Genomic DNA, 115,343 nt, shown 5'->3' with positions numbered 1-115,343 from the left:
ACGCACGCGATCTGGAGTGGGGCGTAAACCCTCTACATCTGGGAAATGTAATTTTTTTCCTCGATATAATCCTCCTATAATGCGAACAATTTGTTTCACGATTTACCTACAGTGATCAGTAATAATTTATCGAGATTAACTTGTTGTTTGAATGCTTGTGCTACTTGTTCACCAGATACCGCATTGATGCGAGCAAGATAGGTGTCAAGAAAATCTTCAGGCAGTTGATAAAAAGTCATTCGCAATAAGATACTGGCAATACTGCGATTACCTGATAAAGAAAGTGGGAAACTCCCTGTAAGGTATTGTTTCGCCGCAATCATCTCTTCATCAGTTGGACCTTTATCAATGTAAGTTCGTAAAACATTTTGAATAATATCTAATGCATCTTTTGTTTGTTCATTTTTTGTTGATAGGCTGATGAGAAAAGGTCCTTTCCCCGACATAGGAACAAACTGGCTGTCTATACCATAAGTCAAACCTTGTTTTTCTCTGACTTCTATAGCGAGTCGAGAAACTAAAGCTCCTCCTCCTAAAATATAATTCCCTACGATTAGCGGAAAGTAATTTGGGTCATGATGATCAATACCGATCTGACCGAGTCGTATCACAGTTTGTGAGGATGAAAATGGAAGATTTATTGACTCTGCTTGAGTTAATTGTGTGGCTTTGGGAATTGGGGGTGCTGGCTGTCCCTCTGGAAGTTCTTGGATGAGTTGATCGGCAAGCTGATGTGCTGTCTTACTATCAATTGCACCTACCATAACTAAGATCGCATTTTTGGCAACATAATAGCGTTTATTGAATTCAATTACCTGACTCATATTAATTGCTTTAACGGTCTCGCTTGTTCCATTAACAGGATGTGCATAAGGATGTTGTTTATATAAGGCTTGAAAAAAATGGAGATTGGCAACTTCTTCAGACGATTCCTGTCGCTGCTCTATGGCCATCATCTGCTGTTTTTTCTCTCTTGAAAACTCATAATCAAGAAAGTCTGGATGGTTAATGATTTGTGCAAAGGTAGAACTTGCTTTAGTCAATGCGTCTTTGGCGACTAGAGTTCTGAGGTTAAATATAACCATATCTCGGTTGACCTCAGCTTTATATTGAGCACCAACATCCGCGAGCGATTCGGCTATTGCTGTTGCGTCTCGTCCTGCATTTCCCTGATTCATCAAACGACTGGTCAAGGCACTTAGACCATATTGATCTCCATCATATGCTGATCCTGCCGCGAAAGCTAAGCTGACATCGAGCATAGGCACTTCCATAGTGGGATAAAAAATGACCTGAACACCATTTTTGGTGAGCCATTTTTCTATTTTGAATGTACTTGCTGACGTTGTATATGACAGTCCAATAAGTAATGTTAGAATACATGCGCTAAAAATTCTCATGGTGTAGCCCTTTGTGGTTGAGGTTCTAATAGTGCTGTCGTCATATTATTTTCCTGAAAATAACGTTGGGCAGTTTGCTGAACTTGTTGTGGTGTAATTACATTGATTGCTTTAGTATACTCATCTGCTTTTTGCCAACCAACCCCAATTGTTTCTAACAAACCTAATTCTGAGGCTTGTCCGAAAATTGAATCCTTCTCAAAGGTTTTCTGAGCAATGATTTGATGTTTAACTCGTTGCAATTCCTGATCAGTAACCTGATTTTTTTTCAAATCATTGATCTCGTTAAAAAGCTCATTTTGTAAATCACTTATTGTATGGTTTTGGCTTGGAGATCCATAAATGATAAATTGGGTTTGATATCTTGTGTAAGGGTTATAATAGGTATCTGCACCTGTAGCAATATGTTTGCCACGAATCAGATTTTTGGAAAAACGAGCACTTTCACCTGCGTCCAAAATTCCGGCGATGATTTCCAAAGCATAAGGCTCATAATCTTTTTTAGCAGTATTTACACTAGGGACGGTATAACCCATCATCAATAAAGGCAGTTTTGCTGAGGCTTGAATATGAACAATCTTTTGACCTAATGCAGGTGGCTCTTTTTGTAATCGTCTTGCAGGAATGGGGTGTTTTGGCAATGCGCCGAAATAATTTTCTGCCAAAGTGCGGACATTCTCTGGGTTAACATCTCCCACGATAACCAGGGTCGCATTGTTAGGTGCATAATATTTTTTATACCATTCTCTTAAGTCTTCAACGGACATGTGTTTCAGATCACTCATCCAGCCAATAACAGGATGATGATAAGGAGCGCTTAGATGCGCCGTTGCCAGAAAACGTTCAAAGGCAAGTGCTTGTGGATTATCTTCGGTTCGAAGACGTCGTTCTTCCTGGATTACTTTAATTTCTTTGGCAAATTCATTAGCATCAAGAAGCAAATGATTCATGCGATCCGCTTCCAGTTCAAAACTGGTAGCAAGTTTTGAAGCAGCTGTTTTTTCAAAAAAAGCGGTGTAATCATTATGAGTAAATGCATTAGCTTGGCCGCCAATTGCAGCTATAGTTTTGGAAAAGACACCTAAAGGGAATTTTTCAGTACCTTTAAACATCATATGTTCCATCGCATGGGATACACCGGTAATTCCACCTGGTTCATCAGCGGATCCCACGTTATACCAAATCATGGATATAGCAATAGGCGCCCGGTGATCTTCTTTAACCAATATTTTTAATCCATTATTCAACGTAAACTCTTGCACTTGGCTAAAGGTCTGGCAAGATAGTACCATGAGTAAAGTAAAGAGTATTTTGCGCACAACTTAACCTCAAAGTAAAAAAGATGATAGAATTTCATATTTTTCAGGATTTGTACACTATATGATTAAATGGTTTAAACGAAGTCATGATTCCACCTCTGTAGAGGACAATCATTCACAAAGTACTACTGACTCGTTGTCTCAAGCGCCTGTAGAAGAAATTAAACAGGAACAAGAGCCCGCAAAAGAAGGATTTTTTGCACGTTTCAGGAAAGGACTAAGTAAAACCCGTCACCAGCTTGGTGATGGAATTGGCCGATTATTATTAGGTAAAAAAGAAATCAGCCAGGATTTATTGGATGAGTTAGAAATGCTTTTAGTTAGTGCTGATTTAGGGATGGAGACAACACAAACTGTACTGAATCAATTGACTGAAAACTTAGCTCGTAAACAGTTATCCGATGGCAACGCTGTTTATGAGTCGCTGAAATCTCATTTACAAACGATTTTAAGTCAGAATAATCAATCTTTAACTTTAGAAACGGCAGATCATTCTCCTTTTGTGATCTTAATGGTCGGAGTGAATGGTGCAGGTAAAACAACGACTATAGGAAAACTGGCGAAACAATTTCAGCAACAAGGCAAGAAAGTCATGTTGGCGGCGGGAGATACTTTTAGAGCAGCAGCAGTGGAACAATTGCATGTTTGGGGGGAGCGAAATGATATCCCGGTAATTGCTCAACATACAGGAGCAGATAGTGCTTCGGTGATTTTTGATGCGCTGCAAGCAGCAAAAGCGCGTAAGATGGATGTTTTAATCGCTGATACTGCAGGTCGGTTGCATACACAGGGCAATTTGATGGACGAATTGAAAAAAGTAAAGCGTGTGTTGCAGAAACTTTGTCCCGATGCTCCTCATGAGACAATGTTGATATTGGATGCAAGCATAGGGCAAAATGCGTTGGTTCAAGCACAACAATTTCATGAAGCAATTGGTCTAACTGGAATTACCATGACTAAATTGGATGGTACAGCTAAAGGTGGAATTTTGTTCGCTATTGCTAATGAATTAGGAATACCTTTTCGTTATATAGGGATTGGTGAAGGGATAGAGGATTTACGACCCTTTGATGCTGCGCAATTTGTTGGTGCACTATTCAATGATCACATTTGACCAAGTGACTAAACGTTATCCAGGTGGTTTTGAAGCGTTAAGCCAAGTAAATTTTTCCTTGCAAAAAGGGGAAATGGTTTTTCTTACTGGGCATTCAGGCGCAGGAAAAAGTACCTTACTTAAATTGATCGCTCTTTTAGAATGGCCTACTTCAGGTCAGTTGAGTGTAAATGGTTTGCGTCTGAACCAGTTAAAAAAACGTGATGTGGCTGCCCACCGTAGCCAACTGGGAATTACTTTTCAATCACCTTATTTACTTAATGACCGAACAGTATTTGATAATGTAGCTCTACCCTTGCAAATTCAAGGTATGGCTTATCCCATGATTGGAAAAAGAGTGCATGCAGCCTTGGATATGGTAGGTTTATTAAGCAAGGAAAAAATGCTCCCGATCCATTTATCAGGCGGCGAACAACAACGAGTAGGAATTGCGCGTGCTGTAGTGCATAAGCCTGCATTATTATTGGCTGATGAACCTACAGGAAATCTTGATCCCAAACTTTCTGCTGAAATCATGGCTATTTTTGAGCAGTTTAATCAAGTGGGGGTAAGTATATTAATTGCCACACATGATTTGGCATTGATCGCAGGAATGAAACATCGTATTGTCATGCTTAAAGGAGGACGAATGTGTTAAAACGAGCACAAGCAATCCTTGCTTATCATGTACAAGCGTCAATACAAAGTTTAAATTTGTTATGTCGCAGACCATTAGCAACCATGATGACTTCCATAGTGATCGCCATTGCCTTGGCTTTGCCCGCTCTTTTCTGGGTATTTTCCGATAACATCTCTAAATTAACTGCAAGCTGGCAGAGGGGCGGGCATATTTCTCTTTATTTAAAACCCGGCTTATCTGAAGAGGAGCACCAGCTTGTGTTACAAAAAGTGCGTGAAACGGACGGTGTAGCTCAAGTTTCCTTAAAATCCTCCAGTGAAGGTTTATCGGAATTAATCCAGCAAGAAGGGATGCAGGATATCATGCGTTATCTTCCTGAAAACCCTTTGCCTGCAGTAGTTGATGTTGTGCCTGCCCTGATCATTGACTCACCTGCAAAATTAGATTTATTGGCACGGAAATTACAGACCGTAGCACAAGTGGAAAATGCAAAGGTCGACATGGAATGGATAAGCCGCTTGCATGCGCTTTTAGGTTTTGTTGCCAAGTTTGCCGATGCATTACTCGCCTTATTAGCCATGGCTGTGATTATGATTGTCGGCACTACATTACGCCTGGCGCTTCATAGTCGACAAGAAGAAATCCAGGTGTTAAAGTTAATCGGAGCAAAAGATCCTTTTATCCTCAGACCTTTTTTATATTCGGGGATTTGGTATGGTGCTTTAGGAGCTGTTTTTGCTGTGTTTATGGTGAATATTTTTATTTTCAGCCTGGAATCTGCTGTGAATCAGTTGGCGACTGCATATCAAATGCACTATCCGTTAAAAAGTTTGTCAATGCGACAGATCTTGCTGCTTGTTCTATTTGCAGTTATACTAGGATGGATGGGGGCGCGCTTATCGGTAAAACGTCAATTGGCTTCCATTGAGCCCCAATTATAAGCCCCCCTTATTTTTACCTTATTTTACAGAGAGGTTTTTTAGAGGAAAGAAGCATGAGTCAATATTTGCAACTTGCCGAAATGAATTTACCCGTGGGAAGTCTTGATGCTTATATCCACAGGGTTAATCAAATTCCTATGTTGTCTTTAGAGGAAGAAATTGCCTGTGCCGAGCGTTTTCATGCTGAAGGAGACCTTGAGGCTGCACGGCGTTTGGTGCTTGCTCATTTGCGTTATGTTGTTCGTGTAGCTCGTGGTTATTTGGGATACGGCTTGCCTCTGAATGATTTGATTCAGGAAGGTAATATTGGTTTGATGAAGGCGGTAAAACGTTTCGACCCTAAGATGGGTGTACGTCTTGTTTCCTTTGCAGTGCATTGGATAAAAGCAGAAATTCATGAATTTGTTTTACGCAACTGGCGTATTGTTAAAATTGCAACAACCAAAGCCCAGCGTAAGTTATTTTTTAATCTTCGCCAAATGAAAAATCGTTTGGGTTGGATGAGTCATGAAGAGGTAACCGCTATAGCAAATGATTTGGGTGTAAGTCGTGAAGATGTGTTAGTCATGGAGCAACGCTTGAACGCTATGGATACACCGTATGATGCTCCTGATGCGGATGAGCACGATGAATTTTATACAGCACCGGAGCGTTATTTATTTAATGCTAATGATGATCCTTCTGCTTTACTGGAAAAGGAAAGCACTGGAGAGCATGGCCGTGAGAAGCTGATGTTTGCTTTAGAGCAGTTGGATGAGCGAAGTCAGGATATTTTACAACAACGTTGGTTAGCTGAAGAAAAGTTAACGCTGCATGATTTGGCTAAGAAATACGGGGTATCTGCGGAACGCGTTAGGCAGCTTGAAAAAAATGCCATGAAAAAGCTGCGGCAATATATAGAAAATGAGTAATTCCATCAATTATATGTAATTCTCTGAAGCGTAATCTGGGGGGCTTAGCATAGGACTCCCAAGTTACGCTTTGCTTTACACAGGCTACGTTTTTATGCCAAAAAATCACAAATTAAATGTTCTACTCGTTCGTCCATTAAGACGCTCACGTGATTTGCATCGGGAAGTAGACAAAGTCTAGAGTTCGGGTATTTTTTACAGAATTCAATCGATTCTTTAGTACTAATCGTTTTATCTGACTCCCCGTGTATGCATAAAAAAGAAATGTTGGGTGATTGAGAAATGAAATGGTGTAAACGGACCAGCTTAATGTCAAAGTGCGCTTGCTGCTTCATGACCTGATGCAGCTGAAGATAACCATGGCCACTCAGCTTAAATTTTTTTGCAATCCGATTAATCGGATTGCGCATCTGTGTAGGCGATGCAATTAAAATTGCACGCTCTGGTTTATGATTTAATTGCCATTCAGGGAGTTGACCTGCAACATTCATGGTATTGAGTAGCATGGAGCCACCAAACGAATGCCCAATGACTGCATAGAAAGGACCATGTTGATTGATTGTATCTTTCAAAATAGCGACTGCATCAGTCCAAGGTAATTGCAAGCCTTTTGCTTCACCATGTGCAGGGAAGTCAAGGGCATATACTTCATATCCTTGTTGATAAAGTGCCTGTATTATGCGAGCCATATATGCTGCACGTGATATCCATCCATGGGTGATCAGTATCTTTCTTCCTTGCGCATTTTTCTGTGGAGCAAAGCGGTGTAATACATGATGTCGTGGAAATTCCCGATGAATTACCTCAGTACGTTTTCCCTCAATAAACTCACAAGCCAGTTTGGCAAAATGTCTGTATTCTTTTTCCAAAGGAAAAAAGATAGGAGTAATAAAAGCTTGATAACACAATTGTGCATGTAAAAAATCTCTTACATGGATTAATGATGAAGTTATCATGATTATATCCCCTTTAGATTTTACTCTAATTGTAGACTATAAAAGAAACATTCTATCGTTTTTTGTTTTATCAAATAATTGCTTAATGTCTGTCAATAGATACTAATGTAATTCATAGCTTTATCTCTTTAACCCAATTTTATAAACTAGGTCCCTAAAAAGTTAATTTTAGTTTTATTTCAGGGAGCTTGAGATGCATACTTCAAATTATATTTATCATGATAATGAGCAAGAACTTCATGGCTTTGTTGCATATGACAAAGCTCGTGCCGCGCCGCGCCCTGCAGTATTGGTAGTTCATGATTGGTCCGGTCGCAATGAATTTGCGTGTAACAAAGCAAAATTACTTGCCGAAATGGGTTATGTAGGTTTTGCAGTAGATTTGTACGGCGATGGTCAGCTTGGTTCTACTATTGAGGAAAAGCAAGCGTTAATGAACCCCTTGATTTCTAATCAAGTTTTATTACGCCGTCGCATGCAAGCAGGGTTGGCCGCTGTATGTGCCATGCCTGAAGTTGACAATAAGCGGGTTGCAATTATTGGATTTTGTTTTGGTGGTTTATGTGCTCTTGAGTTGGCTCGTTCTGGAGCAGATCTTAAAGGAGTAGTGAGTTTTCATGGTTTGCTGCACCAGCCTGGCAATTTAAAATCTGAACCAATAAAAGCCAAAATTTTAGCTTTGCATGGCTATGATGACCCCATGGTTCAACCTGATAAGGTGCATGCATTTTGCAAAGAGATGACTGAAGCAAACGTGGATTGGCAAATGCATATGTATGGACATATACAGCATGCGTTTACTAATCCGCTGGCACATGATACACAATTGGGGACCATTTATAACGCAGTAGCTGCTCAACGTTCATGGGAAACCATGATTAGTTTTTTGCAAGAAATTTTAATTAAGTAATGATGAGAGTCTGTTTCCATTTCTAGTATCTTGGCCAAACTAGCGAAAGTAAACAGACCCTATAATTCTGAAAAATATTCCTGCTGTCATTTTTTCATAAGCCTTTTACTATTGCTGCTAAATATAATATCATTGGCGTAACAAAGTTCTTACTTGCCTCTTTCTAATAAAAAATAAAAAATCAATCTAAATTGTGAAAAATGGCGCAATTAGTAGGAGTCAATTCAAATTTGAGTTCTTCACCCGAAATATAACACTATGAAATTGCATCATTTTTTTGAACAATCAGTTGATAATTATTCAAGCAATATTGCTTTGATTTGTGATAATGCATTTATTTCCTATCAGGAATTAGAAAATCGTGCGAATCAATTAGCTCATTATCTCTATGAGAATAAAATTGCCGAGGGTAGCATTGTAGGTATTCTACTAGAGCGCTCTATAGAGTGCTATGTTGCTCTACTTGCTATTTTAAAAACAGGTGCAGTTTATGTACCTATTGAAGTAGATTATCCAGACAATCGTATTAATTATATTTTTTCTGATCTGTCCTTTGATGCAGTTTTAACTTCTTCTATGCAATTGGCCCAAAAAAATCTGACATGGCCAACTTTTTATGCAGTTGATAAGCTTGCCAAAGAAATTTCCAACTACCCCACGCATAGACTAACTTGCCAAGGTGATTTAAGCACCAATGATTTGTGTTATATCATTTATACTTCGGGATCAACAGGAAAGCCCAAAGGAGTGGAAATTACGCAACGCAGCATTTGCCATTACGTTGAGGTTGCGAGCAAACTTTATGATATAAAGAGTAATGATAAGGTATATCAGGGTTTTTCATTGGCATTCGATGCTTCTTTAGAAGAGTTTTGGATGGCCTTTGCCAATGGCGCTGCCCTTGTTGCGTGTACTGCAAAAGAGGTACGATCCGGTTTAGGTCTGATTTCCTTTCTACAACAACACCGGGTTAGTGTTTTTTCAACCGTTCCTACTTTGTTGTCTTCTTTAGAAGGACAATTACCTGATCTGCGTCTTTTAATCTTGGGGGGAGAGACTTGCCCACCCAGTTTGGTTAAGTGCTGGAGTAGAGAGGGTCTACGCATTATCAATACTTATGGCCCTACCGAAGCAACGATTATTGCGACTTATGCAGAATGTCATCCTGATCAAGAAATTACTATTGGTAAACCCTTACCGGGTTACGAAGTACTCGTTGTGGATGAGCAATTGCAGGAAGTAGCAGAGGGTGAGGAAGGTGAACTTTGTATTGCTGGAGTTGCATTGGCTCGTGGTTATGTTAATCGACCAGAGACTACAGCAGAAAAATTCGTTTTAAATCCTGTAAATAAAAATCAACGGTTATATCGAACAGGTGATTTAGTTTCAAGAGATCCTGACGGTAATCTGCATTTTGCTGGACGCGTGGATGATCAAGTCAAATTGCGTGGATTTCGCATTGAATTAAATGAAATTGAAACCGTTATTACGCAATATACTGGAATTAAACAGGCAGTGGTCTCTTTGCAAATACTGGAGCAGCCTATTTTAGTTGCTTATTTGATTCTTGACACGCATAAAGCATTCGATGCAAATGAATTTAAAGTCTTTTTAAGATCACGCTTACCCGATTATATGCTCCCCACTGTAATTGAAGTTTTGGAAACTTTTCCAGTTTTAGCTAGTGGTAAGGTGAACCGCAAGGAACTTCCTAAACCCGTGCAACAAAAAGTAGATAACCTTTATAAGGCACCTACGTCTGAGTTGGCTAAGGAAATTGTACTCGTTTGGGAAAAAGTATTTGATTGTAAGGATATTTCTGTAAATGCAGACTTTTTCTATGATCTAGGTGGACACTCATTGCATGCAGCAAAAGTGATTTCTAATTTGCGCAAAATATCTGCTTTAAAAAACATATCAATTTTGGATTTATATAAAAATCCAACGATTGCTCAGTTGGAACAGAAATTTAGTGATCCTAATCTCAATGTACACGTTGATGAAAATAATTCGACTTCCAAAAAGTACAGTGTGCCACAATGGAAATACTATTTATGTGGTATTGGTCAGTTTTTTGGCTGCTTATTGCAATATGCGGTAGGCACTTTACAACTGCTTGCTGTTATTTTGTGTTACAGCTGGGTTAGTTCTGAGTATTCAATTATTTCCAGAGAATCACAGCTTACGTTTTTAGCATTATTTTTATCTATGCCAATCATTTCGTTATTGTTTACGATCTGTTTGAAATGGCTCTTACTGGGGCGAGTGAAGCCTGGAAAATATCCACTTTGGGGATGGTTCTATTATCGCTGGTGGTTAGTACAAAGACTGCAAAAGAATTTATTTTTAGCTAAATTTTTAGTTGGTTCGCCATTGGCCGGGATTTATTATCGCTTATTAGGAGCCAAAATAGGTAAAAATTGTTATTTGGGTTCCATGCAGATTTCTGCCCATGATTCATTAACTATAGGAGATAATACTTCTATTGGTGCTGATTGCAGACTTAATGGTTATATCGTTGAAGATGGGTGGTTAAAAATAGGAACCATCAGTATCGGCAATAATTGTTATGTAGGTTCGCGGGCAGTAGTTGGCCTAAATACTCAGATGGAAGACAATGCAGTCCTGGATGAAATGTCCATGCTACCTGATCATCATTTAATTCCTCAAGGAACCTATTTTTCAGGTTCTCCCGCAGTTTCCGGCTCTATTCCTGTTGACCATATTACTCGAAAAAAAGTTACCGTTGAAGAATCGAGCATACTGGAAAATTCTCTTTTTGGTATTTTGCATTACTTAGGCATCGTTTTTGTAATGGGGATATATTATTTATGTTTATTCCCCTCCATCTCTTTGATTAGTTATTACTATGACCAAGGCCATTATTTTACAACGATGTTTTTTGCCATACCTTTGGGGGCAATCATTTTTTTAAGCTTATACTATTTCTGCATTGTGCTTTGTAAAAAGATTATTATAGATAAGGTCAAACCTGGTAATTATCCCTTAAAGAGCGTTTACTATTTCCGTCATTGGATCATGGTGAAATTGCTGGATGGGGATGAAGTCTCAGTTATGGCTGATACTTTATATATGCCAGTCTTTTTACGATTATTGGGGGCAAAACTGGGTAAAGGGGTAGAAATGGGAGAAACACCCCATATTATTCCTGACTTGGTGACTATTGAAGAAGGTGGTTTTACTGCCAGTTCAGTCGCATTAGCTTGGCCTCATGTATACAATGGGTTCATTTCTTTTGCTCCGGTGGCGATTGGACGTAGAGCTTTTGTAGGGAATGTAAGTTTATTGTCTGCGGGTAAATCCATGGGTGAAGGTGGCTTATTAGGATGTTTATCAATGACTCCACCAGGCGACAAAGCAATGGAACCTTATTCTGCTTGGTTAGGTTCTCCGGCTGTATTCCTACCAAAGAGAGAGTTATTTGTTGGTTTTTCTGATAAAGATACATTTTACCCATCGAAAAAACGCTACTGCATGCGTTTATTTATTGAGTTTATGCGAATTATTTTACCATCAACATTTTCATTGATTGGATTGTTCAATATGCTTTATGTATTGGATTATATGTTGAGCGAATATTCGTGGTTTGTTACAGCACTGGTTCTGCCACCAACAGAGATGTTCATTACCGTCTGTCTTGTTGGTATATTGGTAGTTCTAAAATGGGGAATTTTAGGAAAATTAAAACCTTTAACTAAACCTATGTGGGACTCCTTTATTTGGAAAAATGATGTGATTGAATACTCATATAACTACTATACGAATCCGCATTGGACCAATAAAGTTTTAGGAACCCCTTTTGCGCTTTGGGTGCATCGTTGCCTGGGAACTAAAGCAGGTAAGAGGATTTTCACAGATAGCGCGGAGTTTTCTGAGTTTGACTTAATTACCCTCGGTGATGATGTTTGTATTAATGCTGAAACAATAATCCAAACTCATCTCTATGAAGATAGAATATTTAAAGTATCTCACGTCACTATTGGTTCTGGTTGTAATATTGGCGTAGGTTCAATTGTTCTTTACAACACATTAATGGAGAAAAATTCTTCCTTAGGCAGTCTTTCTTTGCTCATGAAAGGGGAATGTTTACCTGAAAATACTCATTGGGCTGGTATTCCTGCGCAATCTACAGCTCTTGGCATGTCATATCGGCAAGCTGTTTTACAACCCTCTACAGAAGAGCTTCCAGACGAAGCAATTCCAGAATTATTGTAGATTTGTAGATACTGTCTTTAAAAGCAAACCAAATTTTCCCCAAAAGGCGTCTTGCTTTTAAAGACAGTATCTGCAATTTTAGCCTAATAGATAATTATCAATTAAGCGGATGTCATCAATACGTATCGCAGCGAAACGACGGCCCTGGTGTTCTTCAATGTATTCCACCATAATCCCTTTTGCTGTTAATTTTTTTATAACTTGAGCACATGTTAGTGCTTTTTGTTGGAATAGTACTGCAAATTCTTCGGCTAAAGCTTTTTGCTTTTTATTGAGTCGGTTATTGCGGGAACTGTATGCCAAACCACTTGATTCACGAATGGTGGGACATGCTTTGATTTCGATATCCATAAAAAATGCTTTAACCATTCCCTGGATTAATAAGAATTGTTGATAATCTTTTTCACCGAAATAAGCCCGATGCGGCCTAACTAAATTCAATAATTTCATGACAACGGTTAATACACCATTAAAGTGTCCAGGTCTATGAGTTCCTTCCATGAGTTGACAAAGCTTGCGTTCATGCACTTGATAATTATATTCATCAGCATAGATTGATTTTTCATCGGGCAGAATACAATAATCAACACCGGAATCTTGCATAATTTTGAGATCTGCTTCTAATGTTCTAGGGTAATGTTTAAAGTCTTCAGCCTGATTAAATTGCGTGGGATTTACAAATAAACTAGAAACAGTATGGTCATTTTCTTTTTGGCTGGTTAAAAATAAAGACGCATGTCCAGCATGCAAATTACCCATTGTTGGTGCAAAGCCCAGAGTTAATTCAGTAGATAAAGATTTACGAAAGCATAACCATTCGTCGAGATTGTGAAAAATTTGCATGAGTTACTCCTAAGGAATTTGTGAGCTGAATAATTCTCATAAGCACTCTCGTCCTATGACCGGAAAGCCATATTTTACTTATCCTGAACGAAAAATACCCTGATAAAAGCTCATATACTGATGTATGCTGCGCTTTCTCATCGTATTTTTCATTCAGCCTGAGCTCAAATCTGACTTTCGACCAAGATTCAAAGCGTACCCCCTGAACAATTATTAATTCTCATTGCCTTGTTCTTAAATAAATACATCAAGCAATGTAAGAGATTATTCTGCTCCCCAATTAGAATGAATGTTCAGTTGCTGGAAAACTAACGTGTTGAACCTGTTGAACATAGGTATTTAATGCATTCAACAGAATTTCTTTGCCTTGAAGGTATCTTTTAACAAACTTGGGATTAAAATCAGTTTGTAAACCCAACATGTCATGCCAAACAATCACTTGTCCATCGGTACAAGAACCCGCTCCAATGCCAATAGTGGGTATACTTAATGACTTAGTTATTGTTAATGCCAGCTGTTGAGGAATGCATTCGAGCACGAGAGCAAAACAGCCTGCTGCTTCTAACTGATGAGCTTGCTGGATAAGTTTTTCTGCTTGTTCCTGGTTTTTTCCCTGTACTCTATAGCCGCCTAATTGATGAATGGATTGAGGTGTTAAGCCGATATGACCTATAACGGGTACACCTGCATTGACAAGATAAGAAATAGTCTGGCAGGTATCTGCATCAGCTCCTTCAATTTTCACGGCATGTGCTCCTGCTTGGAGTAAGCATTTTACATTTTCTACAGTTTGCGTAAGTGAGTTTTTATGGCTTAAAAAGGGAAGATCAGTGATTAAAAATTGCTGTTTTAAACCACGTGCTACAGCTTGGGTATGAAGAATCATCATCTCCATAGTAGCCATAATGGTTGTTTCATATCCATGTACTACCATGGCTACTGAATCTCCGACCAAAACACAATCAATATTTGATTCAGCTACAATACGGGCGGAAGGATAATCGTAGCAGGTAATCATGGAAATTTTTTTCTGTTCTTCTTTTTTACTTTTAAAATCATGGATTTTCATGCGTTACTCCTTAATGAAATGAAGTAAGCATTAAGATGAAAAGCGAGACACACTACAGGTACCTGTCGCATGGATCAAGTCCTCCAAAAAAAATTAAAAATGAACGTCACTGCCAACTTGGGTCAGCGCATTATGTACAGCTATTCAAAAGCGGCACAATGGCTATCATATTGCAAATTCAGGTAGTTGAGAAGCAGTTGATTTTTTGGGAGGAGGATTAAATAAACAATTCGATGATAAACAGCTGACTCATAAAAATCTGTCAATCGATTGCAAAATAAAATGAGGCCGATTGATAAATTACACGTGTTTTTTAGTAAGAGAAGAATCTTCTTCAATTCATACTGATAAGTTACATACCGGATAAAGATCTGCTCTACCATATTATTCTAGTTTGTAGTATGCTCTACCGCCGGCAAAGGTACAATTAGGGGAGGGCATCTGTTGAGAGCCATTTTTGTGTTTTTGAAAATACTTTCAGGTACTCACATGGAAGCCCAAGTCTTAAACCAGCTTCTCTCAAAATCTAATGCACTTATTTTATATGCCCGTTTAATTTCAGATAAAGCCAATGTGCAATTAGATTTAATATCGATGACAATTTGATAATGTTTAAGAGACTGAATTAGCGTTAATTAACATAATCTTCATAGCTGAAATGAGAAATTTATAATGGAAATATTAAATAGGAAATTCTTTGCTAATTCTGATCCGACAGAAATAAAAGGTTTAACTGGTCTTCGTGGATATGCTGCACTTTGGGTTTTTTTCTTACATGCAACGTGGGGATGGCAAGGTGATGCTTTTGCAATGAAACTTTCTCGTTTGGGTGGCTCGGGCGTTACAATATTTTTTGTGCTTTCAGGTTTTATCCTTTCATATGTGTATTCTTCTAAGTTTGCACAAAAAACAATCGGATACCGTAGTTTTATGTTTGCTCGATTTGCTCGAGTATATCCACTACATTTCGTGACGCTTATGCTTTATGCTGGTTTGGTGTTGATTAGAATTGATGGTGATCCGAATAATACATGGAAAACATTCATATTAAACCTTACTGTACTTCACGCGTGGGGATTCACAGAGCTTCTTTCGTGGAATCAACCTTCTTGGTCAATAAGTACCGAGTTTTTTAGCTATCTGCTTTTTCCTTTATTCATCCGCAGACTTGCTAAGGCTTCTCTATGGTTATTGTTAGTCATCCTGGCAATAATTTATTCTCAGTTAAGGTATCCTTTTTATGATGCTATTATAACTTGGGGAATAGCACATCAATTTCTAAATCCAGGTCGTCAATTTGCTCATGGAATTTCCCTAGTGCTATTTTTTTGGGCCTTCCTATGGGGGTGTGGCGTGTATTTTCTAGTAGAAAAGATCAAAATATGGACGCGTAATGTTATAATTTATGATGTTTTAACTCTAATTGGCGTATCTCTTATTCTGAATTGTTACTGTGCTACATTATGGCAAACAGTAATTCCTGCTGCATTGATTGTCATGGGCCTTTCCAATAACTCGGGACTGTCCAAATTGTTTTTTGGAAATAAGTTAGCATTTTTCATGGGCAAAATTTCTTACGCTCTTTATTTATCTGCACTCATGGTTCAAATAATTATTGATCATATTATATATCCCCATCATTTACCTCTTATACTTAATTTAGGGGCTGGTATTGGAGCTGCTACGCTACTTCATTATTACATTGAGCAACCCGCTCGCGAGCTATTAAGGAAGAAAATGAATTATTCATTGAATAATGAGAAAGGCACTACCAGTACTCTTGCACTGCAAAACTAAGATGTAATAGATTGGATAATCTATAACTTACACGTGAGGTCACACTAGAGGCGTCCAAACACCTCTAGTGCTTAAACACAGCAGTAGAGTAAATAATATTTGATATAAACAACCACCTAAAAAATAAAGCGCTTAGAAGAAGGCTTGTTTTATTATTGGTATTGATTCTTTTTGCTATGCATTTTGTTCATCTATAATTCTGAGTTATCATTCATGCTTTGCGTAGTCCACTGCTGTGGAAAGCTCAGAGTAGTCGCGTGAAAATGTACTTTATGATAACGGGTTTTTTATGCAAATCACTGAAAAATTAGCTATCCCTGGGGAACATGCTTTGTTTTTACAAGGAGCAATTGGGAAACTGGAAGCAGTTTTAACTGTTCCAGAACAAAATCACGCTGCCTTTATAGCCTTTTTGGGCCATCCGCACTCCTTACAAGGGGGCGCCATGAACAATAAAGTAGTTACTACATTAGCACGTGCCTTTAGAGAATTAGGTATTCCTTCATTACGCTTTAATTTTCGTGGTGTAGGCCAATCAGAAGGAGCTTACGACTCAGGGATTGGTGAAAGCGAAGATATGTTGATTTTGGTTCGTGAATGGCAAAAGAAGCAACCCGATAAGAAACTCATTTTTGCTGGTTTTTCTTTTGGTTCTTACGTGGCTTATCGTGCAGCAGCTCAATCGGATTCACAATTCTTAATTACGATAGCTCCACCAGTGCATCATTATGATTATCATGAATTTAACCCCGCGCCATATCCCTGGCTCATGATACAAGGTGATGAAGATGAGGTGGTTTCTTCTACTTTGGTTTTTGATTTTGCTTCCCAAAGCAAACCTGAAATACCGGTAATTCGTTTTGCCAATACAGGCCACTTCTTTCATGGAAAATTAATAGAGCTGAAAACAAAGCTCATGGAATATGTTCATTCTCAGGTTGTTTTATGATGAAGTTGATTACTCAATATGAAGCTGCAATTCATCGCGGTGAAATTGATGATGATCCTTTACAACGTGAAATATTGATACGTTTGCAACACCTTGTCGATAACGTCAAAAAATCGAACTCATCTTGGCTCTATCCATTAATTAAATCTCGGGTCACAGGTGTATATCTTTATGGTCCTGTTGGCGTGGGAAAAACCTATTTAGTTGATTTATTTTATGATTGTCTTGAAGAAGAAAAGAAGGCACGTTTTCATTTTCATCATTTCATGCAACAAGTTGACGCCAGGTTAAGGCGATTGCAAGGACAAAAAAATCCACTTCGTAAAATTGCTAAAGAATTGGCAAAAACGATACGCGTACTTTGTTTTGATGAGTTTATGGTGCATGATGTTGCCTATGCCATGATTTTAGCTGAATTATTGCAGGCTTTGACTGCAAATGGCGTTATTTTGGTAATTTCTTCGAATATACCCCCTGATGATTTGTATCGAGATGGAGTTCATCGAAAACGATTTTTACCTGCTATTGCAGCAATTAAAGCTCATTGCGACGTGCTGTATTTAAATGAACAAAGAGATTATCGTATTGGGCGAACTCCTTTAGTAGATGCTTATTTGTTTCCTTTAAATGAGCATACTGCCCAAACCATGAAAAAACAATTCACACTTTTAGCGAGTGAATTTAAGGAAAATGGAGTTATTACGATTCAAAATCGAGAGATCCCTTATCTCAAGCGTGCTGAAAAGGCAATTTGGTTTTCCTTTGATATTCTGTGTAACTTACCTCGTAGCCAACTGGATTACTTAGAGCTTGCAGATAAGTTTGATACTATTTTTCTAAGTAGAATACCTGCATTAACAGTAAATCATACGTTACAAGCCATTATGTTCATTCATTTCATTGACGTGATGTACGATCGTGGAATTAATATTATTATTTCCGCAGAAGTTGCGGTTGACGAGTTGTATACCGAGGGTGAAATGAAAGAAACCTTTAAACGTACCTTAAGTCGTTTATTGGAAATGCAATCAGTGGATTATTTGGCACGTCATCCCAAAAGAGAACTTAAGGAATTCATTGCAGATAATTCTTAGTTCAGTGTTAGCGGCTATTTTCTGGAGCTTGCTTTATTTCTCACCCAAACTATGAATGAATCTGATTAAAATGGTGTATATTTTTTTTCTTATTTGAGAATGATTCTCGATTTCATTTGTGCTAAAATTAGGTTATTTCACGAGTTGCTGTTATGACATGATAAAAATTACAGAGTTGATACAAGGTGATAGAGTACGGTTAACCGGTTTTGGCACGACCGATATGCAGTACAGGCGTAGACTTTTATCTTTAGGTGTAACTTGTGGTACAGAACTCTTAGTTGTCCGAATTGCCCCTTTAGGATGCCCTATACAAATTGAAGTCAGAGGAACTGCTTTAACGTTGCGCAAGGAAGAGGCGAGTCAATTGATTTTGGAGCGTATATGACTCATGTGCTGTTAGTAGGCAACCCTAATTGCGGTAAAACTACATTATTTAATGCATTGACTGGGGACAATCAACGTATAGGAAACTGGCCGGGTGTTACGGTTGAAAAGAAAACGGGAGAATTCTTCGTAGACCAACAACGATTTGAAGTGACTGATTTGCCAGGAGTTTATTCTTTGGTAGCTAATGCGGATGGTATCAGTCAGGATGAGCAAATTACTGCTCAGTCTATTGCTACTATGGAAGCAGATTGCATCATTAATGTGATCGATGCCTGTCATCTCGAACGGCATTTGTATTTGACCACCCAAATCCTGGAATTAGGTAAACCGGTATTACTCGCACTGAATATGATGGACATTGCCCAGCAACGAGGTATATCCATAGATCCAAATGCTTTGTCACAACAATTAGGTTGCCTTGTTATTCCGATTCAGGCACATAAAAAGGTAGGTACTCCTCAGCTGATGCAAGAGCTGACTCGAATGCCTCAGACGATTATTCCTTGGGCATTACCTGTATCTAAATCCATACAACAGACATTAATGACCCTGGAAAATACATTAATTCGTGAAGGTTATAGCCAATCGCTTGCTTATTATTATGCGCGCAGACTTGCTGAAGGAGATGGATTGTTATTCGGCAAGGAGATTGCTAACGATTTGACTTTATTGAACGAAGTGGAACCCAGCCTTGATATAGTAATGGCTGATGCTCGATATCATAAAATACATACTTTGGTTATTGCTGTACAGAAAAAATTCAGCGATGCCAGTGAGCATTTTACAGCAAAACTCGATAAGATTATGTTGCACCGTTTTTTTGCCCTCCCTATATTTTTTGCCATGATGTATTTGATGTTTTTATTTGCAATTAATGTAGGTGGTGCGTTTCAAGATTTTTTTGATATCAGTACCGATACACTATTCGTACAAGGTACTGCCTGGTTATTACAACAGATTCACGCTCCCAATTGGTTGATTGCTTTATTGGCAAATGGTATGGGTAAAGGAATTAATACCACCTTAACGTTTATCCCCGTTATTGCTGCGATGTTTTTTTTCTTATCTTTGCTGGAAACATCTGGATATATGGCAAGAGCAGCTTTTGTTGTTGATAAAGCAATGCGGATAATGGGCTTGCCTGGCAAGTCTTTTGTGCCGATGATTGTTGGTTTTGGTTGCAACGTTCCTGCGATTATGGCAGCGCGTACCTTAGATTCAGAGCGTGATCGGTTATTAACGATAATGATGAGTCCTTTTATGTCATGTAGCGCTCGTCTTGCTATTTATGCTGTATTTGTCGCTGCATTTTTCCCTTCCGGTGGACAAAACGTCGTGTTTTCTTTGTATCTTATAGGGATTTTGATGGCTGTATTAACGGGATTTATTTTTCGCAAATCCATGTTAAAAGGAAATGCCTCTCCATTAATTTTGGAGCTTCCTGCTTATCATAAACCTGCACTCAAGCGATTATTTAAAGAAACTTTTATGCGACTTCGTTTTTTTATAGTACGGGCAGGTAAATTAATTGTGCCAATTTGTGTTATTTTAGGCGGCTTAAATGCCATTACTTTAAATGGTGGAGTTAATTCGGGTGAGGCCAGTACTCAGTCATTATTGTCTTTAATGGGGCAATGGATTACTCCTTTATTTGCACCTATGGGGATTCATCAAGATAATTGGCCTGCAACAGTAGGGTTGTTAACCGGTATGTTAGCCAAAGAGGTTGTGGTTGGTACATTAAATTCACTCTATGCACAGATAGGTCATGCGGGTGAAGTTGTCACGGCACACTTTGATTTTTTAGCAGGTATTAAGGCGGCCTTTTGGTCTATTCCGCAGAATTTAGCTCAACTAGGTTCTGCTTTGCTAAATCCTGTATTAGCTAGTGCGGCAGATAATCCAGTAGCTCAGTCAGTATATGGAATAATGGCACAGCGGTTTGATGGAAAAATAGGGGCATATGCATATCTGTTGTTTGTTCTTCTTTATATTCCTTGTGTTTCTACTATGGCGGTAATTCGACAAGAAGCAAACAGAAAATATATGTGGATTTCTGTAGTTTGGTCTTTTGTGATTGCCTATATTGTAGCAGTTTCATTTTATCAAGCGGCTAAATGGATTCAGAGTTCGGAACAAAATATTCTTGGAATTATCGTATTCTTATTCGTTTTATTTTTTGCTATAGGGTTGCGCCAATACACCAAACGCAGCATAAGGAGGAATCATGTTGTTGCAAATACGTAATTACATTTGCCGTGAAGGTGTCGTGAGCACGCAACAATTGACTCGAGAATTTCGCTTGGATCTTCCAGCATTACAACCTATGCTTGACTTATGGATAGGTAAGGGCGTAATACGGAAGTGTCAGGAAAAGGCGAATTGTCAAAGCACATGCTTTAAGTGTCGTTCTAACTCCCCTGAATATTATCAATATCTTTTATAATTTGCTGCATGTTCGAGTTACATTTTTTTACGGGTTTTTTACTTAAGTTATTTTAACTTTCGTGCTCATTCATCAAATTTGGGCTAATATAATAATCATATAGTCTTGAATAATGCGGTATACAAATGGCTGATGAATCAGATATTCCTACTGAAGAAAACTTTGAACTTCTTGATAATAACGAGAACAGCATCGATTTTCGCAAGTTGCAAATGGAAGAGGATTTAAACGATCCTATAACTTTAGTAGAGCGGGTTTATCAAATCTGGTGGCATTGGGCTGATTTCGAACTTTACATTGTTTCTCCGACTTTAGATATTATTTCCCCTCCAATAGTTCTCAAACCAGAACGTATCCCAGGAACGGACGAGTATGAATTTGTATATCCTATTCTTGATGCAGGTTCAAAATTGTCTACTTCTAAAAGTGAAGAGATGCTCTCTGCTGGCATGTCAATGTATAAACTTTATATGACCATAGAAAAAATGATTTATATATTGGTTGAGCGTTTAAAAGAAGGCGGCATTGATAAAGAAACGGAAGTACAAGTAGCGTTCGGCGGACATTTGCTCCCTCAAAGAAAAGCTTTTGAATCAATTATCAATTTACCTTATAACGTTGTGGTAACTAACTTTGATCCTGGTGCGTGGGGTGAGCGTTACTTACAAATTGTCAAACAAAATGCGGATAAGTATGGGTATCCTTCTGAATCCCCACGTGATACATACAGACAGCCACATAAAAACCCTAGCTCAGGTCCTAAAAGATAAGTGTTTTATATCTTAAATTCTCTGAGCTGAGGTTTTCTAATTTTCAAATGGTATTGAATCAAAGCACTGCTTTAATTGAAGGAGTATCTTCATTTTTACGGCAATGTACCTCAATGTAATCAATGCAAATTTTTAATTCCTTATTAACTTCACTCATAGCCTTTAATTGGTTCACAGCCTCCATGGCTGCTTTATTTCTAACATCTTCTTCTGTTTCTTTGTCTGTTCGTTTTACTGCTGCAAGAATTTTTTTAACCTGCTTTAGTTGGGTATTAAATAGATTACTCATAGTAGTATGATGATCACAGTAGTCTGTAAGTATGGTTTTTGTCAGAGCTAAAGGATCATGTTCTAAGTGATGCTGATGCATTATTTCATAGGAGAGATAACGGGCAATTTTATGATTCCCAGCGTACTGTGCAATTTGTAACGCATTTTTAATGAAATAAAGGGAAGGTTTATTCTGTTCATCTAAATTACAAAGCAGCTGGACAACATCAATGTGTCCTGTTCTGGCCGCAATGTGCAACAAATTACCAGAGGTTCTTTTGTCGGGTTGCATAAAACTGCAAAGAGCCTTAAAAACTTCCACTTGAGTACTTTCCCCTGCTGTTGCTGTTAATGCATAAGTTAATACACAATTCATTGCCTTCTGAGAGGGTTTACCCCATTGGTCTTGAATGAAATAATTCAAAACCTGTTCCCACTCTCCATATTGGGCTGATTTAATGAAGTGTTTATCGATTCGTCTTTGTAGAAGGTTGAGTGCCATATCCACAAACTCTTTATCAGGTGCATTTGCAGGAGGTTGCAAACTTATAATGGCTTTAATTGCCTCACATACCTTAGAAGAGGAGTTTATATCACCATGACGTTCATATCGTGTCATCCGTAATAGCGCCAGTTCCAAACTTGTATTGATTGCTTTTTTAGTGGGTTGGAGTACGGGAGCTGCTAAGCTTGCAAGAGCAATAACAGACTTCCAATTATTGGTTTGAAGTGTTGTTACTGTTGCTAACTCGAATGCTTTGTCCACAGCTATTTGACTTGGTCGACGGAGGGTGGTTAAGCTTAAAAGCGCGATCACAAAATCCCAATTATTTGTTTTAGTCGCTGTTAGTGCTGCATTCACTAATGTCTTGTCTATTGCTGCTTGACTTGGTTTACAGGCTGGGTCGGTTAAGTTTATGATCGCGATAAAAAATTTCCAATTATTGGTTTTAGCTGCGGCTACTGCTGCTTGCTCTAACGTTCGGTCTACAACTTTTTGACTTGGTTGATGAGTCTTCGATTTCAAACTGCATAACATTACAACTATATTCCATCGTCTCTCGGCTTCTTCTGTTGAAACTTGAGATGCTGAAATTATTGCTTTTTTTATTGCTTCATCAATCACCTTGGGTCGAATTTTAGCCATGGTTAAAGCTGATTTTATGTATTGGCTGTTTACAGTTTGAAAAAGGCCTCTGGAGGCTAAGTCGATCAGTCTTACTTCTTGCGAATTAAATTCAATTTCTGGCATGGAATATTAACCTATAAAAATTAAAGCGTGTTAATTATACAGCAAGTTGAATAAAAAAAATTAGTTACTGTTAATTAATCATTGTCCTCAGTCAGTAAGTCATATTTTCATATGCTGCAAGTTATTTTTCATAGTTGAATAAATCGCGATCAGAAAAGTAATTCACTTAATTCTAAAAATATTTGCATTACAGTGGATCAAAGTTACTTTTTGCTTGAATTCCATAGCGTCTTAATCTTGCACGATAAAAACAGAGTGCTATACTTCGCATTTGTGCTTTATTTAATTAACTTTTTCTAATTAAGGAAGAAACTCACAGTGAACAAAAAGAGACCCGTCAATCTGGATTTGGGTAGTTTAAAATATCCCCCTATGGCTATAGCGTCCATCTTGCATAGGATTTCAGGGGTGGTTTTATTTTTACTGTTACCCATAATGCTGTATATTTTTGGTCAATCAATGCAATCGGAAGAAGCCTTTATACGGGTAAAAGACTTATTATCTCATCCCGTTTATAAAGTGGTGGTATGGGCATTTGGCGCTGCAATGGTATATCATTTGCTTGCAGGGATTAGGCATCTTGTGATGGATATGGGATTTGGTGAGCATCTTGATGCTGCTCGGCGTTCTGCTGTTGTAGTCATTATTCTTGCCATTATTTTGTCAATTTTTCTAGGATTCTGGATATGGTAAATAATGTCACCAGCTTAACAGGTAATGGCTTAAAGGATTGGTTGATTCAACGAGTTACAGCAGTTTATTTCGCTGTTTATTCTTTTTTTATAATTGGTTTTTTATTATTGCATCCTGAATTGGGCTTCGCACAATGGCACGCTCTTTTTTCCAATACCTTAGTTCGGATTGCATCACTCATTGCTTTGTTTGCGCTTTCATTGCATGCATGGATAGGTATTTGGACTGTGACTACAGATTATATGAAATGTACTGCTTTGCGTTTATCAGTACAAATGTTAGTCGTTTTATGGCTCCTTAGTCAATTTATCTGGAGCTTAATGATCCTTTGGGGGCAGTAGCATGGCAATTGCACGTAACACATTTGATGCAGTAATTATTGGAGCAGGTGGAGCCGGAATGCGTGCTGCACTGCAAATGGCAAATTCCGGTTTAAAAGTCGCACTCTTATCTAAAGTATTTCCAACTCGCTCTCATACAGTATCTGCTCAAGGCGGTATTACATGTGCATTGGGAAATGCACATGAAGATGATTGGCGTTGGCATATGTATGATACAGTGAAGGGTGCTGATTATATTGGCGATCAGGATTCAATCGAGTACCTCTGCAAAACAGGCCCAGAGGCTGTATATGAGCTTGAACACATGGGTTTGCCTTTTTCACGTATGGATAATGGTAAAATCTATCAACGTCAGTTTGGCGGCCAATCTAAAAACTTTGGTGGAGAACAAGCAGCACGCACTTGTGCGGCGGCAGATAGAACAGGGCATGCTTTACTGCATACGCTGTATCAGCAAAATTTAAAAGCCAAAACACATGTATTTAGTGAATGGTATGCTCTTGATCTTGTTAAAAATGCCCATGGTCATATATCCGGTGTTACCGCAATGTGTATTGAGACTGGCGAGGTAGTATTTTTTCAGTCAAGAGTTTGTATTTTGGCTACTGGTGGTGCCGGTCGTATTTACCAATCTACAACCAACGCATTTATTAATACAGGTGATGGTTTCGGTATGGCACTAAGAGCAGGCATTCCTTTGCAAGATATGGAAATGTGGCAATTTCATCCTACTGGCATTGCAGGGGCTGGTGTATTAGTCACTGAAGGATGTCGCGGTGAAGGTGGTTATTTGATTAATAAAGACGGTGAGCGTTTTATGGAACGTTATGCGCCGCGGGTTAAAGATTTAGCTTCTCGAGATGTGGTTGCCCGTTCTATGGCTCTCGAAATACGCGCAGGGAAGGGTTTTGATCCTAAAGGGATAGATCACGTTAAATTAAAACTGGATCATCTGGGAGCCGACCTTATTATGTCGCGTTTGCCAGGAATTCGTGAATTATCTATGAAATTCGCAGGGGTTGACCCAATTGTTGAACCGATTCCTGTGGTTCCTACTTGCCACTACAGTATGGGAGGAATACCAACGAACATGTATGGACAAGTACTCACCAAAACTAATGGTAATGAACATATCGTAGATGGATTGTATGCAGTAGGAGAGTGTGCTTGTGTTTCTGTACATGGTGCAAACCGTTTAGGCGGAAATTCGTTACTGGACTTAGTTGTTTTTGGTCGCGCTGCAGGCTTGCATGTTGAAGAGTTATGGCAATCAAATCAATTACCTGATATGGCTTACATCAGTGATGAAGATATCGCTCCATCTTTGCAGCGATATAACCGATGGAACGATTCAACAGAGGGCGAGAGTCCTGCTGCAATTCATGATGAAATGCAACGCGTAATGCAAGAAGACTTCGGTGTATTTCGTACCGGAGAAGTAATGGCTTCTGGCTTAAAGCGTCTTCAGGCTTTGCGCGAACGGTTAGCTCATGCCAAATTAGAAGACAAAAGTAAGATATTTAATACAGAGCGGGTAAGTGCCTTAGAGTTGGATAATTTAATGGTCACTGCATATGCTACAGCGCAGTCTGCGATTGTTCGCACGGAAAGTCGTGGTGCTCATAGCCGTGAAGATTATCCAAAACGTGATGATGAGAACTGGATTAAACATACGCTGTATTTTGAGGAAGGTGAGAAGATTGATTTTCGACCGGTTAATGCATCACCTAAACATGTCGAGCCTTTGGCGCCGAAAGAACGCGTTTACTAAAGAGGATAGATTACATGGCAGATAGTAGAAAATTGACCGTATCAATATATCGCTATAATCCTGAGGTGGATGCTAAGCCTTATATGAAAGATTATGAATTGGAGATCCCTGCTAAAAGTGATCCCATGTTGCTCACATTACTTGAGCGTTTGAAAGCAGAGCAGGATCCTTCCATAACTTATAGACGCTCCTGCCGCGAAGGTGTGTGTGGGTCGGATGGTATGAATATTAACGGGACTAATGGTTTAGCCTGCATTACTCATGTATCTCAGTTGAAGACAGATAAAATAGTGATCCGTCCTTTACCTGGATTTCCAGTAATCCGTGATTTAGCTGTTGATATGACTCAATTTTATCAACAATATGAGCGTATAGAGCCTTATTTACAAAATGATGAGGTCGCCCCTGCTCAAGAGCGGTTGCAATCTCCAGAAGAGCGTGCACTACTTGATGGATTATATGAATGTATTTTATGTGCATGTTGTACCAGTTCATGCCCCTCATATTGGTGGAATCCAGAAAAATATGTTGGTCCTGCTGGATTATTACAGGCAAGAAGATTTTTAGCAGACAGTCGTGATACGGCAACCACTCATCGTTTGGATAAATTACAAGATCCTTTCAGTGTGTTTCGTTGTCGGAGCATTATGAATTGCACCAGCGTCTGCCCGAAAGGACTCAATCCAATGAAAGCGATTGCAGATATTCGCTTACAAATGTTGACACAAGAAACCTAACAATACTTTTTTTTTATGAAAAGGTATTCTGGTAGGCCATTAAATAGGAGATGTAATTCCCAATAAAAATGAGAATTATTCTGCACTTTGGTGAGCTTTAAACCAGTATAAGGATAATCCCCGCTCTTGCGGGGATAGCTGTTTTATCCACGTGGATGAGTGGAATAGCCAATTTTAATGGTGGTAGATATCAATACCCCTTTGGAGAGAGAAAATGAGCAGTTCCGATCTGCAAAAAGAATGGGCTTCTTCCTATTTATCTGGCGGAAGTATGGCGTATGTTGATAGTCTTTATGAAGATTATCTTGCTGACCCTGGTTCGGTTTCATCCGATTGGCGAGCAGTCTTCAGTGCTTTGCCTAAGGTTAATAGTGCCGAAAAAGAATTCTCACATCGAGAGATTCGTGATTATTTTTTGCAGAATGCAGATAAAAAAGCAGTGCCTGTAGTTCAAGCTTCAGATAGCCAACAATTTCGGATTGCAGATTTAATTAATGCATATCGTGCATTGGGGCACCATGCTGCTAAACTCGATCCTCTGGAAATGACAGAACGCACCCCAGTACCTGCATTGGAATTGGAGCATCACCATTTATCTGATGTAGATAGAAACCGAAAATTTTTTGCAGGAACCACGTTTAATGGCCCAGAAATGACTCTGAATGAGATATACCAAGCACTGCGTGAAACATATTGCGGCAGTATTGGTATTGAGTACATGCATATTTCTAATACCGAAGAAATAGAATGGTTGCAAGAACGAATGGAGTCTGTACACGGTCGTCTTAACTTGGATAAAGAAAAAAAGCTGCAAATTTTAAAAGATTTAATTGCCGCAGATGGTTTAGAGCGTTATTTAGGTACCCGCTACGTGGGACAAAAACGATTTTCCCTTGAAGGGGGCGACTCACTCATTCCTATGATGAAAGAAATTATTGAGTGTGCTGGAAGAGATAACGTTAAAGAAGTAGTTATTGGTATGGCGCATCGAGGCCGTCTTAATGTGTTGGTAAATGTTTTAGGCAAAGAGCCGAACCAGCTTTTTCAGGAATTTGAAGGGAAAGTAAAATACGAACGTACAGGGGATGTGAAGTATCATTTAGGTTTTTCTTCAAATATAAAAGCAAATTCAGGTTCAGTAGTGCATCTGGCTTTAGCTTTTAATCCGTCACACTTGGAAATTATTGGACCAGTAGTAGAAGGGTCTGTCCGTTCTCGACTAGGCCGCCGTGACGATCTGAAGAAAAAGGAGAAAGTTGTCCCTGTCGTCATTCATGGAGATGCTGCATTTGCCGGCCAAGGTGTCGTGATGGAAACTTTTAATTTTTCTCAAGCCCGTGGTTATTGTACAGGGGGTACGGTTCACATTGTTATTAACAACCAAATAGGTTTTACCACCAGTAATCCTTTAGATGCACGTTCTACTTTATATTGTACTGATGTTGCCAAAATGGTTCAGGCACCTGTTATTCATGTGAATGGTGATGACGCTGAGGCAGTCGTATTTGCGACTAAGCTCGCATTTGATTTCAGAATGAAATTTAAACGAGATGTAGTGGTTGATCTCGTGTGTTACCGCCGACATGGACATAATGAAGCCGATGAGCCAGCAGTAACTCAACCTTCCATGTATCGAAAAATTAAATCCATGCGCCCTTTACGTGAAATTTATGCCGAGCGTCTGATTCAAGAAGGTTTGTTGACTGATAAAGATTATGAACAATTAGTAGATGCCTATCGTGATACTTTGGATAAGGGTAAGGCAGTAGTTGATTTGGTTCACGGTGATTATGAAGGTAAATATGCGATTGATTGGACTCCTTATGTAAATGCAAAATGGACAGAGAAAGTAGATACTACGATCACCAAGGAGAACTTACAAAAATTAGCCAAGCAATTGAATGCATTACCTAAGGATTTTACATTACATCCCGTAGTTCAACGGTTATTAAATGAACGAGATAAAATGACTGCAGGTGAGCTACAGATGAATTGGGGATATGCTGAAACTATGGCATACGCCAGTTTGGTCCAGGAAGGTTACGGGGTGCGTTTATCAGGTCAGGATTCTGGAAGAGGAACTTTTGCTCATAGGCATGCTGTATTACATGATATCGAAACTGGCGAAACATTTATTCCACTCGAGCAAATAAAGAATGAGCTGAATCGACCTTTTTCTGTAATCGATTCGGTGCTTTCTGAGGAAGCAGTATTGGCTTTTGAATATGGATTTGCTGCCTCTGCTCCAAACTTCTTAGTATTATGGGAGGCCCAGTTTGGTGACTTTGCTAATGGTGCCCAAGTGGTTATTGATCAGTTCATCAGTTCTGGTGAACAAAAATGGGGTCGTTTATGTGGTTTAGTCATGTTGTTACCTCATGGATATGAGGGACAGGGACCAGAACATTCATCAGCGCGTTTGGAACGTTACATGCAACTTTGTGCTCAGCATAATATACAAGTGTGCACGCCAACTACTCCGGCACAAATATTCCATTTATTAAGAAGACAAGTTATTCGTAATTTCCGGAAACCCTTAATTGTCATGACACCTAAGAGTCTTTTACGTCATAAATTAGCGGTTTCTCCTTTAGAGGATTTATTTAAAGGTGAATTCCATAACGTTATTCCGGAAATTGATACGCTTGATGCGAAAAAAATTACAAAAGTAGTATTGTGCTGTGGAAAGGTTTATTATGATTTACTGCAAATGCGTCGCGATAAAGAATTAAACCATATTGCTTTAGTGCGAATCGAGCAATTATACCCGTTTCCTAAAAAAGCACTTACAACAGAGCTAAATAAATATACTCAGGCTAAGCAAATTATTTGGTGTCAGGAAGAGCCACAAAATCAGGGAGTATGGTTCTCTTCTCAACATAACATAAAAGATTGTTTGCGCCCTGAGCAGTCCTTGCATTATGCCGGAAGAGAGTTTGCTGCCGCGCCTGCTGTAGGAAGTCCAGCACTGCATGCACAGCAACAGCAAGCCTTGGTCGAGCACGCTTTATTGGACTGAGTTTGAGTTTATCGTAGTCTGGTGCAGTTTCATTTTTCCCAGACTACAATGTGTTGTTAACAAATTTAATAAATAAGAAGGTATAATCATGTCTATTGAAGTCAAAGTACCTGTTTTGCCTGAATCAGTTGCTGATGCAACTGTAGCTGCATGGCATAAAAAAGTAGGTGATAAAGTTACCCGTGATGAAAATTTACTGGATCTAGAAACTGACAAAGTTGTATTAGAAGTACCTGCTCCTGCTGATGGAATATTGGCTGAAATTAAGTTTCAAGAAGGCGATACAGTACAGTCCGGCCAGTTACTCGCAAAGATAAAAGAAGGCTCTAGCTCCGAAGCTAAAGAAGAAAAAAAAGAAGAAAAGAAAACTGAAGCAGCGAAGGCAGGTGAAGAAGCTGAAAGTGATAAAGTAAGTGCTAAGGAAGATAAATCAACCAGTCCTGTAGTACGTCGTATGCTGGCAGAGCATGATCTTCAACCAGGACAAATTCAGGGCAGTGGCAAGGACGGACGTATTACTAAAGATGACGTTCTCAATTACATAGAATCCAACAGAGAAAAGACTTCTAAATCTGCAGAAAATAAAAAAGAAGAGTCACATAAAGCGCCCATGGGTTTACGTGAAGAACGACGCGTGCCGATGACTCGTTTAAGAGCTAAAATTGCAGAGCGTTTATTGGCTGCTCAGCATAATGCGGCGATGTTGACTACATTTAACGAAGTTAATTTGAAAGCAGTGATGGACATGCGTGCTCAATACAAAGACAGTTTCGAGAAAAAGCATGGAGTCAAGCTTGGGTTTATGTCCTTCTTTACTAAGGCAGTAGTTGAATCACTAAAGCGTTTTCCAGCGGTGAATGCCTCCATAGACGGCCAAGATGTGGTTTATCATGGCTTTTATGATATTGGGATTGCTGTGTCTACAGAGAGAGGACTGGTAGTACCCGTGATTCGGGATGCTGATCAGATGAGTATGGCAGACATTGAACTGGCAATTAATGATGCAGCTACAAAGGCCAGGCAAGGAAAATTAGCCATGGAAGACATGCAAGGAGGTACCTTTACCATTACTAATGGTGGAGTATTTGGTTCGTTATTGGCTACCCCAATTATTAACCCTCCGCAAACAGGTATTCTAGGAATGCATAAAATTGAAGACAGACCTGTGGTGGAAAAAGGACAAATTGTGATTCGTCCTATGATGTACATAGCTTTATCTTATGATCATCGATTGATTGATGGTAAAGATTCAGTACAGTTTTTGGTGAGCGTTAAAGAATTATTGGAAGATCCTGCTCGCCTTTTACTTAATGTTTAATAAAATGTAACAGTGAGCCCCGCCTTTGACACATAAATGTAATCATAGTAAATCCTGAGTTTAGCTTTGCTCTCGCTCAGGATGCTATGCTCACACATGACACTTATGAGTATTGACGGATTTTGCTTCTTTTAGAAAGGTAATTGCAATGAATTTACATGAATACCAGGCCAAACAATTATTTGCTAGCTACAATTTGCCCGTTCCAAATGGCGAAGTAGCTTATAATGTTGAAGACGCGATCCAAGTGGCTTCACAGTTGTCTACTACTCGTTGGGTTGTTAAAGCCCAAGTTCACGCTGGCGGTCGAGGAAAAGCCGGTGGCGTGAAGTTAGTCTCGAATAAAGATGAGTTGGCTGCAGCTGTTAAATCATTATTAGGAACTCGTTTGGTAACATACCAAACAGACGCTCATGGACAACCAGTTAATTGCGTGTTAATTGAAGAAACATGTGATATTGGTCGAGAATTATATCTTGGAGCGGTTGTTGATCGTGCAACTCGCCGTGTTGTATTCATGGCCTCTACTGAGGGTGGTGTTGAAATAGAAAAAGTGGCTGAAGAGACGCCTGAAAAAATTTTCAAGGTCATTGTAGATCCACTTGTTGGTGTTATGCCGTTTCAATGCCGTGACGTAGGATTTAAATTGGGATTAAAGGAAGAACAAATTAAATACTTTACCCATTTGATGATGGGCTTGGGCAAGATGTTTGTTGAGTGTGATTTAAGCTTATTGGAAATCAACCCACTGGTTGTAACAAAGCAAGGTCAATTAATTTGTTTGGATGGAAAAATTAACATTGACGGTAATGCATTGTACCGTCAGGCTAAATTAAAAAATATGCGTGATACTACTCAAGAAGATGAGCGCGAAAATCGTGCTAGCGACTGGGAGTTAAATTATATCCCACTCGATGGAACAATTGGTTGCATGGTGAATGGTGCTGGTTTGGCTATGGCGACAATGGATGTGATTAAGCTTCATGGTGGTGAACCGGCTAACTTCCTTGATGTGGGTGGTGGTGCTACTAAAGAACGAGTGAGTGAGGCGCTGAAAATTATTGTCTCTGATGAAAAAGTCAAAGGCATTTTGGTAAATATTTTTGGTGGTATTGTTCGCTGTGATCTCATTGCCGATGGTATTCTTGCTGCAGTGAAAGAAGTCGATGTGAAAATTCCTGTAGTAGTACGTCTTGAAGGTAATAATGCACAACTAGGTGCTGATATTTTAAATAAAAGTGATTTGAATGTGATTGCTGCAACCAGTTTAACTGATGCTGCGAAGAAGATTGTGGCAGCTGTTGCCTAATTACTAAATTTTCGAGGTTAACAATGAGTGTATTAGTTAATAAACATACTAAAGTACTGTGTCAGGGTTTTACTGGAAAGCAAGGAACTTATCATTCAGAACAAGCGATTGCTTATGGCACACGTATGGTGGGTGGTGTGACTCCAGGTAAGGGCGGACAAAAGCATTTAGACTTGCCAGTATTTAATACGATGCGTGAAGCTGTTGAAGTAACCAAAGCGGAAGCCAGCGTGATTTATGTTCCAGCGCCATTTTGTAAGGATTCTATTTTAGAGGCTGCAGATGCAGGCATTCAATTAATTGTTTGTATTACGGAAGGTGTTCCTGTATTAGATATGTTGCAAGTAAAAGTTTATTTGGAAAACAATACCCAAGCCCGTTTAATTGGACCTAATTGTCCTGGAATAATTACCCCAGGCGAATGCAAAATTGGGATTATGCCAGGATCAATTCATTTACCTGGTAAAGTAGGTATTGTTTCACGTTCTGGTACTCTAACTTATGAGGCGGTGAAGCAAACCACAGATAAAGGCTTTGGTCAAAGTACCTGTATTGGTATTGGAGGAGACCCAATTCCTGGAACCAGTTTTATTGATGCTTTGGCTTTATTTGAACAGGATGCTCAAACACAAGCTATTATCATGGTAGGTGAAATTGGAGGATCTGCAGAGGAAGAGGCTGCTGAATACATTCAATCACATGTAAGCAAACCTATAGTTTCCTATATTGCGGGTGTTACTGCACCTGCTGGAAAGCGTATGGGGCATGCGGGTGCGATTATTTCCGGTGGTAAAGGAACTGCAGCTGACAAATATGCAGCTTTAGAAGCAGCTGGAGTCAAAACAGTACGCTCGCCAGCTGATTTGGGCGATGCAGTGGCTGAAGTAACTGGCTGGTAGCTCATCTTACGCAGCATAGTATTTTTAGCAGATTTGAGAGAACTGTACGGAGAAGCTTGGTTTACAAAAAGTAAATGAGCATTTAGAGGCGTGTTCTCTCAAAGATGCAAAAAGAACGATGCTGCAGAAGGTGAGCTGCAATTGAGATGTAGCCCGGTTAAGTCAAAGTCATAACCCGGTATATCGAATCACGATCTATATAACTCTGGGCTATGCTGTACTAATGCCCAATTTCTTTTTATGGCATTTCATGACAAATTTTCGAAGCATTGCTGATATAAGACGAGAATATGGGGATCTGAATTTAAGTGAACAATCACTTCCTGAAGATCCAATTGCCCAATTTAAGCTTTGGTTTGAGGATGTTTTAAAAAATGAAAAAAATGATCCTACCGCCATGGTTCTGTCGACTGTAGATGAGAAAGGCCACCCGGATTCTAGAGTGGTTTTGTTAAAAGGTTTGGATAAGGGGCAATTTATTTTCTATACCAATTATCAAAGTACCAAAGCAAAGCAAATTCAAAATAACCCTTATGCAGCGCTTAATTTTTATTGGCCACAAATGGCAAGACAGGTACGTATCCGCGGTCAAATCGAGCAGATTAATAAGGAGCAATCCGATCTTTATTTTTCAACAAGACCGATCAAAAGCCAATTTAGCGCAATTGTCTCTCCACAAAGTCAGGAAATTGGGGAAAGAGAATCATTAGAGCACGCTTTAAATGATTTAATTCAAAAACACGGACAAGAGCCTGTATTACGCCCTAACTATTGGGGGGGCTTTATGGTTATTCCTGAGGAAATCGAGTTTTGGCAAGGACGTGATAACCGCTTGCACGATAGAATTCACTATTATCTAAAAGATGGTCAATGGAAGTATCATCGTTTGGCTCCTTAGCAATAGTGATATAGACCTCCCCTAAACTTTATACTGCGTTGCAAGCTCACTCGACTATATATACTCTTTCGCCCTCATTCACTTGCGCCTGGTTTAACGCATAGAGGGTAACACTATATACGACCGGCAAAATTTGCCGGCAAAAAGTTAGATTCTGCCACAATTATATATTTTATCCCTCTTTTTGTTCTTACTCTATTTCTTCTGTTTTTTTAAGAGACAAAAAATCTTGGCCTGAAAATTGCTTTAATATAACATACAGATATTAAATGAAGTGTTTTGAAGTTATTTTTTTCAGAGTATAGAAAAATTTGTCAAGAATTAGTAAATGTTTTTATTTGGTAAATAAGTGTTAACAGAAAGTCGTAAAATTACTTTAAGTGTAGAAATGATTAACAGTATTGAAAAAATGCTGTAATAAATAAATAGAGGGTATAATCATGAACGACATAACAGCCTTACTACCACATATTAAATTACGTTTTAACATTGAACATCCAAGTTACGAAGACAGTTATGCATTTGGTTATGAATGCGCACTTTCAGACGTAGCTGAAGCGGATAATCCATTTTATAAGGGAACCAAGCAAGCAGAGCACTGGTTAGAGGGTTGGTGGGACGCAATTGGGGGTGAAGAACCTTTATTTGAATTGAATGCTCTAGAAGAAACAGAGCTATCTAGCGAAGAAAGTGCCGCAAATGATCAAGAGTATTGCCATAAGCATGGCTTTTTATCTCTGGTAATAGAAATTAGTGGCGCAATAGCAGCTTCAGCATTAGTGGGATATCAATTATTTGAATTGGTAGCATAAATTTCGTATATAAAAAACTCTTCAAGAAGTTTTTACCTCACTACGTGGTTACTGTACTTCTTAACCTTCCTTTTTTCCTCCTCCAATTTGGGAGGGGGAGCAATACGTACTAATTCTTAAAAAGCTTTAATACCATGGAGCGCATTCGCGCTGTTTCTGATGGATTAAATTCCTTATAAATTTCGCTGCCTATGTTAAGACATACAGTCACATTTTCACCAAGCCCCTTGAGTAAATCGACCCCAGATAATTTAAGAAGTTTAATTTTGCTGGCTATATCGCCAGCCCATGCATGAAGGTAGTTCATCTCTGTAAATGCAGGAAGGAATATATGCTCTTGTTCTTGTAAAAATAATACCTTAGGTTGGTCATCTTCAGAATTTTCTTCTACAGGAATGATAAAGTTGGCTTTAATAAACTCAAGATAAGCTTTATTGGCTTCTTTGGTATTTCCGTTCGCATCAAGAGCTTCTTTTATTGCAAGGTTAAGAGCATTCATTTTACGCCTTGGTTTAATTTAATCAATTTGCAATTATTTTAATAACGTTTATTGCTAAGAGAATACAAGTTTAACGTGAAGATAGAAAAAGCGATACAACTCTGTAAATTATAACCATTTTCTGTACCTATGAAAATGAAATCAAACTATGTGTTGAATTAAATGACAACCCTAGTATAATTGCATTGGTTTTGCAGATTTATTGCTCACTTTTAGATAAACATTTTAGAGTTTGTTTCTATTTCATATTGTTACCATGTGAAATGTTAACAATTTCTATCCTGGGTTGTTTTTTGATGTGTAATGGCCAGTAACCATTCAAATTGAACAGGGCCAATTAGGGTTTTATTAACGCAGAGAGTCTATGAATAAGGTACATGAGTCTAGAGTAGAAGTATATAATCGTAAAAATTATTTAGGATTTGCTTGGTTAGTATGGGGGTTGGCTGCTGCGTTCTATTTTTCTGATTATATGGCTCGTGTTGCACCCGGAGTAATGCATCGATACTTACAAATTGATTTCGGAATTAATGAAGCAGGTTTCGGTATTTTAACTGCCTCATTCTATGTTCCATATATTCTGATGCAAATTCCTGTAGGATTGACTGTAGACCGCTTAAGTATACGTTGGCTACTCACTGTTATGTCGCTCGTAACAGCTTTTGGTTGTTGTGTTTTTGGCCTTGCAGATAGTTTATTTATGGCCTCAATCGGAAGAATGCTCATAGGTTTTAGCGCCGCCTTTGCGTTTGTCTGCTCTCTTAGATTAGCTACATCCTGGTTCCCACCGACAATGTTAGGATTACTGGCCGGTTTAACCCAAGCATTAGGAATGCTAGGCGCAGCTGCAGGAGAGGCTCCCGTTTCATTTTTAGTCACCAATGTGGGATGGCGCCACAGCATGTTGATTATTGCTTTTCTCTTTATCGCACTTGCAGCTTTATTGTATCAATTTGTGCAAGACAAGCCAGGAGAACACCGCAGTGAGGTACGATCTCTGAATCAGATCAGTATTCTTCAGAGTTTAAAAATTATCCTATCGTGTAGACAAACTTGGCTTAATGCGTTGTATGCTGGATTTTTATTTGGACCAACAGCTGTTATTGGTGAGGCAATTGGACCTGCATACCTGCAATTTGGAAGAGGATTAGGTGCTCATGCCGCTGCTTTTGCCACTGGATTAATTTTTATCGGCTGGGGTATTAGTGGTCCCTTCTCAGGGTGGATTTCGGATAGAATAGGACGACGTAAACCCTTAATGATTCTTTCAGCAGCTTTTGGTGTGCTTTTTACATCGCTGTTTGTGTATAGCCCGACTTTAAGTCAAAACTCGGCTTATTTGCTGTTTTTTCTCTTCGGTCTAACAAATACAGGTGTTGCTATTGCTTATGCTGTTTCAACAGAGATACATGATAGAAATGTAGTGGGAACTTCAATTGCGTTTACCAATATGATATCGATTTTCGTGGGGGCTTTATTACAACCTTTAGTTGGACGGTTGGTTGATATGGTATCGGGTACGCGTGCTTATAATGTTGAATCTTTATTGCTCTCTGATTTTCAAGCGGGGTTAAAGTTATTACCTCTTTGTTCCATAGTCGCACTGGTATTAGCTCTTACCATTAAAGAAACCTATTGCAAGCCAGTGAAGCATTCCTAAGCACTTTGTGTTTTTTTATTATTGATATGAAAAAATAGTAAAAACTGTTTTTTTACAAGCGCGTATCGCACTCCGATGTTATTTACTGCTATACTTTCAGCTGCAGTTTTGCATGCGAATTAATAACATGGAGAAGAGAATGAAAAAATTTACAGGATTAATAATTATCCTGGCCGTTCTAATTCTAGGCGGGTATTATGGCATGGGCTTTCTTACTGAAAGAACGATTAGAAAGAATATAGAAGTAATTGACCAATCTAATGGACTCTATGCGGAAATCGAGCAATACAATAGAGGATTATTTGACTCCGAAGCCCAAATTAAATGGCAGTTGCACATTCCAGAGCGTATAGTAAAAGATGAGAATGGACAACCTCAAACTCTTCCTGCCCAAGACTATAATATGGTGATGCCGCTAACAATCCATCATGGTCCTATTATTTATGCCAAGAATAAATTACGTTTTGGACTGGGTTATGCTGAGGCAGTTTTTCCATTTCCAGAACAATACAATCAGCAATTTGATACTCAATTTACTAAAGAATCAGTTAAACCACAGTTGGATTTAAGGATTTTCGTTAATTATCTTAATGAAAGCACCGTGGATTTCAAAGTTCCCAATTTTAAATTAATTGCCAAAGATGGTTCTGGTAACCTTGAATGGTTAGGTATGGACTCAAGCACAACGATGTCATCTGGAATGGGTAAAGTTGCAGGTAAAGTAGTCTTGGATGGTTTAAATGCTACTAAAGATGATACCAAAATAACTTTAAGCAAAGTATCTAGTGATTATGATTTGCATGAAACACCTGCTGGGTTGTACCTGGGCGATGCAAATTTTTCTCTACCTTCTTTTGATATCTATGTTAAAGATCAAAAGATGTTTTCAATTAATGATCTTACAATCAGGTCAGATAGTGATATTGAGCAACATCTTTTCAATACCAATTTTAATCTGACTTTAAAATCAGTATTAGCAGATGGTCAGAATTATGGCCCGGGAGCATTGGAGGTTTCTTTAAGAAATATTGATGCAGATGTATTAGCCAAAATCAATCAACAAACAACAGCAATGCAAAATGGCAATGAGATGCAACGCCAACAAGCAATGCTGGCCCTTCTTCCTGAGGTACCCAAGTTATTTAACAAGGGGGCAGAGTTTGAAATCTCCAAACTTAGCTTCAAGATTCCACAAGGACAAATTGAAGGAAATATGTTTGTAACATTACCTAAAGGTGAAAATGCCAATCCATTTGAAATGATGCAAAAAATCCAAGGTAAAGCGAAGCTGCAAGTACCCGCAGAGGCAGTAAAAGCAGTTATGAAACAATCAGTACTTCAACAAATTGCTAAAAAACCTGATTTACAACAGACCCTAACGCAGCAATTGCAAGCAAACCAAGCTGCAGGCCAAGTAAGTCAGCCAGCCGCTCCAGCTTCAAATCTTGAGCAATTAGCAGAAATGCAAACAAATAAACAAATAAATGCATTACAACAAAATGGTTTAATTACAACTCAGGGTACTGATTTTGTAATTGAGGTAAGTTTGGATCAAGGTAAATTTATAATTAATGGTAAACCTTATGATCCTTCAATGATGAAATTTTAAGATGAAACTGGAGTAATTTTGTAAGGAGTAGATGGTAAAAATCAACCTACTCCTTATAAGAACTTTTTGAGATGATATTGAACATTATATATTGATTATTAATGCAGTTTTTTCTGCTCTACCCATTGTTTCAATGGGTTTGTTTCGGTAATATACTGTTTTTAAAAGGAGGAGCTAATAATAATGACAACAATCAGTAATGAAGTAGTGGATAACACCGCTTCTCTGGCCGAAAGCGTAACTCTTTCAGTGCAAAAATACTTTTCAGAGCTTAAGGGAACTGATCCTGTTGACTTATACCAGTTTGTACTTGAAGAAATTGAAACACCATTGTTTCGTGCAGTGATGGAACATTGCAAGTACAATCAGTCACGAGCAGCAATTATGCTGGGGATTAGTCGTGGAACTTTGAGGACTAAATTACGTCGATATTTCGACGATAAATATGTTGGTACTCGGGATTAACACTAACTAAAGTTTAAATAAAAAAGGAGCTAACAAGCTCCTTTTTTATTTAAACTTTATTGTACTATTATTTCAGTCTACCGGGTAAACTGCTGTTTCTGAGCTTGTGAAAGCGCGAACCTTGCAGATTTTTATCAAAGAGTTCCAGAGACTAGACTACACACTTTAGTTTATTCAGCAAACATCGAGCTTACAGATTCTTCTATATTAACTCGTTTGATGGCTTGTGCCAGCATATCAGATAAACTTACAACACGAATTTTTTCACATTTTCGTGCTTCAGCAGATAGAGGAATCGTGTCTGTTACTACAATTTCATCAAGACCTGAATTTTTAATATTATTGATTGCAGGGCCAGATAAAACAGGGTGAGTTATATAAGCTCTAACACTATGAGCTCCGCTTTTCTTAAGCTCATGGGCAGCGGAACAAAGAGTTCCTGCAGTATCAACAATATCATCAACAATAATACAATTTTTATTTTTGGGTTCACCAATAATATGCATTACCTCAGATTTATTAGGACCACTTCGGCGTTTATCTATAATGCATAACTCTGCGTGGTCAAGAAGTTTCGCAACTGCTCGAGCTCTAACAACACCACCGACATCAGGAGAAACTACCATTATGTCTTTTAGATTTTTCCTTGTTATATCTTCGAGAAGTATAGGGGTCGCATAAACGTTATCCACTGGCATATAGAAAAAACCCTGAATCTGATCAGCATGCAGGTCTACAGTAAGAACTCTACAAATACCTACAGATGCCATCATGTCAGCAACAACTTTTGCTGTAATAGGAACACGCGCTGAGCGGACTCGACGATCCTGGCGGGCATAACCAAAATAAGGAACTACGGCTGTGATACGAGAAGCAGAAGATCTTCTTAGCGCATCAGCCATTGTCAGGAGTTCCATTAAGTTATTATTTGATGGAGCACAAGTTGATTGGATTATAAAAACGTCTCTACCCCGGACATTCTCTAGAATCTCAATCATTGTCTCCCCATCGCTAAAAGTACCAACGGTTGCCTGGCCAATAGGTATTTTCAAATGAGAAGAAATTTGTTGAGCTAATTCCGGATTCGCGTTTCCGGCAAAAATCATCATAGTGGACATGTGTAAAAAGCCTTTAGATCTAGGTTAATCATTTAAACTTAAACACATAGCAGAAGACAGCCAAAAAGATATTATTATTATTTGAGCATTACAAGAACGCATCCTTCCAGGTTATCTTCTGCTGTCTGTTTACTTGAATCAACAAGAATGTGGCAGGGGTGCTAGGATTCGAACCTAGGTATGCAGGGATCAAAACCCTGTGCCTTACCGCTTGGCGACACCCCTAAATTTGCAGATTCTTACAATCATCCATTATAAAATTGCGCTCATCCCTGCAAATGTGCTGCGTATTTTGCAGGGGTTTTAGGAACATGTCAACTTTGAAAGCAATAATTTTTTTATTTTTTAAGTAAGAAGAGTAGTTGACACTATCGTTATAATGTCATATTGAAACAGGTTAGTAAAAACGAAATTCAGAAAAATTTCCGAATTTCGTTTTACCAAAAATCCAAGTTAACAATTTGACCTTAAACGGTCCAATTTTGAATAGCTACTTTAACCATCACCCCATTTCCTTCGAGACGAATCATACTTGGCAGATCAATTCCTCTGACCGAAGTATATTTAGCAAAATTAATTGTATAGCCGCTTTGTCTTAATTTCACTAGGTGATTGTATTCATCGCGTTGCTCAGCTTGAACAGGTCCTGGAGCGGGAAGTCCTCTCACCCAATAGTAAAGATTATTTACAGGCAGCCTGATTCCAGTTTGCTCTACTAATAGTTTATCGGCGTTATGAGACGTTATTTTTTTAGGCCCATCTTGGAAGGTAATGGTGTCGCCTTTTTTGTCAATGAGAACTGTACCAGCTCCTAAAGGACCCATTAAACGAATTTGATAGGCGCCGGGACCGTGTTGCTTCCAGTTCATGGCCGCTGACCATCCTTTATTTTTATTTTTTGCAGCCATGGAACCACGAATTTCCCAAGATGAAACCATTGCTGTTTTTGCTTTGCGTTGTTCTACGGACATAACTTTGTTTGGTTCTTGGTTTTGTTCTATAGGGATGTTTTTGTTTATAGGTACTTCCCCTGTAGGCCGCGGAGGGGCGCAGGCGGTTAAGAAGCAAAAAGAAATTATTATCAATTGTTTCATATTAATCATTTATCACCTCAAGTCCATTTATGTGGTTTTTCAAATAACAATACGCTAGACTGTTCGCATATGCAATCAGTCTTAATCAATATGAAATTAAAAGCAATTTACCCTGGTACTTTTGACCCTGTTACTAATGGACATGTTGATATTATCAGCCGAGCAGCTAAGATTTTTCCGGATATTCTCGTTGCGGTGGCAAACAATAGAGCAAAGCGTCCTTTTTTACCGTTGGAGACGAGAATTAAACTTGTGGAAGAGGCTGTTGCAGATTTACCAGGAGTTCACGTACTTGGATTTGATAATCTTTTAATTGATTTTGTATTGGAGCAGAATGCAGGAATTATTTTACGTGGTTTGCGGGCGGTTTCTGATTTTGAATATGAATTTCAACTGGCTGGAATGAATAGGAAATTGTCTACGCAAATAGAGACAATATTCTTAACTCCATCAGAAAATTTTATGTACATCTCCTCTACTCTAGTGCGTGAAATTGCGCTTTTAAATGGAGATATTTCTCAGTTTGTGCCTTCTTGCGTCGTAAGGGAGCTCCAAAAAAACTAGGTGAACATGAAACGTCAAAAATTGTCTAAGGCCTTTTGCCTGATTGCACTGAGCATTCATTTTTTGTTTTATCTCTCTACAAATACTTTTGCTAACCAAAATAACATTCGTCCCCCCGGTTATGCCGTAGCCAGTGCAAATCCTTTGGCAACTAATGCCGGACTTGAAATTTTAGCTGCTGGCGGAAATGCTTTTGATGCAGCAGTTGCTGTATCTGCAGTATTAGCTGTAGTTGAACCCTATCATTCAGGACTGGGTGGAGGTGGGTTTTGGTTGTTGCATCAAGAAAATCAGCATAAAAACATTTTTATTGATGGAAGGGAAACGGCTCCTTTGGCGGCAAAAAAAAACATGTATTTGGCACCTGACGGCAGTGTGATACCAGGCCTATCCTTAAATGGGGGGTTAGCCGCAGCGATTCCTGGAGAGCCCGCAGCGTTGGTATACATTGCCAAAAACTATGGGCGATTACCATTGGCAAAAACACTGGCTCCTGCAATCAAGTTAGCGCAAGAAGGTTTTTTGGTTGATAAGCAATTATACTCTTTTTTAAATAGGGCTGACCGATTAGAGCAAATCAAGAAATTCCCTTCTACGGCCAAAATCTTCCTAAATAATGGTTCTCCTTATCTTATCGGAGAGCGTCTAATTCAAACTGATTTAGCGTATACTTTGAAGCAAATTGCCGAGAAAGGAGAGCAAGGGTTTTATGCTGGAGAAGTGGCGGAGCGTTTGGTTAAGGGAGTTAATGCTGCGGGTGGCATATGGACACTTGAGGATTTAGCTAAATATCGTATCAAGATCAGAGAGCCTTTGATTGGCGCATACCATAATATGTTAATTATCACCGCGCCGCCGCCTTCAGCAGGGGGAGTTGCCCTATTGACCATGTTGAATATATTGTCTCACTATTCTTTATCTTCATTCTCAAAAGTGCAATGGATACATTACCTCGTAGAGTCCATGCGTCTTGCATATTGGCAACGCGAACAGTTTTTGGGTGATCCCGATTTTGTTCGCGTCCCCATTGAGAAGTTAATTTCTGCAGAAAACGGAAAACAGCTCGCTACATTAATTCCTCCGCAAAAAGCGATTGATAGCACTGTTTTGCAGGGACAGGTGAAGAATCATCAAGAGACTGTGAATACGACTCATATCTCTATTATTGATAACGAGGGTAATCGTGTTTCTGCGACTATGACTATAAATTACATTTTTGGTTCCAGTGTTGTTGCTGAAGGAACGGGTGTTTTGTTGAATGATGAAATGGATGATTTTTCCAGTAAAGTGGGTGACGAAAATGTTTTTGGCATTGTTGGGGCAGATAAAAATGAGATTGCGCCGGGGAAAAGACCATTATCCAGCATGACGCCTACTTTTCTTGAATTACCAGGCCGTGTCGCCATTCTGGGAACTCCGGGGGGGAGTCGTATCCCTACTATGGTATTAATTGCATCATTAGTATTTCATGATGCCTACGGTGCAATTAGTATGGTTTCGGCGATGCGCTTTCATCATCAGTATTTACCGGATGTGTTACAGTTTGAACCTGATACTTTATCTATGCCAATTCAAGAAGAGTTAAAAGCCATGGGGTATCACCTGATGCAATTAAGGCAGTACTATGGCGATATGCAAGCAATTACCTGGGATAAACAAACAAATATATTAACTGCTGCTTCTGATCCGAGATTTATAGGATTGGCAGCATCTATAGTAAATACTCCAAGCGGATATGGAGTAAAGTTCTAGGGGCTGTTTCCATTTCTACTATCTTGGCCAAACTGCTCTGATTTTCTACGTTCTGTTCACATACTGATGTATGCTACGCTTCGGTACTCGAAAATCAGACCATTTTAGCTCAAGCTAGCGAAATGCAAACAACCACTAAATTTCCCTTAGTGTTTAAGACTGATTTTCTCCAACCAGTTCTTTAATTACTTTGAAAGTTTGCTGAATGAGTCTGTCTTTATTTTCAATTGTAAATTGTCCTGCATCAATAGGGTTACCTATATGTATTTCGGCTTTTTGTTTTAGATGAAAATTAAAAGTTCGTGCGGGTAAAATATTATTGGCACCGCGGATTCCTATAGGAATAATAGTTGCCTTGGATTGGATTGCAGTAATAAATCCTCCCTTTTTAAATGAGCCAAGTTTTCCATCTTTGGAGCGAGTTCCTTCAGGAGCAATCCACATAACGATTCCGCTTTCCATTAATTGTTGAGCATATGCCAAGTCTTTAATGGCTTGATATTTATTTTTTCGGTCAATAAAAGGAAATTCTGCGGCTTTCATTGCTTTACCCATTAAGGGAATTTTGGCGAGTTCTTTTTTTGACAGCATTCGTATGGAGTGATTTGGGAACGCTTTAAATGCAAGAGGAATATCATAAGCGCTTGAGTGATTGCACATAATAATCGTAGCTTTTCCTGGTTGTGGCTGGACATTAAAAGGGTTTATCACTTTATATTCTACTTGTACAGCATTCAGCAATTGATCAATCCAATGATGTAACGCCTTATCTGTCCACTGACGGTTTATGGTGCTAAAAAAATATTTAAAGAGGCAGTGTGAGCTGGTGACTGCCGTATAAAACATGATCTTACAAAGAATCCATGAAGTTCGTAATTGATTTATTCTCATTCGCATTAGGGGTAAGTAAATTAGCGGTAATATAGCGCAAGTTGATTCGCTTGCCCAGATAGTTTTTAACGAGTCTAAATTTCAAGTAATATGTAACTTTTGTATAAATAGGTATACAGCTGGGATTGACAAGATGCTCTGCCCTATCTAAACACAATCAATTTAAAGAAATCCTACTGCTCTGCTTAGAGTGTTGATGAATGAGTCATCTGGGAGAATTGCATGAATATCAAAACCATGAGACATAATTTTATCCTCTCCCCAACGTTCATCCATATAATAGCGATATTGAGTTTCATGCAAATGACCAATAGCACCTATTTTTTCTCTTATCCCGTGCCTTTTTGCATCTTCAATGATTTCAAAATACCGTAAATTATAATAAAGATTTTCAGGCATAAGTTCCTTCGCTTTTTTAAAGTAGGGAATGGATTCTTGTTTTTTTTCCTCAAAATAAACAAGGGTATCAGCGAGTAAATAATAAATTTTCGCGAGGATTTGGCGCATTTCTTTTGATTTTGGCTCATTAACAGTAATAAAAGTTTTAAGTTCTTTTTTCAACTCTTCAATTTCATTTTCATGCACTTTAATGAAATTAACCCGGGTGTTTAAACTATCGTTATAATCAATGGGCACACCGAGTTGCGCAATCAAACAATCAATTTTTCGTAACAATAGCTTATTATAGATTTCCATAAGTGCTGTGTTGTTATTGAGAAATAGGTATTCACTGAGTCGAAGTTGCGCTTTGCTTAATTGGGTTCGATCGGATTCTTTCACTGGATGTTCTAATTCATCAATCGCCAAAAGTGTAGTCGCGTAATTCAAAATAGCCTCCCTGGCTAGGGAGTCGTGTGGCTGAATGCTCACTATTTTTCTAGCCAGATCTATTTGTTCTTCAGCCAATTGTATTGCTTCTTTTGTTTTTTTGTAGAGCAATGCTTCTTTTATTTGTGATGTATTTGCATCAAATTGGGTAAAATAATATTCGCGCAAGCGTTCAAGCCTATGCTTATTAAATTTGAGGCTTTGGCTGCTTGTATATAAGATATCAGCGTCCTGAAAACGATGACTCTCCATAGCGAGGTCAAATTGATATAAAGTCCATTCGTCTCTCATCATAATGTCTTGCATGGAATTGTCTTGATCCAAAATTTTTGGTTCAAGTACGACTGCCTGAGCTAAATACTCGAGGGTTTTATTGCCAGTGAATAGTCGGGTTATTCTCCATTTGCTTTTTTCTTTTTTAGCATCCTCTAAATAACTCTGTGCTACTTGAGTACGTAATTCAGGATATGATACTAAGTAACCTGTTTGCTCTTCATAGCTAAAATTGCTCTTTATATAATTAACTGCTTTTTGTTGATCATCTTTATTCGTTGATAAGAATAATGCACCGATGAGTTGCACAGCATTTTTTAATGCTTGAGGATCATTTTCTTCTTGGGTTAAGTAAAAATCAATAAATGGTTCCTTAAACTTATTTTTGACTTCCGCAGACCATTCCAATGCTTCATAAAATTGTTGTTGTGAAACCAGAGATTGTGCGTAGGCTTCGGCAAAAGGACTAAATTTAATACAATTTATTTTGCTGACAGGTTGGTGGTAGTAATTAATTTGGCGAATTGCAGTATTAATCGTTTCACTGTCTTGGGGATCAATGGAAGGTAGCAAATAAGCCAGATATTCTTGTATAAAGGATTGGCCAAAAGAGTAGTTCCTCCGAATGGATTCATCGAATTCAGGAAAGGCATGTGAATGAGTAATGAAATAACTGACTAATAATTGCTGCAGTTCATTAGAAGTTTGATTTTTCCTAGGTAAATGGCTTAAGTATATAAAATTCGTGGAGATTGGAAATCCATCTCTGCTTTTATTCAATTGCGAAGATTTAAAACCTTTGAGGTAGCCCGCATAGGCAATTTTACCTAAAGTCATTTCAATACGATTAGGATGACAATGATTCTCAAAGCCTAACCAACCTTTAAATGATTCAAAAAGAGTACGGAACCAACTGACCTGAAAAACATTGATTCCATCAGTGTAGAGTCTTTTCCTGGGACATGAAGCAATTTCTCGCCAAAACCTTCGATATTCATTTTCATCAAAATCATAAATAAGAAAGTCTGGGAGATGGACTGTTCCTTTTTCTTGATATTGTTCAGCGACATGTCTTGCTAATCTTAAACGCAACATAAAAAATTCCAGTAAAATTAGGCGATTATATGGTAATTTAAAATCAAGTATTGGGCAATTAAGTTATAGAATGAACAGAATTTATTTGAATATTTAATTTTGACATTGGGGACAAAAAAAAGAATTACGCCCAGAAATTATAACTGATTCAATAGGATGTTGACAGAGCAAGCACGGTTGATTTTTTCGGCCATATACTTTAAGCGATATACTAAAATAGCCTGGTTTACCATCAAAAGCATAAAAATCACGCAGGGTAGTGCCACCACATAATATTGCCTGTTTGAGTACCTCTTTGATCTGTTTCGTGAGTGTATAACATGCTTCTTCTGAAAGCATTTTTGCCGGAGTGTTAGGATGAATATTCGCTAAAAAGAGGCTTTCTGCGGCATAAATATTTCCTACGCCCACCACAATTTCATGATCCATAATTAATGATTTAATCGGTTTGTTCTTATTTTGAACTTTTTGAAATAGGTAATGACCATTAAATTCCTCACAAAGAGGTTCAGGGCCTAAATGACGAAGTAGCTGGTGTTGATATGGGCTTTCATTTATGTACAGAAATAAACCAAAACGCCTGGGATCGCAGAATCGCAGCGCGAGTTCGTTTGCCAGCGTTAAGAGGATATGATCATGTTTTTCAGGCTCACTCTTATCTGGTATGATACGTAGGTGGCCTGACATTCCCAGATGAACTAAAAGATATCCTTTTGAGAGCTGGATTAGGATGTATTTTGCCCTACGAGAAACAGCAATTATTTTTTTTCCGGCACACAATTGATCCAAGTTGTCGGGAACCGGGATGCGGAGTTTAGAGTTGCGTACAATGATTTCTTTAATTGTCTGTCCTTCCAGATGGGATTTAATTCCTTCTTTTGTAGTTTCAACTTCAGGTAATTCGGGCATTATTTTTTATCGTCATGTTCAATGATTCTACCCTGATTTTTATTAATTACTTCTGTTTTAGTCGATGTGCTTGGGAACAAATATTGTTTTATTGTCGCGATCAACCAAAGGATTCCTCCTATGAGGAGACCCCAAACCAAAACATACGAGAACATAAATAACAGACCAAAAAATAGTGCTATAGCAACACCTGCCACCAAGAAAGGTACCAAATTTTCAAAAATTTTCCCTAGAGGAGATTTTTCGTTCATAACATAATTTCCTATCTTATTAATTATTAATTATCGGCTACATAATGAAATGTTGCAACGTTAAGAGTAAAATTGTGTTATCCTTAATATGATATAAGGATTTTTTGAATTCTTACATATTGAGTACCCAACTAAAGGATGAGTTTTTTCTTAATTTGCATTTTAGCATTTTTAAAGTGGAGTTATTATGGTTTTTGGTTATTTAAACCTGTCTTTTTGGGGATATGTGATTGCAACATTGATTTTGACGCAAATTACTATCGCAGCAGTAACACTATATCTTCATCGGAATCAAACACATCGAGCACTGACCCTGCATCCAATTATTAGTCATTTTTTCCGTTTTTGGCTGTGGTTAACTACTGGGATGGTTACTGCAGACTGGGTGGCTATTCATCGAAAACATCACGCATCAGCCGATGTTGAAGGTGATCCGCACAGCCCAGTAGTTTTCGGAATTAAAAAAGTATTTTGGGAAGGGGCAGAACTCTACAAAGTAGCTCGTAAAGATAGAGAAATGGTCGCTAAATACTCTCATGGCACTCCTCAGGATTGGCTGGAGCGAAAAGTTTATTCGCCCCATTCTTCCAAGGGAATATTGCTCATGTTGTTCATTAATTTATTCTTATTTGGTGTTCCTGGAATCACGATTTGGGCAATTCAAATGATGTGGATACCATTTCATGCTGCCGGTGTGGTTAATGGAATTGGCCACCATTGGGGGTATCGAAACTTTGAATGTACGGATGCTGCAAGAAATATTTTCCCCTGGGGTTTTTGGATAGGTGGTGAGGAATTACATAACAACCATCATACTTTTGCTTCCTCAGCTAAGTTTTCAGTTAAATGGTGGGAATTTGATATAGGTTGGATGTACATTCGAATTCTTTCCTTTTTAGGCCTTGCCAAAGTAAAAAAATTACCACCAAAACTGGCGATGGAAAAAGGAAAGCTGCAAGTAGATTTAGATACGGTGAAAGCTGTTATTGCGAATCGTTTTCAGGTCATGTCGAACTATTATAAAAGTGTGATTAGACCCATACTCAAGCAAGAAAAGCATAGCTATATTGAGAATAAGGATGAGAAGAAGCTTTTTGCACGTGCTGGAAGATTATTGAGACGTGAGAATTGTTTGTTAAATACGAGGGCTAGAATGCGTTTATCCCATCTGTTGGAAGCTCGTGAACAATTACGCATTGTCTACGCATACAAGCAATCGCTACAAAATATTTGGTTAAAAACAGCCTCTACCCAGAAAGAATTAATCGAAGCATTACAGCAATGGTGCAGGCAAGCTGAAGAGTCTGGTCTTGATGTTTTGAGGCAATTTGCCCAACAGCTTAAAGGATATGTTCCTGTATATAGATAATTCTTCGGTAACATCTCACCTGTTTATCTCATAGAGGAAAGAACAGGTGAGATGTTATTGTTTTATTTGTTTTCTAGTTTCAATTGTCTATAGTAGTATTTTATTTATCGCAATAACAGGGAGTTGGTTATGATGAAAGGTGTAGCAATAGTTACTGGTGGAACTGGTGGTATAGGCACAGCCATTTGTCAACGCTTAGCCTCCGATTTTCAGGTTGTCGCGTGTTATTTCAAACATGGAAAACATGAAGAGGCGAAGCAATGGCAAGAAGAGCAAAAAAAGCTGGGTCACGATATTGATATTGTTTATGGTGATATCGCACAATTTGCTGACTGTGAAAAAATAGTAGCCTTAGTCATGGAGCGTTATGGTAGTGTTGATGTACTGATTAATAATGCAGGCATTACTCAAGATTGCAGTTTACGAAAAATGACTCCAGATCAATGGCAATATGTTATCGATGCTAATTTGACCAGCGTATTTAATATGACTCGCAATGCAATCCCGATTATGATTGATAAGGGTTTTGGCCGCATTATAAGTATTTCTTCTATTAATGGGCGAAAAGGTCAATTTGGTCAATGTAATTATGCTTCAACTAAATCCGCGTTGTATGGATTCACCAAAAGCTTGGCTTTAGAAGTAGCAAATAAAGGTATAACGGTTAATACGGTTTCTCCTGGTTATGTAGAAACTTCTATGCTTACTTCTTTAAAAGAAGAGGTGCTCAAATCAATCATCGCAAGTATTCCTGTTGGTCGGTTGGGGGATCCAAAAGAAATAGCGGATGCGGTTGCTTTTTTAGCATCCCCCGATAGCGGATTTATTACCGGTGCAAACTTGGATATTAATGGTGGACAGTACATGTAAAATTAAGCCCTGGGTTTGATTGATAATCCTGGGCATTACAACAGTCTCTTTATCATTAATTTTCGCAAATCTAACTCATAGAGAACTATATGCAACATAATAATATTGTATTGATCACTGGGGGTACTGGAGATATAGGTAAAGCAATTGCAAAGGAATTGAACTCTTCTTACAAACATGTTTTTTCTCTTGATTTAATTTCTGAAGAAGAAGGAAAAGCATGGAAAAAAGATCTATTCGATGAAGGATATAAGAATATCTATTTTCGTCATATGGATGTAACTGATTATGAGCAATGTGGGAAGGTTGTTTCTTCCATTATTGAAGAATATGGTAATATTGATGTGCTAATTAATAATGCGGGCATCACTCGAGATGCTGTATTTACAAAGATGACTAAACAGCAATGGGATGAAGTATTAACAGTTAATCTTGATGGCATGTTTAATGTAACTCGTCATGTAGTTGAAAATATGAGAGAGCACGAATCAGGACGAATCGTTAATATTTCTTCGGTGAATGCGCAAAAAGGTCAATTTTCGCAAGCAAATTATGCTGCCTCAAAAGCAGGTGTTTATGGTTTCACCAAAAGTTTGGCGCAAGAACTCATGAGTAAAAACATCACTGTGAACAGTCTTTCTCCCGGCTATGTGGATACTCGATTAATGAAAGGTATTAGACCAGATATTCTGGAAGGGATTATTGCCCAAATTCCTGCAAAGCGTTTAGCTCAGACTCAAGAAATTGCTTGGGCCGTAGAATTTTTAATTAGTGAGAAAAGTCGATATATTACAGGGGCTAATCTTAGTGTGAATGGCGGTCTCCATATGTACTAATAAGATTCTTCTTTTAATTCAAGATTATCTTCTTCTGTTTTAGGAAGAGGGAAAAGGGTGAAGTTTTTAACAAAATCACCTAAATATGAAGAGAACACTATGACTCGATTAATAAAAAAATACAAAAATCGACGGCTTTATGATACTGAGACAAGTCAGTATATTACCCTTGAAGAATTGCAGCGTTATGTAGTGGATGGTGTGCAATTTAAAGTAGAAGACTCTCTCACTGGGAAAGATTTAACGAATGCTATCTTGCTGCAAATTATTGTGGAAATGGAGGCGGGTTCAACTCAATTTTTATCTTCAGATATTTTGCGGCAGATCATCGCTCTAGCCAATCATCCTATGCATGCTTCTTTAAAACAGATGATGGAACAGATGTTTCAAGCTATGGAGAAACCTTTACAAAATAATCCTTATCGTCAGGCAACTGAAACTTGGAATCAGCAAATGCAAAAAATGATGCAACAATGGCAGAATTTATTTAAAGGCTAGCTGGTATTGTGTGAGTTTTAAAGCAATAGATAATAAGCAGACTTTAAGATTAGTTTTTTTATGCTGCATTGCAAAAAAAAATTCCTAACCTATTGACAAATTTGTTCTATATATACTAATATTAAATTGTGCAATGCAACATAGAGGAGAGTATCATGGCCCAACAAAATTTTGAAAGATGGACTGAAATGGCTAAAAAATTTCAAGAGCCTTTTCAAGCTATAGCTGAATTGAATGTGAAAACTTTGCAAGGTATGACTTATCTCAAGCCCGAAGAGATTGCTGGTATTAAAAAACCTGAAGAACTGTTGGAGAAGCAAATTAATCTAGCTGTTGAAAATAGTCATAAGGCTTTAGATTACATGCAAAAATCTTTTCAAATCCTTGAGAAAGCAATGTTAGGTTTCGTTCATGAAGCTAAAAAAGCATCTGAAGTAAAACATTAAAACATTAATTGAAATATCTTTTTAGAAGGGCAGTTCAAGTACGTAAGTATGAACTGCCTTTTTTACCGCTGATTTCACCCATAGAATCATTCAATGATCACATCAATTTCAAAGACCAGGAATTGATTTTCTGAAAAATTGATATACTCTTAAGAAAGACTTGTTTAAATTTAAGTCATATAATTTTTTTACTACTTATTAAGGAAAAAATTATTTTCAAGGAGGTTATCATGCAAGTCAAAGAAATCATGACATCTAAACCAGAATTTTTACTTACCACCGCTACTATTACTGAAGCAGCTAAAAAAATGCGAGAATTAGATACAGGATTTTTACCCATTGGCGATAAAGAAAAAGATAAAATTGTTGGTATACTTACTGATCGTGATCTCGTTATCTCTGCTCTTGCCAATAAGAATCCATTAGATACGCCAGTAAAAAATGTGATGCATAAAGACGTATGGTACTGTTTTGAAAGTGATGATGTTAAAAAAGCACATGAAAGCATGAAGGAGAAAAAAATACGCCGGCTTATTGTGCTTAATAAAGATAAAAAACTGTCCGGTGTGTTGTCTTTAGGTGATATTGCATTACATTGTGATACCAAACTATCTGGAGAAGCATTGAAAAAAATCTCTGTCCATTAAATTTGGAAGCTTATGTCGTTTTATCTGGTAGGGTACTAACCAGATGAAACAAAATAGAGCTCTTGCAAAATCTGCAGGTTATGCAAGAGCTCTAATGGGTTTTTAAAATCAAGACCAAGGCAATTATTAGAGTAGTTTTTTGCTAAACAACAGATCCAAGCTTAATCTTGAATAAACAGAAACATTAAGAAAATAGATCATATAGCTCTATACTTCGATTGTATTTATTAAAATTTTTCCAGGGATTTTCTTTTTTTCCTAAACGCTGAAATATATTCTTCAAATGATAGGATTTGGGGTGTAATGAACTATCATTCAGTTCTTCCCATTCCAGGGGTGTTGCTACAGGAGCTCCTTTTTGAGCACGTAGCGAATAAGGCACTATTGCTGTCATGGCATAGTCATTCCGTAAAAAATCAATAAATACTTTATTTCCACGTTTATTTTTCCGTTGTTCCAAAGTCGTTATTTGGGGTTGTCGCTGATGCAGTTTTTCTGCTATTTTTCTCGAAATTTTTTTGATTTTATCAAATTTGTAGTGAGTCTTAATGGGTAAATGGATATGTAGACCACGAGAGCCAGAAGTTTTGACAAAGGTTGTAAGCTCAAATTCATCAAGTAGCTTTTTTAAAGCAAGAGCTGCATCACGTACTTTTTCAAAATCATCATCCTGTGGGTCCAAATCAAAAATAATTTGATCGGGTTTTTCTATTGAGGAAATAGTTGACAGAGAAGAGTGAAGTTCTAAAGTATTTTGTCCTGCCAAGTAAACCAACGCCTTTTTAGAATGGATGCCTATCATGTTTATTTTTGAATTATTTTGTACTGTCGGTACAGTAAATTGTTTAATAAAATCAGGGAAATAATCAGGACGATGTTTGTTATAAAAACCCTCTTGATTAATACCATCAGGATATCGTTTCAGACTAAGCGGCCTATTTTGTACAAAAGGAAGAAGGTATTCTGCGATTTTATAAAAATATTCTGCGACTTCTCTTTTTGAAATCGAGTCTTCTGGATAAAGTAATTTATCTGGATGAGAGATATCAACACCGGCAATTTTCATAGGGCTCCTCCCAGAGGTTTATAATACCTACTTGGTTTTAATCTTGGGTTAACGTTGCGAGCATAGGAGAAATTTCTTTATTCTGTTCTTTTATATCCAGCGTGTTTTTCATAGAACTTAATAACTGTCTGAATAATTTATTCATTTTCTTTCTCTTCTTTAGCAATTTCATCTAGAGAACGGCCCGTTAATACTGAATTTGGTTTAGTGCTCACAGGATTTTTCCAAGCATCTGCTTGATTATCATCAAGTTTAAAAATGACCCATTGCTCCGTATCCTTTTCTTGTTTAGTACGGGTCATGGCATAGCCTCCTTTTATTTTCTCTTCATGCAGGAAAAATTTTAAAGTCCCCTCTTTTAAAGCTTTTTTCATGGATTTTTTTTCTTCAATGAGCTCGTAATGACCAAGATCCCACACCATAACTGTTCCAGCTCCATATTATCCCTCAGGAATGATACCCTCAAATTTAGCATAATCTAGGGGATGATCTTCAGTACGGATGGCTAATCGTTTTTTATTAGCGGCTGTTGATATTCCTTTAGGAATAGCCCAGGAAATTAATGCATCATCGTTTTGTAGACTAAAATCATAATGCAAATGGCTGGCATCATGTTTCTGAATTACAAAAAATATGTTCCTTTTTTTTGAGGTCGTTCTTTGAGGCTCTTTGGTTTTCCTAAAATCTCTTTTTTGCTGATATTCTTTTAAGTGCTTGCTTTTAGACATTATTTAATCCTTATTTTTTGATGTAGATTAAATTATTCCTTTATAACTTAATTGATATTATGGGCAATAAAAAGACAATATATAAATTTATTGACTAATTAAACTAAATTTCAACAAAATAATCTAGCGAATGGGTGTTTTTAAATGCTGGCAGAAAAAGGCTTTTTTAGTTTTCCGCAAGAGGATACAATGCCCAAGATGAGAATGATTCTATGAATGAGGTTATTAAAATGGGGGCATTGGGTGATCATTTTTCGTTATTTAACTAAAGAAGTGTTTATCACTTTGATTTCACTAACCTCCATATTGGTGTTAATTTTTCTGAGTAATCAATTAATTCACTATCTCAATCGAGCAGCTTCCGGCAGTATTCCAGGTGTTATTATTATGAAGTTAATGATACTGGAATTACCTACTTTACTAAGTTTACTCATTCCTTTAGGTTTTTATATTGCGATGTTACTCGCTTACGGTCGCTTGTATGCTGAAAGCGAGATGACTGTATTACGTGCTTGTGGTTATGGATCGAATCAATTATTAAAACACAGTTTTATTATGGCAACAGTAGTCGCTATTATTGTAGCTGTGATAATGATTTGGGGAAGTCCCTTAATTTATATTGAACGTGCAAAGTTGTTGCGTACTACGGGAATACAAACTTTGGTACAAACGATCATGCCTGGACGTTTTCATGCCATTAATGACGGTCGGGAAGTATTTTACGTCCAGTCTATGAGTCGCGATCATACTAAGGCAGAGCAAGTATTCCTGGCAAAAAGAAGTTCTGTAAATGCACAAATACGTTGGGATATATTATGGGCCGATCAAGCTTTTGCGGAAACTGACGCAAAAACAGGAGAGGACTACATCATCTTGCAAAATGGCAAAGAATATCAAGGGGTTCCAGGTCATGCAGATTATCAAGTTGCAGAATTTGGACAATATAAAGCACGCTTGCCACATCCTGTGATCAAAGTTTCTGGTGATCTCCGCACAATGAGCACAGCCAGTTTATTACCTTTTAATAATGGAAATGTTGCCAAGGCTGCTGAATTACAATGGCGTTTATCAGTACCAATCATGGTATTTACTTTGACGTTGATTGCTGTTCCTTTGAGTCGTATTAATCCTCGTTCTGGAAAATACGCCAAGTTATTACCTGCAATCATTATTTATATTTTATACGCAAACTTATTGTTTATTGCGCGTGATGTAATGATTTCCGGAAAAACCCCGCAATGGATGGGTTTATGGTGGGTACATCTGATTGTTATTGGTTTTGGATTATTACTAAACTGGCGTAATCAGGCGAAATTGGCATGAGTATGAATATATTAGATCGCTACATTGCAAAAACAGTTCTAAGTTCTATTGGTTTAGTCACGCTCATGTTAGTCGGGTTGCAAATTTTTATTTTATTTGTTGGTGAAATAGGTGATTTAGGTCGGGTTGATTACGGTATTATGCAGGCAATTTTTTTTATTTTGTTACAAATGCCATATCAAGTCTATTTGTTTTTTCCCATGGCAAGCCTCCTTGGCTGTTTAATTGGCCTTGGGATTTTGGCTAATCATAGCGAATTGGTCATAATGCGTGCTTCCGGGATGTCTATAGGACAAGTAACTTGGGCCGTTTTAAAAGCATCGCTGTTACTCATCGTATTGGTAACTGCGCTAGGAGAAACTTTAGTCCCATACTTATCCCACTACTCCAATGACTATAAGACTGCTGCAGTCAGTGGAGGACAAACATTAAGAACCTCACAAGGGTCTTGGATGCGATATGGCAATGAATTTATTTCTGTGGGATTGATATTGCCCCATAATGTCTTAAACAACATTTATCAATTTCGTTTTGATGATCAGCATCATTTAAAAATGTCGCGTTTTATTCGTGAAGCAAAGTATATGCCAACAGGTTGGGTTGCATATGACATAGAGCAAACAGATTTTGAGGCAGATAAGACGAAAACTCAGACTTTTGCTACTCTTCCCTGGGAAGTATCCGTAAAACCAAAAATCTTAATGATTAGCAGTATTGAGCCTGATGAAATGACCTTGAGAGAATTAAATCGTTATATACGAGAGCAGAAACACAACCATCAGAATGTGCATAATTATCAGTTTGCTTTTTTACAACGGATTATTCAACCATTTACTACCATGGTGATGATGATCCTCGCCATTCCATTTATTTTTGGTCCATTGCGTTCAACGACTATGGGATCAAAATTATTGGTGGGTGCTGCCGTAGGATTCAGCTTTCATATTTTAAGTCGTTTTTTTGGTCCACTCAGCACGGTATTTCAATTGCCTCCTGAATTAGCTGCTTTAGGGCCTACTTTTATTTTCGCGCTATTGGGCTTGTATTTGATGAGAAGAGTTCCATAACATGGCACTTGGTGATTTACCTCCGATTTTATTTATACGTTTTCATGATAGAATATTGATCACATAGTGTAAATATATCAAAAAATGAAAATTCAGTGTAAGTTTTGCCGACAGCGTATGGAGCCTACTGTTTGCTGGGAAGAAAGATTAGTCACTACTGATCAAGCTGTTTATTATTGTAGTTTATGTAATAGGAAATTATTTGTTTTAGGCGGTTTTTTGGATAAACCATTTTGGCAGCGTCCCATCTATTTATGGTTTGGTATCCCATTAATCATCGATCTGATTGATTATTGGGAAAAGGCAAAAAACCTTTTAAGCGAGATGCATCTTGGCAAACTAATTTATCTTATTTTATCCATAATCTTAACAGCACTTGCTTATTTCTTTTTTAAGTAAAGTGACTGTTCATCTGTGGCGTATTGCGCGTGTTATACTACTTGTCCTGCTGCCCATCCTGATGACCAAGCCCATTGAAAGTTATATCCTCCTAACCAACCGGTAACATCCAAGGCTTCGCCAATGAAATAAAGTCCTGGGGTATTTTGAGCTTCCATAGTTTTGGAGGAAATTGCATGACAATCTACACCACCAATAGTTACTTCAGCTGTTCGATATCCTTCAGTTCCATTCGGTTTTACCAGCCAAGAGTTAAGTTGTTTTGCTACAGATTCCAAATTATGATTTGAGAGTTCAGCAAGTTTCGTTTCAGCAAGTTCTGGTGAAATAAAGAGTTCGATAATGCGTTTAGGTAAATGTGTGGACAAGATAGAGTTTAATTGTCTCTGTGGTTTTTCAGATCGAGCATTTTTTAAGTAATTCAAGAGATTGATTTCGGGTAATAAATTGATACAAATACTCTCTCCTGCATGCCAATAGGACGATAATTGTAAAATTGCAGGGCCGCTCAAACCGCGATGAGTAAATAAGGTATTTTCACGAAATTCAATACGTTCATTTTTAACTAAACTATCAATACCAATTCCGGAAAGCAGAGTGATTCTTTCTTTTTCCAATACATCAAGAGTAAGAGGAACTAATCCAGCACGAGTTGGCCATACTTTAATACCAAATTGCTCTGCAACTTTGTAGGCAAATGGGCTAGCCCCCATGGTAGGTATGGATAAACCCCCGCTGGCAATAACAAGAGATTGGCACTGAAATATCCCCTTAGTGGTTTGTAGTTTAAAACTGTGTGATTTGTGAATTTTTTCTATATAGGTATTTAGGTGTATTGTGGCACCTACGGCACCACACTCTTTAAGCAACATATCCACAATGTCTTTCGATTTATTATCACAAAATAATTGCCCTAAGGTTTTTTCATGGAAGGGAATTTTATGTTTTTTAACAAGCTCAATAAAATCCCATTGGGTATAGCGGCTTAAAGCGGATTTAAAAAAATGAGGGTTATGGGAGTTATATTTTTCAGGTTCAATATAATAATTAGTAAAATTACAACGACCTCCTCCCGACATTAAAATCTTTTTACCTGCTTTATTCGCATGATCCAATACCAGGACTTTACGGTGGCGTTTGCCCGCTTCAATGGCGCACATTAAACCTGCAGCACCTGCGCCTATAATAATGACATCAACTGCTTCCATATCGGATTGACTTGTGTTAAATCTAAACCTGTGCAAGGGTAACATGCGTTGCGCGTGATTCAAAGAATTGTTCTTGGACATGAAGGTGTTTTTTTATGCGGCGAACTCATTATAAATACATTATATGTATGTTCTAAAACGTCTTTTGGCGATCATCTTGGGTGTTATAGTATTGCCATTACGCATCTTGGTATACAATGCCCTTTATGAAGCGATTGCATTTCTTTTGGGAGTTGCGGGTGTAATCAGCTTACCTATTTACTTTGCATCTGTTTTTAAGAATCTCGGTGTTTCAACTGCGAAGAATTTTCTACTGACTACGTTGATTATTTTTCCACTTGTAGTGGCAGTAGTGGCAATTACTTTTGCAGTTACAACAGCCTTTTTAGTTTACAATACTGTAATCAACATGTTTGCATCGTTCTGGCTTGGTTTTAGGAGTGGATTACTTCATGAGATGGAGGGCTTTCGGAATGCGTTCGCTTCGCAACATACTTTAACGCAGGACATCGGTTTATATGTGAGAGCCTTTCAGGCCGGTGTGCATGCAGATGAAGTAATCGATGATGTTGATTTTGATGGCTTTCAACGAATAAGAGGAGAATTACAAGATGTTGTTGTAGTCAAGGAAGATTTGGAAGTTCCAGATTTAGAAAGTAAGGATGCAAGAGTATCTCATAAGTTATTAGATAACATTGAATTAGAAAAAATCAATATGCTTATAAAGGAATTGACCAATCCCCCAGATTTTTTATCTCCAGAAGAAAAACGACAGTTGGATGCTTTAAAAACTTTATACACTCAATATAACGATTTATCAAAAAAGCTGGAGGATGTACGGACTGCTTTAGTGAATAATGATAAAACCCGAATTGAAGATGAAATGGTAGCTTATAATGAAGTGGAAACACCTATATTATTGGTAAAACAATATAAAAAAAAGGAGCAATGGCATAATGTTCCTGCGAACAGCTATGTTACCGATAAAGAAAGTTTACTGCATTGGTTAAAGCAAAATCCGAAACACCCTCTCAATAAAGATCTTCTGAAAAAACCAGAAGCTTATAACAAAATGGAAACAAGATATATTTGGTATGAACTTACCAAAGAAGATTGCTCTTCCCAAGAGTTAGCTGAGGCGGCTGCCCAAATGAAAGATTTGGCTCAAGCTTTATCTTCTCGATTACCTACGCAAAAAATGAACTTAGGGCCAGGTACCGCTCGCCAATCGTTTTTTGGTTCGGATGTCAATACTTCTGAATCACCTACAATACAATTGGATACCGCATTAACGAGGCAGACTTGGAGATAAAAGCCAAAGTAATCTTATTCAAGAACTAATTGAGGATTATTGCTCTTGTTCTTCTTTCATTTACACTTATGACGTTAATTTAAGTTTATACTGTAAGTATTCAAGTGCTCCATTTTAAGGACAATCATCATGAGTGAACTTGATATTTTGCAATTATTTTATGATGAGATGAGAAATCGTAGTGCAACTCGAGATCAAGTTTTTTTAAGTATGGAAGAGGATGCAGCAGCAATGCTTTCTCAAAAGTTAGGACAATCTGTATCAGTTGCAGATCTACAACAATTAACGGATACATGCATTGCTAATGAGTGGCTGGAGCGAACGACCGCTGATCCTAATTATAAATATTTATCATTAACTGAAGCAGGGTTGCAAATAATTTTAGCGAATCAATACAGATAATTGAGCATTAAGGGTATAAACTTTAAGCAAAAGTAGGTAAAATATATCATTTTATTCTTTTTTGTTGTCAATATGCCAAAACGAACCGATATTAAATCCATCCTCATCCTTGGAGCAGGTCCTATTGTAATAGGACAAGCTTGTGAATTTGATTACTCTGGAACCCAAGCAGTACGTGCCTTAAAGGAAGAGGGTTATCGAGTGATCTTGGTAAATTCCAATCCAGCTACCATTATGACAGATCCAGAACTCGCAGATGCAACTTATGTTGAGCCGGTATCCTGGAAAGAAGTAGCACGTATTATTGAAATTGAACGTCCAGATGCCCTTTTGCCCACTATGGGTGGGCAGACAGCGCTTAACTGTGCTCTGGATTTAGTACGCGAGGGAATTTTAGCAAAGTATAACGTTGAAATGATAGGCGCAACACGAGAAGCGATTGATCGTGCTGAAGATAGAGAAAAATTTCGTCAATTGATGATTCAAATTGGCTTGGATATGCCGCGTTCGGCGATTGCTCATAGCATGGAAGAGGCAATTCAGGTACAGGCGCAATTGGGTTATCCGGCAATTATTCGTCCCTCCTTTACTATGGGGGGCAGTGGTGGTGGTATTGCTTATAACCGTGAAGAATTTGAAGAAATTTGTATGCGTGGATTAGAGTTATCGCCAACTCATGAGTTATTGATCGATGAATCAGTACTTGGCTGGAAAGAGTTCGAAATGGAAGTAGTACGTGACAAAAATGATAATTGCATTATTGTCTGTACTATTGAAAACTTTGATCCCATGGGAGTTCATACGGGCGATTCAATTACTGTTGCTCCTGCACAAACACTTACTGATAAAGAATATCAACGTATGCGAGATGCCGCCATTAAAGTATTAAGAGCTGTAGGTGTTGATACAGGAGGTTCAAACGTACAATTTGCTGTTAATCCAGAGGATGGGAGAATGCTTGTAGTTGAAATGAACCCAAGGGTTTCTCGAAGCTCTGCTTTGGCTTCCAAGGCAACTGGCTTTCCTATTGCGAAAGTTGCTGCAAAACTGGCTGTTGGCTACACGCTTGATGAGTTAAAAAATGAAATTACTGGGGGTAAGACACCGGCTTCATTTGAACCAAGCATTGATTATGTAGTCACTAAAGTACCACGATTTAATTTCGATAAATTCCCACAAACCTCTGATATCCTGACTACGCAAATGAAGTCAGTTGGTGAAGTGATGGCAATTGGTTCTAATTTCCAGGAGTCCTTACAAAAAGCAATACGGGGTTTAGAGATAGGACGTTGTGGTTTGCATCCTTTATTCAAAAAAAGCGATTTAGCACGTTTAAGAGGTCATTTGCGGGAGCCAACTCCAGATAGGCTTTGGTATATCGCTGATGCTTTTAGGAATAATATCACTCTTGAAGAAATTCATCAGGAAAGTCGTGTTGATCCCTGGTTTCTGGCTCAAATCGAGGAGCTGGTCGCTCTGGAACGCTCTGTGGTTGGGAAGAAATTGGCAGATATCGATGCACTGACTTTACGTCTGCTGAAGCGACGTGGTTTTGCCGATGCCTATTTGGCTAAAATCTGGTCTTGCGCTGAAGAGGAAGTACGCAAAAAACGAAAAGAACTAGGAATTGTCCCTGTCTATAAACGCATTGATTCTTGTGCTGGTGAATTTCCCAGTGATACGGCTTATATGTATTCGTGCTATGAAACCCGCTGTGAGGCTCGTCCTGATACCGGCAAGAAAAAGATTATGATTCTCGGTGGAGGACCTAATCGAATCGGACAGGGAATTGAGTTTGATTATTGTTGTGTGCACGCAGCCATGGCTCTTAGAAACGCAGGATGCCAGACTATTATGGTTAATTGTAACCCTGAAACAGTATCTACCGACTTTGATACTTCCGATCGTTTGTATTTTGAACCTGTGACGTTAGAAGATGTTTTAGGTATTGTAGATGTAGAAAAACCAGAAGGAGTTATTGTCCATTACGGTGGGCAAACCCCTTTAAAATTAGCACGTGCCTTAGAGGCAAATGGTGTTAAAATCATTGGGACCTCTCCTGATGCAATTGATAGGGCGGAAGACAGGGATCGGTTTCAAAAATTAGTAACTGAGTTAAAATTGCATCAACCTGATAATGGAACTGTACGTAGTGAGGCAGAAGCCATCACTTTAGCAAATAAGATCGGTTATCCGTTAGTGGTAAGACCTTCCTATGTTCTTGGGGGGCGTGCTATGGAAGTTGTCTATCAAGAAGATGATTTGCGCCATTATTTATCGCATGCGGTTGCTGTATCCAATGATTCTCCTGTATTGTTGGATAAATTCTTAAATGATGCAATTGAAGTAGATATTGACGCCGTTTGTGATGGAAAAGAGGTATTGATTGGTGCAGTAATGGAACATATAGAACAAGCTGGTATTCATTCAGGAGATTCTGCCTGTACTTTACCTCCATTTAGCCTTAGTGTTGTGGTACAACAGGATTTAATGGAGCAAATGCGTCAAATGGCATTGAATTTAGGAGTAGTAGGTTTGATTAATGCGCAATTTGCTATTCAAGCGGACGATATTTATGTTCTGGAGGTAAATCCAAGAGCTTCAAGGACAGTTCCTTTTGTTTCCAAAGCGACAGGGTTACCTTTGGCCAAAATTGCAGCTCTTTGCAAACTGGGGATTAGCTTAAAAGAACAAGGTTTAAGTCAAAATCACCATATGCCATCCTTTTATTCAATTAAACTTCCTGTTTTTCCTTTTATCAAATTTTCTGGGGTAGACTCTATTCTTGGCCCTGAAATGAAATCTACAGGGGAAGTCATGGGTATTGCCAGACGTTTTGGACAGGCTTATGCTAAAGCACAATTAGGAGCAGGCTCTAACATACCCAAACGTCGTCGTGCTTTTGTTTCCGTTAGGGACGCTGATAAAACTCGAGTAGGTGAAATTGCCAAGAGATTGATTGAATTAGGTTTTGAAATTATTGCAACACGTGGCACAGCCTTGGCTTTACAAGCAGCCGGAGTGGATTGTCGCCGAGTATTTAAGGTGAATGAAGGCAGACCACACGTTTTGGATTTTATAAAAAATAACGAAATCGATTTTATTGTAAATACAACTGAGGGCAAGCAAGCAATTGCCGATTCTTTTGCAATTAGACGCAATGCATTACAACACAAGGTTAGCTATACTACAACCTTGTCAGGAGCTGAGGCTGCTTGTTTGGCTATGAAATATGAAGATAGAGAAACTGTAACTCGATTGCAGGATTTACATTAACAAACAGTACTGCATTCTAAGCTACACGTATCACTAAATTTAAAGATCTCATTTTCTTCTATGAAGGGAATGAGATTAAAAAATAAATTACCAGGGAATTATTTTTGAGGTAGATATGAGCAAACACCCCATGACAGTTCAAGGTGCAGAAGCACTTAATTCAGAATTACAGCGATTAAAATTTGTGGATAGGCCTCGTATTGTTGAAGCGATTGCTACAGCAAGGGCACATGGTGATTTGAAAGAAAACGCCGAATATCATGCAGCCCGAGAACAGCAAAGCTTTAATGAAGGCCGTATTCAAGAGCTGGAAGCAAAATTATCTCATGCACAAATTATTGATATCAGCAAATTGCAGAATAACGGCAAAGTAGTCTTTGGTTGTACCGTCACAGTATGTCATATCGCAACAGATGCGAAGGTGACTTACAAAATTGTTGGTGAAGATGAGGCGGACATTAAACAGAATAAAATCTCCTACAGTTCTCCTATTGGCCGTGCTTTAATAGGTAAGGAACTGGATGATTCAGTCACCGTAAACACACCAGGGGGTATGGTGGAGTATGAAATTGTTGAGGTGCAATACATCTAAATAGCTATTCATCTACACGGATTGTTCAGAGTACCTCACCTGATTTCGGAAGGAATTTACTGGCGATTAATCGATGCTGCTGCTATTGCAGCAGCAGTAAGAGTTTGGCAGTATTCGATGCATTGCTCACTATAAATAACGTTTTTGATTTGTTTTATCCCTTGCTGGGATTTTTGGTCGTACCACCAATCTCCATAACTTAATTAATCCAAATAAAAATACCCCTTACTTGATTTTTATTGAGCATAGAATAACTCATTTTGTGGTTTGTAGTGGTAGCTTGTTTGTTATTTACTACAAAACAGTCACGTGTAAAAAATCAAACTTATTAGGTAAATAATTTGCATCGATGCAACACGCTCTTATGGTAAACGATGTGCTTTTTCATGAGTTATCCATGCAACTGATTTATGTGATTACGACAAAATGAGATAAATTTGAATTAATTGTTCTGTATTACTACAATTTAAGTAGGTTCTTTTTTCCGAGAATCATTATGAAAGGTAAAACAGGTACAGTGGCACGCCTCGGTACCTCGATATTTGCAAAAAAATCCTCATTAACGTTGGGACGTCATTTATGGGGCGCACAAAAATATGCATACGAGCACCATACTAGTCAAGTAATTATAAAGTCTAATTATTTTGATACGTTTTCTTTCCGAGGAAAGAGATTTATTAGTGATAAAGATACTTTCTCATTCTTTGTGTTAAGTACCCAAGACGTTGCTGTAAGAGGTATGCATAAATCAGAAATGAATGCAGATTTAAACAAAACATTATACGGTATAGTTGGGAGACTACCACTTACGGCATACCATGAAAATGGAACAATAGATAGAGAAGAAACAGGTAGGCTGGTTAAAGAACATAGAATAGGCAAAGTCAGAGGTATTTCAACTTCTGAAAGTTTATTTCAGGGATTCAAATTTTCTTCTTTTTTAATTCCTCAACGCCAGGGAATGATTGCAATTGATCAAGAAAATGTTCCCTCGACGGAAAGACATAATCCTAATACTAATCCTATTCTTGCAGAAGAACAAACTTTGACTGACGCGGTTTGGGTTGGAAATACAGTAGTTGAAAGGGAATTAACAATTTCAGCCATTCACATTTCAGCAATTATAGGAGGGGTATCCAGGGATGGGATGCGGATTAATGTTGAGTATAATCCACTTTATGTAGATCAACATTTGTTATCTGAGGAATTAAAAAATGAATATGCTTTAATGCTGAACGATTTTTATAAGGTTATTCCCTTTGCAAGGGAAGATAGAAATGCGCCAGAAGTCAAAGAATTTAAAGAAAAGCAACGAGAGTTTTACGAAAAATATGCGAAAGCAGCAGGTTTAAGTGAATCTCATATAGAAGCGATAAAAAAGACAATAGAAGATAAGAATGCTCTTGTGGAAAAAGAACACGATCAATCTCGATCCAAAGAAAAGACAAAACAAAAAACTCATACCGGCGCCAAAGGTGCAGGGGCTATAGCCGCAGGAGTGGGAATTGGAGTGGGTTTATACGCTAAATCGAAGTCAGACCAAAAGAAAATGACTTTAAATCATGATGAAATGATGTTTTTAGTAGAAAATGGCTATGCTTTATCCGTGGTTCGCAACAGGGAGGAAGCTGCAAAGCATCAGCAAGAACCTGTTCGCAAAGATGCTATCAGTTTATCTGATTTTTACTCTCATCAGGGTTTAATAGGGATTTCAAACGATGAGGAGATTAAATTACAACAGAAACTTCATGATGGGATTCGACAACATGTCGTCAATGCTTTTAAATTTAATAAAGAACCTGTGTTTTTACTGATTGATGGCACACACGGTGCCTACGATCAAAAAAATTATTTATTGGGAAAAATTGGTAAACGCAATATCGATCCAAGTCAGATAAGGGCTGTAATTAGTAAAGAAGAAGGAAAACCCTGGGATGAAGAAACAGCTTTCAAAGCCATCATTTCTAAAATTAAAGAATTAAAAGAGGAGCCGCAAAAAGAAAACACTCAAAGAACTATGCTTTAGGTACTTGTTAGCTCATTCACTGCGTGCCAAGAAGTTGAAATCCGAGGTATGTAATCCACACAGGAGTTTGTTACATTGATACGAAGACGAGTAAATCAAAACGTCGTCATAGCGCATCGAATACTGTCAAACTTTACGTTTTTATTGCATCCGCCTCTTCGTCGAGCTTGTTGAATAAAAGAAAAAAAGTTAAGTTATCCTACCATTAGTTGAGTTAACACGTATTTCAACGAATCATCTTTATAAATTTGTTTGATTTATTCGTGACTTGCACTTAAGCTCTGCCTCTATTTAGAACTATCCCAGGAATAACAATTTTTCGCCAATAGGTTTGAATATGGCAAAGAAATTGGATTTATTAACCTACCCATAATGATTTTTATAATGCCATTCAATGTGTCCTGCTCATGAAGAGTTAAGACATGTTTTTACACAACAAGCTCGACTTATTTGCTTGGAGTATAATCAAAGTCATCCTTTCAGGTAAATTGTGATCGAGGTATACTCAATTAAGTTTTGCAATGCAAATACTTCTTAGAAGTCAAATGATTAGAATAATTAAATTTTACTAAATAGAGTGTATCATGAAAAGTAAGTATCAACGATTCGCGATTAATACAGCACTAGCTCAAGGACTTTTTTCGTGGAAAAAAATTACATTCGAAAGTAACTTTTTTCTACGGAAAGAATTAGGATCATCTCGAAACTATCACGTTAATTTACAAAACAAGTGGACCATTAGTAGTTATTTCTTTCCGCAAACTTCTTTTAGAGGTGACAGAGTGAGTAATTATGAGAGTGTCCTTTCTCACTTGCCCTTAGGGAATAAAAATATTAGATGGCTAGGTATGTGTGAAAAAAAAATAGATGAATCTACACATAAGAAGTTATTCGGTTTAATAGGAAAAAGACCGATCCTAACGTGCCATGAAGATGAAACCATAGAGAGAAAAGAAACAGACGAGCAGATGAAACGTAGGACTGTTGATGTCAACGAGCTAGCTAATACTGAACGTTTAGATAAAGGGTTCAAATTTGCCAGTTTTTTAATTCAATCAAATCAAATACAACTAGCAATTGACCTAAATAATATTCCTAAAGATGAAATATATTATCCAAATACAAATAATTTATCCAATGACATCAAAACTCTGAAAGCAACAGAAATGACGCTTCCTGCCGTGCACATCTCAGCTATTTTAATGAGGATATTAAAGAGTGGACTCACCACCCTTAAGATTGAATATAATCCATTTTATGTAGACCAGCATTTATTATCAAAGGAATTAAAAGTCGAATATGCTTTATTGACTAAGAAATTTTATAGTGTTGTCCTATAGCAAGGAAAAAGGAAGATGCTCCAGAAGTCGGAGAATTTAGAGAAATACAAAGAGACTTTTACAAAAAGTATGGAGAAGAGGCAAGATTAAGTGAGTCTCATATTAAAGCTATAGAAGATGAAGTAAATTCTCCTGGTAATAATCTTGATAATATTCCGGCGCGTCCTTAGAAATAAAATTGAAGATTGGCGTTCCCTTTCCGAACCACTCTGTGGTAAAAGTATTAAAATTTCGGTGTTATGGTTTAGCGAATATCGTGTATTATACTCAACATTAATTTTCTCAACTTTCCTGGATATTCCTCTTATTGTTAGAGGAAAACCCAGGTTAACACTCTGATTAAGGTTGAAATACTTCCTGCTGAATACCGCCGACAACCCATTGGGTACTATTAGGAAATTGACGAAAATGCCAAATTTCATCAAGTGGACTAATAGGTTCATCATCTTCTTTAATGGAGCCGGTAAAGTGAACGCTTGCAATGAGTGAATTAGATTGTCTAGAAATATCAAGTAACTTAGCGTCTAAAGTGATGACTTCTGTTTTATTTGACGTATTTCTTCGCTCATCTAATTGCATCTTGATTTCTGCAAATACTTCAGGTGCTGTGAATTCACTCAAGTCTTGCAGGTTTTTTTGGTCATAAGCAGCTTGCAAGCGGTTAAATGTTACTTTGGCTTCACGCAAAAAGGATTCAGGCATAAAACCTGAAGGATATTCAGAAAAGTTATTAGCGGAACTGCCTCCGGTGCTGCTATTAAATGACTGAGTAAAGTTATTAAAAGGATTTTGATTAAAAGAACGTGCTTGTCCTTGTCCTGATTGAAAGCCCGGTTGCATTCTTTTACGGAAAAAACCAATAACAAAAAAGAGAATTGCGCCTACAACGAGCCATGACATAATTCCGCTGGCAAACCCATGCCCCATGAATAAACTAGTAAGCAAGCCGCCAATTAATAAACCACTGAGTAATCCTCCCCATCGACTGGAATTTTTCGTGCTTTGTCCAAGAGCACTGGATTTCTGTACCTTATTTGGTGAAAACAAAGCACTTTGGGAGCGCTGTATACCAAAACTTCTGCCAGCACCAAAGCGTTTGGCAGAGGCTTCGTTCACTAACAGTCCAAAGCTTAGTAATGCAATAAATAAATAGGAAATAAACGCACGCATAGTATGAAACCTTTCTTTTAAATAGAGTAAGTAAGTATATATGAATTTCGATGAATCTGTCTCTTTGTGATTAAAATTTTAGCTAATGTCTGGTTTGCGAATAAAATCCTCCCCACCGGGAAGTGCAAGAATTGAATTAATAGTAGATAAGAGAAAACAGTCCCCAGTTCGACCACCTTGACTAATTTGACTTGCATCTAATTTCATAGGAAAGAGTGGACTCTTATCTCTTTCATGAACTACAGGTTTGCCATTGTATTTTCCAATGGGATCTTGTACATACTTTGAGTTATCCATAATTTCATACTCGAATTCTTTTAAACAGATCCCTGATAGATAAAATTCTATACGATTGTTATAAATTATAATATATATGATTTATTATCACCTTAAGTTGGTATCTTTTATTGTTTTAAAATGAAATGACAAGCTAGGATTGTTTCTGGGAGAAGAGCAATAGAAATATATCCTAAATGAGTAACGCTTTAGGAATGCTCGGAAAATATTGGTTTATAAAAAATAGTTTTCAAAGTGGCCGCAACATTGATATCGATAAGATTAATAAGAGGCTAAAGCATTGGTCTTTTTAAAGAGTTAAACGATAGAATTATTCAATGTAAATCCATTTAGAATTCCTGGAGTAAATGGATTAACCTGATTATTTGTTTTTAACAGGTAACGTCCTGAGTTACTATTGATTTCAAAGAGAATTTGTAAGCTGGAACTGTCTTGTTCATCAACGAGAACATTCACTTTTTCGAGCAGTTTAAATAAAGCCCAGATTCCTTGTTCAGTGAGTTCATAGTGATTGCCTTCAATTGAATTAAGAGCAAGTTTTGCGTGGGATTGCGGCCAGGTAAAACGAATAACTGACTCGGTGCTTTGATTATCGGTCAATTTTGTGCTGCCAATCTGAAGTTCCAGGTTTGCAACCACAGGATCAAGGCTAATTTTTTGCAGACTAAAATCAATTTTACTTTCCTCTCCATGATCAGGGAAAAACATATTGGTAATAATATTCGCACGTATCAGCGCATCTAATGTTTCTGAGGCGATAGGTAATACTGAATCATTTACTGCTTTAGGTTTCCATTCTGCATTGGAAACATCCAAAAATGGTTTAACATAGTTGTCAGTAAATGAATTTAATGCACCGTGAGTAGAAAAGAAATGATTAAAATCGTTTAGTGCAATTTCTTGTTGCGAGGCATCAAAAGGATAGCGCCTGGCAATAGTGGTCTGAAATTCTCTATAAACGGTTTGTTGCCATTGTTGGTTTATATACTGGCGACTGTCTTTGATCAAAATACCCCACGTGTCGCTTGCTAATTGTTTTGTCCAGGCACTTAGAGGTTCTGGTAATTGTCGTGCTTGATTATAAAGTAAACTTACTGGATCTGAGGCGCTATCATTCGCAAAACGCGTTTTAGTAATATTAAATGCGGTTTTACCTCCATCATTTATCATGGATAAAGTAGAAATAAAGCGCTCTAAATCAACGATTTTCAGACTTAGCTCTTTAGTACTGGAAAGACTCATTAAATTTAAATCAGTAAATTGATTGGCAATAGATTGATTGAATAGTGATGTGGTATTGGTCAAGTCAGCCTTGGTTTCCTGTTGGATTAATCCGATCATTTTGCTTAGTGCATGAGATTGTTCCAGATTTTTAACTACTTGCCGGCCTGCTTGATAATCTTGATAATGCAAAGGTTGTGATTTGCGCATGAACGTTTGCCACCAGGTGACATAATCAAAACAATATGCCTGAATGATCATTTCTTGTAATTGGTTTAAATCATTGCGAGCAAGAACCCAGTTTTCTTTTTGCAAACTATGGCTAATATCAGGAATTCTTTGCATGACTTCATTAAAACCTGAGCGGGTAAAGTAACTCGGCAATTCGTTAGTAGCTAATACAAAACCATTAATTTCAATTTTTTGTTTGGCATTAGGTAAAAACTCTTTTGCAATAGAGTAATAGAGGTAACTGGTAGGCAATGCATTTAAGTAATTTCTGGCATCACTAATTACCTGTGGTTTCACGGTTATATTTTGGGGTGGTTTACTTAATAAGAGTTTTAACAGCGCCAACTGTTTGTTTAAAGAGCTTTCAGGCTGGTTTTTCCATTGAGCAGCAAACCAATCATGTACTTGCATTGCTGAAAAATGTTCTGGTTGACTCAACATCAGATAAATTTTCAAGGCGTTATAACGAACGATAGGGGTATTTCCTGAATTATTGATTACGTCTTCCAGCTCGTTGGTTAACGAAGGTAAAAATTCACCATGGAGTCGGCTTTCAGCATTGTGGTGCAAATTGTTTTTTAATTGATGTACTGTGGGTAGTGACAAAGAATTACTTGGAATATGGCTCATCGTTTTTGCAGCCTTGGATAAATGATAAAGAGCCTGTTTTTCTTTATTTTTCTGGCTATTGAGTACATCATAAGCAAGTAATTCTTTACTTGCTTCATCCAATAAATGAGCTGTTTTATAATGATTATAGCTTAAGATCAGCAAGCTGATTCCAGCAATACTTGCAGTAACTGCAATAATGGGTTTTTGCGAAAACTTTCTGGCTTGTGGAATTTGACTGCAATGTTCCTGAAGGGTCTTTAATGCACCCTCAACAAAATAAGCTCTGAAATTTGTCGCTTGAGGAAATGTATCTTGGACCATCAATGCATATTCATGCTGAATTTTCTTATTCAGACGGTCAATACTCACGCCACCTTGCTCCGCGCTACTAAAATAAATAGAATGTAAATTAAAAAGTTTGAGTGAAATTCCCTGAATTAATGCTTGAATAGGAGCACGTAAACTGGCTACCTGTAATGGAAATTCCCGAATTAAACTGCGCCTCATTGTAGAACGCGCGGGGTGCATTTTGCTAATTACTTGTTGACCAAGTTGTTCGGTGAGCTGATTGAATTGTAATGAGTATGCTTCTATTTTTTTCTTTAATTCATTTCTGCAATCAAGTGAAAATCCCAAGGGTTTCGATAAATCGGTTGTATGTTCTGATTGGTAAAATTCGGTGAAGCCGGCAAGGGTATCCATTTTGGTAAACATCAGCGCAAGATTAATGGAATAACCCAGGTTAGTTCCAAATCGTTCCAACAATTGCAAATGCGCTTTTTTCTGTTCTGCAAACTGACTGGGATCCGCAATAAGCAAGTCGTTTACATCAATACATAAAACAAGACCCGTAATTTTTAGATACGCGTTGCATCGATTTAATTGTTTCAGGGTAGTGAGCAATAAGGTTTTACTGTTGGTAAGCCAATTTTCACCAAGCTCAATAATGATCCCTTTCCGATTAAAATATATTTTGGCATGTTGTTCACTAAAAACAGGTATTTCTTCCATATTGCTTTGCTTTAATATGGCCGATTTTCCTTGGGCATTTTTGCCGGTAATCACTATAAAAGACAGCTGATTGCTTTGTGGCTTTAATTGTAAAAGTATTTTTTTTATAGCATCACATAATGCGCGTAAAGAATTGTCCATCAGCTATCCAGAAGAGCAAGTTGGGTATGTCCAAATAAAACGTTTTTTGCTTTATTTTCCAATAAGTATTGGCTGGTCAAAAAAGCAAGTGTTACAACGGTAATCGCAGAAATCAAAGTGATTATGACAGCTTTATAATTTTTTTTAACAATTTTGGGTATAGGATTTTCATTAAATAAACGGCGTGGTTGATTAAAACGATTTTGCTGAATTATTTGATAAAGATCTTCAATGAAGTTATCCAAAACCTGTCGTCCATCAGGTTTGAGATGATAATGGCCCTCAAAGCCAATGATCAGAAAAAAATAAACCAATTCAATAAGATCAAGGTATTGGTTTGGTCGTTCTTTTATATAATTGAGGATTTCAAAAAAACGATGTTGTGGTTGGGCATTATCATTGGCGAGCGGCGTGAAGGCCTTAAATTCAGCGGTAATTTGATACACTCGCATGTAATTTTTACCCAGGATTTCATCTATGGTTGCTGCCATTAAATAATGAGCAATGGCAGCAAAGTCTGTCGGGTATTTCGATGCATCTATCTTACTCTGAAAAGCAAGTAACTCATGTTCAATATTGTCTCTGATATTCTCAATAGCAGGTAATGAGGGGCTAAGACAGAGTCGTTCCAATAGCGATAAAAGAGGGCCTGCAGCCGCAACTAAATCGTTAGTAGCAAAAGGAGCAATAAATAATTTAGAGCGATAGTAACCTTGCGGGACAAGCATCGTTCCCGAATCAACAAGTTGGCTGCTGACCAGTGGGGCTGGATAATGCGCAACTGACATGGTCTTGCTCCTAATAGATCCTGATTCAAGCATGGAATTCTATTGCAAACACTCTAAGTTTAAAAGAAGATGATACGTTATATATCGCTTTTAGTTCAAGTGAGTTAAGTTTTTAAACTGCTAATATACCGCGAGCAAAAGTTATGATCTAGATTGCCAGTGTTTTAGCTAGAGAATGGGTGCTCGTTAGTGCAATCTGTACTGCTTGAATCGCTTTGGCAATATCCCTGATTTCCACAGGTATATTTGGGGTTTCTACTAACTTATTACAAGCTAATTTTAGATCTCCGTTGTCTTGGAACGCAGTCTTTATCCCGTGAATTAAAGGAGATAAAGAGCGATTTCGATTTCCAAAAAAATTAGATTCGCTCCCTTTATAATACATGGTACAGGTTTCTAATAAACCTATTCGCATTGCTGTAGTATGAGTCTTGTTGCCATTAGGATTTAGAGATACTCTAATCAATGCAAGCCTGCTTTTTACTTGATTTGATGATCTAGGTAAAAATAAATTTTTTAGTGCGTGATCAGAAAAATTTTTTAAAATCATAGTTTATTCTATCTTTTCCTTTTGTTTGTTCATTTATATGTGCTTGCATGATCGATGCTCGCCAATTAATTGCTCAAAAATTACCTTAATGATTTTATTTTAATTCGGAGGGGTTATAATACTTAGTTAAGAAGAAATGAATAATTGGAATGGGCCAGTACGAATTGGAGGGTTGCCTTAAGGCTGGCTTCTCCCAAGGCACTTAAGAGACAGGCCTTAAGTATGACCTCTCGTATGTACAGAAATGACACGCCTTCCTTGTACAAAAGTAAAATTAGAACTGAAATCCTAAGAGTTGCTGTTATTGTTGAATTTGTTTGCATCCTTCATGAACAATAAGATATTATTCTGGTTTGCCAAATATAGAACTATTTTGGTACTATATTTATAATATGGATAGAAATTTGATCAAGCGGATGTTTTGTTTCAAATTAAGACTTATTCAGTACTAGATTATTCGATTTTGGGGTGTTATGCTGCGCATCAGCAAGTTGGCCGATTATGGAACAGTTGTGATGGTTTATCTCGCCAGACACGTGCAAGAATTGTGTAATGCTCGTGATATTGCATTACATACTCATCTGACTGTACCTACGGTAAGTAAAATTTTAAAACGTTTAACCAGTGCAGGGTTGTTAACTTCAGTACGCGGAGTGGCTGGAGGATATCGATTGCGACGACCTGCAACTGAGATTTCTGTGTCGCAAATAATTTTTGCATTGGAAGAGCATCGTGGTTTCACAGAATGCAGTTTGCAACCTAATGATTGTTCATTACAAGGTGTTTGCACTATTCAAGGTAATTGGCGATTAATTAGTCAAGCAATTGAAACCGCTTTGGATAGTGTAAGTTTAGCCACTTTGGCTAAACCAACTTTGCAAGCACATGATGTGGAGCGAGTTCGACAATTGGCAAGTGGAGTTAATCGTGGCTAAAAGCAGTGAGCAAATTAATTCTCTGCTCGATAGAGAATATCAACATGGGTTTACAACCGACATTGAAGTAGATACTTTTGAGCCTGGACTGGACGAGGACGTGATTCGTCGTTTATCAGCAATTAAAGGCGAGCCAGAGTTTTTGCTTGAATGGCGTTTAAAAGCCTATAGACATTGGTTAACCATGTCTCCTCCTCAATGGTCCAGCGTGCATTATCCGCCTGTAGATTACCAGGCTCTTTCTTATTATTCAGCGCCTAAAATGAAAAAAGATGCGCCCAAGAGTCTGGATGAGGTTGACCCTGAGTTACTAAGAACCTATGAGAAACTGGGCATTCCTTTAAGAGAACAAGAAATGCTGGCTGGTGTAGCTGTAGATGCTGTTTTTGATAGTGTTTCTGTGGCAACTACGTTTAAAGCGAAACTCGCTGAAAAAGGCGTTATTTTTTGTCCTATCTCTGAAGCGGTACATAAATATCCAGAGCTACTGATGCAATATTTAGGATCGGTAGTACCTTATCGTGATAATTTTTATGCTGCGTTGAATTCGGCTGTATTTAGTGATGGTTCTTTTGTGTATGTTCCCAAAGGGGTGCGTTGTCCGATGGAGCTATCGACTTATTTTCGAATTAATGCTGCTTCTACAGGACAATTTGAACGTACCTTGATTATCGCTGATGCAGACAGTTACGTTTCCTATCTTGAAGGCTGCACTGCACCGATGCGTGATGAAAATCAACTCCATGCAGCAGTAGTCGAGTTGGTTGCTTTGGATGGAGCACAAATTAAATATTCCACGGTTCAAAACTGGTATCCAGGTGATAAGGAAGGAAAAGGCGGTATTTATAATTTTGTGACGAAACGTGGTGCTTGCCGCGGCAAACGCTCCAAAATTTCCTGGACGCAAATTGAAACGGGCTCAGCAATTACCTGGAAATATCCCAGTGTGATATTACAAGGAGATGATTCTGTTGGTGAGTTTTATTCAGTTGCCCTAACCAACAACTATCAACAAGCCGATACAGGCACTAAAATGATTCATATTGGAAAAAACACACGTTCAACTATTATTTCCAAAGGGATCAGTGCGGGACGTGCACATAATGCTTATCGCGGTTTGGTTCGTATCGCTCCAACAGCAACAAATGCACGTAATTATACTCAGTGTGACTCCATGCTTATGGGCTCTGAATGTTCTGCACATACTTTTCCTTATATAGAAGTAAAAAACCCCACAGCACAAGTAGAACATGAAGCAACTACTTCCAAGATCAGTGAAGAGCAATTGTTTTATTGTCAACAACGAGGAATCGATACAGAGGATGCTGTTTCGATGATTGTAAATGGTTTTTGTAAGCAGGTATTAAAAGAATTACCTATGGAGTTTGCGGTGGAAGCGACTAAATTGCTAGGTCTAAGTTTAGAAGGGGCAGTAGGTTAATATGTTAAAAATTAAAGACTTAAATGTTGAAATAAATGACCAATCCATTTTAAAAGGCATTAATCTTCAGGTAAATGCAGGTGAAGTTCATGCCATTATGGGACCTAATGGCTCAGGTAAAAGTACCCTGTCCAAAGTATTAGCCGGTCATTCTTCTTATCAAGTGATTAGTGGGGAAATAAACTATTTAGGAAAGGATTTGACTCCTTTGTCTCCCGAAGAAAGAGCACGTGCCGGTATTTTTTTGTCGTTTCAATATCCAGTGGAAATACCTGGCGTGACTAACGTTAATTTTCTTAAAGCCTCTGTTAATGCAGTACGTAAGGGTCAGGGGAAAAATACACTTGATGCCATTGAGTTCCTGTCATTCATTCGGGAAAAATGTCAGTTACTGGAAATGGATGAAAGCTTTCTCTATCGCAGCATTAATGAAGGGTTTTCTGGCGGCGAAAAAAAACGGAATGAAATTTTACAGATGGCAGCTCTGGAACCAAGACTTGCTATTCTCGATGAGACTGATTCAGGCTTGGATATTGATGCATTACGTATTATTTCGCATGGTGTTAATGCAATGCGTTCTCCAGAGCGTTCTATTATTTTAGTAACGCATTATCAGCGCTTGCTTGATTATATTGAACCCGACTTTATCCATGTGCTGGTAAATGGTCGTATCATTATGTCTGGTGATAAATCATTAGCACTTGAATTAGAGAAAAAAGGGTACAGCTGGCTTGAGGAAACGGTGTAGTGATGAGCGAGATTTTGGATTTTTACCAACAACAAGCAAAAGCTGGTTTATCTAGTTTGCCTTGGCTTGCCCGATTGCAAACTAAAGCATTAATGGATTTGAATCGACATGGATTTCCAACGCGACATGATGAAGACTGGAAATATACCCGTGTTGAGGCATTATTAAATCAGCCTTTTATGCTTTCTCATGCTGTAGATAACCTCAAGGAGTCCGCGGCTACGGCCTATAAGGACAAAGTAAACTCTGATTTGCCAATAACTCAACGTATATTGATTCGAAATGGAGTCATTGAGGGCGTAGAGCAGCTTGCCAAGACTGTACCAAAAGGAGTGTTAGTTCTACCGTTATCTATTGCATTGACCCAATATCCAGAAGTACTCAAACCTTATCTGGGATCTGTTTTAAAACAAGAGCATGGTTTTCATTATTTAAATACGGCTATGATTCACTGTGGTGTGTTGATTTATATTCCATCAGGTGTTGTTCTTGAAGAACCCATTGCTCTAACTCATATGCAGACTCAAACGAATCAGGCAGTTTATTTGCGACATTTGATTGTTGCCGAGGAGAACAGTCAGGCTGCAATAATTGAAGATTATCAAGGTTTGGCTGATTGTTGTTATTTGACGAATACGGTAACCGAGATTGTTGTTGGTCCTGGTGCAAAATTAACGCATTATAAGCTGCAAAGAGAGAGTAAATCTGCTTTTCATATAGGTCATCTGTCGGTGAAGCAATTAGAGGGCAGTGAGTTCGCCAATCATTCTTTAAGCCTTGGCGGACAATGGGTACGTTCAGATATCAGTTTGTATATGCAAGAAGAAAAAGCACATTCTTTGATGAATGGGATTTACGCTCCTGCTGAAGGACAGCATGTGGATCATCATACCACAGTGCAGCACCTGGTGCCTTCTTGCAGCAGTGAACAGGATTATAAAGGCATTCTCACTGGGCATTCGCGTGCAGTATTTAATGGTAAGGTATTTGTTGCTAAAAATGCACAGCATACTGATGCCAAACAACAAAATAAAAACCTATTACTTTCAGCAAATGCGGAAGTGGATACCAAACCGCAGTTGGAAATTTTTGCCGATGATGTATTGTGCTCTCATGGGGCGACGGTTGGACAATTGGATGAGGAAGCATTATTTTATTTGGCAACTCGTGGGATTGGTCGGCTTGAAGCATCGCATTATTTAATTCATGCTTTTGCCAGTGATAATCTGCGGCTTATTCCCCATCGCCAATTAGCGGACTACATGGGACATTTATTAACACAACAGTTGGGGTAAGCTAAATGGACGCCTTGAATATTCATGCAATTCGTAGAGATTTCCCTGCACTCAATCAAAAAGTGAATGATTTTGATTTAATTTATTTTGATAATGCGGCAACAGCACAAAAGCCTAAAGCAGTGATTGAGGCTATTACTCATTATTATGAACAGGATAATTCGAATGTACATCGTGGTGTTCATACTTTAAGTGTCAGAGCAACAGAGAGTTACGAAGCGGCTCGTTCCAAAGTGAAGCGCTTTATCAATGCCAGTTCACCACGTGAATGCATTTTTGTGCGCGGAACAACCGAAGCGATTAATTTGGTGGCACAAAGTTTAGTTGCACCGCGTATTTTACCTGACGAAGAAATATTAATTACGCACATGGAGCATCATTCCAATATTGTTCCTTGGCAGATGGTTTGTAAAAAAACCGGGGCCAAGCTGCAGGTTGCTCCTATTTCGCTTGATGGTGAGATTTTATTGGATGAGTTTGCCAAGAAGTTAAATGAAAACACTAAATTTGTCGCGATTACGCATGCTTCTAATGCTTTAGGCACTATAAATCCCATTAAAGAAATGATTAAGATGGCGCACGAGTATGGGGCCGAAGTATTAGTCGATGGCGCACAAGCAGTCCCTCATTTTTCTGTAGATGTACAAGATTTAGGATGTGATTTTTATGCTTTTTCCGGACATAAATTATATGGCCCTACAGGTATTGGTGTTCTATGGGGTAAAGAAGAGCTTCTAAATGCCATGTCTCCTTATCAAGGGGGAGGCGAGATGATTAATTCCGTTACTTTTGAAGCAACAGAATATGCTGCAGTGCCAAGTAAATTTGAAGCAGGAACTCCTCATATTGCCGGTGCAATTGGCTTAGGGGCTGCAATAGATTATTTAGAATCTTTAGATATGGAAGCAATCATCGCCTATGAGCAAGAGTTATTAGAATATGCAACTGCCGGAGTTCGGTCGAGCGGATTTAATATTATTGGAACCGCAAAACAAAAAGTACCGGTTGTCGCTTTTGTACATGGAACAATTCATGCTCATGATATTGGCACTATTTTAGATAGTGAAGGAATTGCAATACGGAGTGGCCATCATTGTGCCATGCCGTTGATGGATTTTTATAATGTTGCGGCCACTTCGCGTCTTTCCTTGGCATTTTATAACACCAGAGAGGAAATTGATGCATGCATACACGCATTGCATCGGGTTAAAGAGGTATTTGCATGAGTGCAGAATTGCGAGAACTTTATCAAGAAATCATTATCGATCACAATCGCAATCCGCGCCATCATTATGAAATGAAAGATGCGACAGCGCAAGCGAATGGTTTTAATCCTTTGTGCGGGGATAAATTAACAGTATATGCTAAAATAGAAGAGGATGTGATTACTGAGTTAAGTTTTCTGGGATGTGGTTGTGCTATATCCCAGGCATCTGCTTCTTTGATGACTGATTCGATCAAAGGGAAAACTACAAAAGAAGCCCATGAAATGTTTCATCGCTTTCATCATATGTTGACTCAAAATGAAGAGGGTCAATTACGTTATATGGATAAGTTGATGGTGCTTGCGGGAGTGAAGGCTTATCCGGCACGGGTAAAATGTGCTACCTTGGCTTGGCATACTTTGGAAGCTGCATTGAATCAAGACAGCAATGTGGTGAAAACAGAGTAGGAGGACATATTTCTGGGTTCCATTGAGCATTGCTATTAAATGTAGGAATTTGAGTTAAATCCTACGTCCCGCGGACAAGCCGCGAGATGTGGGCGAGGTTTATTTATATACCATTAGGTTATAACAGCGCCGCTGTGTTGGCACCTAGATTACGGCCACCAAAAAGAACAGGTACTTTATGTTTGGTTTTAAGAAAAAACAGGATGAGGAATTACTGAAAGAAGCCATTATTAATGCGCTTAAGGGTATTTATGACCCTGAGATTCCTGTTAATATTTATGATTTGGGTTTAATTTACGATGTCTCGATCGATGATGATGCCCATGTTGCAATTCAAATGACTTTAACGACCCCTGGGTGTCCTGTGGCGCAAACTTTTCCAGGAACGGTAGAACAAGCAGTCAATAAAGTAGAAGGTGTTCGTGATTGCTCTGTGGAGTTAGTTTGGGAGCCGCCTTGGTCTCAAGAAAGAATGACCGAAGCAGCACGACTTGAATTGGGAATTTTTTATTGATGTGGTACCCTTCAGCACCGATCGAATTTTTACGTCAGCGTGCGGAATTATTAGCAAAAATACGTTTGTTCTTTACGGAACGTGGTTATTTGGAAGTAGAAACGCCAATTATGGCGCGATATGGGACAACAGATGTTTATCTAAGTAATATCAAAGCTATTTTTCGTGGTGAAACTTATTGCTTACAGACTTCCCCGGAATACCATATGAAGCGTTTGCTTGCGGCAGGAAGTGGTTCTATTTTTCAAATAGCACGTGTATTTCGCGACGATGAATTAGGACGTTGGCATAATCCAGAGTTTACCTTATTAGAATGGTACCAGCTGGGTATTGATCATCATGCCCTAATGGAAGAAATGGATCTTTTTCTGCAAAGGGTAATGCAGTCTAAGCCCCTGATCAAAAAAACGTATCAACAGGCTTTTCTTGAGGCGTGTGGTATTGACCCATTATCTGCAACCGCAGCACAATTTCGTCATATATTGGCACATTACGATTTGGATAATGTCCTGCCTCCTCAAGAAGAAGATAGAGATCAGTATCTTTTTTTATTGATGAGCCATGTTGTAGAGCCTTTTTTGGGCAAGGAAAGTGCCCCTGTTGCTGTATATAATTTTCCGGCATCGCAAGCTGCTTTGGCAAAAGTTAGTAATGGTGTTGCAGAACGTTTTGAGGTTTATTATCAAGGAGTCGAGTTAGCTAATGGTTTTCATGAGTTAACCGATGCTGCTTCTCAAGCAAAACGTTTTGCTCAGGACCAAAAAATCAGAAGCGAAAAAGGCTTTCCTTTCATGGAGGCAGATCATTATCTTTTGCAAGCTTTAGAGCATGGTTTGCCTTCATGTAGTGGTGTCGCTTTAGGTATTGACAGGTTACTGGCTCTAGCTTTAAAACAACCTGAAATTGCTAAGGTCGTTTCTTTTGATTTCTCCAGGGCGTAGAAACTATCACTAACGCAGCACGAATGCGCTGCATTGAATGGCATTAAGGAAAATCAACTTTGGAAGGTTCGGCATTTGATAATACCTTGTTCTCGTTGAAACTCGATATAAGCATTTTTTTCTTTTGTAGTGAATGTTTGAAACTCGGTTATTTTTGCAGTGATTCGCTCTGCGAGAATTTGTTGATATTCAGTATAATCCTTAGCATTTTTCACAAAATCTTTAGGAGTATTATAACAATAACGCACATAAGCAATTTGTTCCTGAGCTGCTTCAGTAAGCGTAGACTTCATAGGGCTGTGAAATATGCCATTAAGCACTAAAATAAAGGACGAAGTAATTAACTTTTGTAATTCTTGAGCGATTAAAATAAATTCTTCGATGTGCGCTACAGGAATACTGTCTAACTCTCCATTAATCATTTCAACATAATCTGCTTTTAATTTACTGGAAAACGTCATGATAAATAGTCTCAGCAATATTAATTGCCCGCATTATATAAATTTTGATCATAAAATGGCAATAGAGGGAGATTTTGTCCCTGAATTAAATGAAAAAGAGGAAGATAGTTTTTGCCGTCTTTATTCATTTCTCAGTGAATGAATAAAGCGAATCTTTCATGGTATTGATTTTGATTACCGAAATGAAATCACTTTTTTGGCATATTAAATTTTCTAATGATTTTTGGCAATAGTCTGTTACAGAAAATGCAGTAGAGACTGCAACAGAAAGAATCAAAGATAAAACAATTTTCATTATGAGAAAGCAATTAGTGGAGTATATCTTCAGTATATTCGATTATTTAATAACTAAAAATTAATCCTTGTTTTTTTACTTTTGTGTGTTCATTTTCTGTATCTTGCTTTTCAACAGGATCATCCTCTGTATTTATTACTAACTCAGGAGCTCCCTCTTTCTTCTTCGGGGGAGTTTTACTAAGAGTTAGACCACCGGTTCCGAACATCATTTCATATGATTCTAATATATCTTCTGCTTCATGTGTTGGGAGTTCTAAATCTTTGAGGTTTACTTCGTCTGCGACATCCTGATAATCAGGAGTAAGCTCCGCATAAGGTACGGCTCGTACATTCATTTTACCCGGAGTATGTTGATCTACTTGAATTCTAAATGGCAACATGAACAGTTGTTTTTTTCCATTCGCCTCAAATGCCATTAGATTTTGGCTTTCAGCAAAATCTAATGCATCGTCTTCTCGATGTTTAGCTTTATAGTTTGGAAAAAAAGTAGTTAAAGTATCTCGAATCGAATTACCATGGCCTACTACAATCATATCGTGTAAACCACCGTTATATATTTCATCTACAATTGCTGTTGCCAACCCATTTTCTCTTTGAGCATCTGAGGTAAGAGTTACCTCAGATGAATGTAATTTGTCAGATTCTTCAAGGACGGAGTTACTATTTATGGTAGTCAATGCCTTAGATTTTGCTCTCGCATTGTCTTCTAAAGCGCTCCCAAGACCAAAAAAAATCCATGAAAAAAAAAGCATAATTCGATGTGAAAGTTTCACGCCAGAGTTTGGATTAATTAGCTTCCAATATTCTGATGATTTTTCAATACCAAATCCAGAAGGTCCTTCGGCAATTTCTGTTATCTTGGGTGAGGATTTAGCTCGTACCTGCTCCTTGCCTTGAGATTTAGCGAGTCCCTGAATGAGGTTTGCTGCTGTTACAGTAGCCCGTGTCATAGTAGAAAATAATACCTGAACTGGAGCTTGTTTATTATGCAAAAGCGCTGAATAATCAAAATTCTTCATATTTTCATCGGCATCTGAATTAATATTTGCATCAGGCTTAAATCCCAGTCCTTTATCTGAATTCGTACATTCTCAATGCCGAAATAATTGAATGATTTTAAAATTTTTAGCTCCTTCATGGGCCTGCTCAAGATATTTTTTTGTTAATTCATACAAATCATAGGTTAATTGTTGATTATTTTTAGGTTTAGGGTATTCTAAGTCATTAAAGACATTAATACGCTCCTCTATAAACTTTTGATAAGTTTGCCGATCAAGTTTCTCTGTTGACATCTTTTATTCCATTGCTTCATGTGTTTAATCGAAGTATAAAACATTCGTCTTAACTGAGTATTAAATGATCATCAAAGTGAGGTATCGTAAAATTCTCAGTACTAACAAAATCGTGCTCAGATGCAGCATCTCGATTTGCTTTCAGCAATAATGGAATAGACTTCGTTGTCGCCAATCACGATATGATCAAGTAAACGGGCATCAACCAATTCCAATGCATCACGGATGCGTTCGGTTACGATGATATCCTGATGACTGGCATCCGATAGGCCTGAGGGGTGATTATGGGCAAGAATGAGTGCTGCTGCATTGAGTTGTAAAACGCGTTCTATGATAGGTCTTGGATGAATCGTTGCTGTATTGATTGTGCCGGAAAAAAGTTCCTCATAAGCAATAATGCGATGTTGACTATCAAGAAATAAAGCAGCAAAGGTTTCATTTTTATAATCGCGCAAACGTTTTTTTAAATAAGCATAGGTTTGTTTGCTGTTCGTAATTTGGGTTTCTTTTTGCAAGTAAATAAAATCACTTCGTCGACACATTTCCTTGACTGCTTGCAATTGCGCATAACGAACTTCGCCCAAACCCCGTACTTGTTTGAAACGCTCTTTATCAGCATTAAGGACACCACGTAAATCACCCAAATGTTTGAGGAGGTCAAAAGCTAATTGCACACAGGATTTTTTACTGCTGCCAGAACTAATAAAAATTGCAAGTAATTCAGCATCTGAAAGACTTTGTGCGCCATACGTGATAAGTTTTTCACGCAGATCGAACTGCCGTGTTGATTGGACAACCGTCATTTTCTATTCCTTTATTGCGAAGTTTATGCTTTGATCGGAGCTATTCTTATCAAAAACGTTGAGTCATGCAAGATTTTATTGGGAAAAAAGTATTGCTTGGGGTTTGTGGCGGGGTTGCCGCCTATAAATCAGCATACCTGATTCGAGAATTAACTCGAGTCGGAGCTGAGGTCAAAGTGGTAATGACGCAATCTGCAAAGGAATTTGTCGGTTCTTTGTTGATGCAAGCTTTATCAGGAAACGATGTGCGTACTGATTTATTTGATGCTCAGGCAGAGCGTGCCATGGGGCATATTGAATTAGCACGGTGGAGTGATTACCTGGTTATTGCCCCTGCTTCAGCCAATTGTCTTGCCAAATTAGCACAAGGTATTGCTGATGATTTGCTCTCCACCTTATACCTTGTTGCAGAAGTTCCTGTAGTTGTTTGTCCTGCGATGAATCGCAGCATGTGGGCTCATCCTGCAACTCAAGCCAATTGTAAGCTTTTGCAAGAAAGAGGGGTTATTTTTGTTGGTCCTGAAGAAGGCTCTCAAGCATGTGGTGAGCAAGGTTTGGGGCGCGTGAGTGAAGTGGAACAAATCATGAGTGCTTTACGCTTATATAATGTACACCAATTATTAGCGGGTAAAAAAGTACTTGTGACGGCAGGGCCTACTCGAGAACCTATGGATCCAGTGCGATATATCAGTAATTACAGTTCCGGAAAAATGGGCTATGCCATGGCAGAGGCTGCTGCAATGGCAGGAGCAGAGGTAACTTTGATTAGTGGACCGAGCTCTTTACAGGCTTCAGCAGGAATTAAGCGGATTCTCGTTGAATCGTCACAAGAAATGCTGGATGCAGTAATGCAGGAAATGCCTGCAGGTGGTATATTTATAGGAACAGCTGCTGTTGCAGATTATCGGGTTGAGTCGCCTGCTTCCGAGAAAATGAAGAAAAAAAATCAGGATGAAATAACGCTTAAATTGATAAAAAATCCCGATATTCTCAGTCGTGTTGCTGATTCAGCTAGGGCTTCTTGCGTGGTTGGATTTGCTGCTGAAACCACGGATGTTGTGCATTATGCCACCGAAAAATTACAGCATAAAAAACTGGATATGATTGTGGCGAACTCAGTAGGAAAAGGACTTGGATTTGACAGTGAAGTAAATCAAGTTACTGTAATTACAAAAAACAAGCAAATCGAATTACCCTTAACCCATAAAACACGGTTAGCAGGACAAATTATTGCAATCATTGCTGCAACTCTGCAAAATGATGCGCATTAATATTTATAGGAAAAATAATGACCCAAGCAATCCAATTAAAAATTCTTGATTCTCGAATAGGTGATACTATTCCGCTGCCTACCTATGCAACCCATGGTTCAGCCGGATTGGACTTGCGTGTTTGTATTCATGAGCCGATTCAAATTGCACCACAAGAAACGGTATTATTGCCGACAGGATTGTCCATTTATATTGCTGACCCTAAATTAGCGGCTGTAATTTTACCCCGCTCAGGCTTAGGACATAAAAATGGTATTGTTTTAGGGAACTTAGTTGGACTCATTGATTCTGATTATCAAGGAGAACTCAAAATTTCTTGTTGGAATAGAGGGATTGAGCATTTCACCGTGAATCCCGGAGAGCGTATTGCGCAATTAGTTTTTGTTCCAGTTGTGCAAGCTGCTTTTGAAATAGTTGAGGCATTTACTGAAACTTCCAGAGGTGCAGGTGGATTTGGAAGTTCAGGGAGAAATTAAATGAAATATCAGCAAAAGCAAGTTGCTCGCTCAGTGTTCCGAGCTTATGACATTAGAGGCATAATTGGACAGGAATTGGATGAGAATGCTTTTTATAGCATTGGACTCGCTCTAGCCTGTTATTTGCATGATTTGCAGCGCCAGCAAATTTTTTTGGCACGTGATGGTCGTCTCACTAGTTTTGCTATGGCTTCCGCTTTAAAACAAGGGTTGCTGGACAGCGGAATTGATGTATTCGACTTAGGCGCGGTTCCTACACCGGTTATGTATTTTGCAATTCATACTCAAGGCATTGATTGTGGATTGATGGTAACAGGAAGTCACAACCCGGCAAATTACAACGGTATTAAAATGGTATTGTTGGGTAAGACTTTAATGCAAGAAGATATTGATATTTTGTATCAACTGGTTCTTGACGGTAAGCGCCTTGTAGGCCAAGGTAAAGACATGGTGTTTGATGTATTGCCTAAATATGAGCAACGCATCAGAAGTGACATAAAAATCAAGCGTCCATTAAAAGTGGTGGTTGATTGTGGAAATGGAATTGCTGGCCCGACTATACCACAAGTACTTCACGAACTAGGTTGTGATGTTATTGCGCTTTATTGTGATGTGGATGGTCACTTTCCTAATCATCATCCCGATCCAACCGTTGAGGCTAATTTAGCTGATTTGAAAACTGCAGTAGCAGCCCATAAAGCAGATTTGGGTTTAGCTTTTGATGGTGATGCCGATCGCTTAGGTTTAATCACGAATAAAGGTGAAATGATTTGGCCTGATCGTTTGATGATGCTCTATGTTCGTGAATTATTAACTCGTCTCCCCGGAGCTACTGTAGTTTTTGATGTTAAATGCTCCAGTCATTTAGAAGCTGTGATCCGGGAGGCGGGTGGCATACCCAAAATGTGTCCTACAGGACATTCCATTGTGAAACACGTGATGAAAAAAGAAGGGGCAGCTTTGGCCGGTGAAATGAGCGGCCATTTGTTCTTCAAAGACCGTTGGTATGGGTTTGATGATGCGCTGTATAGTGCCTGTCGTTTACTCGAAATCATCAGCGCATCGGACATGACTGTAAGTGAGCAATTTGAAGAAATACCCAATAGTGTCAATACTCCTGAGTTGAAAATTGCTATAGCTGATGATGAAAAATTTCAGTTTATGAAACGATTTAATGAAATGGCAGAGTTTCCTCAGGCACGTGTTATTACAATTGATGGGTTACGTGTCGAATTTGATAAAGGATGGGGTTTATTACGTGCTTCAAATACCACACCTTGTCTCGTTGCTCGTTTTGAAGCAGAAGATAAAGATAATTTAGAACAGATTCAGCAGTTATTTAAGAAACAGATGCATTTGTTGGATGACACATTAGAATTGCCATTCTAGGCTCTGTTTGCGGCGAATTTTTACTTTGATAAATGGAGTTTACAGTTGGAACATCTAAAATCTCTCAATACTCCCAAAATGTCTAAACCTGTAAGTATGAGCAGAGTAGATATACCCATAACAGTTGGCTATGGCTGTCAGTTGACTATTGCTTCTGCGCACGCGTTGGCACATCACTCATCGCCAGTAGCCTTACCACCCCAGGCTATGGAAGCTATAGAAGCATCATACCAGTTTTTGAAAGTTCACGTTGATTCGAGAGTTCCTATCTATGGTGTCAATACAAATTTTGGTGATCAGGTTCGTTATATTGATGCAGCGCTCAAAGACACTGATGCATCTGAATATTATGACTCGATTAATGAGCGACAAGAAAACATTCTCCGCTCTCTTTCTTGCGGCTTAGGCACAATTGTTTCACCTCATACTGTACGAGTGGCGATGATGTTGCGTGCACATTGTCTGGCGCAAGGATATTCAGGCGTTCATCCTGAATTAATTAATTCACTTTTAGATTTTCTTAATGCCGGTATTACTCCTGTAGTTCGTTGTTATGGTTCTATTGGTGCCAGTGGTGATCTTATTCCCCTTTCTATGATTGCAGCCGCGCTTATTGGAGAACCTGTTGCAGTAACTTATCAGAATCAAGTAATGTTGGCTCCCGAAGCGATTCAATTGGCTGGTCTTAAGGCATATAAACCCGTCATGCGTGATGGGCTTGCTTTGATCAATGGCACATCATTTATGACGGCAATAGCCAGTTTAGCGGTCTATGATTTGCATCATTTATTCAAGCAAATGTTGGCTGCTATTGCCATGGCATTAGAGTCTCTACTCGTGATTAGTAGTGCTTATCATCCCATGGTACACCAATTGAAAAAGCAAAAGGGAGAAATGACAATCAACCAGTTTTTTATTGATTTTTGGGAAGGAAGTCAATTATTGATTGATTTAGATGAGTTAAGGTCTACAGATTATACTTATAAACCAGTACAAGATTATTATTCAATTCGCTCTGTTCCCCAAGGATTCGGTCCATTCCATGAGAATTTGGAACGCGCAATCTGTTGGATAGAAAATGAAATGAATTCTGTTAATGATAATCCTGTAATTGATGTCGCTGCGAACAGCATTCATCATAGCGCAAATTTTATGGGTTTTTATATCACCGATGCATGTGACATTTTGAAAATGGATATTGCCCAAGCTTCAACCTGGGTGCATGCATTGCTCGCAAATTTAGTTCATCCTCGTAAGAATCATAATTTACCGGTGAATCTAGTGCCTAATCCAAGTAAACATAATGGTTTTCGATCAATGCAACTGTTAGCCGCAGCACTTGCAGTACAAAATCGCAAACTGGCCCAGTCACATCAGGCATTTACCTTACCTACAGAGGGTGATAATCAGGATGTAAATAGCTTGGGAACACATGCTGCTTTTGATTTCCAAGAGTCAGTAGCTAATTTGGAGCGTCTCACAGCAATTTTGTTGATTGCAGCAACACAAGCACTTGAGTTACGTGGTATTGAAAAAGCAAGTAAAAAAGCTCAATCTATTTATCATATAGTGCGTCAATATTCTCCAAAAATAGAAAATTGTAGACCGATGTCAGAAGAAATTGAGATGATTATTAATTTATTAAGGGATAATAAAATATAAAAGGGTAAGTGCTCAGTTTTACTGTAAATTAAGTTAAGGCATTATTTTTTGGCCTACGTCCTGCAGAAAAGCCTCAGGACGTAGGATTAGAATTAAATTCTTTAATTTAATGACAATGGTGCTTAATCTTTATCAAAGGAGCAAAACGTGCGTCAAGCATCTCATTTATACCTAGCGTTTTTTTCATTCTGTGCAGCTTCTCCAGTTTCGGCATCCGATTTTAACCTGCCTTTTGTTAATACAGCGGGATTGGGTGTTGCTTATGCTGATTGGGCAACGGCTGCTAGTGATGCAAGTACGGCTTATACAAATCCAGCAGGTCTTATTAAGCTGTCTCATCAACAAATAGTAGGTAATGCATTAGGCATCATAGGTACTGCACGATTTACAGGATCTGCAGTTACCCCAACCTTCCCCTTCCCATTCACTGTTGCACAGTCTGGAGAAGCACGTAGCCAAATCAAGGCCTTTTTGCCTTCATTTTATTATTCAGCTCCTCTTACCCAACGCATTGCTTTTGGTTTTAATTTGACAACACCGTTTGGATTAGGTACGAATTATGGCTCCACGCGGTCATCCATCGCACGTTATGCTGCAACACGTGCTCAAGTTGTTGGAATTGATATAGGTCCAAGCTTGGGGGTGAAAATAACGGACCGTTTTTCTCTAGGTGCGGGATTTGATGCACTGCATTTGGCCTTTACACTGAATAATATGTATGGTCCGCCTGTTTCTTTTCCTTCAGACTCAAGGCTCGAAAATCATCTAAGCGGCTGGGGATATGGAGGGTATGGCGGCATTTTATTTGATTTTTCACCAGAAACACGGGTTGGGGTGAGTTATTATTCTAAAATCTCAATTACGACTAGAGGCCATAGCACAGTACATACCCCTGCGATAGGACCTGCGGTAATGATCTTTAGAACCAATCAACAAGAGACAAAAGCGGCTTTGCCAGCCCGAGCTCAATTGAGTTTGCAACATGATTTCACCAAAAGATGGACTGGGGTTGGTACCGTCTTTTATACCAACTGGAGAACATTTGATCAAATCACAATGAAAAATACAAAAACTCCCACAGGGGAAGCACGTTCAGTGACGATCCCTTTTAATTACCACAATTGTTTTGACTATGCAGTTGGTGCTACTTTTAAAGCAACCGAGAAAATATTATTCCGTGGTGGTATTCAATTCATGAGTACCCCTTCCAACGATCGGGATCGCGGCATTGCTGACCCTGTTGGCAGTGCAACCATTGTGGCAGTAGGGGCTCATTATCAACAAAATGCAAATTTAAGCTACGATGTGGGAGTAGGTCATTCGTTCTTTAACCAAATGCCAGTGAATTTAATTACCCCTTTGACATCACTTAAAGGGCATACCAATACACAAACCACAGCGATTGGCGGACAAATTAACTGGAGCTTTGCTTAGTATTAGCATGCAGCAAACTACCATTTCAGGATGATAAAGGCCCGATGCGAGATAAAATCTTAATACTTTATGTACTTTCGACCTTATTAGGCATATTAACAGGAACTGTGGGTTCATTGTTGCAGTTGGCAATCCATTGGTTAAATAATGTTTTAATCAACTGGTTTAATTTCGCAGGGTCAAAAGGTTATAATATCGGTATCATTTCTGCACTCACAACGATGGTCATGGTTTTCATCGCATGGGCATTAGTAAAATGGGTTGCAACCGAAGCATCAGGAAGTGGTGTTCAGGAAATTGAAGGGACTTTGCTTCATGAACGTCCAATTTTGTGGCGAAGATTATTGCCTGTAAAATTTATTGGTGGCGTCCTGTCAATTGGTTCTAAGATGGTGCTCGGTCGTGAAGGACCTACCATTCAAATTGGTGGTAATTTAGGTGAAATGTTAGGTGAGATCTTCTTTTTAAATAGGAAAAGACGTGATTCACTTATAGCTGCCGGAGCTGCAGCAGGACTTGCAACAGCTTTTAATGCACCTCTTGCTGGTGTTTTATTTGTACTTGAAGAAATGCGTAATGAGTTTAATTTCTCTTTTACAAATTTTAAAATGGTTGCCATATGTTGTGTGTTTGCAACAATTATGTTGCATATCATTATTGGGCCTCAACCTGATATTAAAATGGTTGTCTTTACCCCGCCAAGTCTTCAATCGCTTTGGGTTTTCTTTATCTTTGGTATAGTAGTAGGTATTGTAGGTCTTTGTTTTAATAAATTCTTGATGAAATTGCTGTACAACCTGGACAAACTGAAACCCTGGATGAAAGATATTTACGTATTAATTATTGGTCTCACAGTAGGGTATTTGGCTTATAAACAGCCTAGCGTTGTTGGAGGTGGATATCATATTATTGAACAAGCTTTAATCGCTTACCCTGATTTTTCAGTCTTGATAATGTTACTTATAATTCGATTTATTATGACTTTATTGTGTTACGGAACAGGTGTCCCTGGTGGCATTTTTGCGCCTATGTTAGCTTTAGGAACCATTTTAGGATTAGCTGCTTCACATATTCTTCAGGCAATTTCAAGTGACATAACCATTCATCCGGGTATGCTTGCGGTGGCTGGCATGGGGGCTTTGTTCGCTGCTTCTGTAAGAGCGCCGATTACGGGGATCATTCTTGTTGTTGAAATGACGCAAAATTATTTATTGATATTGCCGTTAATGATTACCTGTTTAACATCGACTACAGTTGTTCAGTTTGCAAAAAATGCTCCTATCTATACGCAGCTTTTGCGTAGAACGTTAAAAAAAGAAGTATGATCATAGTGGTTCGCTGACTCTAATGGTAATTCTTCAACTAAATTTAGATTGGTCATTAAGCTGAGTAGATTATTCTGGCTCTCTTTATACTTTTTTATCATAAATTTCTCTGTATCTACGTTGCTAAGCATACAGAATACACTGTGTCAAATTTTGCATCATCGGCAATAAATTGTTAGCATGTAAATTTTACTTGAAGGAAATATCGACTAATACACCGCTTATGAAAAATTCAAAACTCAATATTTGTAACGCGACCATTCATCCTGGCGAACAGGTTAATCTGGCTCTACCTTTACCTGATTTCTATTCATGTACTTCATTTTATATGCCTATAAAAGTAATTCACGGCAAAGAACACGGACCCTGCTTGTTAATTTTTTCGGCTGTTAAAGGAGATGAGCTAAATGGACTAGAAATTATAAATCGCTTACTCGAATCTGATAGATTGTCTCGTATGCGAGGAACTCTAATTGCTGTGCCTGTTTTAAATATTCTTGGGTTAATCGGTCCATCAAGAGCACATAATGATACAAATCTTGAGCGTTGTTTTCCCGGTGTAGAAAATGGTTCGTATGGTGAGCGTATAGCTCACATTTTTACACAAGAAATATTAAGTAAAAGTAATTTTTGTATTGAATTACAAACTGGCTCGATCAATCACGAAATTTTGCCTCAAATTTATTGTGACTTAAATAATGTTGAAAGTAAGTGTTTAGCTCAAAGTTTTAGAGCGCCCGTTATTACCAATGTCAGCATGCAAAATAATTCATTGAGAAAAACTACGGAGCAATTAGGTATTCCCATGCTTGTCTATCAAGCAGGAGAAGCAATGCGATTTGACAAATCGGCAATTAGTTTAGGGTTATCTGGGATTCATAACGTGATGGAGGCTTTGAGTATGCTGGATGTGTCTGATCAGAATGATAATAATGTATTCAAGCCTGTTTTTTCTCAAGATCAAGACTGGATCCGTGCTCATCGTAGTGGTGTGTTTTTGAGTACCGTAGAGCTTGGACAAAGAATTCAAAAAGGACAGCGTATCGGAATCATTAGTGATCCTTTCAGTGCTGATACAGCTGAAGTTCTAAAGGCAGAGAATGAAGGAATAGTGGTAGGTATAAACCGTCATCCATTAATTTATGAAGGACAAACTATTTTTAAAGTAGCTACTTTTATTGATAATAATCGAGCCGAAATCGCTTTAGAAGCTTGGGGCAAAGAGGCTCAGGAATGAGTGTAGAAAATAAACTCAATTTAAAAGGTTTATTAGTCTGGCTTATCTGTGCGCTCTTTTTTATGTATGAATTTTTATTGCGTACAGTTGTGGGCACTTTTCAAGCACAGCTAATGATTGACTTAAACCTAACACCGATGACTTTTTCTTTGTTAAGCACAACAGGATATTTAGTCATTTATGGGGTGATGCAAATTCCTGTTGGAATTATTGCTGCACGTTTTGGATTAAAAAAAGCATTATTTACTGCTTTAATTTTTTGTACAGGCTCTACAATGGGCTTTGCTTTATCACATCATTTCGGTGTAGCGATGTTGTGCCGCATCTTTATGGGCTTTGGTTCTTCTTTTGGATTTATTTGTTTGTTAATTGCTGTCTATGATTGGATGCCAAGAAAAAATATCGCTTTGTTTATAGGTATTTCTCAATTTATTGGTACTTTAGGCCCAATGCTGGCTGCAGGCCCATTAAACACATTGTCTCAAAACTCCATGTCAGGATGGCGTGGTATATTTTTCAGTATGGCAATCATCGGTATAATTATTGCTGTACTCACATTGTTGTTCGTAGAAAACAATCGTAATAACCGAGAAAAATTTATTGTGCTTACTAAACCTGTTAAAGTATCAATAAATTTATTAAAAATAATCAGTCAAAAGCAGGTCTGGAACATTGCGCTCTTTTCGGGTTGTATTTACTTTGCTATTGAATATTTTTCAGAAAATATAGGGGTAGAGTTTCTAATAAAAAAAGGATTTTCTCCCGTATTTTCCTCCTACATGATAACATTGGCGTGGCTTGGTTATGCATTGGGTTGCCCCCTTCTTGGTTTTATATCTGATAAATTACAACGCCGAAAACCTCTAATGCTCACAAGTGCTTTTACTGCTTTAATCTCGTTATCAGGGATTATATATTTTTCATTTGGAGAAATACTAACAGGGACCTGCTTTTTAGCTCTTGGTTTAAGTGCCAGTGGACAAAGCATCGGATTTGCAGCTATTGCAGAACAGTGTAAAGAAGGCTATCTGGCAATAGGATTAGCTTTTAATAATGCGATGATAGCGATAATTACATCAGTTAGTGCTCCAATAATTGGGGGTATGTTGCCTTATCCTGCACAAATAAAAAATTATCAAGAGGCTCTCTTTCTCGTGATAATGTTTTCTATAATTTCGATTTTTATTTCAGCTTTTGCGATCAAGGAAACGTTTGGAAAGTCAGTGAGAGAAAATACCGTACTTTCTTTAGGACCAGCCAAACCATCCTATCATTTAGGTGTTGTTGAATAACCAAACCAATTATAAAAAAAGCAACTATTTCATAACGATCTGAAGAGATTTGATTCATATTCAATCTGACAATGCAAAATTAATATCCTATTATTAAATCAAGGAGGGTAAATATTATTCATTGCTTGAATTTTGAATGCATATGATTTTTTGAGTAACAATCAAAAGCAAGGATGAAATATGAAAAAAATACTCTTGACTGTTTTTGCGACATTACAGGTATCATGGGCATATAGTTCTGCTTATTTTGGACCAACACTCTGTGCTTATTCGCAATATGATTGTTTAAAAATAGTTCGTGGTGATAGTTGGGAAAATCTTTTTCCAGATCCGCAACAACGTGATATTGTCCAGCGGTTGAATCGCAGTTACAATGTTCTGTGGCCCGGAAAAGAAATAGCAGTTCCCGTTAATTTAACAAATTTAAGTCTTTTCGATATTGCTCCATTTTCATTAAAAGTTGATACTAATGGAGAGAAATTAATTGTTGTTGATCAGGAAAAGCTGGCTTGGGCTGCGTATAGCCACCAGGGGCATTTAGTAAAATGGGGTCCTATCTCTTCAGGTCGTGATAAATGTGTTGATAGCCCAAAATCATGCAGAACTCTCTCTGGAATATTTCGCATCTTTAGTAAAGAAAACGAAAAGTGTCAATCCAATACCTACGATAATGCCAGGATGCCTTATTGTATGTATTTTCATAAAGGATTTGCTCTTCATGGTTCTAATGACATTCCAGGGTACCGTGCGAGTCATGGTTGTGTGCGTATGTTTACAAAAGATGCCAAATGGCTCAACCATGAGTTTGTTGAATTATCCAGCGAAAAAAATAATTTTCTAGGGACTAAAGTCATAATAAAGCCATTACTCACCAATTTTAATGATTTCAACTAAAAAAGTAATTTTCAACGCCCAAGTTTTGTAAATTTGATGGTTTTGGCGACTTCACTCAGGCTTTATATATGGTCCGAGGGAGTTAGATCTCAGATTTTGCTGTACTAAAACGCAGAAGTTTCTCTGAAATTTTTTGGATTACCTTTGCTCTTATTTCTTTTTCTCTTATAAAAAGATGTCCACTATCAAAGTGTTTAAATTCGCAATACTTTAATGAATGAGTAGCCCATCCTAAATGATCTTCTGGAGAAACCCAAGTATCCTGTTTACCTAAAAATACGGTAATACTTGATTTTAAAGGCGATTCATCGCGATAAGTGTAGCTTTTTACAATGTTCATATCACCGATAAAAATCGGTAATAAGACTTTGATAATGCTTTTGTTCATTCGTTCATCGCTGTAATCAACAATGCCGTTTTCTTTAAATACTATGGATAAGGCCGTTAATAGTTCATCGTCTAACTCACTGATTCGTTCTGGGTTTAAATCAAATAAGTTGATGTTCATTTGGAGCAGTTTTTTCAGTAAATTATCCAAACTTTTGGAGGGGATACGCGGATCAGGATATGCTGACGCAAAAAGATGTGCAGGTTGCGGCAAATTATGGCGACGTAAATATCGACTCAGCTCAAATCCAATAAGTGAACCAAAACTATGGCCAAAAAAAGCAAAAGGTAAGTTGAATTCGGGTTTAAGCTGATTGGCTAAAGTTGAAATCAAGGTATCGAGGTCAGCAAAAGGTTGCTCCTCCATCCGATTTTCCCTGCCTGGCAATTGGATGGGACACACTTCGATGAAGTCAGGAAATTCCTGCTGCCATTCGCGATAAATTGAAGCACCGCCACCACCATAAGGAAAACAAAATAAACGTACTTGCGCTTTATCTTGTATCGTTCGATTAGCGATCCAAATGTTATCAAAGTGAGGTTGTGGTTCAGGGGATTCTTGTTGGGAACCTAACCATTGCTTTGCTAATACATACTCAGCAATCTCATTAATGGATGGACCTTGCATCATTAAAGGTAGAGAATAAGTGATGCCTAAGTTGGTTTCTATGATGCGGATCACTGCCAGAGCCATGAGTGAGTCCATTCCTAGTTCGTGCAAAGATTGGAATGGTTTGATATCGTTTTGCGGCATCGAAAAAATCATCGAAAATTGCTCCATTAAGTACTGAGTCAATTTGTTTTTACACACGTCATAAGGCAATGATAAATCGAGTTGGAACTGCGATTGAATCTCCATAATTTGATTAATTTGCAGTGTATCATTGAGTACGGTCATGTGCAGCTCATGACATGCAGCGATCAAAGCATAGTTTTTATCCAGCAAGTACCAGTCAGCAATGATGTATTTCCCTTCTGGATGTAGTTCTTTTAATACTGTGTATATATATTTCTGATCTTCTACTGAACCATAAAACTCAAGAGTACCCATATGTGATGCAATATAGGGTTTGTTGAATTGCTTGGGCAACAATAAAAAGAGTGTCTGGATACAGGCATCGATAATGCCTGGATGCATCTGGGTTACAAATTGTTTGCCACGCTCTGAGGGCTTGGGTTCGCGTAACTCACAAAACAGCTCATCTTTATTTGCCCAATATTGATGTGCCCAACGTATCGTATCGCCTGCGGGCATACCCATGTTTGTTATGCGATCATAAAACGTTTCGGCAGTTCCTAAAGCAGGGAGCCGCTTCAGGAGTTTGCTCTTGGTTTCAAGTGGGTTGTAGGCAGACAAACTATTCAGAGTTAAAGTACCGCTTGCATGCTCTATCCAGGGTTCTTTGCCATCATTGCTGTAGAAGCGAAATGGTAATACACTTTCTTCTTCATCTGTTTGGATGATAAGTTGTACCGAAATGGTTTTCTCATCCAAAACTAATATGGGTGATAAATAATTGAGGTTTTGCACCCTAAAAGAAGCTTTTTGCGATAATTGCTGTGTTGCATATGCCAACATTTCCAGATAATAACCTGCATGCAAAACATAAAAGGTATCTTGAACCTCAGGCATTACTTTTGTATCGAAGACAAATTCAAACTGCCGTGCTGGTAAAGGTGAAGCAAGAGCTTTACCTCGCATTGGATAGCTTGTATTGATTCTTTTATTAAGACCTTGATCTAGGGTTGGCCAATATGTTTTGTGTTGCCATGGATAAAATGGCATATCCAGAGGCGCATAAAAACGTTCTTCTTCATATTTTTTCCAATCAATCTGCGCGTGGGTCACATAGTTTCTTGCTAAAGCAGGTAATTCCAATGCGGAAAACTCAGTTATTGGGATTGGCATAGTAGATTTTTTTTGCTCATGAGTGATAAATACAAACTCATTCGAGACATCTGGATTTGTATGCAATACAACAAGTTTTTGGTACAGATCAGCAACTGAATCAGTAATGATTGCTAAACGTTGTGCATAATGAGAACGTCTGACATGGAGGTTATAGCAAATCTGTGCCAAATTTGTTTCCGGATTGTTTTTTAAATAATCACACCAACGAGCAATTAATGCAGATAATGCAGTTTTTTCTTTTGCAGAGAGGGTAAATAGCTCATCATCTCTGAGAGGCCTATCGATAAAAATGGGCTGCTCATTTGAAGATAGCTCGCATAACACAAGATGCGCATTCGCACCACCAAAACCAAAGCCACTCACCCCCGCAATACCTACATCGCTGTATCTGGGTAATTGTTCCGGCTTATTGGGAATCTGCAAAGAATAGCGCTCAAACGGAATGTGGGGATTGGCCTGGTTAAAGTTAAGGTGAGGAGGAATCAAACCATTTTTTAAGACTAAAGCTGTTTTAATTACACTGAGAATGCCTGCTGCAGGCTCCAAATGACCAATGTTGGTTTTGACTGAGCTAATCCAACACGGTTTGTCAGTGCCACGATTTTTGCCGATTACTTCTCCTAAAGCTTGAGTTTCAATCGGATCGCCAAGGAACGTACCTGTTCCATGGCATTCGATATAGGAAACATAGGCAGGATCTGTTTTGGCCATTCGATAAGCTGCCTTCAATAATTGTTCTTGCTGCAAGCCATTAGGTGCCGTTAGGCCGTTTGTTTTGCCATCTTGATTTACTGCGCCTCCAGTGATTACTGCATAGACTTTGTCCTTGTCCTGTACTGCTTTGGCAAGTGGTTTCAAAATAATGGCGCCAGCCCCTTCTCCTTGCACGTAACCATCTGCTTTGGCATCAAAAGTATGGCATTGTCCGGTAGGGGAAAGCATGGTTGCTTTGGCTAATACCGAATGAATGGAAGGCAATAGATTGATATTTACTGCGCTGACTAAGGCGGTATCACATAATTTTGCTTGCAGGTTTAAGCACGCTAATTGAATGGCAATGAGCGAAGAAGAACATGCAGTATCTAATACCAGGCTGGGACCACGCAAATCGAATAAATACGACAAGCGATTTGCTGCCATGCTGATAGCGCTTCCTGTAGGAATAAATAAAGCATCCATATCTGAATCCAGTTTTTGCAGGTGGGCAAACTGGCTGGCATACAAACTGGAAAAAACACCCATATTGGAGCCTGATAAGGCATCAACGGTTAAACCTGCGTCTTCAAACGATTCATAGGATACCTCCAATAAGATGCGTTGTTGCGGATCCATGCGCATTGCTTCACGTGGACTGATGCCAAAAAAATATGCATCAAACGCGTCAATATGGGGTAAATAACCGCCCCAATAAGCCAAATTGGCGTCACGTTGAGCTATTTCGCGAGTGCCTTTCAACAGCTCCCAGCGTTCCCCAGGAAGTGGCGAAATGACATTTTTTCCTTGACATAACAACTCCCAAAATTCTTGCGGATTATTGGCTTCAGGTAAGCGGCAGCTCATTCCAATAATCGCAATAGGATCAAATAATTTTTCATTCTGCTCTTGTAAACGTTTCTTGAGCTTTTGAATCATTAATAAGGACTTTTTTAAAGTAGTTGTATCATTCATAAGTCAGCTCTAATTCTTTTAATTCCAATTCAAGCAGTTCATTGAGTTGGGCGTCATTTAATTGATCCAGATCAAGGGTTTCTTTTGCGCTAAAAAGTGCAGAGTCTGGTTCACAGTTGATTTGTACGCATTGCAGGATGTAACCTGTTAATTGATTTAAAGTAGGATAGCGATATAAATCCATCGGCGCGACGACATCAGGGAAATGCTTGCCCAGTTGTTCGGTATAATCGATACCCGTAATGGAATCCATTCCATATTGTTGGAAGGGAGTCTCTTGGTCAATTTCAGTGGCTTCTAATCCTAATACTGAGGCAAAGCAATTCAAGACTAAGGCAGTAATTTCTTCCTGATTTAATGAGGAAACAATTGCGGTTTGTGTGCTTGCAGTATATTCGGCAACAAAATGGGTAAAGAAATCAAGTTGTTTCGCGGTGGCATTGACTTGTAAAAATTTCTTCCATTGAATGTTGCATACTGTAATTTCAGCTGGATTGAGTTTCAGCAAAGTATTAAATAAAGCCATTCCTTCTTTAATGCTGAGAGAGGCCATCCCTACAGCATCTAAAAACGCATCATGATTGTGCCTATGACTCATTCCTTTTTCTGACCAAGCGACCCAGTTAATACTTGATGCGGGCAACTGCACACCACGGCGATATAAGGCAAGGCCGTTCATAAATTCATTCGCCACTGCATAAGCACTGAGTCCAGCCATCCCAAAATGGGGAACTGCCGCGATAGAAGAAAACAATACAAAAGAAGACAATTGGGCTTGCAAAAAAAGTTCATGCAATACCAACGAGCCTTGTATTTTTACACGTAATACATCACGCCATAATGTTTCGTCCATATCAGCGATCGTGACATTATCCGTAGTAATTCCAGCTAAGTGAAAAACACCATCAATAGATTGTTGCCATGCTTGTTCAACATCTCTGATCGCTTGGCGCATTTGTTCTTTATCAGCCACATCAACTGCCGCATAGCGAACGTGTGCACCTTGAGCTTCTAACTGTTTAAGCCAGGTATTTTTCTCTGGAGTATGGGGCGATAGTTCTTTCGTGCCGGTAAGTAAAATAAAACGCGTCCCTTGAGTTACAATAAATTTCGCTACTTCATAGCCTAAAGCGCCTAAACCTCCGGTAATTAATGCAGCAACAGGCGCTTTCCAGGAAGGATTCACTTCCTGATTTTGTGGCAGCTCATGAGGAAGAAAGCGAATGGTGTATCTTTCGGAGGCACGGTAGGCAATGTGATTTTGTTTGCTTTGATAAAGTCCTATTTCCTTAATCAGGATCTTAACATTTTGCTCTATGTTTTCATTCGCATCTAAATCAAGCAATAAAGCCTGGTATTTTGCTTGTTCGGCAGCAAAAATACGGGTCATGGACCAGAGATGATGTTGCCAGATATTAAGAATATCTGAAGTGGTAACGTGCTGTGCCGATTGCGATGCAAGACAAAAGGTTAATTGATGCGACCAAGAATGCTGGGTCATGGCTTGGAAAAGATATAATAATGCATGGGCAGGATCCAATTGGCTTTCTTTACTTGCATCATATGCAGAACATAAATAGATAATTCCCCTTAAATGTGCTCCATCTTGGGCATGAATTGTTGTAAAGAGCTGTTCATAATCTGTTTTTTGTGAGGCATTGATGGTGTACTCATGCTCATGAGTTGATGCAAATTGATTGCGGGCAAAACAATAAATACCCGCCTGTTCACCAAGCTCCTGCTTTAATACAGGCACTGACTCTGGTTCACAGAATATAAGCCATTTTCCTTTACGATGAATTAATGCAGGCTGAGCCGTCTGTGGATTTTTCTCCCACTGAGTGATGTAGAGCCAATCTTGGACATCGACCTGCTTTGTATCAACAGGAGGTTGGTGAGTCGCTGGTTGCGGCGTTGGCTGAGCTGTAAGAAGTGTTTCTGCTTCTTTTGTAGGTATCCAGCAGCGTCGTTTCGTAAATGGATAAGTAGGTAATGAAATAAGATTGGGTAATGGTTTGTATAATCGTTCCCAATCCACCTTTGTCCCATTAATCCAATGCTGGACTATGTCTTCATAGCGTTTTGTGTTGATTAATTCTTCTATATGGGTAACTACTTGGTGGTTACTCTGAGTCTTATGATTTACCCAAGTATTTGAGTCATTATTATGAGGATAGTTAGTTAGGGCAGCAAGCAATTCGTCAGTGTTTGTTGCAATAACCGCAAATCGGGCCATCATGTGCTCTCGCCCTGTTTGTAAAGTAAAGCATGCATCTCTGAGCCATTCTTTATTTTGTGTATGACTGTTTTGCTGCACATAACGATGCATTTGTTGTATGTATATTGCCAAACGCTCTTCATTTAATGCAGATAATAAGAAAACGTATGGGCTATTTACTGTATTTTGGGGTTTTATTGAGGGGACATATTCTTCGATAATCATATGCACGTTGGCGCCGCCTGCACCAAAGGAGCTGACTCCAGCGCGACGCGGTGAATTATTATCAGGTTGCCAATCGCTCAGTTCTTGCTGAACATAAAAAGGTGAGTTTTGAAAATCAATAAAAGGGTTTAATTGCGTACTATGTAATGTGGGCACTAATTTTTGGTGACGCATTTGTAAAAGTACCTTGGCCAATTGCGATATGCCTGCAGCGGACTCCAGATGTCCAATATTGGACTTAACAGAACCAATCGCACAAAATTGTTTGTCTTCGGTATAGTTTTCAAAAGCATCTTGTAAGCCGCGAATTTCTATGGGGTCACCCAATGCGGTTCCTGTGCCATGCGCTTCGATATAAGATATCGTTCGTGCGTCAATATCAGCATTTTTTAAAGCTTGGAGAATTACAGCTGCCTGGGCATTAGGATTAGGAACAGTATAACCGCTGGTTTTGCCTCCATGATTCATACTGCTTCCTTTAATTACCCCGTAAATCCTATCATTATCAGCAATTGCATCAGCCAAAGGTTTTAATAATACCGAGCCAACTCCCTCTGCCGGCACATAGCCTGTCCCACCTTCAGCAAAACTCGCGCAACGCCCTTGTTCGGACATAAAGTTAAAACTGCCCAGGAAGTGATACTTGCTGGGGTGTAATGACAAATTAACCCCACCGGCAATCGCCATCGCACAATCACCACGCAAGAGGCTCTCACACGCTAAATGAATTGCAGCCAAAGAGGAGGAGCACGCCGTATCGACAACAAAGCTTGGGCCATTTACATCAAGGAAGTAAGAAATACGGTTTGCCACGGAGAACGTTTGAACATCTAGCGGGACCCGATTTCCTTTTTGCCACTCTTCGGCGATAAATAAGGGGTAAAAATTATAAGTTACTCCAGCAAAGACACCGACTGAATTTTTGGTTTTACGTTTTAATTTGTCACGGGTATAGCCTGCATCTTCCAATGTTGACCATACGGACTGCATGAACAAGCGTTCTTGCGGATCCATAAGTCCTGCATCGCGTGGTGAAATATTAAAAAACAACGGATCAAATTTATCGATATCAGGAATAAAACCCCCGTGAGGGAAGTAGTGTTCTTCACCTCCAATCACTACAGGGTACTCTTTATAGTTCCAGCGATCAGCAGGAACTTCACTGACACAGTCGCGTCCGGATCTTAAGTTCTGCCAAAACTCATCCATGGAGTTGGCCATAGGAAAGGTACCGCTTAAACCGATAATGGCAATATCACGAGATGAATGATTTATCTTGGGTATAGAGGTTAGGGGTTTATCTGCTTCCTTTTCAAGAGGAGTTGCTAATGGTATGGGCTTGCCTTCGAACACCAGTGTGGATAGTTTTTCTTTATAATTTTTAAGCAAATAGTTTGCTAAATCATTTAATCGATTGCGTTCATAGAGTAATGTTTTAGGCAAGGGGCCCAAGTCTTTTTCCAAGCGATTGGTAATTTCCAAGCCAATTAAGGAGTCTACTCCAAAAACCTCATACGTTTCGTCTGCTTGAATGAGTTCGGGAGAAGTTTGTAATTGTTTTGCGAATATTTGTTGTAAATACATCAGGGTTTGTTGATAATTTATCGTAGAATCCACGTCCTGCGCCTTGTGCGCCGGATCCATGGATGTCGTGGGCAAGCCACGGTACGTCGAGACCATAGATGTTTGTGGCGTAGGCATGAAATCGGATTCCAAATCATACCAGTAACGTTGTTTGATGAATGGATAAGCAGGTAAGGACCCCAAACGTTGAATTTTTTCTCCAAGATACACGTGTTGCCAGTCAATGACATAATGTTTTGTATACAAATCCGCCAAAATAAATAATTTGTGACGATATTGGTCCGAGTTTTCTGGATAAACTAAGGCTTTAATTGCTGACTGATATACTTCATCAAATACTGGCCCCTGAATCGTCCAGGTTTGCCCCTCATTCATCATGCAATATTCGGGAATTTCATGGTTGACTAATAAGGTCAACGCATTTGATAGTGTATCAAGAGAATCTACCACTAGAGCACAACGGTAAATAAAATGGGCTCGCCCGGCATTAAGCGTAAAACTAAGTGAAGGTAGGGAAACTGTTTCCTTATTTTGCTTAAGCCATTGGTGCAGATCCACTATCTTTTGTTGCATGCTTTCCTGACGTTTCGCAGAAAGTGTGATTAAATAATAGGGTTTGTCTTGCCAGTTTTCGGCTCTTCCCTGATAGGGGCGGCCTTCTTCAAGAATAATATGAGCATTGGTTCCACCAAATCCAAATGAGCTGACTCCAGCACGCAATGGAATATCATCTCCAGTTTCATTTTTGATGCGCTGCCAGGTTTGGGTCTCTTGGGCAATGTAAAACGGTGTATCGGTTAAATTGATATAGGGATTTAATTCATGCAAATGCAAAATACCCGGGAGAGTCTCATGGGTCATAGCCAAAATCAGCTTGATCACTCCCGCAACTCCTGAAGCAGGTTCTAAATGACCGATATTTGTTTTTACAGAGCCTAAGGCAATCGAGTTTTGCTTGGCTTCAGAAAGTAAGGTCGCAAATGCGCGTTTTAAACCTTCAATTTCTACAGGATCCCCTAAGGCAGTGCCTGTACCATGAGTTTCAATATATGTTACCGTATCCGGATCGAAATGGGCTTGGGTATAGGCACGAATCAATAGCTCGCTTTGTGCCGCTGCATTGGGTGCAGTTAAAGATTGAGCCTTACCGCCATGATTTACTGCAGAGGCTTTAATGACTCCGTAGATGTGATCACCGTCTTCTTGTGCTTGCTTTAAAGGTTTTAACAAAAGACTGGCTACACCTTCTCCTTTAACATAACCGTCGGCGGTTTTAGCAAAAGTTTTGCAACGACCCTCTGCAGATAAGGCGCCCAGTTGACTGGTGACCACTAGGGTATCGGGACTCAATATAAGACTCACACCACCTGCAACAGCTAAATCACATTCGCCATGACGAATTGCCTGTACTGCGCGGTGAATTGCAACCAATGAGCTTGAACATGCGGTATCAATGGCTTCACTTGGGCCTTGAAAATTGAAAAAGTAGGACACGCGATTGGCAATCATGCTATGTGAATTACCCGTAGCAATAAATCCATGGTGTTCTTTTTGTTGTTTGGCAATTAAAGTCTGATATTCGCTAAACTCAACGCCGGCAAAAACTCCAACGCTCTGTGAGGAAAATGCAAAAGGATCATAGCCTGCATCTTCAATGGTTTTCCATGCAGTTTCCAAAAAGAGTCGTTGTTGCGGATCCATGAGATTTGCTTCGCGGGCGGAGATATTAAAAAATCCTGCATCAAATTGATCGAAATTGTTGATAAAAGCGCCCCATTTGGAATTGCTTTGATTTGCTTGATTCCCATAATAATCACGCCAGTCCCAGCGTTCTATAGGGATCTCGGTTACTAGGTCATCACCTTTGAGCAAATGCTGCCAAAATGCTGCAAGATCATCGGATTGTGGGAAAATCCCCTGCATACCAATAATGGCAATTGACTCAGCTTTATCGGTTACTATCCGTCTTGGTTTTACTGTAGGGGCATGAATTTGCAGTTGCTCTGTTTCATGATGTGCTTTGGCAATAGCTTTTGGAAATTGGTTTATTAGATATTGACTGATTGAGTTTACACTACTGTGTGTAAAAAAGACGGCAGGAGTAAACTCGATTTGATAGTGTTCCGTGATCTTTCTAGCCAATTCAATAAAATGCACCGAATCCATTCCATATTCACCAAGATTTTTCTCTAATGCAATTCGGTGTTGCGTTATTTTTAATATTTGAGCTACTTCTCGAGTAAGAAAAGAGCTTACCTTGTCGATGAGCGCTTTTAATGCAAAATGGGTTTGCTGCCTTTCCTGAGTTGAGTTACATTGCTCCACATCAGAGTACCAGTAACGTTCTTTGGCAAAAGGATAAGTAGGTAAGGATATTTTTTTCTTGGATTCCCCTGCATGGATTTGCTTCCAATCCAGATCCAGGCCTTCTACATAGAGTTTTGCCAGTGCCATTAACGTTTCTTTATATTGAGAAGGATGAGACAATTGGTGCATCAGGATCGGCAATAGAGTAGTGTTAAATAGCCTGGTTTCAGACGAGTTTGTTTCACTTATTTGGAGAAACAATTGAGCAGGCTGTTGTTGTGCTTTAAGTTGTTGGATGAAGCGGATTGCCTCCTCAAGCGAACTGACCACCATAGCGCAACGACAATCAAAATGAGTTCTGCCTGCATTTAATGTGTAACTGACTTGTTCCAGTTCTGCTGATGGATTGTTTTCCAACCAAATCATTAAATCATCCAGACGTTGATTTAATGCAAGTTCGGTCTTGGCAGATGCCGTCAGCAAATAATGTGATTTATTACTTGTTGGTGCAGGTAATGTTTCCGGTGCTTCAGATAAAATCAGATGGGCATTAGCGCCTCCTGCGCCAAAAGAGCTGATTCCGGCAATTCGTAATGCATTGGGTAATGGCGGTTGCCATTCACTTACAGTTTGCTGCACACGAAATGGTGTTGTGGACCAATTGATGTTGCTATTTAATGGTTCAGAAAAAAGAGAGGGTACCAGGGTATGATGTTGTAATTGCAGGACCACTTTGGTGACTGCAGCAATCCCTGCAGCAGACTCACAATGACCAATATTGGATTTTACTGAACCAATAGGACAGTATTGCTGCATTTTTCTTTGACTAAACACCTTATTTAATCCAGCAATTTCAATGGGGTCGCCCAGTGAAGTTCCAGTGCCGTGCGCTTCTATATAGCTGACTTGTGTTGGGTCAATATTTGCTTTTTGGTAGGTTTCAACAAGCAAGTCGGCTTGTGCATTAGGATTAGGTACTGTGTAACCATTTGTTTTTCCGCCGTGATTGAGGCGGCTTCCTTTAATTATTGCATAAATAAGATCGCCATCTGCAAGCGCTTTATCTAGGGGTTTTAGCAGGATTGCGCCAACCGCTTCACCCGGTACATAACCATCGCCACCTTCACCAAAACTACGGCAATGCCCATCACGTGCTAAAAATCTTCCATGGCTTAGCAAGAGGTATTTATTGGGATGCAGGGAAAGGTTCACTCCCCCCGCAAGGGCCATGTCGCATTCGCCTTCATGAATGCTTTGGCATGCTAAATGAATTGCTGTAAGCGAGGAAGAACACATCGTATCTAGAGCGATACTCGGACCATGAAAATCAAAAAAATAAGAAACTCGATTGGCAATTGAAGCAAACACCGAATTTGTTGGGATAAATTGACTGGAAGAAGAGGACTCCCTATCAAACAACTGATACTGCCCATACATCACACCAACATAGACACCAACTTTTTTCCCCGCCAATGCTTCACGTGCATATCCGGCATCTTCAATGGTTTTCCATGCGGTCTCTAAAAACAATCGCTCTTGGGGATCCATTAATGCGGCTTCTCGGGGTGAAATATTAAAAAACAAGGGATCAAATTGATCCACATCCGTTAAAAAGCCACCCCATTTACTGTACATCTTACCCGGATTATTTTGATTTATATCAAAATAATCCGCCAAAGCCCATCGTTCCTTGGGAACTTCGCGAATACAGTCTTTCCCTGTATACAGATTATGCCAAAATTCGCTCAAATCCTTAGCTTCAGGATAACGACCACTCATCCCAATAATGGCGATATCTAGTGATTCTGTCATATTTTTTGTAAAACCAAGATGTTTGGGCGCTGTCATTAAGTTTCTGGGTGCTGTCGGTGAGTTTAGGGGTTTTGTCATTCTCGCGTAGGCGGGAATCCATTCCTGAATTGGCATTGGTATCTGATTTGTGTTCGATCTCAGTCTGTGCGGGGATGACATTTCTGCGTCAGGCACGTGTTGAATTAATTCATTGGCATAATGTTCCATGAAGTATTCAGCTAAATCGGCTAAGTTTTGATATTCAAAAAATAATGTTTTGGGCAGCTCCTTAAATTTATTGGCTAAACGTTGATTCAGTTGAATGATCATCAAGGAATCAATGCCATAATTTTCGAAAGACAAACTCCTATCGATATGCTCAGGCGAACATTTCAAAGTATCTGCCAGTATTTTTCTTAAAAAATCCTCGGTTTGTATACGTAAATTCGAATTGATTGCCAAAAGTTGAGCCGTCATAGATTGCTTGAGCACTGCATTATTCTTCATTGCGTTCAGGAGTTTTTGTTGATATCCAGGAAGCACAATGCAATTTGCAACGTTATACTGTAAGGCCTGTAAGAATGCGCTAAATCCTTGTTGTGTGGATAAACTGATGATCCCTAAAGTTTGCTCGAGTACTTGTTGGTACTCAGGCGCAATGTGTAACCCTCCTTCTTCCCAAAGCGGCCAATTCATCGCGACAGTAAGTCCAGAACAATAGCCATGTGCTCTTTGCCGTTCGCGTTCGCTGGCAAATTCATCTAGAAAACAATTGGCATAAGCATAATCACTTTGTCCTGCATTGCCAAACACCGCTGCAACTGATGAAAACAGCACAAAGAAATCCAAAGGTTCTTTACGCGTTGCGGTATGTAAATTGCAAGCACCGTAAATTTTAGGTGCTAAAACCTTTTCGATTTCGGGCACTGTTTTATTTACAATCAATCCATCATGAGTCAGGCCAGCAGCATGAATAATTCCGTTAATTGCGCCAAAATACTCTTTAGTACTTTGAATAAGGACTTGGACTTCCTCGTAGGATGATACATCAGCGGGTATATAAACTACCGAGGTATTTTTCTTTTCCAGTTCTGCAATTCGTTTTTGATAGTGCTCAGACAAAGGAGAACGGCCTGTTAATACGATTTTGGCTTGATAATGTTCTGCCAAATATGTTGCAAACAAATACCCCAGCCCCCCCATTCCGCCAGTAATTAAATAAACCCCTGACTTTTTGAGCATTGGTGCTGCTGTTATAGATAAAGGGAGGGGCTCGTAACGTCGAATATAACGGTGATTTTGTTTATCGTATCGAACTTCAACTTCATTTTGTGTTAGTTCTTTTGCAAGCAGGCTAAGATCATGCAATTCAATTAAACGACATGAAATGTTGGGGTGTTCTTGATGCAGGCTTTTTGCAAATCCAACTAAAGCTCGCGAAAAAAGAGAAGGCCCTTTACTGATACATACTAAATGGACTGGTTTTTTTGGTTTTAACTTACTGATTTGGCTTACCAACGCATGAACCAGATAATAGGTTTGCTCCAAGTTGTTTTGGAGCTCTTTAGCCGAAAACAGTGCTTCATCGAATTCTTCCAGAGCAATAATAATGTAGTCGCTCAGTGAGTCGATATTAAGCTGTGCAAAATGGGAATTCTGTATTCGTTGACATGATGTGGCGTGATCAGAAAATTGTTCTTTTATCAATTGTATTGACTGTTCATTATTTCCTAGAATCAGTATGGAGTCTGGGCGTTTTCTTGTTGCTGAATGCACTGGTTGAGCAACCCATACAGGAGAATAACAGGCGACTGTTGCCTCAGGTTTAATGAGGTCATGTACTTCGCCTAAGGTAAATCCCGTAATGACTAATAAGAGGGTCCCTTCAGCATCAATGACTTGAATATTAAATACGGGCATATGCTGATTATCTATAGAGGAAATCAGGCAGGCATATACATAACAGGTATTTGGCAGAGGTTTATAAATATCCACCTGGGTAATGGAAAAAGGCAGATAAAGCACTTCACGATTTTTAAGCAATGCTTGAGTTGTTTGTAAAATTCCATCGAACAAACAAGGATGTACTATAAATTCATGGTTCTTGGCAAGCAAAAAGGAAGGCAGGGTAAGTTCTGCCAAGAGATTCGTATCATTAAAATGGAGAGTCTGAATAACTCGAAAACTCGGACCATAGGTTATTCCTGCATTTTTAAAATAAGTATAAATGGCATCGGGATCTTGAGTATGCGGTAATGCTAATTTTAATTCCTTAATATTGAGCCTGGTATGGAGCGCATCAGGAGAATTATCCTGATAATGAATATTCCCGCTGACATAAGAAATCATTTCCTCTTCGTCAGTGATCGCAAATGAGATCCTATCTGTTTCAGGAAATAAGCGGACACGAAGTGGATTTGCCCAGTCCGAGGTTTTTATTGGTTTTTTCCAGGTGATTTTGCTTAGGGAGGTAACTTGCTGATTAGGTGAAGCCAGACTGGCGGCAACACGCGCCATTTCCAAACACACGGCACCCGGTAATATGGGCTCATCATTTACTCGATGCTCACGCAAATAAAATTCATTCCCTGAAAATTGCTTACTAAAAATAAGGGAGGGAAACGTAGAGATATGTTCATCAATCAATGCATACTCTAGCGAGGGGGGAAATTGCTTTGTCGATGCGGTGTCCGAATCCTCGTGTACTGGTATGTACACTCCGATTCCTCGTTCTGCGTCTTCTCGCACTTCACGCCTCTCAGTGAGTTTAAAAAGAGGTCTATTTTTGATCGCTACCCAATGAGACTCTTTGGCAAAAGGGTAAGTAGGAAGCGATATTTTTTCATGATAATTACCATAGAGTGTGCCCCAATCAATCGATTTTCCCTGTAGATAATCAGTGCGTATATGATTTAAATCCGTAGGGCTATCATGATTTATATTGGCTGATTCTATCGTAAGTAAATACTGCTCTAGATCATTGCAGGCTAAACTGGAACTTAATTGCTCCTTTAATTCGGCGACTGTATTCACGATGACACAAAAGCGTTTGGCAAAATGCTGTCTGCCTGCATTTAGAGTGTAACTGAGCGAAGCCAGAGTAGGTAAGTGCTGTTGGCGATCCAGCCAGCTGAGTAAATCAGTAATTCGTTGCTGCAATGCGGTCATTGTCATCGCCGACAGGCAAATCAGATAAGAGGAGCGATTAGGGGGAGGGACGTGCGTGTGTTTTGGACTTTCTTCAATGATAATGTGAGCGTTTGCGCCACCAAAGCCAAATGAACTTACTCCCGCTCTTCTGGGGGTACTCGCTGCTCTCGGCCATTTAGTTGTTTTATCAAGGAGATAAAATGGACTGTCCTCGAGTTCAATATAAGGATTTAATTCATTGAAATGTAAATTCGCGGGTAAAATCTCATGGTGCATAGCGAGCAAGGTTTTAATGATCCCTGCAATTCCTGCAGCAGACTCCAAATGGCCAATGTTTGTTTTTACGGCTCCTAATCCACAATACTGTTTTGGTAAAGTTTCAAGGTTCTGTTCTAATGCCAAGTGTTGAAATGCCTTTTTTAAGCCATTAATTTCGATGGGATCACCTAGCGATGTTCCGGTTCCGTGGGTTTCGATGTATTGAATGCTGTCGATGGTTACTTGAGCGCGTTGGCATGCAGAAATGATCACTTCTGCTTGGGCATTTGGATTGGGTGCAGTAAGCGTATTAACATGTCCACCATGATTTACTGCTGTTCCTTTGATTACCCCGTAGATATGATCGTCATCGCGCAACGCTTGGGCTAATTTTTTTAATAAAATGGCGCCTGCACCTTCTCCGCGTACGTAACCATTAGCGTTTTTATCAAACGTTTTACAACGTCCATCTTCACTTAACATGCCCGCTTGATTTGCTGCAATAAAGGATGTGGGGGTAATTAGAGTATTTACCCCGCCTGCAAGAGCAAGATCACAATCACCTTGCAAAATCGCATGGACTGCCTGGTGAACAGCAACCAGGGAACTGGAGCAGGCTGTATCAATTGTTTCACTAGGTCCCTGCAAGTTTAAAATGTAGGATATCCGATTGGCAATCATACTATTCATGGTACCCGTAGTAAGATAGGCATCCATTACCTCATTTTTTTGCAACAACTCGGCATAATCATGATTAAATACACCTACAAACAAGCCTGTTTTCAACGCAGCAAGAGTGGACGGCGTGTATCCTGCATCTTCAATCGTTTTCCAAACGGTTTGTAAAAATAAGCGTTGTTGTGGATCAATTAATTCTGCTTCGCGAGGTGAGATATTAAAGAACGTTGCATCAAATTGATCGACATGATCAATAAAACCACCCCATTGTACGGTTAAATCTCGCCAGTTCCAGCGTGATAAAGGTACTTCACTGATGCAATCTTTTTCCTGACATAAATTATCCCAAAAGGTATCCACATCGGGTGCTTGCGGGAAAACGCCGCTCATTCCAATAATTGCGATGTCGTTTGTTTCCTTAATGGGTTGTTTTGCCTCTTCCGATACAGACCGTTCAGTTTTTTTATCTAATAAATCCATATAAAACTCTGCTAAAGTAGCATACTCATACAAAGCTGCAGGGGACAAATTGAGCTGGTAGGTTTCATTAAGTAGGGCTGTGAGCTGGATGATATTGATTGAATCAAAGGAATATCGGCTCAAGGGGGCATCCAAGTCGATTTCTTTTTCATCTATTTTCAGTACACTGGCCACCAGAGTTGTGAATTGATTTTCCTTGTCACGATTTATATTCCGACTTCCTATGGGCTTTTCTGATAAATCCTGGGTTAATACGGCAATATTTTGTTCATTGAATAATGATTGGGCTTTTTTCCGTTGCAGTTTACCACTACCGGTTTTAGGAATTGCTCCTTTAGGGCTTAAAACTACTGCATGAACTTCTACTCCATGATGTTTGGTGATGGCATGATGAATCACAGTCTTGATTTCAGGCCATAGTGATGAAGGGGTTTTTTCGGACAGTTCCTGCACAATAATTATCTTTTCTTTACCCCCATTTTCAGTAGAAAATGCTACTTGAGGGAGTTTGATCTGGAATTTGGAAAGTGCATTGGCGACTGTGATTTCCAAATCAAGTGGATAGTATTTTTTTCCATAAATAACAATGACTTCTTTTAATCTTCCAGTTAAATAAATTTCGTTATCGCGGATAAATCCAAGATCTCCGGTTTTAAAATAACGGTGATCGCTGCCAGGTACAGTTGCATTGAATACTGTTTGTGTTTCATCGGGACGTCGCCAATAACCCAGGGCCAGTGATTTTCCGGATAACCAAATTTCACCAGTTTCCCCAGCAGCAACGGGCTGTTTTGTTTCTGGATCGACAACAATTGCCTGCAGTCCTCTTAATAATTTACCACTGCTTACCAATCGTCGTTGTAGGGGGTTCACATCATCTTGAAGTGATAAGGAATGTGGTTCACAACCAAAAGAGGTCACCGCGATTGCACCGGATAATTCGGACATACCGTATGCAGAACAAAATTGCTTTAATTGAAAACCACAGGAGTGGAATTTGGAAACAAAATTCATAATCGTTTGATATTGAACAATATCTCCACCATTGATTGCCACTTTCCAGTGTTTTAAATTCAGCCGGGCAAGCTCTGCTTCTTTAATGTCACGCACACAAAGGTCATAACCAAAATTAGGACAACCACTGTGCGTTACACGGTATGTTGAAATAGCGGATAACCAGATAATAGGCCTGTTGATAAATGCAGCTGGAGGTACAATAAAAGCTGGTGTTCCGTGATAGAGTGGCACCAATATTCCGCATACTAAGCCATATACATGTGTATGAGGAGCCCAGGTCAAGGTGACACTCTTCTTAGTGTAATGCCAAACCTTAATGGTTTCTTGCAAACTATGCTGCAAGTTTCCATGCGTGATAATTGCTGCTTTAGGTATGGAAGTTGAGCCCGACGTATATTGTAAATAGGCTATGGTGTCCTCATTAATAGAAATTGATTGAAAATTTTTGGTCGATTGGATCTTGAGCACATCGGTAGAGAGTATCAGTACTTTTCTTTTTAGGATTGATTCAATACGTGAATGGTACGGAGAAAGACTTAAGACTGCGGCAATATCGGCATCTTCAGCGATGGTGTTCAGGAATGCCTCATGTTTCGTAAATTCATCAATTTTAGGACAAGGTATTGGTACTGCAATCACACCTGCATACCAACATCCCATCAAACTCGTTATAAACTCGACTCCTGTTGGATAAAGAAGAATGACGCGATTACCCGCTATTTGATGGGTTTGTAAATGTGCCGCAATAATTTTTGCTTGCTGATCCAATTCAGCTAAAGTAAGTTCTGCGGTTTTGTGTTCACCATCTTCTAAATAGAAAATGGCTTTTTGATGGGGATGTTTTTGCGCCCTATTCTGTACTACATGAACAATATTCTGCATGAGCAACTTCCGTTTGCTGAATCAATCATTTAATTTGCATCATGCTATCAATACTCCAGGATAATGTCATCTGATATCGAAAGCTAGGGGCCTGTGCTTAGACTCAATCTAGCGAAAATGTAAATAGACCCTAAATTTGTAAGTTTGTTTTTACCGATTAGTTAAAGTTTCGTAGGTATTTTTGGAGTGGGTCTTTAAAAATTCAGTAAAATCTTTGGTATCTAAAGGTTTACTAAAGTAAAAACCTTGCATTATGTAACATCCGTTTTCTTTTAAAAATTTAATTTGCTCTAGCGTTTCTACACCTTCTGCCAGACAATCAATATTCATCCGATGTGCCAATGCAATGGTGTTAATTACAATATTTCTACTATCGATATTGACTTCAACATCTTGAATAAAGGTTTTATCAATTTTTATTTTATTCACTTTAAATAGCTTAAGATTCCCGAATTCTGAATAACCAGTACCAAAGTCATCAATAGCAAGTGAGATACCCATCTCAGTAAATTTATTAATAATTGGAATTGCTTCGTTGTGAAATGCATTGGATTCTGTCAGTTCCAATTCGAGATACTTGGGAGAAAGTTTTAGCTCATTTAAAATTTTTTCAATACGCTCAACAAGATCGTGTTGTATTAATTGTTTTGCTGATAAGTTAACTGACATAACTAATTCAAATCCCCTGTTGTGCCATTTCTTTAGCTGTTTGCAAGCAGTACTTAAGACCCATTCACCAATAGGAAGAATCATACCGTTTGCTTCTGCTAAAGGAATAAACTCCATTGGAGAAAGCAATCCTAAAATCGGGTTCTTCCAACGTAATAAAGCTTCTGCACCGCAAATTGTTCCAGTTCTTAAATCAATAAATGGCTGATAATTTAAAATTAATTCATTATTTTCGATTGCACGATAGAGTTGGTTTTCAATATTTAATTGTCTGGAGGCATCAGCAGTAATCACTGTATTGTAAATGCGGACGCTGTTTCCTCCGCGTTCGGTCGCTAATGTGCGTGCCGCCTCTGCATGAGTAATTAACGTATCTATATCCCTACCATCAGTCGGAAATACACTGATACCAATACTTGCAGTTAAGTTCAATTCTTGTTGGGAAACATAAACAGCATTTTCTAATACAGCAAATAAATCTTGGGTACATTCTTCGAGTTCTAATGCATCTATGACTGGATTAATTAAAATAACAAACACATCTTTGCGTAACAACGAAATAAAATATTGTGCATTTTTTTCTGCAAGATGAGCAAAACGTTGGGCAATTCGGTGAATAATGGTTGCAGATGCTTGATGGCCAATACTGTCGTTAATTTTCATCATATTGTTTATTGAAAAACAAGCAATGGCAAATTTATGATGATCTCGAATTGCTTTTTCAGTGACACCAAGAATGTGATCATAAAGAAAACGTTCATTAGGTAAATCGGTTAATAAATCATGTGTTGCCTGGTAGGTTACTAATTTCAGTGACTTCTCTAATGCTTCCGTGCGTTCTTTAACCCGTTGCTCTAAGGAAGCATTCATGTTTTTCAGTTTACGGCTAAGTAATGCGTTTTCATAACCCAAACGAAATAATTTTAAAATGATCCTGTTCCCCACAAAGCAAGCAATGAGCATAAATATCCCAAGTACTAAAAATGAACCTGCAATAGAAATACTGGCATTACTGACCTTGGAATGAGATAAATCTATGATTAAATAAAGATGATATAAAAGGGTGGGGGTAAGTAAACACACAATACTGGCGATTCCCATCGTTAAATCAAGTGCAGTTGAGAAGGAAAAACAAATCAAAACAGCTGACAAGAAGAAAAGCGTAGTCATTTTTTGATCTATACTATCATTCATAAACAAAATGCCAATGCTGCTCCATAT

General features: G+C 38.6%; 88 protein-coding genes, 1 tRNA gene and 1 pseudogene (2 of these 90 cut by a window edge). 60 read left to right on the top strand and 30 right to left on the bottom strand.

Annotation, left to right across the window (positions count from 1 at the left end; translation table 11 throughout):
• The 3 genes in view from rsmD to Ltuc_RS13725 are tightly spaced (each overlapping or abutting the next) and all read right to left on the bottom strand, a layout consistent with a single transcriptional unit that may run on beyond the window.
• A protein-coding gene (gene rsmD / locus Ltuc_RS13735; RefSeq protein WP_058521927.1) for a 16S rRNA (guanine(966)-N(2))-methyltransferase RsmD crosses the window boundary here: on the bottom strand, positions 1–99 show its 5' portion. It extends 450 nt beyond the left edge of the window; 99 of the gene's 549 nt are visible here — the first part of the coding sequence; the start codon lies at positions 97–99; its stop codon lies beyond the left edge, outside the window.
• The gene (locus Ltuc_RS13730) at positions 96–1,400 is read right to left on the bottom strand and encodes a M16 family metallopeptidase (protein ID WP_058521926.1); all 1,305 of its coding nucleotides are present in this window, start codon (positions 1,398–1,400) and stop codon (positions 96–98) included. Before Ltuc_RS13730 ends, rsmD begins: the two co-directional genes overlap by 4 nt.
• Complete coding sequence (locus Ltuc_RS13725) at positions 1,397–2,692, bottom strand: M16 family metallopeptidase (RefSeq protein ID WP_420798255.1); 1,296 nt, start codon at positions 2,690–2,692, stop codon at positions 1,397–1,399. Before Ltuc_RS13725 ends, Ltuc_RS13730 begins: the two co-directional genes overlap by 4 nt.
• An 88-nt stretch (positions 2,693–2,780) precedes the next feature.
• Between Ltuc_RS13725 and ftsY the strand changes: the two genes are divergently transcribed.
• Genes ftsY through rpoH form a run of 4 tightly spaced genes read left to right on the top strand, consistent with a single transcriptional unit; the run spans position 2,781 to position 6,304 of the window.
• On the top strand, positions 2,781–3,833 hold the full coding sequence (ftsY, locus tag Ltuc_RS13720) for a signal recognition particle-docking protein FtsY (RefSeq protein WP_058521924.1): 1,053 nt from the start codon (positions 2,781–2,783) through the stop codon (positions 3,831–3,833).
• Entirely contained in the window at positions 3,820–4,470 is a 651-nt protein-coding gene (ftsE, locus tag Ltuc_RS13715; RefSeq protein ID WP_058521923.1) for a cell division ATP-binding protein FtsE, read from the top strand. The genes ftsY and ftsE overlap by 14 nt, the downstream gene beginning before the upstream one ends.
• Positions 4,464–5,393 carry a permease-like cell division protein FtsX gene (gene ftsX / locus Ltuc_RS13710; RefSeq protein ID WP_058521922.1) on the top strand — a complete coding sequence of 310 codons (930 nt, stop codon included), beginning with the start codon at positions 4,464–4,466 and terminating at the stop codon, positions 5,391–5,393. Before ftsE ends, ftsX begins: the two co-directional genes overlap by 7 nt.
• A gap of 53 nt (positions 5,394–5,446) precedes the next feature.
• Positions 5,447–6,304 (top strand): RNA polymerase sigma factor RpoH, encoded by an 858-nt coding sequence (gene rpoH / locus Ltuc_RS13705; protein ID WP_058521921.1) that lies wholly within the window; start codon positions 5,447–5,449, stop codon positions 6,302–6,304.
• A gap of 92 nt (positions 6,305–6,396) precedes the next feature.
• Here rpoH and Ltuc_RS13700 read toward each other — a convergent pair whose 3' ends face one another.
• Positions 6,397–7,260 (bottom strand): alpha/beta hydrolase, encoded by an 864-nt coding sequence (locus Ltuc_RS13700; RefSeq protein ID WP_058521920.1) that lies wholly within the window; start codon positions 7,258–7,260, stop codon positions 6,397–6,399.
• Positions 7,261–7,453: 193 nt separating this feature from the next.
• Here Ltuc_RS13700 and Ltuc_RS13695 point away from each other — a divergent pair, with 193 nt between their 5' ends.
• Both Ltuc_RS13695 and Ltuc_RS13690 read left to right on the top strand, forming a co-directional pair.
• A complete protein-coding gene (locus tag Ltuc_RS13695) occupies positions 7,454–8,170 on the top strand; it encodes a dienelactone hydrolase family protein (RefSeq protein ID WP_058521919.1) in 717 nt (238 codons plus the stop codon).
• A 258-nt stretch (positions 8,171–8,428) separates the two neighbouring features.
• Complete coding sequence (locus tag Ltuc_RS13690) at positions 8,429–12,406, top strand: Pls/PosA family non-ribosomal peptide synthetase (protein WP_058521918.1); 3,978 nt, start codon at positions 8,429–8,431, stop codon at positions 12,404–12,406.
• A gap of 78 nt (positions 12,407–12,484) precedes the next feature.
• Here the strand turns inward: Ltuc_RS13690 and panC are convergent, their stop codons facing one another.
• Together panC and panB are read right to left on the bottom strand one after the other, a co-directional pair.
• Positions 12,485–13,249: a pantoate--beta-alanine ligase gene (panC, locus tag Ltuc_RS13685; RefSeq protein WP_058521917.1), complete on the bottom strand. Its 765-nt coding sequence runs from the start codon at positions 13,247–13,249 to the stop codon at positions 12,485–12,487.
• A gap of 280 nt (positions 13,250–13,529) precedes the next feature.
• Positions 13,530–14,318, bottom strand: a complete 789-nt coding sequence (gene panB, locus Ltuc_RS13680) for a 3-methyl-2-oxobutanoate hydroxymethyltransferase (protein WP_058521916.1) — start codon at positions 14,316–14,318, stop codon at positions 13,530–13,532.
• A gap of 672 nt (positions 14,319–14,990) precedes the next feature.
• On the opposite strand from panB, the gene Ltuc_RS13670 reads away from it, so the two are divergent.
• The 7 genes from Ltuc_RS13670 to Ltuc_RS13640 all read left to right on the top strand — a co-directional run bounded on the left by Ltuc_RS13670 (position 14,991) and on the right by Ltuc_RS13640 (position 21,764).
• Positions 14,991–16,115: an acyltransferase family protein gene (locus Ltuc_RS13670; RefSeq protein WP_058521914.1), complete on the top strand. Its 1,125-nt coding sequence runs from the start codon at positions 14,991–14,993 to the stop codon at positions 16,113–16,115.
• A 289-nt stretch (positions 16,116–16,404) separates the two neighbouring features.
• Entirely contained in the window at positions 16,405–17,064 is a 660-nt protein-coding gene (locus Ltuc_RS13665; protein WP_058521913.1) for an alpha/beta hydrolase, read from the top strand.
• On the top strand, positions 17,064–18,158 hold the full coding sequence (gene zapE, locus Ltuc_RS13660) for a cell division protein ZapE (protein WP_058521912.1): 1,095 nt from the start codon (positions 17,064–17,066) through the stop codon (positions 18,156–18,158). Before Ltuc_RS13665 ends, zapE begins: the two co-directional genes overlap by 1 nt.
• A gap of 157 nt (positions 18,159–18,315) precedes the next feature.
• Positions 18,316–18,546, top strand: a complete 231-nt coding sequence (locus Ltuc_RS13655; protein WP_058521911.1) for a FeoA family protein — start codon at positions 18,316–18,318, stop codon at positions 18,544–18,546.
• On the top strand, positions 18,543–20,795 hold the full coding sequence (feoB, locus tag Ltuc_RS13650) for a Fe(2+) transporter permease subunit FeoB (protein WP_058521910.1): 2,253 nt from the start codon (positions 18,543–18,545) through the stop codon (positions 20,793–20,795). Before Ltuc_RS13655 ends, feoB begins: the two co-directional genes overlap by 4 nt.
• Positions 20,776–20,994: a FeoC-like transcriptional regulator gene (locus Ltuc_RS13645; protein WP_019234566.1), complete on the top strand. Its 219-nt coding sequence runs from the start codon at positions 20,776–20,778 to the stop codon at positions 20,992–20,994. Before feoB ends, Ltuc_RS13645 begins: the two co-directional genes overlap by 20 nt.
• 125 nt (positions 20,995–21,119) lie before the next feature.
• On the top strand, positions 21,120–21,764 hold the full coding sequence (locus Ltuc_RS13640; RefSeq protein ID WP_058521909.1) for a hypothetical protein: 645 nt from the start codon (positions 21,120–21,122) through the stop codon (positions 21,762–21,764).
• A gap of 58 nt (positions 21,765–21,822) precedes the next feature.
• On the opposite strand, the gene Ltuc_RS13635 is transcribed toward Ltuc_RS13640, so the two are convergent.
• Positions 21,823–23,286, bottom strand: a complete 1,464-nt coding sequence (locus tag Ltuc_RS13635) for an ankyrin repeat domain-containing protein (RefSeq protein WP_058521908.1) — start codon at positions 23,284–23,286, stop codon at positions 21,823–21,825.
• Between the two features lie 318 nt (positions 23,287–23,604).
• Between Ltuc_RS13635 and sdhC the strand changes: the two genes are divergently transcribed.
• The 10 genes from sdhC (at position 23,605) to Ltuc_RS13585 (ending at position 35,083) form a co-directional block, all read left to right on the top strand.
• Complete coding sequence (gene sdhC / locus Ltuc_RS13630) at positions 23,605–23,979, top strand: succinate dehydrogenase, cytochrome b556 subunit (protein ID WP_058521907.1); 375 nt, start codon at positions 23,605–23,607, stop codon at positions 23,977–23,979.
• Positions 23,973–24,320: a succinate dehydrogenase, hydrophobic membrane anchor protein gene (gene sdhD, locus Ltuc_RS13625; protein ID WP_058521906.1), complete on the top strand. Its 348-nt coding sequence runs from the start codon at positions 23,973–23,975 to the stop codon at positions 24,318–24,320. The genes sdhC and sdhD overlap by 7 nt, the downstream gene beginning before the upstream one ends.
• A gap of 1 nt (position 24,321) precedes the next feature.
• Entirely contained in the window at positions 24,322–26,091 is a 1,770-nt protein-coding gene (gene sdhA / locus Ltuc_RS13620) for a succinate dehydrogenase flavoprotein subunit (RefSeq protein ID WP_058521905.1), read from the top strand.
• A gap of 14 nt (positions 26,092–26,105) precedes the next feature.
• Positions 26,106–26,828 (top strand): succinate dehydrogenase iron-sulfur subunit, encoded by a 723-nt coding sequence (locus Ltuc_RS13615; protein WP_058521904.1) that lies wholly within the window; start codon positions 26,106–26,108, stop codon positions 26,826–26,828.
• A gap of 214 nt (positions 26,829–27,042) precedes the next feature.
• Positions 27,043–29,847, top strand: coding sequence for a 2-oxoglutarate dehydrogenase E1 component (locus Ltuc_RS13610; protein ID WP_058521903.1), 2,805 nt, complete (start codon positions 27,043–27,045; stop codon positions 29,845–29,847).
• A gap of 88 nt (positions 29,848–29,935) precedes the next feature.
• Positions 29,936–31,165: a 2-oxoglutarate dehydrogenase complex dihydrolipoyllysine-residue succinyltransferase gene (gene odhB / locus Ltuc_RS13605; RefSeq protein ID WP_058521902.1), complete on the top strand. Its 1,230-nt coding sequence runs from the start codon at positions 29,936–29,938 to the stop codon at positions 31,163–31,165.
• Positions 31,166–31,313: 148 nt separating this feature from the next.
• Positions 31,314–32,474 carry an ADP-forming succinate--CoA ligase subunit beta gene (gene sucC, locus Ltuc_RS13600; protein WP_058521901.1) on the top strand — a complete coding sequence of 387 codons (1,161 nt, stop codon included), beginning with the start codon at positions 31,314–31,316 and terminating at the stop codon, positions 32,472–32,474.
• A 23-nt stretch (positions 32,475–32,497) separates the two neighbouring features.
• Complete coding sequence (gene sucD / locus Ltuc_RS13595) at positions 32,498–33,373, top strand: succinate--CoA ligase subunit alpha (RefSeq protein WP_058521900.1); 876 nt, start codon at positions 32,498–32,500, stop codon at positions 33,371–33,373.
• Between the two features lie 250 nt (positions 33,374–33,623).
• Entirely contained in the window at positions 33,624–34,271 is a 648-nt protein-coding gene (gene pdxH, locus Ltuc_RS13590; RefSeq protein WP_058521899.1) for a pyridoxamine 5'-phosphate oxidase, read from the top strand.
• 440 nt (positions 34,272–34,711) lie between these two features.
• On the top strand, positions 34,712–35,083 hold the full coding sequence (locus Ltuc_RS13585) for a hypothetical protein (protein ID WP_058521898.1): 372 nt from the start codon (positions 34,712–34,714) through the stop codon (positions 35,081–35,083).
• Positions 35,084–35,192: 109 nt separating this feature from the next.
• On the opposite strand, the gene Ltuc_RS13580 is transcribed toward Ltuc_RS13585, so the two are convergent.
• A complete protein-coding gene (locus Ltuc_RS13580) occupies positions 35,193–35,582 on the bottom strand; it encodes an SseB family protein (protein ID WP_058521897.1) in 390 nt (129 codons plus the stop codon).
• A gap of 364 nt (positions 35,583–35,946) precedes the next feature.
• Here Ltuc_RS13580 and Ltuc_RS13575 point away from each other — a divergent pair, with 364 nt between their 5' ends.
• The 3 genes from Ltuc_RS13575 to Ltuc_RS13565 all read left to right on the top strand — a co-directional run bounded on the left by Ltuc_RS13575 (position 35,947) and on the right by Ltuc_RS13565 (position 39,316).
• Positions 35,947–37,242, top strand: coding sequence for an MFS transporter (locus Ltuc_RS13575; RefSeq protein ID WP_058521896.1), 1,296 nt, complete (start codon positions 35,947–35,949; stop codon positions 37,240–37,242).
• A 139-nt stretch (positions 37,243–37,381) separates the two neighbouring features.
• The gene (locus Ltuc_RS13570) at positions 37,382–38,851 is read left to right on the top strand and encodes a YdgA family protein (protein ID WP_058521895.1); all 1,470 of its coding nucleotides are present in this window, start codon (positions 37,382–37,384) and stop codon (positions 38,849–38,851) included.
• A 183-nt stretch (positions 38,852–39,034) separates the two neighbouring features.
• A complete protein-coding gene (locus tag Ltuc_RS13565; protein WP_003633193.1) occupies positions 39,035–39,316 on the top strand; it encodes a helix-turn-helix domain-containing protein in 282 nt (93 codons plus the stop codon).
• Between the two features lie 170 nt (positions 39,317–39,486).
• On the opposite strand, the gene Ltuc_RS13560 is transcribed toward Ltuc_RS13565, so the two are convergent.
• From Ltuc_RS13560 to lolB, 3 genes are all read right to left on the bottom strand, one after another.
• Positions 39,487–40,434 carry a ribose-phosphate pyrophosphokinase gene (locus tag Ltuc_RS13560; RefSeq protein ID WP_058521894.1) on the bottom strand — a complete coding sequence of 316 codons (948 nt, stop codon included), beginning with the start codon at positions 40,432–40,434 and terminating at the stop codon, positions 39,487–39,489.
• A 150-nt stretch (positions 40,435–40,584) separates the two neighbouring features.
• Positions 40,585–40,659: transfer RNA gene (locus tag Ltuc_RS13555), tRNA-Gln, on the bottom strand.
• A gap of 242 nt (positions 40,660–40,901) precedes the next feature.
• Positions 40,902–41,537 carry a lipoprotein insertase outer membrane protein LolB gene (gene lolB / locus Ltuc_RS13550; protein WP_058521893.1) on the bottom strand — a complete coding sequence of 212 codons (636 nt, stop codon included), beginning with the start codon at positions 41,535–41,537 and terminating at the stop codon, positions 40,902–40,904.
• Between the two features lie 60 nt (positions 41,538–41,597).
• On the opposite strand from lolB, the gene coaD reads away from it, so the two are divergent.
• Together coaD and ggt are read left to right on the top strand one after the other, a co-directional pair.
• Positions 41,598–42,092 carry a pantetheine-phosphate adenylyltransferase gene (coaD, locus tag Ltuc_RS13545; protein WP_058521984.1) on the top strand — a complete coding sequence of 165 codons (495 nt, stop codon included), beginning with the start codon at positions 41,598–41,600 and terminating at the stop codon, positions 42,090–42,092.
• 6 nt (positions 42,093–42,098) lie between these two features.
• On the top strand, positions 42,099–43,844 hold the full coding sequence (gene ggt, locus Ltuc_RS13540; protein ID WP_058521892.1) for a gamma-glutamyltransferase: 1,746 nt from the start codon (positions 42,099–42,101) through the stop codon (positions 43,842–43,844).
• Positions 43,845–43,997: 153 nt separating this feature from the next.
• Here the strand turns inward: ggt and Ltuc_RS13535 are convergent, their stop codons facing one another.
• The 4 genes from Ltuc_RS13535 to Ltuc_RS13520 form a co-directional block, all read right to left on the bottom strand.
• A complete protein-coding gene (locus Ltuc_RS13535) occupies positions 43,998–44,735 on the bottom strand; it encodes a lysophospholipid acyltransferase family protein (RefSeq protein WP_058521891.1) in 738 nt (245 codons plus the stop codon).
• A 162-nt stretch (positions 44,736–44,897) separates the two neighbouring features.
• Entirely contained in the window at positions 44,898–46,931 is a 2,034-nt protein-coding gene (locus Ltuc_RS13530; protein WP_058521890.1) for a hypothetical protein, read from the bottom strand.
• A 93-nt stretch (positions 46,932–47,024) separates the two neighbouring features.
• Positions 47,025–47,840: a bifunctional DNA-formamidopyrimidine glycosylase/DNA-(apurinic or apyrimidinic site) lyase gene (mutM, locus tag Ltuc_RS13525; RefSeq protein WP_058521889.1), complete on the bottom strand. Its 816-nt coding sequence runs from the start codon at positions 47,838–47,840 to the stop codon at positions 47,025–47,027.
• Positions 47,840–48,091, bottom strand: a complete 252-nt coding sequence (locus tag Ltuc_RS13520; protein ID WP_058521888.1) for a hypothetical protein — start codon at positions 48,089–48,091, stop codon at positions 47,840–47,842. Before Ltuc_RS13520 ends, mutM begins: the two co-directional genes overlap by 1 nt.
• 187 nt (positions 48,092–48,278) lie before the next feature.
• On the opposite strand from Ltuc_RS13520, the gene Ltuc_RS13515 reads away from it, so the two are divergent.
• The 6 genes from Ltuc_RS13515 (at position 48,279) to Ltuc_RS13490 (ending at position 52,757) form a co-directional block, all read left to right on the top strand.
• The gene (locus Ltuc_RS13515) at positions 48,279–49,460 is read left to right on the top strand and encodes a DesA family fatty acid desaturase (RefSeq protein ID WP_058521887.1); all 1,182 of its coding nucleotides are present in this window, start codon (positions 48,279–48,281) and stop codon (positions 49,458–49,460) included.
• Positions 49,461–49,589: 129 nt separating this feature from the next.
• A complete protein-coding gene (phbB, locus tag Ltuc_RS13510) occupies positions 49,590–50,330 on the top strand; it encodes an acetoacetyl-CoA reductase (protein ID WP_058521886.1) in 741 nt (246 codons plus the stop codon).
• Positions 50,331–50,419: 89 nt separating this feature from the next.
• On the top strand, positions 50,420–51,166 hold the full coding sequence (gene phbB, locus Ltuc_RS13505; RefSeq protein ID WP_058521885.1) for an acetoacetyl-CoA reductase: 747 nt from the start codon (positions 50,420–50,422) through the stop codon (positions 51,164–51,166).
• Between the two features lie 99 nt (positions 51,167–51,265).
• The gene (locus Ltuc_RS13500; RefSeq protein WP_058521884.1) at positions 51,266–51,664 is read left to right on the top strand and encodes a polyhydroxyalkanoate synthesis regulator DNA-binding domain-containing protein; all 399 of its coding nucleotides are present in this window, start codon (positions 51,266–51,268) and stop codon (positions 51,662–51,664) included.
• Between the two features lie 155 nt (positions 51,665–51,819).
• Positions 51,820–52,110: a phasin family protein gene (locus Ltuc_RS13495; protein ID WP_058521883.1), complete on the top strand. Its 291-nt coding sequence runs from the start codon at positions 51,820–51,822 to the stop codon at positions 52,108–52,110.
• A 230-nt stretch (positions 52,111–52,340) separates the two neighbouring features.
• Entirely contained in the window at positions 52,341–52,757 is a 417-nt protein-coding gene (locus Ltuc_RS13490) for a CBS domain-containing protein (protein WP_058521882.1), read from the top strand.
• A gap of 184 nt (positions 52,758–52,941) precedes the next feature.
• Here the strand turns inward: Ltuc_RS13490 and ligD are convergent, their stop codons facing one another.
• Positions 52,942–53,823 (bottom strand): non-homologous end-joining DNA ligase, encoded by an 882-nt coding sequence (gene ligD / locus Ltuc_RS13485; protein ID WP_058521881.1) that lies wholly within the window; start codon positions 53,821–53,823, stop codon positions 52,942–52,944.
• 137 nt (positions 53,824–53,960) lie between these two features.
• Positions 53,961–54,551, bottom strand: a pseudogene (locus Ltuc_RS15815) (DNA polymerase ligase N-terminal domain-containing protein).
• Positions 54,552–54,794: 243 nt separating this feature from the next.
• On the opposite strand from Ltuc_RS15815, the gene lptF reads away from it, so the two are divergent.
• The 3 genes from lptF to Ltuc_RS13465 all read left to right on the top strand — a co-directional run bounded on the left by lptF (position 54,795) and on the right by Ltuc_RS13465 (position 57,340).
• Positions 54,795–55,874 carry an LPS export ABC transporter permease LptF gene (gene lptF, locus Ltuc_RS13475; protein ID WP_058521983.1) on the top strand — a complete coding sequence of 360 codons (1,080 nt, stop codon included), beginning with the start codon at positions 54,795–54,797 and terminating at the stop codon, positions 55,872–55,874.
• On the top strand, positions 55,871–56,941 hold the full coding sequence (gene lptG / locus Ltuc_RS13470) for an LPS export ABC transporter permease LptG (protein WP_058521880.1): 1,071 nt from the start codon (positions 55,871–55,873) through the stop codon (positions 56,939–56,941). The genes lptF and lptG overlap by 4 nt, the downstream gene beginning before the upstream one ends.
• Before the next feature lie 84 nt (positions 56,942–57,025).
• Positions 57,026–57,340, top strand: a complete 315-nt coding sequence (locus Ltuc_RS13465) for a hypothetical protein (protein ID WP_238584156.1) — start codon at positions 57,026–57,028, stop codon at positions 57,338–57,340.
• 32 nt (positions 57,341–57,372) lie between these two features.
• Here the strand turns inward: Ltuc_RS13465 and Ltuc_RS13460 are convergent, their stop codons facing one another.
• A complete protein-coding gene (locus tag Ltuc_RS13460; protein WP_058521982.1) occupies positions 57,373–58,548 on the bottom strand; it encodes a BaiN/RdsA family NAD(P)/FAD-dependent oxidoreductase in 1,176 nt (391 codons plus the stop codon).
• A 124-nt stretch (positions 58,549–58,672) separates the two neighbouring features.
• Between Ltuc_RS13460 and Ltuc_RS13455 the strand changes: the two genes are divergently transcribed.
• From Ltuc_RS13455 to Ltuc_RS13430, 6 genes are all read left to right on the top strand, one after another.
• Positions 58,673–59,860: an ABC transporter permease family protein gene (locus Ltuc_RS13455; RefSeq protein ID WP_058521878.1), complete on the top strand. Its 1,188-nt coding sequence runs from the start codon at positions 58,673–58,675 to the stop codon at positions 59,858–59,860.
• A gap of 129 nt (positions 59,861–59,989) precedes the next feature.
• Positions 59,990–60,262: a hypothetical protein gene (locus tag Ltuc_RS13450; RefSeq protein ID WP_058521877.1), complete on the top strand. Its 273-nt coding sequence runs from the start codon at positions 59,990–59,992 to the stop codon at positions 60,260–60,262.
• A 72-nt stretch (positions 60,263–60,334) separates the two neighbouring features.
• Entirely contained in the window at positions 60,335–63,538 is a 3,204-nt protein-coding gene (gene carB / locus Ltuc_RS13445; RefSeq protein ID WP_058521876.1) for a carbamoyl-phosphate synthase large subunit, read from the top strand.
• 115 nt (positions 63,539–63,653) lie between these two features.
• Positions 63,654–64,130 carry a transcription elongation factor GreA gene (gene greA / locus Ltuc_RS13440; protein WP_058521875.1) on the top strand — a complete coding sequence of 159 codons (477 nt, stop codon included), beginning with the start codon at positions 63,654–63,656 and terminating at the stop codon, positions 64,128–64,130.
• A 496-nt stretch (positions 64,131–64,626) separates the two neighbouring features.
• The gene (locus tag Ltuc_RS13435; RefSeq protein WP_058521874.1) at positions 64,627–66,156 is read left to right on the top strand and encodes a hypothetical protein; all 1,530 of its coding nucleotides are present in this window, start codon (positions 64,627–64,629) and stop codon (positions 66,154–66,156) included.
• 584 nt (positions 66,157–66,740) lie between these two features.
• Complete coding sequence (locus Ltuc_RS13430) at positions 66,741–67,496, top strand: hypothetical protein (RefSeq protein WP_058521873.1); 756 nt, start codon at positions 66,741–66,743, stop codon at positions 67,494–67,496.
• 339 nt (positions 67,497–67,835) lie between these two features.
• Here Ltuc_RS13430 and Ltuc_RS13425 read toward each other — a convergent pair whose 3' ends face one another.
• From Ltuc_RS13425 to Ltuc_RS13405, 5 genes are all read right to left on the bottom strand, one after another.
• Positions 67,836–68,666 carry a Tim44 domain-containing protein gene (locus tag Ltuc_RS13425; protein ID WP_058521872.1) on the bottom strand — a complete coding sequence of 277 codons (831 nt, stop codon included), beginning with the start codon at positions 68,664–68,666 and terminating at the stop codon, positions 67,836–67,838.
• A 78-nt stretch (positions 68,667–68,744) separates the two neighbouring features.
• Positions 68,745–68,963 (bottom strand): hypothetical protein, encoded by a 219-nt coding sequence (locus tag Ltuc_RS13420; RefSeq protein WP_058521871.1) that lies wholly within the window; start codon positions 68,961–68,963, stop codon positions 68,745–68,747.
• A gap of 297 nt (positions 68,964–69,260) precedes the next feature.
• Positions 69,261–72,179, bottom strand: a complete 2,919-nt coding sequence (gene icmF, locus Ltuc_RS13415) for a type IVB secretion system protein IcmF (RefSeq protein WP_058521870.1) — start codon at positions 72,177–72,179, stop codon at positions 69,261–69,263.
• Positions 72,179–72,967: a type IVB secretion system protein IcmH/DotU gene (gene icmH, locus Ltuc_RS13410; RefSeq protein ID WP_058521869.1), complete on the bottom strand. Its 789-nt coding sequence runs from the start codon at positions 72,965–72,967 to the stop codon at positions 72,179–72,181. The genes icmF and icmH overlap by 1 nt, the downstream gene beginning before the upstream one ends.
• A gap of 148 nt (positions 72,968–73,115) precedes the next feature.
• Positions 73,116–73,517, bottom strand: coding sequence for a hypothetical protein (locus tag Ltuc_RS13405; protein ID WP_058521868.1), 402 nt, complete (start codon positions 73,515–73,517; stop codon positions 73,116–73,118).
• A 473-nt stretch (positions 73,518–73,990) separates the two neighbouring features.
• Here Ltuc_RS13405 and Ltuc_RS13400 point away from each other — a divergent pair, with 473 nt between their 5' ends.
• The 8 genes from Ltuc_RS13400 to epmA all read left to right on the top strand — a co-directional run bounded on the left by Ltuc_RS13400 (position 73,991) and on the right by epmA (position 81,063).
• Positions 73,991–74,452, top strand: a complete 462-nt coding sequence (locus Ltuc_RS13400; RefSeq protein ID WP_058521867.1) for an SUF system Fe-S cluster assembly regulator — start codon at positions 73,991–73,993, stop codon at positions 74,450–74,452.
• Complete coding sequence (sufB, locus tag Ltuc_RS13395; protein ID WP_058521866.1) at positions 74,445–75,893, top strand: Fe-S cluster assembly protein SufB; 1,449 nt, start codon at positions 74,445–74,447, stop codon at positions 75,891–75,893. Before Ltuc_RS13400 ends, sufB begins: the two co-directional genes overlap by 8 nt.
• 1 nt (position 75,894) lies before the next feature.
• Complete coding sequence (sufC, locus tag Ltuc_RS13390; protein ID WP_058521865.1) at positions 75,895–76,641, top strand: Fe-S cluster assembly ATPase SufC; 747 nt, start codon at positions 75,895–75,897, stop codon at positions 76,639–76,641.
• A 2-nt stretch (positions 76,642–76,643) separates the two neighbouring features.
• Entirely contained in the window at positions 76,644–77,936 is a 1,293-nt protein-coding gene (gene sufD / locus Ltuc_RS13385) for a Fe-S cluster assembly protein SufD (RefSeq protein WP_058521864.1), read from the top strand.
• 5 nt (positions 77,937–77,941) lie between these two features.
• The gene (locus tag Ltuc_RS13380) at positions 77,942–79,162 is read left to right on the top strand and encodes a cysteine desulfurase (RefSeq protein WP_058521863.1); all 1,221 of its coding nucleotides are present in this window, start codon (positions 77,942–77,944) and stop codon (positions 79,160–79,162) included.
• On the top strand, positions 79,159–79,608 hold the full coding sequence (gene sufU, locus Ltuc_RS13375) for a Fe-S cluster assembly sulfur transfer protein SufU (RefSeq protein WP_058521862.1): 450 nt from the start codon (positions 79,159–79,161) through the stop codon (positions 79,606–79,608). Before Ltuc_RS13380 ends, sufU begins: the two co-directional genes overlap by 4 nt.
• Positions 79,609–79,786: 178 nt before the next feature.
• Positions 79,787–80,122 (top strand): SUF system Fe-S cluster assembly protein, encoded by a 336-nt coding sequence (locus tag Ltuc_RS13370; protein ID WP_058521861.1) that lies wholly within the window; start codon positions 79,787–79,789, stop codon positions 80,120–80,122.
• The gene (gene epmA / locus Ltuc_RS13365; RefSeq protein ID WP_058521860.1) at positions 80,122–81,063 is read left to right on the top strand and encodes an elongation factor P--(R)-beta-lysine ligase; all 942 of its coding nucleotides are present in this window, start codon (positions 80,122–80,124) and stop codon (positions 81,061–81,063) included. The genes Ltuc_RS13370 and epmA overlap by 1 nt, the downstream gene beginning before the upstream one ends.
• 53 nt (positions 81,064–81,116) lie before the next feature.
• Here epmA and Ltuc_RS13360 read toward each other — a convergent pair whose 3' ends face one another.
• The 4 genes from Ltuc_RS13360 to radC form a co-directional block, all read right to left on the bottom strand.
• Entirely contained in the window at positions 81,117–81,524 is a 408-nt protein-coding gene (locus Ltuc_RS13360) for a hypothetical protein (RefSeq protein WP_058521859.1), read from the bottom strand.
• 341 nt (positions 81,525–81,865) lie between these two features.
• Positions 81,866–82,840 carry a hypothetical protein gene (locus Ltuc_RS13355; protein WP_058521858.1) on the bottom strand — a complete coding sequence of 325 codons (975 nt, stop codon included), beginning with the start codon at positions 82,838–82,840 and terminating at the stop codon, positions 81,866–81,868.
• A 72-nt stretch (positions 82,841–82,912) separates the two neighbouring features.
• A complete protein-coding gene (locus tag Ltuc_RS13350; protein WP_058521857.1) occupies positions 82,913–83,113 on the bottom strand; it encodes a hypothetical protein in 201 nt (66 codons plus the stop codon).
• Between the two features lie 116 nt (positions 83,114–83,229).
• Positions 83,230–83,916, bottom strand: coding sequence for a RadC family protein (gene radC / locus Ltuc_RS13345; RefSeq protein ID WP_058521856.1), 687 nt, complete (start codon positions 83,914–83,916; stop codon positions 83,230–83,232).
• Positions 83,917–83,981: 65 nt separating this feature from the next.
• Between radC and coaBC the strand changes: the two genes are divergently transcribed.
• The 9 genes from coaBC to Ltuc_RS13300 all read left to right on the top strand — a co-directional run bounded on the left by coaBC (position 83,982) and on the right by Ltuc_RS13300 (position 94,896).
• Positions 83,982–85,187, top strand: a complete 1,206-nt coding sequence (gene coaBC / locus Ltuc_RS13340; protein WP_058521855.1) for a bifunctional phosphopantothenoylcysteine decarboxylase/phosphopantothenate--cysteine ligase CoaBC — start codon at positions 83,982–83,984, stop codon at positions 85,185–85,187.
• Positions 85,188–85,204: 17 nt separating this feature from the next.
• On the top strand, positions 85,205–85,663 hold the full coding sequence (gene dut, locus Ltuc_RS13335; protein WP_058521854.1) for a dUTP diphosphatase: 459 nt from the start codon (positions 85,205–85,207) through the stop codon (positions 85,661–85,663).
• Positions 85,664–87,052: a phosphomannomutase/phosphoglucomutase gene (locus Ltuc_RS13330; RefSeq protein ID WP_058521853.1), complete on the top strand. Its 1,389-nt coding sequence runs from the start codon at positions 85,664–85,666 to the stop codon at positions 87,050–87,052.
• 45 nt (positions 87,053–87,097) lie between these two features.
• Positions 87,098–88,714, top strand: coding sequence for an HAL/PAL/TAL family ammonia-lyase (locus tag Ltuc_RS13325; RefSeq protein WP_058521852.1), 1,617 nt, complete (start codon positions 87,098–87,100; stop codon positions 88,712–88,714).
• Between the two features lie 147 nt (positions 88,715–88,861).
• Positions 88,862–90,148 carry an OmpP1/FadL family transporter gene (locus Ltuc_RS13320; protein WP_058521851.1) on the top strand — a complete coding sequence of 429 codons (1,287 nt, stop codon included), beginning with the start codon at positions 88,862–88,864 and terminating at the stop codon, positions 90,146–90,148.
• 44 nt (positions 90,149–90,192) lie between these two features.
• The gene (gene clcA / locus Ltuc_RS13315; RefSeq protein WP_058521850.1) at positions 90,193–91,473 is read left to right on the top strand and encodes a H(+)/Cl(-) exchange transporter ClcA; all 1,281 of its coding nucleotides are present in this window, start codon (positions 90,193–90,195) and stop codon (positions 91,471–91,473) included.
• A 223-nt stretch (positions 91,474–91,696) separates the two neighbouring features.
• The gene (locus Ltuc_RS13310; RefSeq protein WP_058521849.1) at positions 91,697–92,710 is read left to right on the top strand and encodes a succinylglutamate desuccinylase/aspartoacylase family protein; all 1,014 of its coding nucleotides are present in this window, start codon (positions 91,697–91,699) and stop codon (positions 92,708–92,710) included.
• Complete coding sequence (locus tag Ltuc_RS13305) at positions 92,707–94,002, top strand: MFS transporter (protein WP_058521848.1); 1,296 nt, start codon at positions 92,707–92,709, stop codon at positions 94,000–94,002. Before Ltuc_RS13310 ends, Ltuc_RS13305 begins: the two co-directional genes overlap by 4 nt.
• A 180-nt stretch (positions 94,003–94,182) precedes the next feature.
• Positions 94,183–94,896: a L,D-transpeptidase gene (locus Ltuc_RS13300; protein ID WP_058521847.1), complete on the top strand. Its 714-nt coding sequence runs from the start codon at positions 94,183–94,185 to the stop codon at positions 94,894–94,896.
• An 82-nt stretch (positions 94,897–94,978) separates the two neighbouring features.
• On the opposite strand, the gene Ltuc_RS13295 is transcribed toward Ltuc_RS13300, so the two are convergent.
• The 3 genes from Ltuc_RS13295 to Ltuc_RS13285 form a co-directional block, all read right to left on the bottom strand.
• Positions 94,979–98,863 (bottom strand): beta-ketoacyl synthase N-terminal-like domain-containing protein, encoded by a 3,885-nt coding sequence (locus Ltuc_RS13295; protein WP_058521846.1) that lies wholly within the window; start codon positions 98,861–98,863, stop codon positions 94,979–94,981.
• Complete coding sequence (locus Ltuc_RS13290; protein WP_058521845.1) at positions 98,856–113,453, bottom strand: SDR family NAD(P)-dependent oxidoreductase; 14,598 nt, start codon at positions 113,451–113,453, stop codon at positions 98,856–98,858. Before Ltuc_RS13290 ends, Ltuc_RS13295 begins: the two co-directional genes overlap by 8 nt.
• A 150-nt stretch (positions 113,454–113,603) precedes the next feature.
• On the bottom strand, positions 113,604–115,343 hold the 3' portion of the coding sequence (locus Ltuc_RS13285) for a putative bifunctional diguanylate cyclase/phosphodiesterase (RefSeq protein ID WP_058521844.1). Its footprint extends 342 nt past the window's final position; 1,740 of the gene's 2,082 nt are visible here — the last part of the coding sequence; the start codon falls outside the window, past its right edge — the gene reads right to left on this strand; the stop codon is at positions 113,604–113,606.

This window comes from Legionella tucsonensis, from assembly GCF_001468035.1.
Classification (GTDB): domain Bacteria; phylum Pseudomonadota; class Gammaproteobacteria; order Legionellales; family Legionellaceae; genus Legionella; species Legionella tucsonensis.
Note: the sequence above shows the minus strand (reverse complement) of the source record. Positions and strands in the feature narration are given on the sequence as shown.

Bases quoted from the DNA above. Each gene is read 5' to 3' on its own strand.
- ggt (WP_058521892.1), top strand. From the start codon at position 42,099: ATGAAACGTCAAAAATTGTCTAAGGCCTTTTGCCTGATTGCACTGAGC.
- Ltuc_RS13405 (WP_058521868.1), bottom strand. From the start codon at position 73,517: ATGATTTTAAAAAATTTTTCTGATCACGCACTAAAAAATTTATTTTTA.
- Ltuc_RS13305 (WP_058521848.1), top strand. From the start codon at position 92,707: ATGAGTGTAGAAAATAAACTCAATTTAAAAGGTTTATTAGTCTGGCTT.
- sucC (WP_058521901.1), top strand. From the start codon at position 31,314: ATGAATTTACATGAATACCAGGCCAAACAATTATTTGCTAGCTACAAT.
- ftsY (WP_058521924.1), top strand. From the start codon at position 2,781: ATGATTAAATGGTTTAAACGAAGTCATGATTCCACCTCTGTAGAGGAC.
- mutM (WP_058521889.1), bottom strand. From the start codon at position 47,840: ATGCCCGAATTACCTGAAGTTGAAACTACAAAAGAAGGAATTAAATCC.
- zapE (WP_058521912.1), top strand. From the start codon at position 17,064: ATGAAGTTGATTACTCAATATGAAGCTGCAATTCATCGCGGTGAAATT.
- Ltuc_RS13535 (WP_058521891.1), bottom strand. From the start codon at position 44,735: ATGAGAATAAATCAATTACGAACTTCATGGATTCTTTGTAAGATCATG.
- panC (WP_058521917.1), bottom strand. From the start codon at position 13,249: ATGCAAATTTTTCACAATCTCGACGAATGGTTATGCTTTCGTAAATCT.
- Ltuc_RS13450 (WP_058521877.1), top strand. From the start codon at position 59,990: ATGAGTGAACTTGATATTTTGCAATTATTTTATGATGAGATGAGAAAT.
- ftsE (WP_058521923.1), top strand. From the start codon at position 3,820: ATGATCACATTTGACCAAGTGACTAAACGTTATCCAGGTGGTTTTGAA.
- Ltuc_RS13435 (WP_058521874.1), top strand. From the start codon at position 64,627: ATGAAAGGTAAAACAGGTACAGTGGCACGCCTCGGTACCTCGATATTT.
- Ltuc_RS13430 (WP_058521873.1), top strand. From the start codon at position 66,741: ATGAAAAGTAAGTATCAACGATTCGCGATTAATACAGCACTAGCTCAA.
- Ltuc_RS13400 (WP_058521867.1), top strand. From the start codon at position 73,991: ATGCTGCGCATCAGCAAGTTGGCCGATTATGGAACAGTTGTGATGGTT.
- epmA (WP_058521860.1), top strand. From the start codon at position 80,122: ATGTGGTACCCTTCAGCACCGATCGAATTTTTACGTCAGCGTGCGGAA.
- Ltuc_RS13655 (WP_058521911.1), top strand. From the start codon at position 18,316: ATGATAAAAATTACAGAGTTGATACAAGGTGATAGAGTACGGTTAACC.
- icmF (WP_058521870.1), bottom strand. From the start codon at position 72,179: ATGGACAATTCTTTACGCGCATTATGTGATGCTATAAAAAAAATACTT.
- lolB (WP_058521893.1), bottom strand. From the start codon at position 41,537: ATGATTAATATGAAACAATTGATAATAATTTCTTTTTGCTTCTTAACC.
- Ltuc_RS13610 (WP_058521903.1), top strand. From the start codon at position 27,043: ATGAGCAGTTCCGATCTGCAAAAAGAATGGGCTTCTTCCTATTTATCT.
- Ltuc_RS13580 (WP_058521897.1), bottom strand. From the start codon at position 35,582: ATGAATGCTCTTAACCTTGCAATAAAAGAAGCTCTTGATGCGAACGGA.
- Ltuc_RS13530 (WP_058521890.1), bottom strand. From the start codon at position 46,931: ATGTTGCGTTTAAGATTAGCAAGACATGTCGCTGAACAATATCAAGAA.
- Ltuc_RS13515 (WP_058521887.1), top strand. From the start codon at position 48,279: ATGGTTTTTGGTTATTTAAACCTGTCTTTTTGGGGATATGTGATTGCA.
- Ltuc_RS13380 (WP_058521863.1), top strand. From the start codon at position 77,942: ATGGACGCCTTGAATATTCATGCAATTCGTAGAGATTTCCCTGCACTC.
- Ltuc_RS13570 (WP_058521895.1), top strand. From the start codon at position 37,382: ATGAAAAAATTTACAGGATTAATAATTATCCTGGCCGTTCTAATTCTA.
- dut (WP_058521854.1), top strand. From the start codon at position 85,205: ATGACCCAAGCAATCCAATTAAAAATTCTTGATTCTCGAATAGGTGAT.
- Ltuc_RS13295 (WP_058521846.1), bottom strand. From the start codon at position 98,863: ATGAATGATACAACTACTTTAAAAAAGTCCTTATTAATGATTCAAAAG.
- Ltuc_RS13730 (WP_058521926.1), bottom strand. From the start codon at position 1,400: ATGAGAATTTTTAGCGCATGTATTCTAACATTACTTATTGGACTGTCA.
- carB (WP_058521876.1), top strand. From the start codon at position 60,335: ATGCCAAAACGAACCGATATTAAATCCATCCTCATCCTTGGAGCAGGT.
- Ltuc_RS13725 (WP_420798255.1), bottom strand. From the start codon at position 2,692: ATGGTACTATCTTGCCAGACCTTTAGCCAAGTGCAAGAGTTTACGTTG.
- ligD (WP_058521881.1), bottom strand. From the start codon at position 53,823: ATGAAAATTGCCGGTGTTGATATCTCTCATCCAGATAAATTACTTTAT.
- Ltuc_RS13330 (WP_058521853.1), top strand. From the start codon at position 85,664: ATGAAATATCAGCAAAAGCAAGTTGCTCGCTCAGTGTTCCGAGCTTAT.
- Ltuc_RS13645 (WP_019234566.1), top strand. From the start codon at position 20,776: ATGTTGTTGCAAATACGTAATTACATTTGCCGTGAAGGTGTCGTGAGC.
- Ltuc_RS13425 (WP_058521872.1), bottom strand. From the start codon at position 68,666: ATGCGTGCGTTTATTTCCTATTTATTTATTGCATTACTAAGCTTTGGA.
- Ltuc_RS13565 (WP_003633193.1), top strand. From the start codon at position 39,035: ATGACAACAATCAGTAATGAAGTAGTGGATAACACCGCTTCTCTGGCC.
- coaD (WP_058521984.1), top strand. From the start codon at position 41,598: ATGCAATCAGTCTTAATCAATATGAAATTAAAAGCAATTTACCCTGGT.
- Ltuc_RS13500 (WP_058521884.1), top strand. From the start codon at position 51,266: ATGACTCGATTAATAAAAAAATACAAAAATCGACGGCTTTATGATACT.
- Ltuc_RS13690 (WP_058521918.1), top strand. From the start codon at position 8,429: ATGAAATTGCATCATTTTTTTGAACAATCAGTTGATAATTATTCAAGC.
- Ltuc_RS13300 (WP_058521847.1), top strand. From the start codon at position 94,183: ATGAAAAAAATACTCTTGACTGTTTTTGCGACATTACAGGTATCATGG.
- Ltuc_RS13490 (WP_058521882.1), top strand. From the start codon at position 52,341: ATGCAAGTCAAAGAAATCATGACATCTAAACCAGAATTTTTACTTACC.
- Ltuc_RS13420 (WP_058521871.1), bottom strand. From the start codon at position 68,963: ATGGATAACTCAAAGTATGTACAAGATCCCATTGGAAAATACAATGGC.
- Ltuc_RS13665 (WP_058521913.1), top strand. From the start codon at position 16,405: ATGCAAATCACTGAAAAATTAGCTATCCCTGGGGAACATGCTTTGTTT.
- sucD (WP_058521900.1), top strand. From the start codon at position 32,498: ATGAGTGTATTAGTTAATAAACATACTAAAGTACTGTGTCAGGGTTTT.
- Ltuc_RS13585 (WP_058521898.1), top strand. From the start codon at position 34,712: ATGAACGACATAACAGCCTTACTACCACATATTAAATTACGTTTTAAC.
- Ltuc_RS13350 (WP_058521857.1), bottom strand. From the start codon at position 83,113: ATGTCAACAGAGAAACTTGATCGGCAAACTTATCAAAAGTTTATAGAG.
- Ltuc_RS13455 (WP_058521878.1), top strand. From the start codon at position 58,673: ATGTATGTTCTAAAACGTCTTTTGGCGATCATCTTGGGTGTTATAGTA.
- Ltuc_RS13575 (WP_058521896.1), top strand. From the start codon at position 35,947: ATGAATAAGGTACATGAGTCTAGAGTAGAAGTATATAATCGTAAAAAT.
- sufC (WP_058521865.1), top strand. From the start codon at position 75,895: ATGTTAAAAATTAAAGACTTAAATGTTGAAATAAATGACCAATCCATT.
- coaBC (WP_058521855.1), top strand. From the start codon at position 83,982: ATGCAAGATTTTATTGGGAAAAAAGTATTGCTTGGGGTTTGTGGCGGG.
- phbB (WP_058521886.1), top strand. From the start codon at position 49,590: ATGATGAAAGGTGTAGCAATAGTTACTGGTGGAACTGGTGGTATAGGC.
- sufD (WP_058521864.1), top strand. From the start codon at position 76,644: ATGAGCGAGATTTTGGATTTTTACCAACAACAAGCAAAAGCTGGTTTA.
- Ltuc_RS13360 (WP_058521859.1), bottom strand. From the start codon at position 81,524: ATGACGTTTTCCAGTAAATTAAAAGCAGATTATGTTGAAATGATTAAT.
- Ltuc_RS13635 (WP_058521908.1), bottom strand. From the start codon at position 23,286: ATGCCAGAAATTGAATTTAATTCGCAAGAAGTAAGACTGATCGACTTA.
- phbB (WP_058521885.1), top strand. From the start codon at position 50,420: ATGCAACATAATAATATTGTATTGATCACTGGGGGTACTGGAGATATA.
- Ltuc_RS13370 (WP_058521861.1), top strand. From the start codon at position 79,787: ATGTTTGGTTTTAAGAAAAAACAGGATGAGGAATTACTGAAAGAAGCC.
- Ltuc_RS13310 (WP_058521849.1), top strand. From the start codon at position 91,697: ATGAAAAATTCAAAACTCAATATTTGTAACGCGACCATTCATCCTGGC.
- Ltuc_RS13460 (WP_058521982.1), bottom strand. From the start codon at position 58,548: ATGGAAGCAGTTGATGTCATTATTATAGGCGCAGGTGCTGCAGGTTTA.
- clcA (WP_058521850.1), top strand. From the start codon at position 90,193: ATGCGAGATAAAATCTTAATACTTTATGTACTTTCGACCTTATTAGGC.
- sufU (WP_058521862.1), top strand. From the start codon at position 79,159: ATGAGTGCAGAATTGCGAGAACTTTATCAAGAAATCATTATCGATCAC.
- rpoH (WP_058521921.1), top strand. From the start codon at position 5,447: ATGAGTCAATATTTGCAACTTGCCGAAATGAATTTACCCGTGGGAAGT.
- Ltuc_RS13465 (WP_238584156.1), top strand. From the start codon at position 57,026: ATGAAAATTCAGTGTAAGTTTTGCCGACAGCGTATGGAGCCTACTGTT.
- Ltuc_RS13670 (WP_058521914.1), top strand. From the start codon at position 14,991: ATGGAAATATTAAATAGGAAATTCTTTGCTAATTCTGATCCGACAGAA.
- sdhA (WP_058521905.1), top strand. From the start codon at position 24,322: ATGGCAATTGCACGTAACACATTTGATGCAGTAATTATTGGAGCAGGT.
- Ltuc_RS13520 (WP_058521888.1), bottom strand. From the start codon at position 48,091: ATGAACGAAAAATCTCCTCTAGGGAAAATTTTTGAAAATTTGGTACCT.
- sdhD (WP_058521906.1), top strand. From the start codon at position 23,973: ATGGTAAATAATGTCACCAGCTTAACAGGTAATGGCTTAAAGGATTGG.
- radC (WP_058521856.1), bottom strand. From the start codon at position 83,916: ATGACGGTTGTCCAATCAACACGGCAGTTCGATCTGCGTGAAAAACTT.
- lptG (WP_058521880.1), top strand. From the start codon at position 55,871: ATGAGTATGAATATATTAGATCGCTACATTGCAAAAACAGTTCTAAGT.
- Ltuc_RS13695 (WP_058521919.1), top strand. From the start codon at position 7,454: ATGCATACTTCAAATTATATTTATCATGATAATGAGCAAGAACTTCAT.
- pdxH (WP_058521899.1), top strand. From the start codon at position 33,624: ATGACAAATTTTCGAAGCATTGCTGATATAAGACGAGAATATGGGGAT.
- Ltuc_RS13700 (WP_058521920.1), bottom strand. From the start codon at position 7,260: ATGATAACTTCATCATTAATCCATGTAAGAGATTTTTTACATGCACAA.
- Ltuc_RS13290 (WP_058521845.1), bottom strand. From the start codon at position 113,453: ATGCAGAATATTGTTCATGTAGTACAGAATAGGGCGCAAAAACATCCC.
- Ltuc_RS13615 (WP_058521904.1), top strand. From the start codon at position 26,106: ATGGCAGATAGTAGAAAATTGACCGTATCAATATATCGCTATAATCCT.
- Ltuc_RS13355 (WP_058521858.1), bottom strand. From the start codon at position 82,840: ATGAAGAATTTTGATTATTCAGCGCTTTTGCATAATAAACAAGCTCCA.
- feoB (WP_058521910.1), top strand. From the start codon at position 18,543: ATGACTCATGTGCTGTTAGTAGGCAACCCTAATTGCGGTAAAACTACA.
- panB (WP_058521916.1), bottom strand. From the start codon at position 14,318: ATGAAAATCCATGATTTTAAAAGTAAAAAAGAAGAACAGAAAAAAATT.
- Ltuc_RS13560 (WP_058521894.1), bottom strand. From the start codon at position 40,434: ATGTCCACTATGATGATTTTTGCCGGAAACGCGAATCCGGAATTAGCT.
- Ltuc_RS13640 (WP_058521909.1), top strand. From the start codon at position 21,120: ATGGCTGATGAATCAGATATTCCTACTGAAGAAAACTTTGAACTTCTT.
- greA (WP_058521875.1), top strand. From the start codon at position 63,654: ATGAGCAAACACCCCATGACAGTTCAAGGTGCAGAAGCACTTAATTCA.
- Ltuc_RS13495 (WP_058521883.1), top strand. From the start codon at position 51,820: ATGGCCCAACAAAATTTTGAAAGATGGACTGAAATGGCTAAAAAATTT.
- icmH (WP_058521869.1), bottom strand. From the start codon at position 72,967: ATGTCAGTTGCGCATTATCCAGCCCCACTGGTCAGCAGCCAACTTGTT.
- odhB (WP_058521902.1), top strand. From the start codon at position 29,936: ATGTCTATTGAAGTCAAAGTACCTGTTTTGCCTGAATCAGTTGCTGAT.